Genomic DNA, 100,952 nt, shown 5'->3' with positions numbered 1-100,952 from the left:
TTCGAGGCCGAGGGCGTGAATGCCCAGACCCTGTCGCCGGAGATCCTGGCCGAGCTGGAAACCGTCACCATGCGCGTGCTGGATGAGATGGCGGGCAACGACGAACTCTTCGCCCGCGTACTGGAGAGCCAGCGTGAGTGGATGGGCGTTCACGGCAACTGGCACTCGAAAGGGTACCTGCCGCGCTCCTACTATGCGCCGGAAAACGGCACGGAGTGAGAGGACACTGCCCGAACGGCCAGGCGAGCTGCCGCCTACGTTTCGGGCAGTTTTCGAAACTCGTTCATCCCAGCAACGGCCGCCGCCTGCCGGCGGCGGCCGACTGACCTTGACCCCCGGAGTTCCCCATGAGCATGCATGACTCGGTGACCCCGGTGCCGGAGGGGTACTCCGCGCCGCCGGAGCTGCCCACCAACCGCCTCAGCTACCGCCTCGACATGATCATCCTGCTGCTCGGCCGCGCCATCTCCTGGCTGTGGCTGGTCACCCTGGCGGTGGTGCTGACCAATGTGGTCAACCGCTTCATTCTCGGCCGCGGTTCGATCGCCGTGGAAGAGCTGTCCTGGCACCTGTTCGGCGCCACCATGATCCTCACCCTGGCCTATGCCGTGGTCAGCGACGACCACGTGCGCGTCGACGTGATCCGCGAGAAATTCTCGCTGCGCACCCAGGCCTGGATCGAGCTCCTGGGCATCCTGCTGCTGGCCCTGCCGATTCTCTACCTGATGGCAGACCAGCTGTACCAGTACGGCTACCGCTCGTACCTGCGCGGCGAACGCTCCCAGGCGCCCAGCGGGCTGCCCTATCGCTTCATCATCAAGACCCTGATTCCCATCGGCCTGACGCTGGTGGCCGTGGCGCTGTTCTCTCGAGCGCTGCGCTGCACCACGCTGCTGTTCGGTTTCCCCCGGCGCGTTCTCAAGACGACCCCGCGGCAGTAAGCGGCCGCGCTCCATCCGGAATACGCCACGTTCATCTAGCGAGATCGACTATGGGACTGGAACAATTTCTCGTGCTGGCGATGTTCGCCAGCTTCATGGGCCTGCTGCTGCTGGGCTTCCCGGTGGCCTGGGCGCTGGCCGGCGTCGGCTTCGTCTTCGCCGTCATCGGACATGTGCTGGTGGAATTCATCGGCGCCGACCTGTGGTTCTCCTGGGGCGGTACCATCGGCGTGCTGGACCGGCGCATCTACGGCATCGTCGCCAACGAGCTGATGGTGGCGCTGCCACTGTTCATCTTCATGGGCATCATGCTCGACCGCTCCGGCATCGCCGAGCGGTTGATGAATTCGCTGGTACGCGTACTCGGCGGTCTGCGCGGTGGCTATGCGATTACCGTGGTCATCGTCGGCGTGCTGCTGGCGGCCTCCACCGGCATCGTCGGTGCCTCGGTGGTACTGCTCGGCATGCTGTCGCTGGGGCCGATGATGCGCGCCCAGTACAACAAGTCGCTGGCCGTAGGGACCGCCTGCTCGGTGGGCACCCTGGGCATACTGGTGCCCCCCAGCATCATGCTGGTGCTGATGGCCGACCGCATGGGCACCTCCGACGCCTCCGTCGGCAGGCTGTTCATGGCCGCGCTGGTGCCCGGCGTGATGCTGGGCGTAATGTACATCGCCTACATCCTGATCGCCGCTTACCTGAAGAAGGACCTGGCGCCCGCCCCCAAGGACCGCGATCCGCTCGATGCCAGGGCCTTCCTGCAGGTGTTCATCGCGGTGCTGCCGCCGCTGGGGCTGATCCTGGCGGTACTCGGCTCGATCTTCACCGGCTTTGCCACCACCACCGAAGCCTCGGCGGTGGGTGCGCTGGGCGCCCTGTTGCTGGCCCTGCTCAATCGCCGCCTGAACCTGACGACCCTGCGCCAGGCGCTCTACCAGACCAGCCGTACCACGGCGTTCATCTTCGCCATCTTCATCGGTGCCACGGTATTCGCCGCCGTGCTACGCGGCCTCGGCGGCGACGACGTAGTGCGCTTCGCTCTCACCGGCCTACCCTTCTCGGAAACCGGCATCGTGCTGACCATCCTGCTGGTGGTGTTCCTGCTCGGCTTCTTCCTCGACTGGGTCGAGATCACCCTGATCATCCTGCCGCTGGTGGCGCCCGTGGTGTTCAGCCTCGGCGTCGACCCGCTGTGGTTCGCCATGCTCTTCGCCATCTGTCTGCAGACCTCGTTCCTGACGCCGCCGGTGGGCTTTGCGCTGTTCTACATCAAGGGCGTGTGCCCACCGGGTATCACCACCCGCGACATCTATCTCGGCGTGGCACCCTTCGTGGCCATTCAGTTACTGGGGCTCATGCTGGTGTTCTTCTACGCCCCTCTGGCGACCTGGCTGCCGAACGAGATCTATGGCGGACGCTGACCCGACTGAACGGAGACGAGATATGCAACTTATCGACAAGAGCGCCCTGATCACCGGGGCAGCCGGAGGCATCGGCCGTGCCATTGCCGAGCGCTACGCCAGGGAAGGCGCCCGGGTCGCCGTGGCCGACCTCGACCTGGCCGCCGCCGAAGCCACCGTGGAAACCATTCGCCGAGGTGGCGGCCAGGCCATGGCACTGGCCATGGACGTAACCGACGAAGCGGCAGTCAATGCCGGTGTGGAGCGCATGGTCGCCGAATGGGGCAGCCTGGACATCGCCATAGCCAACGCCGGCATCCAGCATATCGAGCCGGTGCATACGCTGAGCTTCGCCGACTGGCGCAAGGTGATGGCGGTGCACCTGGACGGTGCCTTCCTGGTCACCAGTGCCGCCCTGCGCCAGATGTACCGGCAGCATAGCGGCTGCATGATCTACATGGGGTCGGTGCACAGCAAGCTCGCCTCACCGCTCAAGGCACCCTACGTCGCCGCCAAGCACGGTCTGGTGGGCCTGTGTCGCACCGTGGCCAAGGAGGGCGCGGCCCATGGCGTGCGCAGTAACTTGATCTGCCCCGGTTTCGTACGCACGCCGCTGGTGGACCGCCAGATCCCCGAGCAGGCAAAGGCGCTGGGCATCTCCGAAGAGGCGGTGATACGCGATGTGATGCTCAAGGATACGATCGACGGCGAGTTCACCACCTTGGAGGATATCGCCGAGGTGGCGCTGCACCTGGCCGCCTTCCCCACGGCAGCGCTCACAGGTCAGTCAATGGTGGTCAGTCACGGTTGGTACATGCAGTAGCAGCACCGAAAAATTAGGGAACGCTGTTCTGCAATACGCCTTTCACATAGAATGAGGGCATCGACCATCAACGCGTGCCGATGCCCTTATGCTTCACACCCAACCGACCTTCGCCCCTGGCCGTATCCTGCTCTTCAATCTGCTGGGCGCCCTGCTGGTGTGGTCCTGGCTCTCGCCCGGCCTGCTGTTCTGGACCGAGCTCGACGATACGGTATTTTTCACGACCAATGGCTGGCTGACCGAGGACAACGAAACCTGGGTGCTGTTCGTCGCTGCCGTCAACAATCGAATGTTCGACGTAGTGAGCCTGTTGATCCTGCTGGCACTCTACCTGTGGGCCATGAGCCGCGACGACCGTGGCCAATACCGGCTGCTGCGCTGGGGTGGCATCGGTATCACCATGCTGATTTCGGCAGTATTCATCGCCCAAGGGGTGCGCATGGTGGTGCCCTACACCCATCCAAGCCCGACCATGGTCTATGAAAACGTCAATCTGATCACGGAAATGGTCGGCTTCCCGACCAAGGACAGCTCCGGTAGCAGCTTTCCTGGCGACCATGGCATCAATCTGTTCCTCTTCACCGCCTTCATGTGGCGCTTCGCCGGGCTGCGTGTCGCCCTGGTCAGCGCAGTGTTCGCGGTATTGCTCAGCGCCCCACGCATTCTCAGCGGCGCCCACTGGTTCAGCGACGTCTTCTTCGCCGCCGTGGCGATCAACCTGATCATCACGCCTTGGATCCTGCTCACACCGGTAGGGCCGGGGTTGGCGCGGGCAATCACCGCCGGGCTGATCAAGGTGCGAAACGCATTGCCAAGCCGTTAGAAAAGTTGCTTGCCTATTTTTTCATAACAAAAAAGCGCGGCCTCGGCCGCGCTTTTTCATGTTCAGTTGGCTTTGCGCCAGCCGCCTAACACCCGCTGATCCGGTCCGAAGAACACCAGCCGGTCATGGTCGATCAGAAAGCGGTAGGCGTTCTCCATCATGCCGGTCACACGCCGGGCATCCTCGAGTTGCGCACAGCCTCGGCGGGTAGTGCCCAGCTCACTGAACTGGATACGGTTGCCCTCGTCGAGGTTTACCCGCCCGTTGATCTGGTTGCAGCCATCGCTGCCGCTCACGCTCCCGTTGGGAGCAACGATGAAGTGCGGCGTCTCGGGCATCGAAAGCCGCTCATCGGTGCCTACCAGCAGCAGGTTCCAGCGCTGCCCCACCACGGGATGGTCACTTGAAGCACGGGGCTGGTCTTGCCGAGTCGGCTCGGTAGGCTTGCCACCGCACGCGGCCAGGGTCATGGCGACGAGCGCCAACAGCAGCGCTCGGCCAGGCAGAGTCATGTTCATGCGAAGATTCGTTCCTTATTCTCGTCGCAGATTCTTACCAGGAGCCGGTGTTCGGCATCGAGGCCCAAGGCTCTTTGGCCGCCAGCGGATCGCCCTTCTGCAGCAATTCGATCGAGATGCCATCCGGGCTGCGCACGAAGGCCATGTGACCATCGCGGGGTGGCCGGTTGATGGCCACCCCGGCCTCCTGCAACCGCTCGCAAAGCGCGTAGATATCGTCGACGCGGTAGGCCAGGTGGCCGAAGTTGCGACCGCCGCCGTACTCTTCCGGGTCCCAGTTGTAGGTCAGCTCCAGCTCGGGCGCCTTGAGTTCGGCGGAGCGCGCCTCGTCCTCGGGTGCCGCCAGGAACACCAGCGTGAATCGGCCATTCTCGTTCTCCTTGCGCCTGACTTCCTTCAGCCCCAGCAGGTCGCAGTAGAAGTGCAGCGATGCGTCCAGGTCGCTGACACGAACCATCGTGTGCAGATACTGCATGAACGTCTCCTTGTCATCCTGGTTTGCGGAAAAATCAGTCGTGAGTATATTCGCTGAATATGGCCGGCGTCCGGTCCTCATGCTGCCAGGTCAGCACGGCATAGTCATCGTAGCGCCCCGTCTCCATGCCCGGTGAGCCGTGGGGCATGCCCGGCACCGTCAACCCCACCACGTCGGGCCGCTCCTCGAGCAGGCGCTTGATGTCGGCGGCCGGTACATGGCCTTCGATCACGTAGCCGTCGACCAGCGCCGTGTGGCAAGAGGAGAGTTCCGGCGTGACGCCGTGCTCGACCTTCACCGAGCGCATGTCGCGGGTCTTGTGCTGGTGAACCTCGAAGCCTGCCTCCCGGAGGTGATCGGCCCAATCCGTGCAGCAGCCGCAGTTGGGATCCTGATACATTTCGACCACCGGCCCAGCCTGGGGACTGGTGCCCGGAGCCAGAGCAACATAAAGGGCCAGCGCTGTGCCACTGATCAGGGAAAGCGCAGTGACCTTTCGGGAATTGGGGTTTGTCGGTAGGATTTTCATGCTGGGTGGCTCCTGATGCGTCGACGCCAGATAATGGAATCGTGACAAGCCCCGCATGGCTTGCCAATACCTATGAAGGGGAAAAGGCGGAAATGTCGCACTATTGTGATCTGGCCCCGGGCCACCTCTGGCATGGCCCCTATCACGAGGATGAATACGGCTTCCCGGTCGAGGATGACACGGCGTTGTTCGAGCGCCTCGTGCTGGAGATCAACCAGGCCGGCCTGTCTTGGCTGACGGTGCTGAAGAAGCGCGCAGCGTTTCGACATGCCTTTGACAACTTCGACATCGACCGGGTTGCAGCCTTCGGCGACGCCGACCGCCAGCGTCTGCTCAGCGATGTCGGCATCATTCGCAACCGACTCAAGATCGAGGCGGTCATACACAATGCCGGCGTGATCCAGGCGCTGCGTGAGGAACACGGCAGCTTTGCTGGCTGGCTCGATCACCACCACCCGCTGACGCGGGACGAATGGGTCAAGCTGTTCCGCCGCACCTTTCGCTTCACAGGGCCGGAGATCGTCGGCGAATTCCTCATGAGCACCGGCTACCTGCCGGGAGCCCACCGCGACGACTGCCCCGTTCATCAGCGTATTCTGGCAATCGGCCCCGCCTGGAACAGGGCCTGAGCCGCAGCCATCTTATTTTCGCAAGGAGCCGAGCCGAATGGATACCCTGACGCAGGCAGCCCTGGGAGCGGCCGTGGGTGGCGCCGTGCTGGGCCGACGCCTGGGACGCAAGGCGGTGCTGATCGGGGCGGCGCTGGGCACCCTGCCCGACCTCGACGTCTTCCTGGATTACGGTGATGCGGTCGCCAATATCACCGAGCATCGAGGCTTCAGCCACTCGCTGTTCGTGCTGACGGGCTTCGGCNGATGCGGTCGCCAATATCACCGAGCATCGAGGCTTCAGCCACTCGCTGTTCGTGCTGACGGGCTTCGGCACGTTGCTGGCGCTGCTCGCCCGGCGCTTTGCCCCGGCTCGCGACATTACTTTCGGCCACTGGTGGGCCTACTTCGTGCTGTGCCTGGTCACCCACCCTTTGCTCGACGTGCTGACCACCTACGGCACCCAGGTCTGGTGGCCGCTGGACGTGCGACCCAGTGCCTGGCCGGTGATATTCATCATCGACCCGCTCTACACCCTGCCACTGCTGGTGGGCATCGGCATTGCCATGGTCACTGGCAACGGCTATCGCGGCCCTGGCTGGGGGCTGGCACTCTCTTGCGCCTACCTGGCGTTCGCCATGACCGCCAAGGGGGTCGTTGAGCACCGTCTTGCCCCGCTGCTGGCGGAGCATGGCCTGGGGGAAGCACCGCGGCTGGTGCAGCCCACCCCGTTCAACACGCTGCTGTGGCGGGTGACGATCATCGATGGCGACCGACACCATGAAACCCTGATAGGACTGTTGGATGGCGACCAGGAACCGGTCATGGAAACGTTCCATCGCGGCGCCGAACTCGAACCGGCCGCCCTGGCGCTCGAAAAAGGCCAGCGGCTGGACTGGTTTGCCGGACCCTACCTGCGCTACGAGGTGCGTGAGCTGGGTGGCCAGGAAACCCTTGTCGCCACTGACTTGCGACTGGGTTTCCCGGGTTTCTATGCCTTCAGCTACGCCTTGGCGACACGCGAGGCAGAGGCGTGGCAGCCGCTTGCGCCGACCGAGATGGTGACGCCTGACACCCGAGCCGACCTCGATGCCTTGCAGCAGCTGGGAGCAAGGATTCTCACCCCCGAGGCGACGCTCTGCACCAGCAACTTCGTTGCCGACCGCTGGGTTGCGGAGGTACCAGAGACGTGCTGAGCCTTACAGGTCGGCGACCAGCGAGTCGATGGCCTGGCGGGCCTCCTTGAGCGCGGCATCACGGAGCCCCTCGCCCATGGCGAGCCCCTCGGCATAGATCACCGACACGTCGTTGATGCCAATCATCCCCAGCATCGCCTTGAGATGTGGTGTCTGGCTGTCGAGCTCGGTGCCGACATACTGCCCACCACGGGCAGCCAGGATCACGGCATGCTTGTCCTTCACCAGCCCCACGGGGCCCTGCTCGGTATAGCGGAAGGTAGTGCCAGCACGCATCACCCGGTCGAACCAGGCCTTGAGCTGGGACGGAATGCCGAAGTTGTACATCGGCACCGCCAGCACCAGCACATCGTGGGATTGCAGTTCATCGATCAGCGCATCGGAGCGTTGCGCCAGCTCACGCTGCTGCGGGCTGCGCTCGGCGGAGGCGACCTGCCAACTGGAGAGCTCCTCGAACCCCAGGTGCGGCAGCTCGTCAGCGGCCAGGTCGCGGTGAGTCACGACGAGGTCTTCGCGCGCTCCGGCACGCTGACGAAGATGGCTGGCCAGAGCGTTGGACTGGCCATGCTCGCCGAGGATGGATGAGGTAACGAGAAGAATACGGGTAGCCATGACGATCTCCCTGGATGGGTTCGGTGTTGATCGTCATGTTACGTGCATTTTTTCATACTAAAAGCGCATAGTTTCGCGCTTATCATTCGATAAAAACGAAATTATATTGGAGCAAAAGGCCTCGCCTATTGACGAGGCCGAATCCACACCAATCCTGCGAACACCGCGCAGACATTCATGAGCTGAAGTTCTGGGCGACGAAGTCCCAGTTCAGCACACTCCATACATTTTCGAGGTACTTCGGACGCGCGTTGCGGTAGTCGATGTAATAGGCGTGCTCCCACACGTCGACGGTCAGCAGCGGGGTCTGGCCGTGGGCGATCGGGGTATCGGCGTTGCTGGTGTTGACGATGTCGACGCCGCCCTCTTCGGTCTTGATCAGCCAGGTCCAGCCGGCGCCGAAGTTGCCCACGGCGTGGGCGGTGAAGGCTTCCTTGAACTTGGCGAAGGAGCCGAACTTGGCATCGATCGCTTCGGCCAGCGCGCCGGTCGGCTCACCGCCGCCGCTGGGCGCGAGGCAGTGCCAGTAGAAGGTGTGATTCCACACCTGAGCGGCCTGGTTGAACAGGCCACCGGTGGCGGTTTGGATGATCTCCTCCAGGGACTTGTCGGCGGCGTCGGTACCGTCGATCAGCTCGTTGAGCTTGGTGACGTAAGCCTGGTGGTGCTTGCCGTAATGATACTCGAGGGTTTCGGCGGAAATGTGTGGCTCGAGGGCGTTCTTCTCATAGGGAAGTGCGGGCAATTCGAATGCCATTGTCATGGCTCCTTGCTATTCACGGTGGGGTGGCGCGGCTCGTCCAAAGCAAAGCCGGTGGCTTCCGGCTTGCCTTGTTTCTGTCCGCACCAAATGCTGCGTCAATCGCATCGGCAACGCTCAGGGGGCGATGCCCTGGCCACAGCCCCTGAACGTCTGCCCCTCGATGGTGAGCGTGACGCGGGCCGGGAACGGCTCACCGCTCATGTCGTCGAAGCAGGCCCGTGCCTCCAGGCGCAGCTCGAAGGGCTGATCGGGCTGGGCGCTGGCGAGGGTGACCCGACCATTGGCATTGTCCATCCCGGTGACGCGATAGGGCAGCGTCATTTCACGCGCGCCGTAGTCGAGTACCAGCTTCAGTTCAGGCGTGTCATGAGCCAAGTTGACGTTCCAACCCGGCTCGTTGCCACGCCCATGGAACATGACGCCCGGGCGCTGCTCCCTAGTGAGCGCCGGGCGCGCCATGGCGGCGCCGCATTCCAGCTGGCCGTTGGCGCTCTCGACCACGGCATCGCCACCCTTGTTCCAGAAGCTGAGGTCGCCCTGCTGGTAACGCGCGCCACTGGCTACCACCGCGGGTGTCAGGCGATAGGCGCCGTGAGCCGACCACAGCCGCAGCTCGCGCTCACCGAAGGCGGTCACCAGATCCTGCTCCGGCGTGCAGCGCCAGGCCTCGAAACTCTCGGCGCCGCCCGGAAACAGCATCGAGGGCATCAGCGGCGCCGTGTTGGCCACCTGGCTGGCGCCGGGGCGCGGCCCGTCGATGGGAGTGGCAGCACAGCCGCTCAACAACAATGAGCCGGCGACGAGCAGCACCGGGCGAAGGGAAAACGTAAAGCGAAGCGTCATGGCGGTTCCTTGGACGAATCGAACCGGCACAGCATAACAGGCACCGGCCCCATGCGGCCCGGTCCCCGTTTCACGCGCCGCGAACGCAGCACCTCGTACCAGTGTCAGCCGTGGCGACGGCGCAGCTCCCGCGCCGCCTCGACCATGTTGGCCAGCGCCGGCTCCACCTCGGCCCAGCCACGGGTCTTGAGCCCGCAATCCGGATTGACCCACAGCCGCTCGACGGGAATACGCTCGGCTGCTCTCTCCATCAGCTGCACCATCCACGCCACCTCCGGCACGTTGGGCGAGTGGATGTCGTAGACCCCCGGCCCGATCTCGTTGGGATAGGCGAAATCCTGGAAGGCGTCGAGCAGTTCCATGTTCGAGCGCGATGTCTCGATGGTGATGACATCGGCATCCAGCGCGGCGATGGCGGCAATGATGTCGTTGAACTCCGAATAGCACATGTGGGTGTGAATCTGGGTGGCATCGCGCGCCACCGAGGCGGTCAGACGGAAGCACTCCACGGCCCAGTCGAGATAGTTCTGCCATTCGCCCTGGCGCAGCGGTAACCCCTCGCGTAGCGCCGGTTCGTCGATCTGGATCGCCGGGATGCCGGCGGCTTCGAGGTCGGCAACTTCGTCGCGCAGGGCCAGGGCGATCTGCCGGCAGGTGACCTCGCGGGGCTGATCGTCGCGCACGAAGGACCACTGCAGCATGGTCACCGGTCCCGTGAGCATGCCCTTCATCGGCCGCTTGGTGAGCGACTGGGCATGGCGGCTCCATGCCACCGTCATCGGTGCCGGCCGGGTCACGTCGCCGACGATGATAGGCGGCTTGACGCAGCGCGAACCGTAGCTCTGTACCCAGCCGTTGCGGGTGAAGACATAGCCGTCGAGCTGTTCGCCGAAGTACTCCACCATGTCGTTGCGCTCGGCTTCGCCATGCACCAGCATGTCGATCCCGAGCGCTTCCTGACGCTGCACGGCGTCGGCGATTTCGTCACGCATCTTCGCCTCGTAGGCCGCCGGCCCCAGCTCGCCGTTCTTGAAGGCCCGACGAGCGGCGCGAATTTCCCCGGTTTGGGGGAAGGAACCGATGGTGGTGGTGGGAAACAGCGGCAGGTCGAGCGCTCGGCGCTGCGCCTTGGCCCTGACGGGATAGGGATTGTCACGCGAACGCTCGCCATCTCCCACGCTTGCGAGGCGCTGGGCGACCTCGGGGCGATGCAGCCGCGGCGAGGCCCGCCGGGCGTCCAGTGCCACCGTGGCCGCTGCGACCCGGGTCCGATCCTCTTCTCCAGCACGATTGTCCAGCAGCCGCGCCAAGGTGACCGTCTCGTCGAGCTTCTGGCGGGCGAAGGCCAGCCAGCTCTTGAGCTCCTCGTCGAGCTCGGTTTCGGCATCGAGGTCCACCGGTACGTGAAGCAGCGAGCAGGAGGGGGCCAGCCACAGCCGATCGCCCAGGCGCATGCGGGCATTGGCCAGGCGCTCGCGCAAGGCCGCCAGGTCGGCACGCCAGATGTTGCGCCCGTCGATGGCGCCCACCGACAGCACCTTGTAGCCGGGCAAGTTGTCGAGCACCGTGGTCAGCTGTTCGGGGGCACGCACCGTGTCGATGTGCAGGCCGTCCACCGGCAGACCCACCGCCAGCTGCAGGTTGTCCCCCAGACCACCGAAATATGTCGCCACCATCAGCTTGACCGGTGCCGAACGCAAGGCGTTGTAGGCGAACTCGAAGGCGCTGCGCCATTCCGCCGGCAGGTCCTGCACCAGCGCCGGTTCGTCGAGCTGCACCCACTCCACGCCCTGTTCGGCCAGCCGCGCGAGGATCTCGCCGTAGACCGGCAGCAGCGCCTCGAGCAGGCTCAAGCGGTCAAAGCCTTCCTCGCGACCCTTGCCCAGCCACAGCCAGGTCAGCGGCCCGGTGAGCGCCACCTTGAGCGGATGTCCCGCCGCCCGCGCCTCGGCCACTTCATCGAACAGCCGCGTGCTGGCCAGTTTGAATCGTTGCCCAGCGTGCAGCTCCGGGACCAGGTAGTGATAGTTGGTATCGAAATACTTGGTCATCTCGCAGGCAGCGGCCGGCGCGCCGCTGGGGGCGCGTCCACGTGCCATGCGAAACTGGGTGTCGAGGTCGACCTCACCGCGGGCAACCTCTGCCTCGGCGGCGAAACGCGCCGGCACGACGCCGAGCAGCACGCTGACGTTGAGCACCTGATCGTAGAAGGCGAAATCGCCCACCGTGACCAGATCGAGCCCAGCGTCATGCTGTGCCTGCCAATGCCGTGCCCGCAGTTCGCGCCCGCAGGCTTCGAGGCTTTCGCGGTCCAGCTCACCTTGCCAGTAGGCCTCGACGGCCCGCTTGAGTTCGCGGTCGGCGCCGATTCGCGGATAGCCAAGAACATGAGCTAATGTCATGATAATTCCCTCTAGGCATGAATGTTGCCGTAGAGTCTCGCTGGCAGCGCAAATTGAATCAAACTAAATATATTAACTTAAAACATGAGCAAAACTCATGATTGAACTTCGTCATCTGCGGACCCTGATTGCCCTGCGCGATGCCGGCTCGTTGGTCGAGGCCGCCGAACGGGTCCACCTGACCCAGTCGGCGCTGTCGCACCAGATCAAGGACCTCGAAGAGCGACTGGGCACCGGGCTGTTCGTGCGCAAGACGCGGCCGGTGGAGTTCACCCGCGCCGGCCAGCGCCTGCTGGCCCTGGCCGAGCAGGTGCTGCCGCTGGTGCGCATGGCCGAGCGCGACGTGGCGCGGTTGATCGGCCACGAGCCGGGGCGCCTGCACATGGCCATCGAGTGCCATAGCTGCTTCCAGTGGCTGATGCCGACCATCGATCGCTTCCGCGACCACTGGCCGGAGGTGGAGATCGACATCCCCGGCGGGCATCACTTCGACCCACTACCGGCGCTGGCCCGCGAGCAGCTCGACCTGGTGATCACCGCCGACCCCCAGCCGCTGCCGGGCGTCTACTACGAGCCGCTGTTCCGCTATCAGGGCCTGCTGGCCGTGGCCCGCCAGCACCGCCTGTCCGACCGCGCCTTCATCGAGCCCCAGGATCTGGCCGAGGAAACCCTGATCACCTACCCCGTGGAGCGTGCACGCCTGGACGTCTTCACCCAGTTCCTCGATCCCGCCGGCGTGCGCCCGCACGAGATACGTACCGCCGAGCTGACGATCATGATGATGCAACTGGTAGCCAGCGGCCGTGGCGTCTGCGCGCTGCCCAACTGGGCACTGACGGAGTACCTGGAGCGCGATTACGTGAAGGCAGTGGGCCTGGGGGAAGGCGGCATGTGGAGTACGCTCTACGCGGCCATCCGCGACGAGAGTCGCGAACGGCCTTGGATGGAGGACTTCCTGCGCACGGCCCGCGAGACCTCCTTCGCCGTGCTAGAGGGCATTAAACCGGCTTGACCGGCTTGTCCTTGCTGGCCGGCACTAGCGGCAACAACAACGAGAAGCGTGCACCGCCCAGTTCCTGGCTGTCGTCGACCACGACGCTGCCACCATGCCAGGCCATGATCTTCTGCACGATGGAGAGCCCCAGCCCATAGCCCCCGCTGCGCCGGGTGCGGCTGTCATCGAGTCGGGCGAAAGGCTTGAAGATGGCCTGACGCTCGCCGGCCGGCACGCCGGGCCCGTCGTCCTCGATATCCAGGCGCACCAGGCGAGACTCCAGCGATAGCCGCACCAGCACACGAGACTGGGCATGGCGACAGGCGTTGGCCACCAGATTCTGCAGCGCCCGCTGCAGGTAGCGCGGGTCGGCCTGGACTTCCACCTCGGGCCCCGGCGCCAGCGCCAGGCGCAGGTGTGCATGCAGCGGAGCCAGGGTCTCGATGACTCGTTCGGCGACGGCATGGCAATCGACCTGAGTGCGCTCCAGATCGGCCCCATTGACGATACCGCTGTCGAGCCGGGCATAGGTCAGGATCTCGTCGATGAGCTGGTCGAGCTCCTCGATATCGCTGTCGATCCCATGCAGTTGGCGATGCACGGCGGGGTCGTCGGTCATGTCCTCGACCATTTGCATGGCGAAGCGAATGCGCGCCACCGGCGTGCGCAGCTCATGCGATACCGCGCGAATCATCTCCTGCTGCGAGCGCAACAGCGACTGCACCTGGGCGGCCATGGCGTTGAAGGCCATGCCTACACGGCCGATGAACCCTCCTGCGTCGACCTTGACCCGGGTATCGAGGCGACCGCTGGCAATTCGACCCGCGGCCAGTTCGAGCCGCGCCAGGCGTGCTTCCACGCCGCGCACTATCAGGTAGATGATCGCGGCAAGCACGCCGAGCATGATCACCAGCACCAGCAGCAACAACGAAATGGGTGTGGGTTCCAGCGCCGAGACCGGGCCGATCGACAACCACTGGCGTGAACCGTCGGCAGCCGGTACAGCGAGGTGGACGGTCAACGCCCAGTGGCCCGGCATCAGGCGAATCACCAGTTCGCCGTCGCGCAGACGGGTAAGCTGGTGGCTGTCGAGCCCTTCGGGAGCCAGGTCGCTGAGGCGTACCGGCAAAGCCTCGCTGGTCACGCCCTCGAGACGCTGGCGGCGAGCGTCACCGTCCACCTCGGCCAGCCAGTCGCCCAGCATCTGAGCCAAACCGCGCAGCTGGCGCTCATTGAGTCCCGAGAGGCGAGCTTCCAGGATTCGCTCCTCTCGCGGCAGGCGCCGGTATAGCCGCCAGCCCTCCTCCTCGTGCACCTGCACCAGTACGCGGCCACGCTCCAGCCGTCGACGCTCGAACCAGCCGAGGCTGGCCCCGTCCGGTTCACGCAGCGAAAGGCGCATGTCGAGCATGTCGGACTGCTGAGTCAGCCAGCTGCCGCGCTCGTGGGCAGGAAGCGTGGCCACCCGCCAGGTGAGCAGCTGCAGCGGCGCCTCGGCCAACTGCTCGCGGTACTGTTCGATGCGCACCCGATCGACCAGGGCCAGGCCCATCAGGGCCAGGGTGAAGGTCAGCAGCAGCGCCAGGGCCAAGGCCAGATAGACACGCAGAAAGGAGCCATCGGCCAGGAACCGCTGCATCGATCAGGCATCCTTGACGAACAGGTAGCCCTTGCTGCGCACCGTCTTGATCCGATGCGGATGATTGGGATCGTCGCCGATCTTGGGGCGTATCCGCGAGACCCGCACGTCGATGGAACGATCCTGGCCGTCGTACTTGATGCCACGCAGATCACTGAAGATCTCTTCCCGGGTAAGCACCCGGCCGGCATTGCTGGCCAACAGCCACAACAGGTCGAACTCGGCACTGGTGAGGTCGATACGCTCACCCTGCAGCCAGGCTTCGCGAGTGGCGCTGTCGATCTCGAGGTTGCCGAAGGTGAGCCGAGCCTCGCCGGTCTGTTCGGTGTTCTCCGCTCGCCGCAGCAATGCCCGCATGCGCGCCAGCAGAACCCTGGGCTGGACCGGCTTGGGCACGTAATCGTCGGCGCCCATTTCCAGCCCCAGCACCTGATCCATGTCGTCGGCGCGAGCGGTCAACATCAGGATCGGCCCGGCATAGTCGGGCCTGGCCCGGCGACAGATCGACAGTCCATCCTCTCCGGGCAGCATCAGATCGAGGATCACCAGATCCGGCTGCAGCGTCAGTATCTGTTCGACACCTCGTGAGCCTTCGGCCTCCACCGTGACCTTGAATCCATTGGATTCGAGGTAGTCGCGGGTGAGCTCGGCCAGGCGCACGTCATCCTCGATAATCAGCACGTGTTCCATGTCGCTGCTTTCCAGGTTGTCATCCATCCTAGTCATCCCCGTGCTGGGCTTCGTTGTCACTCCGGGACACCCTGTCCCGCCAATTACTGATCAAGGATACCCGAAATAGGTCCTTTCGCATGCCTTTCATGACATTTCGCGTCCTTGCAGCTTGCCAGCGAAGCATAGCCCGGTCTTGCACAACAACCCAAAGGATGCCCCCCGTCGAGTCACAGCTCACCCACAGGTTATCCACTTGAAGGCGACGAAAAAGCACACTATCTTGTGTTCTCAAACGAGAACGACACAAGATGATGTGCATCTACCAAGCCTTACTTCGGCTGTCAATGCCTTCGTCGCCCTGACCTCATCCCCATGCAGAAGGGATTATTCGGCCCATGGAACTTCAGACCCCCGACCCGACCGACCTGTCGCTCACGGCCCCGCAAACCCTGCGCGTCATCAAGCGCAACGGCGACGTGATGCCCTTCGATGCCAGCAAGATCGCCGTTGCCATGCGCAAGGCCTTCATTGCCGTTGAAGGCGACAACGTCAGCGCCTCCTCGCGGGTCCGCGACTTCGTGGAACAGGCCAGTCAAGCCATCGCCGGTGCCTTCCTGCGCCGCATGCCCGACGGCGGTACCGTACACATCGAGGACATCCAGGACCAGGTGGAGCTGGCGCTGATGCGCGCCGGTGAACAGAAGGTGGCTCGCGCCTACGTACTCTACCGCGAAGAACACGCCCGCGCGCGCGCCGCGGCCGGTGCCGAGATAGAGAAACCGCATCCCACGCTCAACGTGAGCCTGGCCGACGGCAGCCGCCGCCCGCTGGACCTCGGGCGCATCGAGACGCTGGTGTTCGATGCCTGCGCAGAGCTCGAGAACGTCGACCCCAATCGCATCGTCGATGAGTCGCTGAAGAACCTCTACGACGGTGTTTCCGTGGATGGCGTGTCCCAGGCGCTGATGATGACGGCGCGGACCCTGGTGGAGAAGGAGCCCAACTACACCTACGTCACCGCCCGCCTGCTGCAGGACAACCTGCGCCGTGAGGCGCTCTCCTTCCTCGGCGTGGCCGACGAGGCGACCTTCGGCGAGATGGCCGATCTCTACAAGCCGGCGTTTCAGGTCTACGTGGCCAAGGGTATCGAGTTCGAGCAGCTCGACCCGGCTCTGGCCGAGTTCGATCTCGAGCGGCTGGGTGATGCGCTGGACCATACCCGCGACAACGCCTTCACCTACCTGGGCCTGCAGACCCTCTACGATCGCTACTTCATTCATCGCGACAACGTGCGCTACGAACTGCCTCAGGTGATGTTCATGCGCGTGGCCATGGGCCTGGCGCTGAACGAGGACGACCGCGAGGCACGGGCCATCGAGTTCTACGAGCTGCTCTCCAGCTTCGACTACATGGCCTCCACGCCGACCCTGTTCAATTCGGGTACCGTGCGCAGCCAGCTCTCGAGCTGCTACCTCACCACCGTGCCCGACGACCTCAGCGCCATCTACAGCGCCATCCGCGACAACGCCCTGCTCTCCAAGTGGGCCGGCGGCCTGGGCAACGACTGGACGCCGGTACGCGCGCTGGGCTCCTACATCAAGGGTACCAACGGCAAGAGCCAGGGTGTGGTGCCGTTCCTCAAGGTGGTCAACGACACCGCCGTGGCGGTCAACCAGGGCGGCAAGCGCAAGGGTGCCGTGTGCGCCTACCTCGAAACCTGGCACCTGGACATCGAGGAATTCCTCGAGCTGCGCAAGAACACCGGCGACGATCGCCGCCGCACCCACGACATGAACACCGCCAACTGGGTGCCCGACCTGTTCATGAAGCGGGTGTTCGACGACAAGGAGTGGACGCTGTTCTCTCCCGCCAACTGCCCGGACCTGCACGACCTCTACGGCGCCGCCTTCGAGAAGCGCTACGAGGAGTACGAGGCGATGACCCGCTCGGGCAAGCTGAAGCTCTACAAGCGCGTGCGCGCCAAGGACCTGTGGCGCAAGATGCTCTCGATGCTGTTCGAGACCGGCCACCCGTGGATCACCTTCAAGGATCCGTGCAACCTGAGAAGCCCCCAGCAGCACGCGGGCGTGGTGCACTCCTCCAACCTGTGCACCGAGATCACCCTGAACACCAGCGCCGACGAGATCGCCGTGTGCAACCTGGGCTCGGTCAACCTGGCCCAGCACGTGATCGACGGCCAGCTAGACGACGCCAAGCTGAAGAAGACCGTGCGTACCGCGGTACGCATGCTCGATAACGTCATCGACATCAACTACTACGCGGTGCCCCAGGCCAGGAACTCCAATTTCAAGCATCGTCCGGTGGGGCTCGGCATCATGGGCTTCCAGGATGCCCTCTACGCCCAGGACATCGCCTACGCCTCCGAGGAAGCAGTGGCGTTTGCCGACCGTTCCATGGAGCTGGTCAGCTACCACGCCATCGAGGCCTCCAGCGACCTGGCCGCCGAGCGTGGCCGCTACGAAAGCTTCGAGGGTTCGCTGTGGAGCCAGGGCATCCTGCCCATCGACTCCATCGCGAAGCTCGTGACGGAGCGCGGCGAGAAGTACATCGAAGTGGACACCAGCGCCACCCAGGACTGGCAGCGTATCCGCCAGAAGATCGCCGAGCAGGGCATGCGTAATTCCAACGTGATGGCCATCGCTCCCACCGCGACGATCTCCAATATCTGCGGCGTGTCGCAGTCGATCGAGCCCACGTACCAGAACCTCTACGTGAAATCGAACCTCTCCGGCGAGTTCACCGTGGTCAACGCCTACCTGGTCCACGACCTCAAGGCACGCGGCCTGTGGGATGAGGTGATGATCAACGACCTCAAGTACTACGACGGCAGCGTGCAGCCCATCGAGCGGGTACCGGAAGATCTCAGGGCCAAGTACGCCACCGCCTTCGAGATGGAGACGAAGTGGCTGGTGGAGGCCGCCGCACGACGCCAGAAGTGGATCGACCAGGCCCAGTCGCTGAACCTCTACATCAAGGGCGTCTCCGGCAAGAAGCTCGACGTGACCTACCGCATGGCGTGGTTCCGTGGCCTCAAGACCACCTACTACCTGCGTGCCCTGGGTGCCACCTCGGTGGAGAAATCCACCGTCGACCGCGGCACGCTCAACGCGGTCAGCAACCAGGCGCCTTCCACCGCGCCGGCACCCTCCGCGACACCACCCACAGCGCCGAAAGAGCCACGCGGCGTAGAGGATTTCCTCACCGGCAAGGCAGGCAGCGGCTCGCGTGCGCCGAGCGCTAGCGATATCGACGACCTGGGCTGCGAGGCCTGCCAGTAATCCTCATCGGAGGCGGCGATGCCGCCTCCCGCTCCACCGGACATGAAGGAAGCTGAAATGCTGAACTGGGACGAATTCCACGAGGACGAAACACCCGTCGCCGAGCAGCCGGCCAAGGCCGCGCCGGCACCCGCCAACAAGCCGCAGCCCGAGCCTGCCTCGCACGGCGAGGTGAAAGAGAGCGGCGGCAGCTACAAGGTGGCCGACAGCGACCGCCTGGCGCGGGCTCGCAAGTCGCTGGAGGAGCTCGATGTCGCCGCCGGCCTCGAGGAGCTCGAGATGGGCGCGGCGCGCATCCAGGTCGACGACAAGCAGATGATCAACGCCCGCGCCGACCTCAATCAGCTGGTGCCCTTCAAGTACGAGTGGGCGTGGCAGAAGTACCTGGATGGCAGCGCCAATCACTGGATGCCCCAGGAAGTGAACATGAACGCCGACATCGCGCTGTGGAAGAGCCAGGACGGCCTCACCGCGGACGAGCGGCGCATCGTCGAGCGCAGCCTGGGCTACTTCTCCACCGCCGACTCGCTGGTGGCCAACAACCTGGTGCTGGCACTCTACCGCCTGATCACCAACCCCGAGTGCCGCCAATACCTGCTGCGCCAGGCCTTCGAGGAAGCGATCCACACCCACGCCTATCAGTACTGCGTGGAGTCGCTGAGCATGGACGAAGGCGAGGTCTTCAACATGTACCGCGAAGTACCGTCGGTAGCCGCCAAGTCCGCCTGGAGCCTCAAGCACACCCAGTCGCTGGCGCGCCCGGACTTCAATACCGGCACCCCCGAGACCGACCAGGAACTGCTGCGCAACCTGGTGGCGTTCTACTGCGTCACCGAAGGCATCTTCTTCTACTGCGGTTTCAGCCAGATCCTCTCCATGGGCCGCCGCAACAAGATGACCGGCGTCGCCGAGCAGTTCCAGTACATCCTGCGCGACGAGTCGATGCACCTCAACTTCGGCGTCGACATGATCAACCAGATCAAGATCGAGAACCCGCACCTGTGGACGCCCGCGTTCCAGGACGAGGTCACCCAGATGATCCTCGAGGGCACCGAGCTGGAGATCGCCTACGCCCGCGACACCATGCCCCGCGGCGTGCTGGGCATGAATGCAGCGATCATGGAGGAGTACCTGCACTTCATCTGCAACCGCCGCCTGGCCCAGATCGGCCTCAAGGAGCAATTCCCCGGCGCGCAGAACCCCTTCCCGTGGATGAGCGAGATCATCGATCTGCGCAAGGAGAAGAACTTCTTCGAGACCCGCGTCACCGAGTATCAAGTGGGTGGCGCACTCACCTGGGATTGATCCTGGGCAACAAGCCCCACTCCCCGTTGAGTGGGGCGCTTATCAAGCAGGAAAAGGAGTCGAAGGTCTTCATGTAGCAAGTACCCCGGTAGCCAACCAAGAGGTGCGTCATGTCCAGAAAAAGCGTTCTCGTGAAACCACATCGTCGCTCTACCCCTTCCCGACCCGCCAGGTCTTCTCCCATGCCTGGACCCAAGACGGTAACCGTCAAGCCTCATCGCCGCTCGCCGCCGAAATGAGCCCTACCCTCCGGCAAAACCTGGCTGCGACCTTCAACGATTTCGAAGTGAGGTAAACGTCATGGGAAGTCTCTACGCAAACGACGACGCTCGGCTCAGCGCAACACACGCCCCCAAGGATTCGCAGGCGTGGCAGCACGCGCTGGACCTTGCCCTGGCCGCCCACAACAGTGAAGACGCCTTGGCCCGCTACCCACATGTGGCCTTCGCTTTCCCATCTTCAGCGCCCAACCCCTACAGCCGCGAGTACCCGCTGCTCGATTACCGTGAACTCAAGGAGTGGGCGAGTTCGCGGGGCTGGCGGGTCCGTCCCGCTCCCGAGCGCGCCCCGGCGGGAGAAAAGTACAGCCCCCCAGTACGCTTCACGCGCTTGCCGAGTCGTTATCATTGAGGAAGCACGCTCTCTACTGTTTCTTGCTCGACCGTTTCATGCTCGCCTGTTCCTGGCCGCGCTGCCGTTCCCATTGGTGGCGACAGCGCGGATCATCGAACTGAGCTGGGTTACGCCATGGAAGGTGGAACGGCTTGCGCTGGCGGCTTGTCTGATCCAGCGTGACGCAGCCAGGTCATTGTCGTAACGACCGCCTCCCCCTACCCTCGGGTCAGTAGACTGTTTATCCCAGCCATCGACCTTTGCCTTGACTAGCCTCATGCACCCGAGAATCCGTAAAGCTCTCAAGCACTTCTCCACAGCAGGTCTCTTGCTCGGCACACTGCTGTTCGCCTTTTCGCTCACCCCCAGCCTGCTGCCGCGCCCCACCTATGCCCAAGGCATCGTCTCGGGGCTCTCCTTTTCCGCCGGGTATGCGCTGGGCTTCATCGCTCACTGGCTGTGGGACTACTTGCATCTGCCTCGCCCCCGCTCACGCACCGAGCGGGTCATCAAGCTGACCGCTGCCGGCATTTGTGCAGTCATTGCCATGGTCTTCCTGTGGCAGGCTTCGACATGGCAGAACGGCATTCGCGCCCTGATGAACCTGGAGGAGGTCAGCGGCATACGTCCGATCAGTATCGCCCTGATCGCCATGGCGGTATTTGCCTTGCTCTGGTTGCTGGTGCGGCTGTTCCGGCTCACGTTCCGCTTTCTCGCACGCAAGATGCGACGCTTCGTACCGCACCGGGTCTCCAACCTGCTGGGCGTGATCGCTGCGGCAGCGCTGTTCTGGTCGATCATCGACGGCGTCATCTTCACCCTGGCCCTGCGCGCTGCCGACAACTCTTTCCAGCAGCTCGACGAGTTGATACTCGACGAGCTGACGCCGCCCTCCGACCCGATGAAGACCGGCAGTGAGCACTCGCTGATCAGTTGGGAGGCGCTCGGCGGGCGCGGCCGACGCTTCGTCACCCAGGGCCCCTCGGCTGAGAGCATCGGGGCTTTTCTCGGCGAGGAAGCCATGGAGCCGATCCGTGTCTATGCCGGCCTGAGCGCCGCCGATACGCCCGTAGAGCGGGCCCAACTGGTCCTGCGGGAACTCAGGCGGGTAGGTGCCTTCGAGCGCTCCGTGCTGCTATTGGCCACTCCTACCGGGCGCGGCTGGGTCGACCCGGGGGCACAGAATACGGTGGAGTACCTGCATCGTGGCGATATCGCCACGGCGACCATGCAGTACTCCTACCTGCCCAGCCACCTGGCCCTGATCGTAGAGGGCGAGTACGGCGCCGAGAATGCCCGCGCCCTGTTCACCACCGTCTACGATTACTGGACCCGCCTTCCCGAGGACGAACGCCCACGGCTCTACCTGCACGGGCTCAGCCTCGGCTCGCTCAACTCAGACCTCTCGTTCGACTTCTATGACATCATCGACGACCCCTTCCACGGCGCGCTGTGGAGCGGCCCGCCGTTTCGCAATGAGACCTGGCGCACGGTGACTCGCGAGCGTGACCGTGGTACGCCGGCCTGGCTGCCCGCCTTCCGCAACGGAGCGGTGGTGCGCTTCATGAACCAATATCAGGGGCTGGATGCGCCTGAAGGCGACTGGGGCGACTTCCGTATCGCCTACCTGCAGTACGGCAGCGACCCGATCACCTTCTTCGAGCCGCGGATTCTCTATCGCGAACCGGAATGGATGCGCGAGCCACGCGCCCCGGACGTGCTCGCGGAGCTGCGCTGGTATCCGGTGGTGACTATGTTGCAGCTGCTCGGCGACCTCGCGGTGGGCCGGGCACCACCCGGCTATGGCCATACCATTGCTGCCGAACACTACCTCGACGCCTGGGTCGCACTGACGGAACCGGATGGCTGGAGCGAGGCCGAGCTCGAGCGGCTACGCCAGCGCTTTCGCCAGATCCGCTAGCCGGGCCAGACTGGGAAGAGTTAGTGCCCGGGCTCCTTTCCCTGCTTGCGTTGCCAGCGCCCATAGCGGTAGGCAAACGGTGCCGCAGTGATGCCGTGGGCAATCATCGAAGCCACCACGATCAGGGTACCGGCCGTCCAGGCCAGATCGTAGCCGGTTCGGCTCGAAACCAGCGTGGCATAGTAGAGCGCTGAAACCCCAATCGGGCCGAACCAGCCCATGATCAAGGTGATCGGCCAGTCGCGCAGTGCCGGCAACCAGGGCCGCAGCAGCAAGATCACCGGCAAGCGCCGCAGCAGCAGCACCAGCATGGCCAGCAGCAGCCCTTCCAGACCCAGTGCCCACCATTCGGCCCAAGGCGCGATCAGGCCGAACAGGATGAAGATCGGCATCGTCAGCAAGATGTTGACCGCCTCCTGGACGTTGTCCTCCTCGCTGCGGTCCTTGCCGCCGACCTCCTGGTCGAAGGCCAGCCCGGCGGCAAACACGCCCAGTATGCTGTTGGTGCCGAGCAACTCGCCCAGCCCGAGCACCAGCACCGTAAGTGCCAAGGTGATGGAGAGGAATGACGGCTGATCGAGGAAGCCGCGCTCCTCCGACCACTGCAGGGCCCGCCCTGTCGCCCAGCCGAGTGCAATGCCGATGAGTACGGCCCCGCCAATCTCCCACAGCCAGACCTTGCCGAACCAGTCCAGCCAGGCATCGCTGGCAGGTAGGCTCAACAGCAGGATCGGCAGCAATACCAGGGGATAAGCCAAGCCATCGTTGGCACCGGACTCGCTCGAGAGCAGGTGCCGATAGCCCTCAGGAAGATTCTCCTTGGCCACCCCGCCGGTGACTATCGCAGACGCCACGACTGGGTCAGTGGCGCAGATGGTACCGCCGACCAGCAATGCTATCAGCAGCGGCAAGCCCATGATCCAGTGTGTCAGCAGCGAGCTGATCAGGAACATGGCCGGCATGGCGATGCCCAGCAACATCAGCAGCGACCGCCAATGCACGAAGGGATAGCTGGGTGGCAACCGCAATGCGATGCCCATCAGGCTGATGCCGAGCGTCAGTCGTGCCGTCTCCTCGAGCAGTCGCTTGCCATCACCCCAGGCCATCGGATCGAGCGCGCTCAATCCGTGTGGTCCCAACGCCACACCGAGCAGGAAAGCGAACAGGGGAGCCGAGAGCCAGGAGCGGTCCAGCGGGCGCGACAACAGCCCCACGGCCAGCACCAGCCCTCCCACGACCGCCAGCGCGATGTCCAGCTGCTCCATGCCGACTCCTTACGCTCCCTGCCAAGCTACTCACAACCTAGGCGAGAGCAAATCAGGCGTAAACCATGCCGCCACCTCAGCCGGCATTGCACAATACGTCCCGCCCGCCTAAAGTAGTTTCAAAATCAACCAAATTGGAAGCCAGTGGATGGACGACAAACAACGCAAGAGCGTCATCAGACGTATTTACGTCCCCACCCATGTTCGCCGGCTCCCCGGCGGCGAGAAGGTGATCGTCCCCGGCCACTATCGCAAGCCGGCCGAGCAGTGACATCGGGCCTCTCACCGAGGCCCTCTCAACGCCAAGAGACGATGCGCGGCTCCGTCTCGATATAGGCATCTCGGTTGGTCACACGATTGATGCTGGTAAACCGGATCCCGCCGCTGCTCTGGATATAGCTCCCAGCCACGATGGAGCCGTGCAACCGGGACGTGCCGCTCTGGCTGACGTGGCCGCCGGCCCAGAAGACGCCATAGTTGTCGGTGCTGCCCGAGAAGTTGATGTTGCCACCGGCTACCACGAACAGGCCGATCTCCGCCGCGCCGGGGCCAGAGGTGGTGGTGGAACCGCTCATGGAGACATCACCCGTGGCCACCAGGGTGAGCTGCTTGCCCTCCACGCTGCCGCTTCCCACCGACAGGTTGCCCTCGCAGAAGACCGTCGAACCGTGGGGCAATGTATTGAGGTTGATATTGCAGCTGCGGATCACGCCGGGCCTGTTACGGTACTCGTCGTAAATGGTGGGATCATAGCGTTTGTAGCAATAATCTGGCGGAGAGGCTCCTGTGCACTGAGACATGTTTTCGCCAGTTGGACGCGTGCCCGGCAGGGGCACTTCCACCTTGCGGTCGGCCCCCGACGTGATGTAACCCCGCTGGTTGGCAGGCACGCTGATACTGACGAGGCCGTTGGCATGTACCACGTTGGAGTTGATGCTGCCGTCCTCGTTGAGCGCCGGGGTCAGCGTGGAGTTGCCGGTTACCGTGATATGGCCTGCACTCAGCAGTCCACGGGTGAACGAGGGGTTGGGGATCTCCCGGAATTCCACCCGAGCCACCACCGGCAAACTGCTGGCGACGACCTGGTTGCCGCCGGTGACCGCCCCCATGCCGACCACATAGTAGCTCCCTCCTTCCCTCACATAGCGGTAGCGACAACGCACGTTTCCTTGGCAAGGGCCGGCCTGGCTAATGCCGGAAAATGTTGCCCAGTTGGTGCTCTCGAGCGCATCAAGACCTATCGACGCACTGAAGTGTCCCGCCGTCAGGTTTTCCCCTCCCTCGCCCCAGGCAGCCGATACGGCATGTTCGGCCCCCATCTGGGCCTCCGTGGCCGCCCGGTAATTACCGGCCAGACGCTCATCGACCAAGGCAGACTGGTAGCCCGACAGCCCCAGCATCAAGCTGAGGGTCAATAGTGACAGGACGACGACAAGTGCGGCACCGTGCTGCTGGTGCATGAATGCCTCCCTGGCGAGAACTGCGCGCAAACCACGGAAAGGCCTATGGCCCTTTATTTGCGCACGCTTGTTCTTCCAAGGTAGAGCACCCGAAAAAAACGAATTGAAAATTAATGATGCTAAACGTATCCGAATGGAAACTAAAATTTAAACATCAACGACTTCACGCCAAGCGGATAAATCCCGCTCTAGCGACCCCGATTTTCGCGTACTGTCGTTATTGGAATTCCAGTAATTTCTTGCTCCCTCGCCCAAGATATCAAAGGCAGTTGAAAGAGCTTCTGCGTCGTAAATATAATCAGCCCCCCCGCCACCGCTGATGCTTATTGAGGTCTCGAAAAACTCCAGCCCGTTCTCTCCCATCCCCATGGGAGCGGAAATGATCGAACCGTTGAAACCACCCTGGCCAGCGGATGAGCCACCTCCGCTAACCGTGTAGGTACCCAGCACGATAATCAACCCGGAATAGCTGGGCGTGCCGGAGAAACTCGCATCTCCTCGAATCACCAGTGTCCCAGCGCCGGAAAAATTGCCGCTGCCATTGAAATTGCCATCATAGAAAGCCAGCTTTTCACTTCCCTTGCTACCGAAGTCCACGCCATTGGCACCTTGCGCATAGTAGCCTCCTCCTGCACAGCCGGAGGCTTGCCCTTTGGCACATGCCTCGAGCAGGTCAACAAATTGCTTGAAATCGGCCGCACTCTCGAGAATGGACTCGCTCATACCATATTCGACCCCGCCGACATAATTACTCTCCCGCCCTTCGATCATCTCGTTTATCTTGTTCCTATCCGATTGATCGCGAACCGTTATGGCAGGATTATAGACTCCATCGACCAGCTCCTCTCCCACGAACTCCGATTGTGAAGAAGGTGGCCTGAAGCAATAGCTTGGCGCATTACCATTCTGTCCCGAGTAGCACATGTCATTATTGTTTTCTGGCCGTTTTATGCTTCCAGGAATGGTGATGGGAGAGAGCCCCAGGAATCCTACCCCGAGCTCAAAGGCACCCACAACAACAGCGCGACTGGAAACGATATTTTCTCCCGAGTAGACGTTTCCCGTGCTAACCAGATTGTAGTATCCCCCACTGCCACATATGGAAAGGTTGTATCTCGAGCTTGTTTGGTAATCCTCTTCGCCATAGGTAATTCTATTGGAAAGCCCCACACCACAGGCCGTCACACTGGACATCGAAAATACATTGCTGCTGATGGCTTCCTGGAGCTTTTCATGTGCTACCGATGCTCCTGCCTCAGCTGCCATTTGCGCCATGACCGAAGAGCGATAATTGCCGGCCAAACGCTCATCCACTTGCGACGACTGCATGCCGGAAAGCCCCAGCATAAGCGACATCGCCAGCATGGAGAGAACCACCACGAGTGCTGCCCCGCGCTGCTGCTTCATGCTCCCCCCACGCCCCTTAAGGCATAATCAATCAATGGCCTGGTTTCGGTTGACAGCCCGAAACTCAAACTCATCCGTCGCACCATCCCGGCTTGCCATGAGCGTAAATTCCGTCACCCAAACACCATCATCAATTTCTTCAGCAAAAAAACCACCTTCATCGAATGAGGTTACTAGTGGCTCAAAGTCGGACCCAGTGGGCATGGAATTGCAACCCTGCCCCATATTCAAGGACCAGCCTTCGTTGGCACTCACGATCGTGTCGCTAAGGCGATAAATGCGAATGATATTAACACCCGAACCGCAAGCAGCCATGTCTTGGTTGTTGGAAAACTGAACCGTCAGCTCACCAGTAGATGAGTTGAAATCGATGTCAGTGGCACGGCGAATGTCACGAATCAGCGTCTCTGTGGCAAAGGTCAAAGCCGCCTGCTTGTTGCTCAGCAGTTCGGTCTGGCGAAAGGTTTGGAAGCCCATCAGGAACAGCTGCCCAGCGCCAAGAATGATGATCAGACCGATCACCAGCGCCACCATCAGCTCTATCAGCGTGAAGCCAGCCTGGCGAGCCGAAGCGAGTCGATTGACCGACGCAGATTTGCAAAAATCGTCTTTCATAGCTCGGGTAACCGAAACTGGTAAACGAAAGCATCCCCACTTTCACCAATGGAGTAACGCGTCTCCTGCCACCGGATAGTAACGGTGTATTCACAGCCGGTATTGCCGAGAGTACTACCATTATTGGCGAGAATGTTGCCGAACCACTGTCCCGACCAATCACCCTGGATATCGCCGGCTGCCGGGCAGGCACCGTTATTCGCCAGTCTCGCCCAAGCCCTTTCCTGGGCATCGATCGCCGCCAGGCTGACCACCGCGCGCTGATACCCCATATGAGCACTCTGCAGCGCCCTGAGCTGCATCGCTGCCACACCGAGCAGGCCGATGGAGAGTACCAGCACGGCTATCAGCGCTTCGATTAGCGTAAAACCTGACTGAGCGTGACGTCTCATTGCACTCCTCAACTCGCGGGTTTGCCGATGCGTCCGGTAGTACTTACCTGCAGGTCCAGGCTGCCAGCGCCGGTATGATTGATTGTGATGTCACAGCCAGACGTGCAGCTCGCCCGCCGCCCCAGCGCATTGAAGGTAATACTCGTGTTCGTGATACTGACTTGCCCGCCCCGAGACGAACGAATGGCAATATCGCTGCTATCGGCCGTGGTGATCCGGTATTCCCAGGGACTGGACTCTGTCACGCGGAAGGTCACGCTTTCCCGACGCTTGATGGCTTCGCTTCTAGCCTGGTTGAGGCCGGCGAGCACCATGTTGTAGTCGCCTGACAACCGATTGCTCGCCATCATGTTCTGAAAGCCCGGCACAGCAATGGTGGCAACGATCGACATTACAGCGATCGTCACCAACAGCTCGATCAATGTGAAACCGGAGCTTTTCATATCGCGCTACCAACAATTCGCAGGGCTTCGCACCCCTTGGTGATTCAAGGTCAAGTCGCCGGCACAGCCATCGGGACCACGGCCACTGTTGAGTGACGCCGTAAGCGTATAGGTAGAGGCCGTGCTCGATAGACTAATGGCGTAATTTCCGTCAGGAGAAGCCGCAATGACGCTACAACCCGCATAGGAATTATTGACCGTGTAACAACGCTCGAGCTGGCCTGCCGCCTCCATGAGGCCCGACTGGGCATCCGTGCGCGTTGCCCGCTCCACATAGCCTCGATAGCTGGGCACGGCGATCGATGCCAGGATCGCGATCACGGCCACGGCGATCATCAGCTCGATCAAGGTGAAGCCGTGCTGCCGGCGCGATGCGTCATGCCGGGGGGGCTGTCGAGACGGGCGGGCGTAGATCGTCACACGGCGCTCCTCTGCTTTTTGTTACACTTGGTTTCAGTATGTATCATGACAACCGACCCTGCTAGATATGTCATGAAAAAAGCCGGGCTAGGCCCGGCGCTGGTCATCTCACGTATCGTGAGTCGCTCATACTGCAAGCATGGCCTTTCTGGTCCACGCCTGTCCTCAGAATAGCGAATCGCTGGCGATCACACGCTCGCGAAGCTCGCGAGGCATGGAGAAAGTGATCGTCTCTTCGCGGCCGGCCAGCTCTTCAGGTGGCTCGGCCCCAAGGCCTTGGAGCCGTTCGATCACGCCCTTGACCAACACTTCCGGTGCGCTCGCCCCTGCGGTAATGCCCACCGCGGCAACATTCTCGAGCCATGTGGGGTCGATCTGGCTGGCGTCATCGATCAGGTAGGCCGGGGTGCCGACCCGCTCGGCCAGCTCGCGCAGACGATTGGAGTTCGAGCTGTTGGGGCTACCCACCACCAGCAGCAGGTCGCAGCCGGCAGCCAGCTCGCGCACCGCATCCTGACGGTTCTGGGTGGCATAGCAGATGTCGTCCTTGCGCGGCCCCTCGATCTCGGGAAATTTCGCGCGCAGGGCATCGATCACCCGGGCGGTATCATCCATCGAGAGCGTGGTCTGTGTGACGAAGGCAAGCCGCGTCGGGTCTTTCACCTCGAGCCGCTCGACGTCTGCCTCGTCTTCGACCAGGTAGATATTCCCGCCGTGTGAGGTGTCGTAGCGTCCCATGGTGCCCTCCACCTCCGGATGACCTGCATGGCCGATCAGGATGCACTCCTGGCCGCGCTTGGCGTAGCGCAGCACTTCCATATGCACCTTGGTCACCAGCGGGCAGGTGGCGTCGAACACCTTGAGGCCGCGGCGCTCCGCGTCCTCCTGCACGGCGCGGGATACGCCATGGGCGGAAAAGATCACGATGACATCGTCGGGCACTTCGTTAAGCTCCTCGACGAAGATCGCGCCGCGTTCGCGTAGAGTATCGACCACGAAACGGTTGTGCACGACCTCATGGCGCACGTAGATGGGCGGCCCGAAGACGTCCAACGCACGGTTGACGATCTCGATGGCGCGATCGACACCGGCACAAAAACCACGGGGGTTGGCCAGTTTGATCTGCATCGGCTGGTTCTGTGTGGGCTGAGCCGGCGAGGATTGAGTCTGCGTGGTGTCAGGTAGCATGAGGGCCTTGCCTTGATGCGCGTGCATCTCTACGTGCGTTGAGTCCGGCTCAGTGAGTTTGAGCCGGCCTTACGTCGATCACCTCGACCTCGAAGGTCAGGGTACGCCCTGCGAGGGGATGGTTGAAGTCCACTTCCACGTTGCGCTCGTCGACGGCGGTGATAACTCCGGGCAGCTCTCCGCCAGAGGGGTCGGCAAACGACATCACCGTGCCCACTTCGGGTTCGATCTCCTCGAAGTCGTCGCGACTGAGCATCTGCACGTTCTGTGGGTTGTGCTGGCCGAAGCCATGCTCAGGGGTGATCTCGAAGCTGCCGCTGTCACCACCGGCCATACCCTTCAACGGATATTCGAACCCCGGCGGCAGGTTGCCGTCGCCCAGTTGGAAGGTGGCAGGCTGCTTTTCGCGGGTGGAGTCGACCACGGTGCCGTCCTCCAGCTTGAGGGTGAAGTGCAGTGTCACTTCCATGCCCTCGTCGATGCGTAATTCGCTCATCGTTGCTCTCGCTTGATCGATCTATGGTGCGCTTGTCGGGTCGGATCCTGCCAGCAGCATAGCAGGCGGATCAGCCGCGCCGCCGGGCCTGCTTGCGGCCTTCGAATACGGATTCCCAGATCAGCCCGATGGCTCCCAGGGTGATGCCGATATCGGCTACGTTGAAGGCCGGGTAGTACCAACCGGCGGCATGGAACGAGAGAAAGTCCACCACGTAGCCGTGCACCAGGCGATCGTAGAGATTGCCCAGGGCACCGCCAATGATCAGCGCCAGCGAGGCGCCAAGCAGCTTCTCGTCGGCCTTGAGGCGGCTCATCCAGATGGTAAGGCCGACACTGGCACCCACGGCGATGATGGCGAAGAACCAGCGCTGCCAGCCGGGATGCCCGGCCAGAAAGCTGAACGCCGCGCCGGTGTTGTGCAACAGCGTCAGGTTGAAGAACGGCAGCACCTCCACCGGCTGACCATAGCTCAGCACACTGGACATCAGCGCCTTGGTACCGAGGTCCAGCAGCACCACCGCGACGGTCAGCCACAGCCAGCGCAGCGGCTTGCTCATCGGCGGCACCGAAGTACCGTTGTCTCCCTGCTTGTTACGCATAGTGGCGAGTCTCACCGCTACCCTCCGGCAGGTTGCTGATGCAGCGGCCGCACAGGTCGGGATGCTCGGCATGGCTACCCACATCCTCGCGATGGTGCCAGCAGCGCTCGCACTTCTGGTGCGGGCTTGCCGCGACGACGACCTTCAGGCCCGCCAGCTCGGTGCTCTCGGCATCATCGACGTTCTGGCCCTCGGCCAGCGGCGCCAGCCGCACCTCGCTGGTCAGCATCACGAAGCGCAGCTCCTCGCCCAGCTTGGCCAGGATGGCATTGAGCTTGTCGTCGACATAGAGCGTCACCTCTGCGGCCAGGCTGCCCTTGATGGTCTTGGCGTTGCGAGCGTCTTCCAGGCACTTGTTGACCGCCTGCTTGACTTCGAGCACCTGCTCCCAGAACTCGCGGCCCATCTCGGCGTCCGGTGCCAGGGTTTCAAGCCCTTCGTAATAGCTCTCAAGCAGTACGCTCTCGCGACGGCTACCGGGGATGTGCTCGTAGATCTCCTCGGCGGTGAAGCTGAGGATAGGCGCCACCCAGCGCGAGAGCGCCTCGACCACTTGGTAGAGCGCGGTCTGGCAGCTGCGCCGGGGCAGGGAGTCGGCCTGGGTGGTGTACTGGCGATCCTTGATCACGTCGAGGTAGAAACCGCCAAGCTCACGCGAGCAGAAGGTGTGCACCTGCTGGTAGACGTCGAGGAAGCGATACTCCTCGAAGGCCTTCTCGATACGCGCCTGGAGCTGGGCGGCACGGTCCACCACCCACTGGTCCAGCGCCAGCATGTCGTCGAAGGCCACCGCATCGCGCTCAGGATCGAAGCCGTTGAGGTTGCTGAGCAGGAAGCGCGCGGTGTTACGAATGCGCCGATAGACGTCAGCGGTGCGCTTGAGGATCTCGTCGGAGACCGCCATCTCGCCCGAATAGTCGGTCGAGGCGACCCACAGGCGCAGGATGTCGGCGCCCAGCTTGTCCATGACCTCTTGAGGTGCCACCACGTTGCCCATCGACTTGGACATCTTGCGGCCCTGGGCGTCGACGGTGAAGCCGTGGGTGAGCAGGCCGCGGTACGGCGGGTGACCGTCGATGGCGCAGCCGGTCAGCAGCGAGGAGTGGAACCAGCCGCGGTGCTGGTCGGAGCCCTCCAGGTAGAGGTCGGCACGCGGGCCGCTCTCGTGGCCGTGAGGATGCGAGCCGCGCAGCACGTGGCGGTGGGTGGTGCCAGAGTCGAACCACACGTCGAGGGTGTCGGTGACCTTGTCGTAATCAGCCGCCTCGTCGCCCAGCAGCTCTGCCGGGTCGAGGCGGAACCAGGCATCGATGCCATCGCGCTCGACGCGCTTGGCGGCCTCCTCCATCAGCTCGACGGTGCGCGGGTGCAGCTCGCCCGTCGCCTTGTGCAGGAAGAACGGGATCGGCACGCCCCAGTTGCGCTGGCGCGAGATGCACCAGTCGGGACGGTTGGCAATCATGGCATGCAGCCGCGCCTGGCCCCAGGCCGGGGTGAAGTGGGTCGCCTGGATGCCCTCGAGCGCCCGCTCGCGCAGGGTACGACCGTCCTTGTCCTTGATATCCATGCCCACGAACCACTGCGCCGTGGCGCGGTAGATGACCGGCGTCTTGTGACGCCAGCAGTGCATGTAGCTGTGAGTGATCACCTTGTGCGCCAGCAACGCGTCGACTTCGCGCAGCTTGTCGACGATCTGCGGGTTGGCCTTCCAGATCATCTGGCCGCCGAAGAACGGCAGGTCGTCGGCGTAGACGCCGTTGCCCTGCACCGGACTCTTGATCTCCTCGAAGGCCATGCCGTGGGCACGACAGGTGACGAAGTCGTCGACGCCATAGGCCGGAGCGGAATGAACGATACCGGTGCTGCCCACTTCGGACTCGACGTAGTCGGCCAGATAGACCGGTGACAGGCGGTCGTAGAAGGGGTGGCGGAACTCGATCAGGTCGAGCGCCTCGCCCTTGGCGGTGGCAATCACCTCCCCGGAAAGCTCGTAGCGCTCCAGGCACGACTCGACCAGCTCCTCGGCCAGCACCAGCAGCCGCTCGCCGGTATCCACCAGAGCGTAGGTGAACTCGGGGTGCACGTTGAGCGCCTGGTTGGCCGGAACGGTCCAGGGCGTGGTGGTCCAGATCACGATGGCAGCAGGCTTGGGCAGCGCAGACAGGCCGAAGGCGGCCGCCAGCTTCGCTTCGTCGGCAGCCGGGAAAGCCACGTCGATGGCATCGGACTTCTTGTCCTGGTATTCCACCTCGGCCTCGGCCAGGGCCGAGCCGCAGTCGAAGCACCAGTTGACCGGCTTGAGTCCCTTGAACACGTAGCCCGCCGCTACCATGTCGGCCAGCGCACGGATCTCCCCTGCCTCGTTGGCGTAGTCCATGGTGCGGTAGGGCTTGTCCCAGTCGCCGATCACACCCAGGCGCACGAAGTCGGCAAGCTGAGTCTGGATCTGCTCGGCGGCGTACTCGCGGCACAGCCCGCGAGCCTGCTCGGGCTCGAGGTGCTTGCCATGGGTGGTCTCCACCTTGTGCTCGATGGGCAGGCCGTGGCAATCCCAGCCAGGCACGTAGGGCGCATCGAAGCCGGCCAGGTTTTTCGACTTGACGATGATGTCCTTGAGGATCTTGTTGACGGCGTGACCGATGTGGATGCTGCCGTTGGCATAAGGAGGGCCATCGTGCAGCACGAAGGTCTCGCGGCCGCGACGCTCCTCACGCAGGCGCTGATAGAGCTTCATGTCCTGCCACTGTGCCACCCGGCTGGGCTCGCGCTGGGGCAGGTTGCCACGCATGGGGAAATCGGTTTCGGGCAGGTTCAGTGTGTGCTTGTAGTCGCTCATATCCTGGGAATCAGCCGTCGTCTTGGTCGGCGGAACGTCCCGCCGAGGATTCGAAATTCACGGCTTCGCGCGCCAGCGGCGCCGATGCCAATGGAAGAGAGTCGTCTGCCAGGCCAAGCTCCCTGGCCGCAGGACATGGATCCGCGAAGAAACGGCGGGCACGAGCCTGATCGGCCTTGATTTGCTGCTTGAGCGCTTCGAAGTTGTCGAACTTCACCTCGCCGCGCAGCCTGGCGCAGGGAAACACCACCAGACGCTTGCCATAGAGATCGCCGTCGAAGTCGAACAGATGCACCTCCAGCACCGGCCGATCGCTGCCCATCGTGGGCCGCCAGCCAATATTGGCCACCCCATCGAAGCGCCGCCCATCGGGCAGTTCGGTCACTACCGCATAGACCCCGCGCAGCGCCAGCGGCAGATGTGGTAGTGGCAGGTTGGCAGTAGGCACACCGATGGTGCGTCCCAGCTTCTGGTCGGCGACCACTCGCCCACCGAGGCGGTAGGGGCGCCCCAGCATTCTTGCCGCCTGGGCGAAGTTGCCACTGGCCAGCAAGGTGCGCACTCGGGTACTCGAAACCCGCTCGTCATCGAGAGAGAAGGTCCGCGTATGCTCTACGCCAAAGCCCTCACGGCCACGCCGCTCCCCCTCTTCGGCCAGCAAAGTGAAATCGCCGCAGCGATCGCAACCGAAGCGGAAGTCGTCACCCACCACCAGGTGGCGTACGCCCAGCCCACCGACCAGCACGCGGTCGATGAACTCCACCGCGGTGAGGCTTCGCAGCCGCTCGTTGAACGGCAGGCAAAGCACGTAGTCGACGCCGCTCTCACCCAGCAAGCGCACCTTCTCGCGCAGCCGGGTCAGTCGCGGCGGTGCCTGGTCGCCAGCGAAGAACTCCCGCGGCTGGGGCTCGAACACCACCACCGTGACCGGCAGGCGCAGCTTCGAGGCCTGCTCGCGACACTGGTCGAGGATCGCCTGGTGACCGCGGTGCACGCCATCGAAATTGCCGATGGTGGCCACGCAGCCGCGATGCTCGTCGCGCAGATTGTGCAGTCCTCGAATGACTTCCATCTGGTCGTCAATATCCTGTCAGGGTTGAAACATGTAAAGGGCTCGATTATAGCGGACCTGGCTCCCCTTGACAGCCGGCGGCCCATGGTCGCAACGCCAAACGAGCGGAGCTGATCCTATCCTTTCATACGGAACTGCCGCGGCCTGACGCCCAGTGCTGCCAGCCAGGCGAAGTAGACCACAGCGCCGACCACCACCAGCAGCGACAGCCACCGTACCCGCGTCCACACGCCCCAGCCGAGCCACTGCTGCCAGTCCGGCGCCAGCCAGGCCAGCCCTACGCTCATTACCACGCAGCCGCCGATCAACTGCACCGCGTAACGCCCCCAACCGGGCTGGAATACCAGCACACCCTGCTTGTGGAGCAGCCAGCCCAGCAGGCCGGCGTTGAGGAATGCCGAGAGTGCCGTGGCCAGGGCCAAGCCGGCATGGGCCAGCGGCCAGATCAGGATCAGGTTGAACACCATGTTGGCGACCATGGCAATGATGCCCACCTTCACCGGCGTCTTGGTGTTCTGGCGGGCGAAGAAGCCAGGCGCCAGCACCTTGATCAGCATGAAGGCGACCAGGCCGAAGGCGTAGGCGCGCAGGCTCATGGCCGCCATGGCGATATCGTGCTCGGTCATGGCACCGTAGTGGAACAGCGAGATCAGCAGCGGCTCGGCGAGGATCGCCAGCGCCAGCGCCGCGGGCAAGCCCAGCAGCAGCACGGCGCGCACCGCCCAGTCGAGCATGGCGGCAAAGTGCTCCCCCGACTGCTCGGCGTGGCGCTTGGAGAGTGCCGGCAGGATCACCGTGCCAATGGCGATACCGAACACCCCCAGCGGCAGCTCGACCAGGCGGTCAGAATAGTAGAGCCAGGAGACGCTGCCAGGGGCGAGCAGTGAAGCCAGCACGGTGTCCAGCAGCAGGTTGATCTGTGACACCGAAACGCCGAACAGCGCCGGCGCCATCAGCACCAGAATACGCTTCACACCGCTGTGGGCGAAATTGGGCCAGGGTCGCGGCATCAGCCCCAGGCGCACCAGGAACGGCACCTGGAAGGCGAGCTGGGCGAAGCCGGCAATCAGCACGCCCCAGGCCAGCGCCATGGCCGGCTCGCTCATCAAGGGCGTGAGCAGCACGGCCGCGCCGATCAGCGAGAGATTGAGCAGCACCGGGGTAAAGGCCGGCACGGCAAAGCGGTTCCAGGTGTTGAGCACGCTGCCAGCAAAAGCAGTGAGCGAGACCAGCAGCAGGTAGGGGAAGGTCAGCCGCAACATGTCGGCGGTCAGTGCGAGCTTGGCCGGGTCGCGGCCGAACCCCGGAGCGAACACCCACACCAGCCAGGGTGCCGCGAGCATCGCCAGCGCGGTGATCAACGCCAGCACGGCGGTCAGGCTGCCGGCCACGGCATCGAGCATCTCGCGCACCTCGCGCTTGCTGCCGCGAGTAGCATACTCGGAAAGCACCGGCACGAAGGCCTGGTTGAAGGCGCCCTCGGCAAACAGGCGGCGCATGAAGTTGGGAATCTTGAAGGCGACGAAGAAGGCATCGGCACCACTGCCGGCACCGAACAGGGTCGCCACCACCACGTCGCGCACCAGCCCCATGACCCGCGACAGCATGGTCATGGCGCCCACCACCAGGCCGGAGCGCATCAGCCCACCGGCCTTGGGTGCAACGGCTCGATCGTCGTCGGCCACCTGGGGCGGGGCCGATTTTCCGGGCTCGGGCAACTGCTCGCGTTCCGTCACCTATCCCTTCCTCACCAGCTCGTCAAATGCGGGAGGCATCCCGCCTTCAGGCACAAAAAAACCGGCCTTGGCCGGTTTTTTCGAGGTCGCACTACGCTGGCATCGAATCGATGGGCGCTCGCGACGTCTCCAGGCGTCCGGCTTTACGCAGCCAGCGCCTTAATTCGCTTGTTCAGACGGCTCTTCAGGCGCGCGGCCTTCTTCTTGGAGAGCACGTCCTTGTCGGCGATACGGTCGATGACCGGCTGCGCCTTCTGGAACTCGGTCATCGCGGTGGCATGGTCGCCGCCATTGATCGCCTTGATGACGCGCTTCACGTAGGTACGCACCATGGCGCGCTGGCTCGCCTTCAGAACACGGCGGCCTTCGGCCTGACGGGCACGCTTGCGGGCTTGCTTGCTATTTGCCACTGACTATCTCCTGGAAAACTTTAACGCCGCCCAATCGAAGGCGGCATCGATAACAATTTGTCCGGCTTGGAAATTTCACTTTCCTGCCGGCCTGGCCATTTCGTCAACGCGAAGGTTGCCGACGGGCCGTGTCTGAGAGGATGGCGCATACTACCACAGGTACGCGGCGCCATGCTACAGGCCGCGCAAACACTGCGTCACAACACCACGAGGTTGTCGCGGTGGATCAGCTCCGGGGCTTCCATGTAGCCCAGGATCGCCTCGATCTGGTGGCTTGGCTGGCCGAGGAGTCGACGCGCCTCGTCGGCGCCATAGTTCACCAAACCCTTGGCGACTCGCTCGCCCTGCTCGTCGAGGCAAAGCACCATGTCGCCGCGCACGAAGTCGCCGGACAGCGCCTTGACCCCCACCGCCAGCAGGCTGGAGCCGCTGCTGCGCAGCACCTTCACCGCGCCGGCATCCAGCGTCAGGCTGCCGCGCACCTGCAACTGGCCGGCCAGCCAGCGTTTGCGCGCCGCGATCGGCGCCTCCTCCGGACACAGCAACGTGCCCAGACGCTCGCCCTGGGCCAGCCGGGTCAATACCTCGGGCTGGCGGCCGCTGGCGATGACCGTCACCGCACCGGAACGCGCGGCCAGGCGCGCTGCCTGCATCTTGGTGGTCATGCCACCGCGACCCAGCGCTCCGCCACCACCTGCCATCGCCGCCAGCGCCGGGTCGTCGGCGCGGCCTTCGCTGATCAGCGTCGCATCGGGGTTGTGACGCGGGTCGGCGTCGAACAACCCCTCCTGGTCGGTGAGAATTACCAGCGCCTCGGCTTCGAGCAGGTTGGCCACCAGCGCACCGAGCGTGTCGTTGTCGCCGAAACGGATCTCGTCGGTTACCACGGTGTCGTTCTCGTTGATCACCGGCACCACGCGCAGATCGACCAGGGTACGCAGCGCCGAACGGGCATTGAGATAGCGCTTGCGGTTGGAGAGATCGTCGTGGGTCAGCAGCACCTGAGCGGTAATCAGCCCATGGCGTGCAAAATGGTGCTCGTAGCACTGGGTCAAGCCGTTCTGACCCACCGCGGCGGCGGCCTGCAGCTCATGTACCGCCGACGGGCGCGCCTGCCAGCCCAACCGCACCATGCCGGCCGCCACGGCGCCCGACGACACCAGCACCACCTCGACACCTTGGCGATGCAGCGCCGCAATCTGGTCCACCCAGCCACCGATCGCCGCCTCGTCGAGGCCACGCCCATCGTTGGTCAGCAGCGCACTGCCGATCTTCACCACCACCCGGCGAGCGCCACGCAGCGCATCGCGACCCGGAACCCGCTCGTTGCTCACCTATTCACTCTCCAACAAGGCTGCAATTCCCGAACCTCGAGACATTGCGGGCCTCACTCTACGTATTCGACCTCGACGTCGTAATCATCATCGTCGAAGTCATCGTCGTCGTCCTGCTCACTGCGCTTGCGCCTACGACCCAGGCGCGCCTCGGTGCGCGCCACCGCCTCGGCTTCCATACGTTCGCGCATTTCGCGTTCGCGCTCGGCGGCCTCCTCGTCCTCGTTCTCGAGCAGACGCTGTTCGGTGAGCCAGCGATGCGCCGCCTGCACCAAGGCATCGGTGCCCTCGCCGCTGATGGCCGAGACACGAAATACCGGCCCTTCCCAGGCCAGCCCTTCAACGATCGCGGCCACCCGCACTTCGCGCTCCTCGTCCGGCACCAGGTCGAGCTTGTTGATCACCAGCCAACGCGGCCGCTCGGCCAGGGTCGGCGAGAACTGCTCGAGCTCAAGGGCGATGGCCTGCGCCGACTCGACCGGGTCGGATTCGTCGAAGGGCGCCACGTCGACCACGTGGAACAGCAAGCGGGTACGGGTCAGGTGCTTGAGAAAGCGCAACCCCAGCCCGGCGCCATCCGATGCCCCCTCGATCAACCCCGGCACGTCGGCCATCACGAAGTGCTCGTGCATGCCCAGCTTCACCACGCCGAGGTTGGGCACAAGGGTGGTAAAAGGATAATCGGCCACCTTGGGCTTGGCCGCCGAGACCGAGCGGATCAGGGTCGACTTGCCGGCGTTGGGCATGCCCAGCAGGCCCACATCGGCCATCACCTTCATCTCCAGGCGCAGGTTGCGGCGCTCGCCGTCGGTGCCTGGCGTGGTCTTGCGTGGCGCCCTATTGGTGGACGACTTGAAATGAATGTTGCCAAGCCCACGGCGGCCACCCTGAGCTACCAGCACCTGCTGACCGATCTCGGTGATGTCGGCGATCACCTCGAGGGTATCCTCGTCGATCACCGTGGTGCCCACCGGTACCTTGACCACCAGATCGTTGCCGGCCCGGCCGCTCATCTGCCGCCCTTGCCCGGGGCGGCCGCTCTCGGCCTGGTAGAAACGCTGGAACTTGAAGTCGATCAAAGTATTGAGGGCATCGTCACCGACCAGGTAGACACTGCCGCCATGCCCGCCGTCACCGCCATCAGGACCACCCCTGGGCACGTATTTTTCGCGGCGAAAACTCAGGCAGCCGTTACCGCCCCTGCCGGCTTCCACGATGATCGAGGCTTCGTCGACGAACTGCATGTGACACTCTCCCGACGGACTCTACCGTCATGATACAAGAAGGCCCCGCCTGAGCGGGGCCTTCCATCTACCGGTTCGAGCGTTCTCAGGCAGAGACGACGCTGACGAACTTGCGGTTCTTCGGACCCTTGGTCTCGAACTTGATCACACCGTCACTCAAGGCGAACAGAGTGTGGTCGCGGCCGACGCCAACACCGGTACCGGCATGGAAGCGGGTACCACGCTGCCGCACGATGATGTTGCCTGCCGTCACGGCCTGACCGCCGTACAGCTTGACACCAAGGCGCTTGGATTCTGAATCGCGGCCGTTACGGGTAGAACCGGCTGCCTTCTTATGAGCCATTGCAAAGTCCTCGCTCGTTAAGGGGAAGCCGCTTAGGCGGAAATCCCGGTGATCTTGACTTCAGTGAACCACTGACGGTGGCCCTGACGCTTCATGTGGTGCTTGCGGCGACGGAACTTGATGATGCGGATCTTCTCGCCACGTCCGTGGGAAACGATCTCGGCAGCCACCTTGGCGCCATCGACCAGCGGCGCACCGATGGTCACGTCGTCGCCATCGGCAACCAGCAGCACCTGATCGAACTCGACGGTTTCGCCGGTCGGAATCTCCAGCTTCTCGAGTTTGAGCGTCTGGCCTTCCTGAACGCGGTATTGCTTGCCACCGCTCTTGATTACTGCGTACATGTGTCTCTCTCCAGAACTCATCGGGGTTGGCTCTTCGTCGACCTGCTGCGAGTGGCGCCCCTTTTGGCAGCCATCTGACAGGGAGCATGATGAGTGGGCCGCGCATTATAACCGCGGCGAGCGTGCCATTCAAGCTACCGCCACTCTTACTCTCGAGCCGACGCTGCGCCACATCAAGACGCACCACGGCACAGCTTGACGCCCCCATAGGGGGGCCATAGCATGACCCGCAACCCAAGGCCTGCTGCCACTGACCGGCATGCCGGCCCAACACCCGATGACACAGCCCCATGCCAGCCAACGCCTCTACCAGCCATACTGACAGCAACACCTCCGTTTCGCCGCTCCATGCGGCGGTTGCTGACGATTTTGACGCGGTCAACCGCACCATCATGGATCAACTGGCTTCACGGGTGCCACTGGTCGAAACCATCGGCCAGTACATCATCGCCAGCGGCGGCAAGCGACTGCGCCCGTTACTGGTCCTGCTCGCGGCCCGTGCGCTGGGCTATGAAGGCGACAAGCACATCTCACTGGCCACGTTGATCGAGTTCATGCACACCTCGACCCTGCTGCACGACGACGTGGTCGACGAATCCCACATGCGTCGCGGCCGTGCTACCGCCAACGACGCCTGGGGCAACGCTCCCTCGGTACTGGTGGGCGACTTCCTCTATTCACGCTCCTTCCAGATGATGGTGGAAATCGGCTCCCTCAAGATCATGGGCATCCTCTCGGGCGCCACCTGCGTCATCGCCGAGGGTGAAGTGCAGCAGTTGACCAATGTAGGCAACCCCGACATCGACGAAGCCGTCTACTTCGAAACCATCCAGGGCAAGACCGCCATGCTGTTCGAGGCCGCCACCCATAGCGGTGCGGTGCTGGCCGAAGCCGACCCGCAGCAGGAAGCGGCTTTACAGTACTATGGCCGCTACCTGGGCCTCGCCTTTCAGCTTGTCGACGACCTGCTCGACTATCAGGGCGACGCCAAGGCCATGGGCAAGAACGTGGGCGACGACCTGGCCGAGGGTAAGCCAACCCTCCCACTGATCCAGGCCATGGCCGCCGGCACCCCCGACCAGGCCAAGACGATCCGCCAGGCCATCCGCCAGGGCGGGCTCGAGCGGCTGGACGAAGTGCTCGCCATCGTGCGCGATACCGGCGCACTGGACTATACCCGCGCACGAGCGGAGGAGATGTCGGCCAAGGCGCTGGAGCAGCTCGACTTACTGCCTCCCAGCCGCTACCGCGACAGCATGGCCAACCTGGCCCGGCTCGCCGTGGAACGCCAGCACTGAACGGCGCAACCGCGCCGCTGCGGGACTTGCAAGGCCGAGGGTTTTGCGTATAATGCCCATCCGTCGGCTCCCGGAGAGTCGGCGTCGAGAAGTCCTCAGGGCGGCTCGAAACGAAGCAACGGAGTATAGCTCAGCTTGGTAGAGCGCTGCCTTCGGGAGGCAGAGGTCGTAGGTTCGAATCCTGCTACTCCGACCAAAAAATTCAGCCAAAACCGCCACTTACGGATCATGCCGGGTGGCGGTTTTGCGTTACAACGGCGAGTGCACGTTTGACGCCTGCTTGCGCCCCCTGCCCTCAAGTTTTTCGCACTCGCGCCGATAGCTCGTATCAAGAAGAGAGGCGAGCCTCTCCTGCCTGCAAGAGCCAAAATTCGGCCAGCCTTTCCGTCACCGCTCGAAAGGCGGCCATGTATCACCGCCCGCGCACGTGGTCTCCCTTATGTCGAGAAAGCAAGCTCTTGCCATCCTCACCTCGCTGGTGCTGTTATACGGCCACACCCCTGCGGCACAGGCGAATACTCCTTCATTGTCGTTGAACGGCTTCGGCACGCTTGGCGTGGTGCACTCCAGCGAGGATCAGGCAGATTTCGTTTCAAGCCTGTTCACGCCCAGGGGGGCTGGCCGTACCAGCGACTGGAGCGCCGAGGTCGACAGCCGGCTGGGCCTGCAGCTTACCGCCAACCTGACGCCTCGCCTGACGAGCGTGGTGCAGGTCGTCACCGAACAGCAGTACGATGGGCAGTTCAGGCCGGCAATCGAGTGGGCCAACATCAATTTCGATGTGACTCCCGACCTGAGCCTGAGAGCCGGACGAGTCGTCCTGCCGGTTTTCATGAATTCCGAATACCGCAAGGTAGGTTACGCGACGCCCTGGATTCGCCCGCCACTCGAAGTCTATCGCTCCATACCGGTTTCCAGCGTCGATGGCCTGGACGTGAGCTACCGCTCCCATATCGCAAGCTTAACCAACACGCTTCGGGCCACCTATGGTCAAAGCGATTCCTCGTTTCCCTACATCGATGCGACGCTGAGCCGAGCCAGGGCCGAGGCGCGCGCCCGGGAGGGGTTGACGATCAGCAATGTCGTGGAGCAGGGCAACGCCAGTATCTTTGCCGCCTATAGCCATTACCGTCTGACCATCGAGGAGTTCAATCCGATGTTCGACGCCTTCAGAGTGTTTGGACCTCAAGGCGACGCCATTGCCGATCGCTACAATATCGATGGCAAGACCTTTGAAGTCATCAGCCTGGGGGCACGATACGATCCCGGCAGGTGGTTCGTCATGGGCGAATGGACCCAAAACGAGAGCCGCTCTTTTCTGGCTCATAGTCGGGGCTGGTACATCTCCAGCGGTTATCGCTACGGCGCCTTCACCCCCTACGTGGCGGTGGCCAGACAACGCATTCACAGCAATACCTCTACTCCTGGCCTTGCACAGCCCGGCAGCGAACCACTCGATATGCTGTTGAACGCCCTGCTTCAGCGTCAGCCTCAGCAGAACAGCGCCTCCCTAGGCGTGCGCTGGGATTTCAGCCGAAACATGGCCTTGAAAGCCCAATTCGACCACGCAGACCATAAAGCGACATCATCCGGCTACCTGGTCAACTCGCAGCCAGGCTTCGAGCCCGGCGGTTCGGTCAACTTGTTCAGCCTCGCGCTCGACTTCGTGTTCTGAGGAGACAAGGATGCCTTTGCGACTCACGAAGTTCGGTTGCAGCCTGCTGCTCTGCCTGACAACCAGCCTTGCCTTGGCCGATGTCGTAGTAGTGACTTCCGCCCAGGGCCCAGCTATCACGCTGACTCGCGGCGAGCTGGCCGACATCTACCTGGGCCGCAACAGCCGCTTCCCAGGTGGACAACCCGCCATGCCCGTGGACCAGCGTGAGAACTCCCCGGCCTACGTCGCGTTCTATCGCGACTATCTGGGCCAGACCCCTACCCAGATCAAGATGCACTGGTCGCGCCTGATCTTCACCGGCCGCGGCCAGCCACCGCGCAGCCTGGCAGATCACCAGGCCATGGCAGATTTCGTGGCGGGCCAGGCCACCGCCATTGGCTATGTGGACGAAGCCTATATCGACGAGCGCTTGCGGGTGGTGACCATTGATTGACCCCAACCCCCACGCCAGCCCTGGTGCCGACCCAGCCACCACCAAGCGACACTGGCTGCACCACCTCGTCGAGCCCGGCATGCTCTTCTCGGGCCTCACCCTGTTGACACTGGCAGCCATCTGGCTGGTCACGTTGAACCTGGCTGAACGGGAGCGCTCTACCGCCGACCATCGTGCGGCAATGCTGGCCTCGGACATGGCCGAGATCTACGAAGCCCAGGTCGTCCGGGCGCTGCGAGAGATCGACACCACCCTGAAACTGGTGCGCTACAGCCTCGACGATCGCCCGCCGCAGGACGTTCTGGAAGAATTGCGCCAACGGGACATGCTGCCCCCCGACCTGCTGTTCGAGATCCGGCTAAGCGATGCCGAGGGCAACGTCATGGCCACCACGCGTGACGCCTCAGTCACGCATGCCGTCTCACCCGCTTCCGGGCAGGAAGGCATGGTGGTCGAGCTTCGCCATCAGGCCGTACCCGGCCAGAACAGCAAACTGGTCTTCAGCCGAAGCTTGTCTGAAAACGGGCAGCACCAGTCGGGCTGGGTATCCGTGCTCGTCAGCGCGGCGTATTTCGTCAGCGGCTACGAACCGGACACGCTAGGAGAACAGGGCGTACTGGCCCTCGCATCGGCAGCGGGCACCCTGCTGATCCGCCGTACCGGCGAAGCGCTCCATACGGGCGAGCAGATCGACTATGCCGATCTGCTGGAGGGCAACAGCGGCCTCGGCGAGCCCGCACGGGTACGCATCAGCGAATGGGACGGCGTGCGGCGTTATCTGGTGGCCAGTCCACTGTACGAGTTCCCGATCGCCATCGTCGTCGGTCTTTCCCGGGACGAACAGATGGCCGCCGCCGCTGCGCTTCGACACGCCTACCACTGGCGCGCGCTGCTGGTCAGCATCGTCGCGCTTGCTGTGCTGACCCTTCTTGGCCGGCTGAGCTTGAAACTCCGCAAGGCACAGGCCAGGGTGCTCGAGGAGCGTCTGGACCATGCCCGGCAAGCCGAATATCTCGCCTTTCATGACAACTTGACCGGGTTGCCGAACCGGGCCTACTTCAGCCGCCTGTTGACCTTGGGGATGCAACAGGCGCGCCGCTACGACAAACACTTGACGCTGCTCTTTCTCGATCTGGACCGGTTCAAGTCGATCAACGACTCGCTTGGCCACGAAGCGGGTGATGAATTGCTCCAAGAGGTCAGTCAGCGCCTTTGCCGCGCCGTGCGTGAAAGCGACACGGTCGCCCGCCTGGGAGGTGACGAGTTCGTGGTCCTGCTCCCGGAGATCACGGAACAGAGCCAGATCAGCCAGGTCGCCGACAAGATCCTCGCCGCGGTCAGCACTCCCTTCACGCTGGCGGGACAGGAGTTTCGCATCACGGTCAGCATCGGTATTGCCCGCTATCCTGCCGATGGCGAGGATGAACAAACCCTCATGAAGCACGCCGACGTAGCGATGTACCATGCCAAGGAAGAGGGCAAGAACAACGCCCAATTCTATTCGGAACAGCTGAAGACGGATTCCCTGGAACGCCTGGCCCTCGAATCAAGCCTGCGCAAGGCATTGGAGCGTCAGGAGTTCCTGCTTTATTACCAGTCGAAGCTCGACATGGCGTCCGGCCGCGTCATCGGCATGGAAGCGCTGCTTCGCTGGCAGCATCCCGAACTCGGCCTGATACAGCCCAAGCAGTTCATTCCGCTGGCGGAAGAAAATGGCCTCATCGTGCCCATCGGTCGCTGGGTCATCTACACGGCATGCCGACAGAATGTCGCCTGGCAGGAGGCCGGCTTCCCGGCTTTGAGCATGGCAGTCAATCTCTCGGCCCGGCAGTTCCTCGATGATGGCCTGCTCAGGGACATCAAAGGAGCCCTGCAGGCTACCGGCATGGCCCCGGAGCTGCTCGAGGTCGAGATCACCGAGAGCATGATGATGCTGGACATGCCAAAAGCGGTCAGGATTCTGCAAGAGTTGAGGGGCATCGGTGTGCGCATCGCGATCGATGACTTCGGTACCGGCTACTCCTCGCTCTCCAAGCTGCAGGCGTTTCCTCTCGATACCATCAAGATCGACGGCTCGTTCATCCACGACCTTCTCGATAACGCCGGAGACCGGAGCCTCACGGAGGCCATCATCGATCTCGGCAAGAAGCTGGGCCTGACGGTCGTCGCCGAAGGCGTCGAGTCGGCTGAGCATGTGGAATACCTGCGTCAGCATGCTTGCGACCAGATCCAGGGATTCTATATGCACGAACCGCAGCCGGCCGAGGAAACTGCTCTGTCGATGAAAAAATGGTTCGGCAGCAAATCCATGCATTGAATCTGCCTTCCAGCTCCAGCCCTTCTTTAGCCTGATAGCCTCAACTTCGACGTGAACGTGCCGCGAAAAGACGCTATGCTGCGCGCCCGAGGCCGCCCAGCGTCCCTGCACCCCTTGGTTCTAGCCAAGCGATTCATACACAAACCATAAGAGACTTGCCCTAGAACAAGTCCCACTCGTACGGAGGTTGCTCGTGAATATCGGCGAGCAGGAATCGGCGCGCGTCAATGGTATGGACCGAGCCATGCATGGCCAACACTGGCACGACAGCGATCTCGACACGCTGCGAGCCAAGTTTTACCAGCTCCACATCGCCGTGGAGCAGAGCCCGGCTGCAACAGCAATTACCGACACCGAAGGGCGCATCGAGTATGTCAATCAGCGCTTCCTCGAGGTGACTGGCTATTCCCGCGAGGAACTGGTCGGCAGGACACCGGCAATGATCCAGTCGGGCCTGACGCCCGAAATCGTCTATCGCGACCTGTGGCAGACCCTGCGCAGCGGCCTGGTCTGGCGCGGCGAGCTGCAGAATCGCAAGAAGAATGGCGATCTCTACTGGGAAGCCGAAACCATCACGCCGGTGCGCAACGATGCCGGTGAGATCGTACGCTTCGTGGCGGTGAAAGAGGACATCACCGAGCGCAAGCGCCAGGAGGAGGAGCTACGGCTTCTCGCCAGCGTGTTCCAGACCGGACAGGCCACCCTGATCACCGATCCCGACATGCGCATCGAAAGGGTCAACCAGGCTTTCACTGATATCACCGGCTATCTCCCGGAAGAGGTAATCGGCCACACGCCGCGACTGTTCAAGTCGGGCCGGCATGACAAGGCGTTCTACTCCCGGCTGTGGCAGGACGTAGTCGAGACCGGCCACTGGCAGGGCGAGATCTGGAACCGCAACAAGTACGGCGAGATCTACCCACTGTGGCAGTCGATCACAGCCGTCTACGATGAGTCTGGCAATATCCGCCACTTCATTGCGGTGTTCCACAACATCGCCGAGCGCAAGCGCCTGGAGGAGGAGCTGGAACAGCAGGCCACCCGCGACCACCTGACCGGAGCGCATAACCGCCGCGCCTTCGATGCTGCCATGCGCAAGGCGATTCGCCAGGCAGAACGCAGCGACAACGCCTTTTCACTGTTGCTGTTCGATATCGACCTGTTCAAGTCGGTCAACGACCAGTATGGCCATGACACGGGAGATATCATCCTCAAGCGCCTGGCCGCCCTGGTAGGCAAAACCCTACGCAGCACCGACCTGCTGGCCCGCTGGGGCGGTGAGGAATTCGCCGTTCTGCTGCAGGATACGACCGCCCAGGGGGCATCGACCTTCGCCGAGCGGCTGCGCCAGCAAGTCGCGGAGACCCGCCTGCACGGGCTGGCCGTGACCATCAGCCTGGGCATTGCCGAGTACCGCAGGGGCGAAAGCCCCGAAGAGATGCTGGCCCGCGCCGATGGCGCCCTTTATCGCGCCAAGCGGGCGGGACGCAACCGCGTGGGCATCGCCGACACCCAGGCTTGAAAGAGGAAGGTACCCGGGCCTATAGCAGGGGCTCCAGCCAGGTAATTCTTCCCAGCCTCGCCCCCAGGTGACGCCAGAAGCCGCCAGCCTCACGCGACAAGCGTACCGTCTCCCCCTGCTGGGCTGTCTCCCAGTAGAGTCGCCCCGACGCCGGGCGCCCGACCCGGTAGCTCAGCGCCGGCGACTTGCCGATTTCCGCCAGGGCTCTCAGTTCGGCGGCCAGGCTCCGGCTGGTGACCAGTACCCCCACTTCGGTATTCCACCACACTGAGCGAGGGTCGGCATTGGCCGAGCCAACAAACACGCGATCGTCATCGATACCGAGCGCCTTGATGTGCAGGGCGGAGGCCGAAGAGCCCACGCCAAAGCCGATGTCATCGTCGGGCTCACCCTCGGCACGCATTTCGTAGAGTGTCACGCCACTGTCGAGCAGTGCTCTGCGGCGCGCCTGGTAGGCACCGTGAACCACCGGCACATCGGTCGCCTCGAGAGAATTGGTGAAGATCTCGACCTCGACACCCGACTCGGCCAGTTGCGCCAGTAGCTGCGTGCCCTGCTCACCGGGGACGAAATAGGCGGAAACGATTGCCAAGCGCTCACCCGGCGTACCGGCGTGCTCGAGCAGTTCACCGGCCATGGTTCGTGAAAGCGCAGGGCGCCCCTGCCAGGCCGGCTTGCCCGGCGGATCCCACAGGGCGATACCCTCTCCCCAGTGAAGCCTGCCTACCAGCGGGCCCTGTCCGACATCGGCATAGCGCTGTCGGAGATCGGCGAAGTAGGGCGAGTCGGCGTTGGTCGCAAACCATTCGGCAAGCGACACCTGCAGTTCGCGCCAGGCCTCGTCATTGACACGATGATAGCGCCCTATGGGCTGCGCCAGGCCATGATTCCAGTAGAGATGAAAGCTGCGTGAGAGCGGCTCCACGACCGGCCCGATAGCCATCAGGTCGAGGTCGGTGAAATTGCGCGGCTCGCTGGCGCTGTAATATTCGTCGCCGAAGTTGCGCCCACCGACGATGGCCAGGGTGCCATCGGCGATCCACAGTTTGTTGTGCATACGCCGATGCTGACGCGAGGCCTGCGGTGCCGAGGCCAGCACTCGGCCCGTCAAGGTACCGCGCCCGACGCTCAGCGCGTTGTAGACACGCACCTGGATGTTGGGGTGGCTATCGAGCGCGGCAAGCTCCCGCCCCTGGCCCACGGCCCCCATGTCGTCGATCAACAGGCGCACCTCGACGCCCCGATCGGCGGCACTCAAAAGGCGATGCAGCAGCATCCGGGTCGTCAACCCATCGCCCATCAGGTAGGTCTGGATATCGAGACGTCGATCGGCCTGCTCGCTGAGCAGCACCCGCAGGCTGAAAGCGTCCTGACCGCTGGAAAGCAGGGCGAAGCCGCTCTTGCCGGGATGGTTGGAAGCGCTCAGCTGCGCCCACTGCCCCAGCCAGGTGGCCTCGCTCTCGACTGCGGACAGCAGCGCCCCATGCTCACGTGGAGCCGGTGTGGAGGCGCACCCCATCAAGAGGAAGGGCCACAGCAAGGCCAACAGACCGAATAGCGTCAGGGGCCAGCCGCGGGCTCGGTCCGAAGTGGCGGGTTCAGAGATCGTCATCGTCGTCCGCCAGGCGCCGTGCCATGGCCTTGCGCGCCTTGTTGCGCCGATAGAGCCGCGCCAGGGCCAGGGCCAGAGCAAAGGCCACCATGGCGGCCAGCGTCACCCCTTGCCAGGGCCGGGCCGCCTCGCCTCCCATCACCGTTTCCAGTGTGATGATCAGGATGAAGCCCAGCGCCTGGCTGCCAATGGCCAGGGCGCGCAGGGTATCGAACGACTTTTGTGCCATGGGGGCTCCCGCCGGGTGACAGTGCTGTCCTTGCGCAGTAGGCTTGCTCTGCCTGACGCAGTACCTTATGCAAGTGGATGATTCTACCCGGTCTTGCCGTTTGCGCCGACCCCCATTCTCGGAGCTGAGCCAATGGACGCCTTCGCCCTGGGCCCCGTGCTGATATCCATACCACGCCTGTATGCCATTGGCTGTGCCCTGCTGTTGCTGCTCGCGGCCTGGCTGCTGCTGGGACTGTCCTCCACCACCCGAGCGCGCTGGTTCAACGGCCTGCTGCTGGCCTGGCTGATAGGTGCGCGCTTGGGCCACGTGGCCATGCACCTCGACGCCTACGCCGTCGCCCCTTTGGACGTGCTGAAGCTGTGGCAACCCGGTTATCACGGCCTGTGGGGGCTGCTCGCCGCCCTGATCTGGACCGGCTGGGCGCTGCGCGACCGGCTGCTGTCCATGATCGGCGCCATGGGCCTGACCATTGGCGTCTCGGCGCTGTGGCTGGTGCTCGTCACCCTGGCTCCGCTGGGCGGCGACATGCCGCTGCGCGAGCTACCCGACATCACCCTGGAGAATCTCGACGGCGAGCCGGTCAACCTGCAGGATCTGCGCGGCGAACGCGTGGTGGTCAACCTGTGGGCCACCTGGTGTCCGCCCTGCTTGCGCGAGATGCCGCTGCTGGCCGAAGCCGATGCGCGCGATGGCGTCAGCGTGGTGGTGATCAACCAGGGCGAAGAGCTGCTGCAGGTGGTGCGCTATCTCGACGAACAGGAGCTGGCCTTCCGCTACCCGCTGCTCGACCCGAGCCAGGAGATGATGAAGACCATGGAATCGCCAGGACTGCCCACCACGGTACTGTTCAACAGCGAGGGCCGCGCGGTGGAACGCCACGTGGGCGAGCTGTCGCGGGCGCAGTTGGACGGGTGGCTGAGCCGCCACTAGGAAACACGGCACAAATGTCTGCGCCCTACCATTTCCCGCTCTTCTCCACCAGCCTTAAGCCAGCGCGAGCTTTGCGTTAGAATCGCCCGCCCTGCTGCTGGTGGAGACCTCCGCCCACAGCATGCGCAACGTATTCAGCATCGACCGAGGCATCATGAGCGACTTTTCACCCGGCCAGCGCTGGATTAGCGACGGCGAGGCCGATCTGGGCCTGGGCACCATCCTGAGTTGCGATCACCGTAGCGTCACCGTGCTGTTCGGCGCCAGCCAGGAAACCCGCACCTACAGCAGCCGCCAGGCGCCGCTGACCCGCGTGGCCTTCGGCAGCGGCGACCGTATCCAGTCCACCGAAGGCTGGAGCCTGACCGTCGACGACAGCAAGGAGGTCGACGGGCTGATCGTCTATATCGGTGAGGACGATCAGGGCGAACTGCGCGAACTGCCCGAGGCGCGCCTGGCCGACAGCATGCAGTTCGACCAGGCCCGCGACCGGCTGCTGACCGGCCAGGTCGACCGCAACGACTGGTTCGACCTGCGCTTTCGCACCCTGCATCACCATCATCGTATCGAGCAGAATCCGGCGCTGGGCCTGGCCGGGCCGCGCATCGACCTGATTCCCCATCAGCTGTATATCGCCGACGAAGTGGCCCGGCGCCACGCGCCACGCGTGCTGCTGGCCGATGAGGTGGGGCTGGGCAAGACTATCGAGGCCGGCCTGATCCTCCATCGCATGCTGCTGACCGGGCGTGCCGAGCGCGCCCTGATCCTGGTGCCGGCGAGCCTCACGCACCAGTGGCTGGTGGAGCTGCTGCGCCGCTTCGCCCTCGAGGTGACCCTGCTCGACGAGCAGCAGAGCCTGGCCCAGGCCGAGGCCAACCCGTTCGAGTCGGGCCAGCTGATCCTTGCCAGCCAGGACTGGCTGTTCGCCAACCCGCACCGTCAGGAGCAGGCCACGGCCTGCGACTGGGACCTGCTGATCGTAGACGAGGCCCACCATCTCGACTGGAGCGCCGAGCAGGTCGGGCCCGGCTACGCCTGCATCGAGCGCCTGGCCAAGGCCGTGCCGGGCGTGCTGCTGTTGACCGCCACCCCCGAGCAAATGGGGCTCGAGAGTCACTTCGCTCGCCTGCGCCTGCTCGACCCCGACCGCTACCACAGCATCGATGCCTTCCGTGAGGAGGAACAGCACTACGTGGGAGTAGCCCAGGCCATCGAGGCCCTGGAGAGCCTGCCTGACGACGACACGGCTTACCGTGAGCGCGTGGCTGCAGTGATAGACGAACGCGACAGCCTCGCCCTGCTGGACATCCTGACCAGCCCCGAGAGCAGTCCCGAGCAGCGGGACAGCGCCCGCGATCAGCTGCGGGAGCAACTGCTCGATCGCCATGGCACCGGCCGAGTGATGTTTCGCAACAGCCGCCGCCACGTCGGCGGCTTTCCCGAGCGCCGCCTGCACCTGGCATCGCTGCCGCTGCCCTCGGCCTATCGCCGGGTACTACGCAAGCTCGAGCGCGACGAGGACTATCTCGATGAGTTGCTGATCGAGACCGGGCTCGACCACCCCGACGTGCTGATCTATCCCGATGCCGCCTACCGTGAGCTATCGGACGACCCACTCAATGCCGAGCCCTGGTGGCAGATCGACCCGCGCGTGACCTGGCTGATGGAGCGGCTCTCCGATGAGGGCGAGCAGGGCTTTGCCAACGACAAGGTGCTGGTGATTGCCCATGCACGGGACACCGCCCAGGAGCTGGCCGAGGCATTGCGGGTGCTGGGCGGCATCCACGCCCCAGTGTTCCACGAAGGGCTGACGTTGGTGGAGCGCGACCGCGCAGCAGCCGCCTTCGCCGACGAAGAGGAAGGCAGCCAGGTGCTGGTATGTTCGGAGATAGGCTCGGAGGGGCGCAACTTCCAGTTCTGTCGCCACCTGGTGATGTTCGACTTACCGCAGCATCCCGACCAGCTCGAGCAGCGCATCGGCCGGCTCGATCGCATCGGTCAGCGGCATGCCATCGAGATCCACGTGCCGCTGTTCGAGGCCAGCCCCGGCGAGCGCCTGCTGCGCTGGTTCCGTGAAGGCATGGATGCCTTCGATGCCCCCCACGGCATCGGCAGCGAGCTGTTCGATGCCTTTGGTGATGCGCTGGCCGAGGCCCTGCTCGACGACGAGGCCCTGGAAGACGTCATCAATGAGACCCGTGCCCTGTTCGAGAACCGCCTCGCCCAGCGCGATGCCGGTCGCAATCGCCTGCTCGAGCTCAACGCCTGCCGCCCCGCCCGCGCCGACGCGGTCGCCGCGGCGATACGCGAACTCGACCACGACCCGGCACTGCCGCGCTACCTTGACCAGGCGCTGGATATCTTCGGCGTCGACAGTCAGGAGCTCGGCGGCGGTTTGCTGCACCTGCAGCCCAGCCCGCAGATGCTCGACGGTCTACCCGGCCTCGCCAAGGGCGAGGAGGGTTTCACCGCCACCCTGTCACGCGCCCGCGCCTTGGCTCGCGACGACGTGCAGCGCCTGTCATGGGAGCATCCGCTCCTACGCGAAATGATGGGGCGTATTCTCGACGGCACCATGGGCAACACCGCCCTGGCACTGCTCAAACATCCGGCGATACCGGCCGGGCGGCTGATGGCGGAACTGGTCTTCCGCACCTACTGTCCCGCGCCGAAGCGGCTTCACGTCAACCGCTTCCTGCCGCCAACCGCCGTTCGTGTGCTGCTCGACGAATCGGGTGCCGTGCTCAGCGACAAGGTCTCCTTCACCGGCCTGTCGAAGAACCTGCAGAAGGTCAAGAAAGCCATGGCTCGGGACCTGATCCGCAGCCGTCACGACCAACTGCGCGAGCTACTCATCCAGGGCGAGCAGGAGGGCGAACGCGAGCTGCCGAGCATCGTCGAGGCCGCCCAGGTGCGCATGCGCCGTGAGCTCGATGATGAGCTGGCTCGCCTGGAAGCGTTGGCACGCCTCAACCCGGCAGTACGCGAGGAGGAGCTGGAGGCGCTGCAGCGCGAGCGCAGCGAGCTGGATACCGCCATCGACGGCACGCGGCTGCGGCTGGATGCGGTGCGGGTCATTGTCACCGTCGGCGACTAAGAAAGGAGCTCAAAGGCAGTTAAAGAATATCGGCCAGCGCCTGCTCCAGCGTCGGGAAGCGGAACTCGAAGCCGGCCTCGAGCAGGCGCGCCGGGCGCATGTCGGCGCCGGTCAGCAGCAAGCGCGCCATCTCGCCGAAGGCGGTTTCCAGTACGACCGCCGGCACCGGCATGACGGCAGGGCGGTTGAGCTGCCTGGCAAGCGTGCGGGTGAACTCGGCGTTGGTGACCGGATGCGGCGCACTACCGTTAAACGGTCCGTCTAGATCGTCGCGCTCGAGCAGGAACAGGATGCTGCGTACCAGATCTTCGCGATGGATCCAGGGCATGAACTGACTGCCATCGCCAAAGCGCCCCCCCAATCCCAGCTTGAACGGTGGCAACATCTTCGCGAGGCTGCCGCCCCCCGTGTCCAGCACCAGACCGGTGCGCAGCAATGCAACGCGAGTACCGAAATCGGCCGCCTCGAGCGCGGTATTCTCCCAGCGCTTGCACAGACGATGGGCGAATTCATCGTGGGGAGACGTCTCTTCGGTAACCTCTTGCTGCCCCTGGTCACCGTAATAGCCCATGGCCGAGCCCGACACCATGACCCTAGGCGCCTTCCCGCTGGCCTGGCCGAGCTGCTCGCAGAGAATCACCAGGTCGCGAGTGACGTTGACACGGGAGTCGATCAGCCGGCTCTTCTGCTCGTCGCTCCAGCGCTTGGCGGCAATCGGCTCCCCGGCCAGATTGACAATGGCCTGCGGCGGCGAATCCACGAAGTCGAGTACCGAGCGTCGCACGTCGGCACCTTCGGGCAGCTTGCGCTTGGTACCCTCCGGGTCGCGGGAAACCACCTGCAGGCGATGCCCCGCCTCCCTCAGGCGCTGGCACAGGCGCTGGCCAACGAAACCGCTGCCTCCGGTAATCAAGACTCGCATCCGACTCCCTCCCGCGTTCGGCCGCTTCGCAGCCCCTCGTTATACAATCGTTGTACATCTCTGCTATGCTGGCGGCAACCGGGCAAATCCACGACGCATCTCGATACACTGCCCAGTCGTTTATCTCCGTATTCTCGGGAGACTGCCATGTCCTACAGCCTGATCCTGCTCGCCCATGGCTCCAGCGATCCTGCATGGCGCGCCCCCTTCGAGCGGCTCCATGAGGCCTTGGCCACACGCATGCAGACATCATTGAAACTGGCCTATATGGAGCTTAGCGAACCCTCGCTGGAAAGCAGCGTGGCAGAACTCGCTTCGGCAGGTATTCAGCGTGCCGAAATCCTCCCCTTGTTCTTCGCCGCCGGTCGCCACCTGCGCAAGGACGTCCCGGCTCAGGTCGAGGCCCTGAGAGATGCCCACCCCGCCCTCGACCTGACGCTGCTGCCACCCGTGGGTGAGCATCCCTCCTTCATCGAGGCCTTGGCCGCCGTGATTGCCGAACAGGCTGGAGAAGCTCTGTCAACTTGACCATGACTGCCGTCAGTTGTACACCATTCGTTTAGTGTACAATATTCCTTGGCAGCAGGCCGCGACAACAGCCAGTCGGCAGCTTCCACCAGGCCACGACAATACAAGAGGCGGCGAGCATGACCGAGAAGGCGGCCCACCCGGCCGACACACCGCTCTACCCCATACGCGAGGTGTCACGTATTACCGGCGTCAACTCGGTGACTTTGCGTGCCTGGGAGCGTCGTTACGGCCTGATCCGCCCCCAGCGTACGCCCAAGGGGCATCGACTCTATGCCCGTGAGGACATCGAGCGGGTCGAGCGCATCCTGCAATGGTTGAGCCGCGGCGTTCCGGTCAGCCAAGTCAAGGAGCTCATCGACCAACCGCAATCCGCGCCAGCTGCCGAACCGGTCTCCGGCGACTGGCCCAGCCAGCAGCGCCAGCTGATGGCGGCCATCGAGGCCCTCGACCAGGCCCAGATGGAAACGCTCTTCACCCAGAGCCTGGCCCTCCACCCCGTGTCCACCTGCCTGGTGGAGCTGTGGCAACCGGTGTTACGCGAACTCGAGGAGCACTGGGCCGACCAGCTTGGCGCCGCGCTGCAGCGCCGCTACCTGGAGTCGTTCCTGCGCACACGTATCGGTATCCGGCTCTACCATGCCAACCGATTGGCCAGAGGGCCTGCGCTGCTGATCGCCCCGCTGCCCGACGACCCCGGTACCCTGTGGCTGGTATTGGCGGCACTCGCCGCGAGCGATGCCGGTTACCACGTCCAATTGATTGACAGCGCCCTGCCCTTCGGCGAATTGCCGCTGGCGGTCGAGCGCCTGGATGCCGCCGCACTGATCCTGGTCAGCGGTCGCGCCGAACGAGCAGACCTGATCCGTCGCCAGCTGCCTCGTCTGGCCGAACAGCTTGACGCCCCCCTCGGCCTGTGCGGGCCGGTCGCACGTATTCGCGGTAGCGATCTGGCCGACAGCTTGGTGGAACTGCTTGGCGACGACCTGCCATTGGCCATGGCCCGCATGCGCCCCCTGATTCTCGATCACTGAGTTCATCACAAGGCAGTTGACCATGACCTGCAGCTTGATGTGGTTTCGCAGCGACCTGCGCATCCATGACAATACGGCACTCGCCGCCGCTGCACGCCGCGGTCCGGTGGTGGCCGTATTCCTGCGCAGCGTCCCCCATTGGCAGCGGCACGGGCATGGGGCCAACAAGATCGACTTCTGGCATCGCGGTGTCGTTGCGCTGAGCGAGGCTTTGGCCGGTATCGGCATCCCCCTGCTGCATCGCGATATCGACGACTTCGGCCAGGCTCCGGCTACCCTGCTCGACATCGCCCGCAAGGTCGGCGCCAGTTCACTGCATTTCAACAATGAGTATCCGCTCGACGAGCAGCAGCGTGACCGGAACGTCATCGAGGCCTTTCGACAAGCCGACCTTGGCGCGACTGGCCATCATGACAGCGTGGCCTTCGCCCCCGGCGAGCTGCTCACCGGCAAGGGTGACTTCTACAGCGTCTTCACGCCCTTTGCACGAGCCTGGCACCGTCAACTGACGGCGCATCGCCTGACGCTGCGCGACCGCCCTTTCCCCCAACCTTCGCCAGCCACCGAGAGCGACACCGTCGCCCCACCACCCCGGCTCGACGATGCCCCTGCAGATGTGGCGCGCTGGCCTGCCGGCGAGACGGCAGCGGCCGACCGCCTGGAACGCTTCCTGCGCTTTCGCGCGCACCGCTATGCACAGCAGCGCGACTTCCCCGACGTGGCCGGCACCAGCGAACTCTCGCCCTACCTAGCGCTCGGCATGATCTCCCATCGCCAGTGCCTACAGGCTGCGCTGAATGGGAACGACGGCAGTCTGGCCGAGGGCGATGCGGGAATCGTCAGTTGGGTCAACGAACTGGTGTGGCGGGAGTTCTATCAGCACGTGGCGGCGGGCTTTTCGAGGGTCTGCCGTCATCGCGCCTTTCAGCAGCACACCGAGGCACTGGCCTGGCGCGACGACGAGAACGGCTTTCGTGCCTGGTGCGAGGGGCGAACCGGCTATCCCATCGTCGACGCCGCCATGCGTCAGTTGGTCCGCACCGGCTGGATGCATAACCGCCTGCGCATGATTGCCGCGATGTTCCTGAGCAAGCACCTGCTGATCGACTGGCGTCGCGGCGAGACATTCTTTCTACGGCATCTCGTGGACGGGGAATTCTGCGCCAATAACGGCGGCTGGCAGTGGGCCGCTTCCACCGGCACCGATGCCGCCCCCTATTTTCGCATCTTCAATCCCACGACCCAGTCCCGACGCTTCGATACGCAAGGCCGCTTCATCGCCGAGCATGTACCCGAGCTGGCCGAGCTGCAGGCGCGGGATCGTCATGCCCCCAGCGACACCCAGCGCGCCGACACCGGCTACCCAGCGCCTATCGTCGATCACAAGGCGGCGCGAATCCGGGCGCTAGACGCCTTCAAGGCGTTACCGCCACCTGTTCGGGAATCTGGCACCTGAGGTAAGGAACGGGATGAACCAGCCAGCCTAAGCCATCGGCTCGGCCCGCAGCATCAGACCCGCCGCATCCGGCTTACGAGCCTGCCACTGCGCCTCGATCACCTCGGCGGGCCCAGGCCGTGCATAGAGGTAGCCTTGCACCAGCCGACACCCGGCCTGCTGCAGGAAATCGAGTTGCCCCTGGGTCTCCACGCCTTCGGCTATTACGTCGAGCCCAAGGCCACGCGCCATCGCCAGTACCGCGCTGACGATGGCGGCATCGGCGGGATCGTCGGGCAGCGAGCGGATGAAGGCCCGGTCGAGCTTGAGCTTGTCCAGCGGCAGGTTCTTCAAATAGCTCAGCGACGAGTAGCCCATGCCGAAATCATCGATGGCGATACGATGCCCCTTGGCGCGCAGCGCCTCCAACCGCGGCACGATATCGCCGGCACGCTCGTCGAGCAGCACCGATTCCGTCAGTTCGAGACCCAACTGCGGCGGTTCGATGCCATGCCTCGCCAGCCCTGCCGAGAGTGCCGTCTCAAGCTCGCCCTGAAACATCTGGATCGCCGAAATATTGATCCACACAGGCAATTGTGGAAGCCCCATCTCGCGCCAGCGCGACATCTGTGCCAAGGCTTCGTCGATTACCCAATTACCCAGCGGACCCATCAGTCCGTGGCGCTCGGCCAGCGGAATGAAGTCGCCAGGCGACACCATGCCATGCTCGGGGTGGCGCCAGCGCAGCAGCGCCTCCATGCCGACCACGGCACCATCCATGATGCGATGCTGGGTCTGGTAATGCAGTTCGAGCTGATCGCCGTTGGCCAAAGCATCGCGCAGACTGTAAACCAGCGCCATGTGCGGGGTGTTCTGCACGTCGAGCGCCGGCCGGAAGCGCTGACTGACGTTGCGTCCGTGACGCTTGGCCGAGTAGAGCGCCGACTCCAGGCGCTGGAACAGCACGCCGGATTCCCGACCATCCTCGGGGGCACGGCAACTGCCGATGGAAAGCCCCAGGCGCAGGGTCTTGCTGCCCAGCTCGAACGGTTCGCCCAGGTGCTGGCGTAGCCCGGCAATCCATTTCTCGTGGTCGTCGAAAGTCGTGGTGCGAATCACCAGGAACTCATCGCCCCCCAACCGGCCCACGACGCCTCCGGCCACGTGGCGGGCCAGGCGCTGGCCGAAGCGGGCAAGCAGACGGTCGCCCTGCTCCACGCCGAGGCTGTCGTTGACCGACTTGAAGCCGTCGATGTCGATGATCGCCATGTCCAGGCTCTCGCCGGCGCGCAGGTGGCGTAGCCGCGAGGTCATCAGGTCGTGCAGGCGACGGCGGTTGGGCAGCCCGGTGAGCGGATCCTCGAAGCCAATACGCCGCAGGTCCTGCTCGCGCGCCTTGTGCACCGAAATATCGGTGAAGGTACCGACGTAATGGCTGATACGGCCACGGCTGTCGGTGACGGCCTTGACCCGCAGCCACTCGGGGAATTCATCGCCCTGCTTGCGCCGGTTCCAGATCTCTCCCTCCCAGCGGCCCTTGCTGTGCAGGGTCTGCCAGAAACGCTTGAAGAAAGCTGAATCGTGACGCGCTGCGGCCAGGTTGGCCGCATTGAGCCCACGCACTTCGTCTTCGGTGAAGCCGGTGATGCGGGTGAAGGCCGGATTGACGGCCAGGATACGGTTCTCGGCATCAGTGATCTGCACGCCCTCTTCGGAGAGCATCAACGCCTGCTGCATCAGATCTGCATGCTGAAGGTCGCGCTTTATCTGGCGCCAGGCAGCAGCCAGCCCCACCGCGACGATGACGACCGCAGCCATTCGCAAGCCTGGGCTGGGCAGCCAGATACAGGCTGGCAGCGCTACCATGGCAGCCCAGGTCAAGGGGCGATTCAATGCGAAGGATGGCCGCATGTGAGGTCCCGACGTGACGGAGATTAAGAGGAAAGTTGCGCCCATGCTGTGCATCGACCCTATATAGAGTATCGACACTTTGCGCCGACACTTTAATCGTTGGCGCCAGTTGCGTCATGCCTGACGTGCAATCATGGGCCTCGGCCAGTAGACTAGGCATGGCCGCCCGGCGGGTTGGCTCTGCGCCATTCTGCCTCCGCACCGCACGCGGAAGGGCCCATTACAACTGCGACTCGGAACGACTCAGTGACCAAGCAACACTCTTTCGAACGCGAAGAACTGCTGGCATGCAGCCGCGGCGAGCTCTTCGGCCCCGGCAACGCTCAGCTGCCGGCACCCAACATGCTGATGCTCGATCGTATCACTCGCATCTATGAAGATGGCGGTGACTTCGGCAAGGGCGAGCTGATTGCCGAGCTGGATATCCATCCCGACCTGTGGTTCTTCGACTGCCACTTCCCCGGCGATCCGGTGATGCCCGGCTGCCTGGGCCTGGACGCCATGTGGCAGCTGGTGGGCTTTTACCTGGGCTGGCTCGGCAACCCCGGACGGGGCCGAGCACTCGGCTGTGGCGAGGTGAAGTTCACCGGCCAGATCCTGCCCGACGCCAAGAAGGTCACCTACAAGATCGACATCAAGCGCATCATCACCCGGCGCCTGATCCTCGGCATCGCCGATGGCACCGTATCGGTCGATGGACGCGATATCTATCAGGCCAACGACCTGCGGGTCGGCCTGTTCACTTCTACCGCGAATTTCTGAAACAGGAGGCTTCCATGCGACGAGTGGTAGTCACCGGCCTGGGCATCGTATCCTGCCTGGGCAACGACCCACAGGCGGTCGTCGAGGCGCTCAGGAATGGGCGCTCGGGTATTCGCTTCAAGGAGGAATATGCCGAGCGCGGCTTTCGCAGCCAGGTCGCCGGGATCGTTGATATCGATCTCGATGCCCTGATCGACCGCAAGCTGCGTCGCTTCATGGGCGACGCCGCGGCCTATGCTTATGTCAGCATGGCACAGGCCATCGAGGACTCCGGACTGAGCCCCGAGCAGGTCTCGAGTGAACGCACCGGACTGATTGCCGGCTCCGGCGGCGCCTCCAGTGCCAACCAGGTCGAGGCCGCCGACGTGATGCGCGAGAAGGGCCTGCGTCGAGTCGGCCCCTACCGGGTGACTCGTACCATGGGCAGCACCGTCTCCGCCTGCCTGGCTACGCCGTTCAAGATCAAGGGCGTCAACTACTCGATCTCCTCGGCCTGCGCCACCTCGGCCCACTGCATCGGCAGCGCCATGGAGCAGATCCAGATGGGTAAGCAGGACGTCGTCTTCGCCGGCGGCGGCGAGGAGGAGCACTGGACGCTGTCATGCCTGTTCGACGCCATGGGTGCCCTGACGACCCAGTACAATGACACGCCCGACAAGGCTTCGCGCCCCTATGACAAGGCTCGCGACGGCTTCGTCATTGCCGGCGGCGGCGGCATGCTGGTACTCGAGGAGCTCGAGCACGCCAAGGCCCGCGGGGCGAAGATCTATGCCGAGCTGGTCGGCTACGGCGCCACTTCCGACGGTCATGACATGGTCGCCCCCTCCGGCGAGGGCGCGGTGCGCTGCATGCGTCAGGCCCTGGCCACCGTCGAAGGCTCGATCGATTACATCAACACCCACGGTACTTCCACGCCGGTGGGCGACGTCGCCGAACTCAAGGCGATCCGTGAGGTCTTCGGCGACAGTACTCCGCCGATGAGTTCCACCAAGTCGCTGACCGGACACTCGCTGGGTGCTACCGGTGTGCAGGAAACGATCTACTCGCTGCTGATGATGGAGCACGACTTCATCGCCGCCTCGGCCAACGTCGATGAACTCGACGATCAGGCCGCCGGCTTCGATATCGTCACCAGCTTGCGCGACGGTGTCAGCGTCGATCGCGTGCTCTCCAACAGCTTTGGCTTCGGTGGTACCAACGCTTGTCTGGTACTGCAGCGCTACCGCGACTAGCGACGAGCCGGCCCACAACGCAGAAGGCGCCCCGAGGGGCGCCTTCTGCGCTTCGGTATCCACCGTCTCAGCTGTCGCTCGGGTTGGAAGTCATCGCCACTGCCGGCTTGGCCTCGACCGGTCGCGGAATCTCGGAGATCTCGGCCAGGCGCGCTTCGATCCAGGCTTCGACCTCGACCAGCACCTCCTCCGGCGTACGCCCCACGGTATCAATCGGCTCCCCCACAACCACGTTAAGCACACCCGGATTCTTGACCCAGCGGCGCCCCGGCCAGCGCTCACCGGCATTGTGTGCAACCGGCACCACCGGCACTCCGGCGCGACAGGCGATGACGGCACCGCTCTTGTTGTAACGCCGCCGTTGCCCCGGGTCCACGCGGGTGCCCTCGGGAAAGATCAGCACCGACAGCCCCTCCTGGAGGCGCACCACTCCCTGGCTCAGCACCTGCCGCATGGCCCGTGCCGGCTTCGAACGATCAAGGGCAATGGGATGCAGCAGCCGTAACCCCCAGCCGAACACCGGGATACGCAACAGCTCCTGCTTGAGCACCGTACATACCGGTGGTTTGAGGATCTGCAGGAAGATGGTCTCCCACTCGCACTGGTGATTGGCCAAGATCACGCAAGGCCCCTGCGGCAGGTGCTCCCTGCCACTGACGCGGTAGGTCACGCCACAGGTCCAGCGGAACCAGGCGGTAATGAAGTGGTTATAGAGATTGAGCAGGCGATAGCGTGCCGGTAGCGCCAGCAGTGGCGAAACAGGCAGGAACAGCACGCCACAAACGAAGATGGCGAAGAAATAGCCGACATAGAACAGCAGACTGCGCAGCACGTTCATGGAGGAGAACCGCCTTCTTCTTTACACATGGCGGCACGCCGTGCCTGGCACCAGTTGTCGAGCAGACGCCCCACTTCCAGCCGCCAAGGCTTCTGATGCACACCGAAGGCCTCCAGCACGCGCCGACAGTTGAGTACCCGTCGCAGCGGCTGGTCGTGATGGTGTTTGAGCGGCTTGACCTCGCCCAGCACCACTCGCTCGCCCAGCCCCTCCAGCCGCGTCGATAGCTGGGTGCGCACCATGGAGGTGAAGGTATAAGCACTGACCGGTTCCGTACCCGCCAGATGATAGGCCCCCCAGGCATTGGAACCGCAAGAGAGTTGGTGCAGCATACCGACCAACGCCATGGCCACGGCATCTGCCGAGGTAGGGCAGAAGATTACGTCCTGTGCCGCCCGCACCTCATCCCCGGCCACCAGGCTGTCGATCACCCCATTGAGCCAGGCATGCCCGCCCTCCAGCGCGAACAGCGGCCCCAGCCGTACAATCAGGTGACGCGGATGGCTGCCACGGATGCGATCGCCAATGGCGATCAGCCGCCTGAGACTCTCGTCGCGTGGCGCCGGGATCACATGCTCGTCGATGGGTGTCTCGAAGCCATCCTGGTAGAGCTGGTCGGAGACGCACCATACCAGCGGCGTATCGGTCTCGCGACACGCCGCCAGACAGGCATCCACCCCCGCTCCGTGAGCGACTACGGCCGCAGGCTCTATCTCCATCGGTGCCGACAGTGGTGGGATGAGCACCGCCGTCGGCGCTACCTCACGCAACATGGCGGCATCGATCTTCAAGCCAGGCTCGATGACGAGTTCAGCATCACTGCGGCGGTGCACAAGCCTGGCCAGGGCCAGGTTGAGGCAGTGGCCGGCATCCAGTACCAACAGCTTCACGCAGTAGCCTCCGGCAGCCTAGGTCGGGAAGGCTTCAGAACGGGATCTCGTCGTCGAAATCGTCAAAGCTGCCCGGATCGGGCGCACCGTAATTGCTCTGCTTCTGCCCCCCTTGCTGGGGCTGGCCACCTTGCTGGGGCTGGCCGGCCGGCGCCGGGCGCTGCTGGGGCTGACCGCCGCCATAGCCGCCCTGCTGGGGTGCATTGCCGAAACCGCCACCTTGGGGGGGAGCGCCATAGCCGCCCTGCTGAGGCGCGGAAGCTTGCGTCGGGGCACCCTGGGGAGCGCCATAGCCGCCCTGCTGCTGGGGCATGCCTGCCCCGGGCTGGCCACCAAAATCACCGCTGCGAGAATCGAGCATCTGCATGTCGTTGCATACGATCTCGGTAGTGTAGCGATCCTGGCCGTCCTGGCCCTGCCACTTGCGCGTCTGCAGGCGCCCTTCCACGTAGATGCGCGCCCCTTTCTTCAGGTACTGCTGAGCAATTTCGGCCAGCTTGTTGAACAGCACCACACTGTGCCACTCGGTGCGCTCCTGGCGCTGGCCGCTCTGACGGTCGGTCCAGGTGTCGGTGGTAGCGACACGCAGGTTGGCGACGGGACTACCGGAAGGCATGAAGCGAACCTCGGGATCCTGCCCCAGGTTGCCGATGATAATGACCTTGTTGACACCACGAGCCATGCTGGACTCCCTCTAAAATGACATGTGTATTGTAGTGAAACGGCCTGATAGGCCATACCCGACAGGCTGGCTAGCCGCCGCGACGACGGCCCGAACGGATCAGGCGCGCCAGGGCATCCTCGTCGAGGCGTCGCCGATCCACCTTAAGATACGCGACTCGCTCCTCCGGCACGACCAGAACGTCCTCCACTCCGGCTACCTCAGCAAAGCTCGCCATCAGCGTATCGAGCGCGTCCTCATGATGGTCATCATCCAGCGCCACCACCTCACTGGAGAGATGCGGTGGCGCCGGCATGCCCAGCATCAGCAGCCACCAGATGCCGGCAAGCACGGCACTGCCGACGAACACCGCCGGAAGCCCCCACTGCTGAGCCAGAAAACCGCCCAGCACGCCGCCAAGAAAGGCGCCGAGGAACTGGCTGGTGGAATAGACGCCCATGGCGGTGCCTTTGGCACCGGCCGGCGCCAGCTTGCTCAGCATCGACGGCAACATCGCCTCGAGCAAGTTGAAAGCGATGAAGAACAGCAGCAGCCAGGCGAACAGCGCCCAGCCACTACCAAACCCGGCCAGGCCAGCAAGGCTGACGGTAATGGCGGCGATCGCCGCCAGGCTCATGCCCTTCATGCGCTGACGCTTCTCGGCCACGATTACCAGCGGCACCATGCCCACGAAGGCCAGCGCCATGATGCCGAGGTAGGTCAGCCCATGGCGCTCCGCCTCGATGCCCGCTTCGACCAGGCGGAACGGCACGGCAACGAAGATAGCCATCAGCACCAGGTGCAGGGAAAAGATCGACAGATCGAGTCGCCATAGGTCGGCACGGGTGAAAATGGTGGCCAGCTGCTTACGGTCGATACCCACGTCACGATGCCGCAGCCGCCGCGGCGCCGCTGGCACCACCTTCCACAGCACCACCAGCCCCAGCCCGGCAAGCAGCGCCGTGAACCAGAATACCGAGGAGAGACCGAACGCAGCCGCCAGCCAGGGGCCTAGCACCATGGCAACGGCAAATGCCACGCCTATGGATAGCCCGATAGTGGCCATGGCAGCCGTGCGCACCTGTTCACGGGTCTGGTCGGCCAGCAGTGCCATGATCGCCGCTGCAACCGCCCCGCTGCCCTGCAGGCAGCGTCCCAGGATCACCCCGCCCATGGTATCGGCAGACGCTGCCACCACGCTGCCGAGCATGAACAACAGGAATCCCGCAGCGATCACCGGCTTGCGCCCGAAACGATCGGAGAGCAGGCCGAAGGGAATCTGCAGGACCGCCTGGGTGAGCCCGTACACCCCCAGCGCCAGGCCCACCAGCAGCGGCGTGGCACCAGTCAGCTCGTCGGCATACAGCGCCAGCACCGGCAGAACCATGAACAGCCCCAGCATGCGGGTAGCATACAAGCCGGCCAGGCCGGTAATGGCGCGCCGTTCGGAGGCTAGCAACAGTCCAGGGACCTTGCGCATAGGGAGTGAGACGCTTCCATGGGTAGGTGGGCCAAGGCCCTACGATGAACCGACTATTCTAACGATTCCGAGCCCCACAGGAAACGTCCCGACCAGCGCCGCTTTGGCGCGCGGTCGGCCGCAGGCGTATAATCGAGGTTTTGCCGAGCGCCATGAGGTGTGAATGGACAGGATCGTGGTCAGGGGTGCGCGCACCCACAACCTCAAGCAGATCGACGTCGAGCTGCCCCGCGACAGCCTGATCGTCGTCACCGGGCTTTCGGGCTCGGGCAAGTCATCGCTGGCCTTCGACACGCTCTATGCCGAAGGCCAGCGACGCTACGTGGAGTCGCTCTCCACCTACGCCCGGCAATTCCTGTCGATGATGGAGAAGCCCGATGTCGATCACATCGAAGGGCTATCGCCGGCGATTTCCATCGAACAGAAGTCCACCTCGCACAACCCGCGCTCCACCGTCGGCACTATTACCGAGATCTACGACTACCTGCGCCTGCTGTTCGCCCGCGCCGGCACGCCGCGCTGCCCCGAGCATGGCGAGGAGCTGGAGGCAAGCACCATCTCACAGATGGTCGACCAGGTGCTGGCCCTGCCCGAAGGCAGCAAGCTGATGCTGCTGGCACCGGTGGTCAAGGGTCGCAAGGGCGAACACCTGCAGCTGCTTGCCGAGCTGCGCGCCCAAGGCTTCGTGCGCGTCATGGTCAATGGACAGGCGCTGGAGCTCGACGACATCGCTCCGCTGGACAAGAACAAGAAGCACGACATCAGCGTGGTGGTCGATCGCATCAAGGTGCGCGAAGGTCTGGCGCAGCGCCTGGCGGAGTCATTCGAGACCGCCCTCAACCTGGCCGACGGCATCGCCGTGGTTCACTTCATGGACGGTGAGGCCGAGGACATTACCTTCTCGGCGCGCTTCGCCTGCCCGGTGTGCGGCTACGCCATCGCCGAGCTCGAACCGCGCATGTTCTCGTTCAACAACCCCGCCGGCGCCTGCCCTACCTGCGACGGACTCGGCGTGCAGCAGGTCTTCGATCCCGACAAGCTCATCAGCCACCCGGAGCTTTCGCTGGCCGAAGGCGTGATCAAGGGCTGGGACCGGCGCAGCGTCTACTACTTCAGTCAGCTGCAGGCGGTGGCCGACCATTATCGCTTCACCCTCGAGACGCCATGGCAGGAACTGGCCCGCCACGAGAAGGATGTCATCCTCTACGGTAGCGGCGACGATGAGATCGCGTTCAGCTACGTCAACGACCGTGGCCGCCGCGTAACCCGCGAACACCCCTTCGAAGGGGTACTGCCCAACATGCAGCGGCGCTACCGTGAAACCGAGTCGAGCATGGTGCGCGAGGAGCTGGCGCGCTACATTGCCGATCGCCCCTGCCCCAGCTGTGACGGCTCGCGCCTGCGCAAGGAGGCTCGCCATGTCTTCATCGACGAGCACACCCTGCCGCAGATCGTGCAACTGCCGATCGGCGAGGCCTGGGGTTACTTCCAGCAGCTGACCCTACCCGGGCGCAAGGGCGAAATTGCCCAGAAAGTGATCAACGAAATCCACGCCCGCCTCGAGTTCCTGGTCAACGTCGGCCTGGACTACCTCACTCTCGAGCGCAGCGCAGAGACCCTCTCCGGGGGCGAGGCCCAGCGTATTCGCCTGGCGAGCCAGATCGGCGCCGGCCTGGTAGGCGTCATGTACATTCTCGACGAGCCCTCCATCGGTCTGCATCAGCGCGACAACGACCGCCTGCTCAAGACCTTGATCCACCTGCGCGACCTCGGCAATACCGTGATCGTGGTGGAGCACGACGAGGACGCCATCCGTGCCGCTGATCACGTGCTAGACATCGGCCCGGGCGCCGGCGTCCATGGTGGACGTATCGTTGCCCAAGGCACGCCCGAGGACGTCATGGCCAGCCACGACTCGCTGACCGGCCAATACCTTTCCGGCAGGCGGCGCATCGAAGTCCCCAAGTGGCGCATTCCCGGCAATCCCGAGAAGCAGCTACGCCTGACCGGCGCCCACGGCAACAACCTCCACAACGTCAGCCTGACCCTGCCGTTAGGACTGTTCATCTGCGTCACCGGCGTCTCCGGCTCGGGCAAGTCGACGCTGATCAACTCCACGCTGATGCCGATCGCCGCTCGTGAACTCAACCATGCCACCACCTTGACGCCGGCGCCCTTCGATCACATCGAAGGCCTCGATCAGCTCGACAAGGTGATCGATATCGACCAGAGTCCCATCGGTCGCACGCCACGCTCCAACCCGGCCACCTATACTGGCATCTTCACGCCGATCCGCGAGCTCTTCGCCGGCACCCAGGAAGCACGCTCGCGCGGCTACAAGCCCGGACGCTTCAGCTTCAACGTCAAGGGCGGGCGCTGCGAGGCGTGCCAGGGCGAGGGCATGATCAAGGTCGAGATGCATTTCCTGCCCGACATCTACGTGCCCTGCGACGTGTGCAAGGGCAAACGCTACAACCGCGAGACGCTGGAGATCGCCTACAAGGGCAAGAGCATCGACGAGGTGCTGGGAATGACTGTCGAGGAAGCGCTGGAGTTCTTCAGCCCGGTACCGGCCATCGCCCGCCGCCTGCAGACCCTGCTCGACGTGGGACTCTCCTACATCCGCCTGGGCCAGAGCGCCACAACGCTTTCCGGCGGCGAAGCCCAACGCGTCAAACTGGCCCGGGAGCTGGCCAAGCGCGATACCGGCAAGACTCTGTACATCCTCGACGAACCCACCACCGGACTGCACTTCGAGGACATTCGCCAGTTGCTCGTCGTGCTCCATCGACTGCGCGACCACGGCAATACCATCGTGGTGATCGAGCACAACCTGGACGTGATCAAGACCGCCGACTGGATCGTTGATCTCGGCCCCGAGGGCGGTTCCGGCGGTGGCCGCATCATTGCCGAGGGCACCCCCGAGCAGGTGGCCGAGATGGAAGTCTCCCATACCGGACGCTTCCTCAAGCCGCTGCTGGAACGGGCCAAGAGCAAGCAGGCCGAACCAGCGACGTCCAAGTAGGGGTCGCAAGGCGCAAAGAAAACCCGGCTTCGTAAAGAAGCCGGGTTTTTCGTCTTGCTACAGCACTGCCGGGCCGGGCCCGCCGCCGGGGATCACTCCTCGGTGACGACTTCCTCGGCTTCCTCGACGACCGGACGGTCAACGAGTTCGACGAAGGCCATGGGGGCGTTGTCGCCAGTGCGGAAACCGCACTTGAGGATACGGACGTAACCGCCCGGACGCTCGACGTAACGCGGACCCAGCTCGTTGAAGAGCTTGCCGACCGCTTCCTTCGAGCGGGTACGGCTGAAGGCCAGACGACGATTGGCAACGCTGTCCTGCTTGGCCAGGGTGATCAGCGGCTCGATGACGCGACGCAGCTCCTTGGCCTTGGGCAGGGTTGTCTTGATCACTTCGTGCTCGATCAGCGACACGCTCATGTTCTTGAACATGGCCTGGCGATGCGAGCTGGTGCGATTCAGATGACGACCACTCTTACGATGACGCATGGTTGTGATTCCTTACCAAACTGGGACTCGAGTCGACGCTCACGCGGAGGCCTTGTCGTCCTTCAGGCTCGCCGGCGGCCAGTTCTCCAGCCGCATGCCAAGGGAAAGACCACGAGCAGCCAACACGTCCTTGATTTCGTTCAAAGACTTCTTGCCGAGGTTCGGCGTCTTCAGCAGCTCGACTTCGGTGCGCTGAATCAGATCGCCAATGTAGTAGATATTCTCGGCCTTCAAGCAGTTGGCACTGCGGACGGTCAACTCGAGATCGTCTACGGGACGCAGCAGGATGGGATCGACGTGATCCTCTTCCTCCACGACCTCCTGTTCCTTGTCGGCTTCCAGATCGACGAACGCTGCCAGCTGCTCCTGCAGGATGGTCGCGCTGCGACGGATCGCCTCTTCGGGATCCAGGGTGCCGTCGGTTTCCAGGTCGATGATCAGCTTGTCGAGATCGGTACGCTGCTCGACACGTGCGGCATCGACTGCATAGGAGACACGGCGCACGGGGCTGAAGGTGGCATCCAGCTGCAGGCGACCGATGGCACGCGATTCGTCGTCGGCACCAACACGGGCATCCGCCGGCTCGTAGCCACGACCGCGAGCGATCTTGAGCTGCATCTTGAGCTCAGCACCCTCGTTGACGTGGGCGATGACGTGCTCCGGGTTAACGATCTCGACGTCGTGATCGAGGACGATGTCGCCCGCGGTCACCACGGCCGGGCCCTGCTTGTTCAGCGAGAGCACCGCCTCGTCGCGACTGTGCATGCGGATGGCCACGTCCTTGAGGTTCAGAAGAATCTCGATGACGTCTTCCTGAACACCCTCGATCGCGCTGTACTCATGCTCAACACCCGAGATCTCGACTTCCACCACGGCACAGCCGGGCATGGAAGAGAGCAGAATGCGACGCAGCGCATTGCCCAGGGTATGGCCAAAGCCACGCTCGAACGGCTCGAGCACGATCTTCGCGTGATGCGCGCTGATCTCTTCGACCTTGATATCGCGCGGACGGAGAAACTCTGTCACTGAACGCTGCATAACTACACCTTTGAGGCTGCCTAACGGTTACTCGGTACTCGTTGCCGGCCCGTGAGGGCCGGCACGACGCGATCAGCGACGCTTACTTCGAGTACAGCTCGACGATCAGGTTTTCGTTGATGTCGGCCGACAGGTCGCCGCGTTCCGGGATAGCCTTGAAGGTGCCTTCCATCTTCTTCGCGTCCACCTCGATCCAGGCAACTTCGCCACGGTTGGCAGCGATGGAAAGCGCACTCTGGATGCGCGCCTGGTTCTTCGCCTTCTCGCGAACGGAAACCACGTCACCGGGCTTGACCTGGTAGGAAGCCACGTTGACGGTACGGCCATTGACCGCAATCGCCTTGTGGCTCACCAGCTGGCGCGCCTCGGAACGGGTGGAACCGAAGCCCATGCGGTAGACGACATTGTCCAGTCGGGATTCGAGCAGCTGCAGCAGAACTTCACCGGTGGCGCCGGAACGACGGGCGGCCTCCTTGTAGTAGCTGCGGAACTGCTTCTCGAGTACGCCATAGATACGACGTACCTTCTGCTTCTCGCGAAGCTGCAAGCCGTAGTCGGAAAGACGCTGACGGCGCTGGCCGTGCACACCCGGAATCTGCTCGGATTTGCACTTTTTCTCGAAGGGAGTCACACCACTCTTCAGGAAGAGGTCGGTGCCTTCACGACGAGACAGTTTGCACTTCGGTCCAATATAACGAGCCATGAATCTGTCTCCTTAAACGCGGCGTTTCTTCGGCGGACGGCAGCCATTGTGGGGAATGGGCGTCGCGTCAGTGATGCTCTGCACGCGGAAGCCGGCAGCACTCAGTGCGCGCACGGCGGATTCACGGCCAGGACCGGGGCCCTTGACCAGCACGTCGACGTTTTTCACACCATACTCGGCTGCAGCAGTCGCTGCACGTTCGCTTGCCACTTGAGCAGCGAACGGGGTGCTCTTGCGAGAACCACGAAAACCCGAACCACCGGCTGTTGCCCAAGAAAGAGCATTGCCCTGGCGGTCTGTGATCGTCACGATCGTGTTGTTAAAAGAGGCGTGGATATGCGCGACGGCGTCCACTACCTGCTTTTTAACCTTTTTACGGTTGCTACGCGGGTTAGCCATGTTGATGTCTATTCCTGTCTTTACGCCAGAACGTGCGTGTTACTTGCGGATCGGCTTACGCGGGCCCTTACGGGTACGCGCGTTAGTCTTGGTCCGCTGACCACGCAGCGGAAGACTACGACGATGACGCAGACCACGATAGCAACCCAAGTCCATGAGACGCTTGATGTTCAGCGTCACATCACGACGAAGGTCGCCTTCCACGGTGTACTTGCCAACCTCGGCACGCAGGGCATCAACCTCTTCAGAGGAGAGCTCCTGAATCTTGGTGGTCGGCGCGATGCCGGTTGCAGCACAGATTTCCTGTGCACGCGTGCGGCCAATCCCGAAGATATAGGTCAGCGAGATCGCCGCATGCTTGTTGTCCGGGATATTGACGCCTGCAATACGGGCCATCAGCTTTCTCCGAAATTTGAGCGGCTTGCTCGATTAGTCACTACAAAAGGCGCAACAGCATACCCCTTTACCCACCTTCGGGCAAGGGGTATGCCAGCACCGCTTTCTACAAACGCCAGAATCAACCCTGGCGCTGCTTGTGCCGCGGCTCGATGCAAATGACGCGGACCGCGCCATTGCGCCGAATGATCTTGCAGTTGCGGCACATCTTCTTGACGGAAGCTCGAACTTTCATCGTTCCTTCTCCAAAATTGGCACGCGGCGCGCCAAATCAACGGCGGCGCAGCTCAGCGCATGATGCCGCCACTGCCATAGCCTTTCAGGTTGGACTTCTTCATCACCGACTCGTACTGATGCGACATGAGGTGCGACTGCACCTGGGCCATGAAGTCCATGATGACCACGACCACGATCAACAGCGAGGTACCGCCGAAGAAGAACGGCACGTTCCACGCCACGATCAGGAACTGGGGCATCAGGGAAACCGCAGTGATGTACAGGGCACCGAACAGGGTCAAACGGGTCATGACCTTGTCGACATAGCGAGCGGTCTGCTCACCAGGGCGAATACCCGGGAGGAAGGCCCCTGACTTCTTGAGGTTGTCAGCGACATCCTTGGGGTTGAAGACCAGCGCTGTGTAAAAGAAGCAGAAGAATACCACCGCCGCCGCGAAAAGCAAGATGTACAGCGGCTGTCCCGGGCCCAGGGCCTGGGACGCGCGCTGCAGCCACTCCATGCCGTCGCCGGCTCCGACCCACTGGCCGATGGAGGCGGGGAACAGCAGGATGCTGGAAGCGAAGATCGGCGGAATCACGCCCGCCATGTTCACCTTCAGCGGCAAGTAGCTGCTCTGCCCGGCATACATCTTGTTACCGACCTGACGCCGCGGGTAGTTCACCGTGATGCGACGCTGGCCGCGCTCGATGAACACCACGAATGCCACGGTCGCCACGCCCAGTACGGAGAGGGCCAGCAGCGGCAGCACGTTCCACGCGCCTTCGTTGCGAGCCAGCTCGAACGCTTGCCCCACCGCACCCGGCAGGCCAGCGACGATACCGGCGAAGATCAGCAGCGAGATACCGTTGCCGATACCTTTTTCGGTGATCTGCTCACCCAACCACATCAGGAACACCGCACCCGACACGAACGTGACGATGGCGGTGAAATAGAAGCTGAAGTCAGCGGTGTAAGCGATGCCCTGGCTGGCCAGGCCCACCGACATGCCGGTGGCCTGGACGAAGGCCAGCAGCACGGTACCGTAGCGGGTGTACTGGCTGATCTTGCGGCGGCCGGCCTCGCCCTCCTTCTTCAACTGCTCAAGGTGGGGCGAGACCGCGGTCAGCAGCTGCATGATGATCGACGCCGAGATGTAGGGCATGATGCCCAGGGCGAAGATACTCATGCGCTCCAGCGCACCACCCGAGAACATGTTGAACAGTCCCAGGATGGTGCCCTGCTGCTCCCTGAACAAGGCAGCAAGCTGGTCAGGATTGATACCGGGAACGGGAATATGGGCACCGATACGGTACACCACGATGGCGAGGAGCACGAAGCGCAAGCGCGCCCACAGTTCACTCAGACCGCTGCCCATCGCCGGCATGTTTCCTGACTTGGCCATTTAGTCCTCTACCTTGCCACCAGCGGCTTCGATCGCGGCACGGGCACCCTTGGTGACCTTGAGACCGCGAACGGTGACCGCCTTGTTGACGTCGCCGGAAAGAATGATCTTCGCATGCAGCGTGGCATTCTTGAGCACGTTGGCCTGCTTCAGGGTCTCGAGGGTGATTTCGTCACCCGCGACCTTGGCCAGCTCGCTCAGACGCACCTCTTCGGAGACCAGCGACTTCATGGAGGTGAAGCCGAACTTGGGCAGACGCCGCTGCAGCGGCATCTGACCGCCCTCGAAGCCGGGCTTCACGGTGCCGCCGCTACGCGACTTCTGGCCCTTGTGACCACGACCACCGGTCTTGCCCAGACCGGAGCCGATGCCACGACCGACGCGCTTCTCGGCGTGCTTGGAGCCCGGAGCCGGGCTCAGCGTGTTGAGTTTCATGGATTACTCTCCCTCTACCCGCACAAGGTAGTTGACCTTGTGGATCATGCCGCGCACGGCAGGGGTGTCTTCCAGTTCGACCGTATGACCGATACGGCGCAGCCCCAGGCCCTTCATGGTGGCCTTGTGCTTGGGCAGCGTGCCGATGGTGCTACGGATCTGGGTAACCTTGAGTGTGGCTGCCATGGTATTTACCCCGTGATCGCTTCGACAGACAGGCCACGCTTGGCGGCGATGTCTTCCGGCGACTGCATGGAAGCGAGACCCTTGACGGTCGCGCGCACCACGTTTACCGGATTGGTGGAGCCGTAGCACTTGGCCAGGACGTCGTGGACGCCTGCCAGCTCGAGCACGGAGCGCATGGCGCCGCCGGCAATGATCCCGGTACCTTCAGAGGCCGGCTGCATGTACACCTTGGAGGCACCGTGACGGGCCTTGACCGGGTACTGCAGGGTATGACCCTTGAGGCTCACCTTGACCATGTTGCGGCGCGCCTGGTCCATGGCTTTCTGGATCGCGACCGGCACTTCACGCGCCTTGCCGCGGCCGAAGCCGACACGACCATTGCCGTCGCCCACGACGGTCAGGGCGGTGAAACCGAAGATTCGGCCACCCTTGACCACCTTGGCGACGCGGTTGACCTGCACGAGCTTTTCCTGCAGGTCGCCGGTGTTCTGTTCGTTCTTCGCCATCGTAAAACCCTTTAGAATTCCAGGCCGCCTTCACGTGCGGCGTCGGCCAGGGCCTTCACGCGACCGTGGTACTTGTAACCGGCACGATCGAAGGCTACCTGGGTGATGCCAGCCTGCTTGGCGCGTTCGGCAATCAGCGCACCGACCTTGGCGGCGGCGTCCGAGTTGCCAGTCGCACCCTCGCGCAGGTCCTTGTCCAGCGTGGAAGCGCTGGCCAGCACCTTGCCACCATCCGGCGAGATGATCTGCGCATAGATGTGGCGCGGGGTACGGTTGACGCACAGGCGATACACGCCCAGCTCGCGCATCTTGGCGCGAGCGCGGCGGGCACGACGGAGACGAGATTCTTTCTTCGCGTTCATAACCCTGCCTTACTTCTTCTTGGCTTCTTTACGACGCACTTGCTCGTCAGCATACCGCACACCCTTGCCCTTGTAGGGCTCAGGCGGACGGAAGGCACGAACCTCGGCGGCGACCTGGCCCAGCTTCTGCTTGTCCGCGCTCTTCAGCACGATGACGGTGTTCTTCGGCGTTTCCGCAGAGACACCCTCAGGCAGGGAATACTCGACCGGGTGAGAGAAGCCCAGTGACAGATTCAGCGTCTGGCCATTTGCCTGGGCACGATAGCCGACGCCAACGATTTCGAGGGTCTTGGTAAAGCCCTCGGAGACGCCGGTGACCAGGTTCTGGACCAGAGCACGAGTGGTGCCGGCCATGGCCCAGGACTTGGCGCTCTCGCTCGGATTGAAGGTCAGTTGACCCTCTTCCTGAGCGATGGCCACGTCCGGGTGAACGGTCATGGACAGCGTGCCCTGGCTGCCCTTGACGGTCAGCTGGTCGCCGTCGAGCTTGACGTCGACGCCGGCGGGCACTTTAACCGGATATTTGGCTACGCGGGACATTCCAGACTCCTAGAATACGGTGCAGATGACTTCGCCACCGACGCCCGCCTGGCGAGCGGCACGGTCGGTCATCACGCCCTTGGAGGTGGTGACGATCGCCACACCCATGCCGTCCGCCACCTTGGGCAGTGCATCCTTGCCCTTGTACTGGCGCAGAGACGGCTTGGATACCCGCTGCAGGTGTTCGATGACCGGCTTGCCCTCGAAGTACTTGAGGGTCACGGTCAGTTCGGGCTTGGTACCTTCAGCGACCGCGAAGTCGTTGATATAGCCCTCTTCCTTCAATACGCGGGCCACCGCGACCTTGAGCGTGGAGGACGGCATGGTAACCGTCTCCTTGGTGGCCATCTGCGCATTGCGGATACGGGTGAACATATCCGCCAGAGTGTCTTGCATGCTCATTTACATTGCGCTCCTGATGTTTCCGTGGCGGCTTACCAGCTGGACTTCTTCAGCCCAGGGACCTCACCACGCATAGCGGCTTCACGCAGCTTGTTACGGCCAAGGCCGAACTTGTTGTAGTAGCCGTGCGGACGACCGGTGATCCGACAGCGGTTACGCTGGCGAACCGGGCTGGAGTCGCGCGGCAACTGCTGCAGTTTCAGCGTCGCCTCGAAGCGCTCTTCGTCGGTAGTATTCACGTTCTGGATGATCGCCTTGAGCTCGGCACGGCGGGCCGCATACTTCGCGACCAGCTTGGTGCGCTTGAGCTCGCGTTCAATCATGCTCTTCTTTGCCATGATCCCACCCTTATTTCTTGAACGGGAAGTTCAGCGCGCTCAGCAGCGCACGACCTTCCTCGTCGGTGTTGGCAGTAGTGGTGATGGTGACATCCAGACCACGAATCCGGTCGATCTTATCATATTCGATCTCCGGGAAGATGATCTGCTCACGCACACCCATGGAGTAGTTGCCGCGACCGTCGAAGGACTTCGGGTTGAGACCACGGAAGTCACGTACGCGGGGGATCGCGATGTTGACCAGACGATCAAGGAACTCCCACATGCGCTCGGCGCGCAGGGTCACCTTGATGCCGATCGGCCAACCTTCGCGCACCTTGAAGCCCGCGATGGACTTGCGCGCATTGGTCACCAGCGGCTTCTGACCGGAGAGCTTCTCCAGGTCGCCGATGGCATTTTCGATCAGCTTCTTGTCGCTGGTCGCGTCACCGATGCCCATATTGAGGGTCACCTTGGTGATCCGCGGCACCTGCATCACGTTGGCGTAGCTGAACTGCTCTTTGAGCTGAGCCACCACCTCGTTCTGATAACGTTCTTTCAAGTTCGCCATTTTGCTACCCGACTCGCGTTAGGCGTCGATCTGCGTCTGCGTCGACTTGTAGATACGTACCTTGGTACCGTCTTCCTTAACCTGGAAGCCGACGCGATCCGCCTTACCGGTCTCCGAGTTGAAGATCGCCACGTTGGACGCGTGAATCGGAGCCTCGCGCTCGACGATACCGCCCTGATTGCCCGCCATAGGGTTGGGCTTGGTGTGACGTTTGATCATGTTCACACCGGACACGACGAAGCGTTCGTCCTTTAGGACGCGCTTGATGGTGCCACGCTTGCCCTTATCCTTGCCGGCGATGACGATCACTTCATCGTCACGTTTGATCTTTTGCATGTCCGCTTCGCTCCTTACAGCACTTCAGGCGCCAGGGAAATGATCTTCATGAACTTCTCGGTGCGAAGTTCACGAGTCACCGGCCCGAAGATACGGGTACCGATCGGCTGCTCGTTGGTGTTGTTCAACAGAACTGCCGCATTTCCATCGAAGCGGATCAGCGAGCCGTCGGAACGACGGACACCGCTGCGGGTGCGAACCACGACCGCCTTGAGGACCTGGCCTTTCTTGACCTTGCCACGCGGAATGGCTTCCTTCACCGTGACCTTGATGATGTCACCCACGCGAGCGTAGCGACGGTGTGAGCCGCCAAGCACCTTGATGCACTGCACCCGGCGCGCTCCGCTGTTGTCGGCGACATCCAGCATTGTCTGAGTCTGAATCATCGGTTTTCTCCAAACCTAATCTGACTGCTCTCGCCGAGCTCAGCCCTTGGCCTGCTCGATCACCTCGACCAACGTCCAGGCCTTCTTCTTGGACAGCGGACGGCATTCCTGGATGGATACCGTGTCGCCGGCCTTGGCCTGGTTCGTCTCGTCATGGGCGTGCAGCTTGGTGGAGCGCTTGACGTACTTGCCGTAGATCGGATGCCGCTCGCGGCGCTCGATCATGACGACGATGGACTTCTCCATCTTGTCGCTCACCACCTTGCCGGTGAGCGTACGGGCTTTCTTTTCTTCGGCCATCTCAGTCACCTGCCTTCTCGTTGAGCACAGTCTTCACCCGGGCGATGTCCCGACGAACCTGCTTGAGCAGATGAGTCTGGCTGAGCTGGCCGGTGGCCTTCTGCATGCGCAGGTTGAACTGCTCGCGGAGGAGTTCGAAGAGCTGCTCCTGGAGCTGCTCGACTGACTTTTCACGAATTTCCTGGGCTTTCATCACATCACCGTCCGTTTCACAAAGGTGGTGGATATGGGCATCTTCTGGGCGGCGAGAGTGAAGGCCTCACGGGCCAGCTCTTCCGACACACCTTCGATTTCATACAGGACCCGGCCCGGCTGGATCTGTGCGACCCAGTACTCGACAGAACCCTTGCCCTTACCCATACGGACTTCGAGCGGCTTCTTGGAAATCGGCTTGTCCGGGAATACGCGGATCCAGATCTTGCCGCCACGCTTGACGTGACGGGTGATCGCACGACGGCCGGCTTCGATCTGACGGGCCGTGATACGGCCGCGACCGGTTGCCTTGAGGCCGTATTCCCCGAAGCTGATCTTGCTTCCGCGATGCGCCAGGCCACGGTTGCGGCCTTTCATCATCTTGCGGAATTTCATGCGCTTGGGCTGTAACATCGACTCGCTCTCCCCTTACCTGGAACCTTTCTTCTTGGAGGGCGCGGCCTGCGGCTGTTGCTTGGCCTTGGCGCGGACCTCTTCGATGCCCCCGAGGATTTCACCCTTGAAGACCCAAACCTTGACACCGATGATGCCGTAGGTGGTTTTTGCTTCGTAGGTGGCGTAGTCAATGTCCGCACGCAGGGTGTGAAGCGGCACGCGGCCTTCGCGGTACCATTCGGTACGTGCGATTTCGGCACCACCGAGGCGACCTGACAGCATCACCTTGATACCACCCGCACCCAGGCGCATGGCGTTCTGCACGGAACGCTTCATGGCGCGACGGAACATGACGCGACGCTCGAGCTGGCCGGCAATGTTCTGCGCGACGAGCTTGGCATCCAGTTCCGGCTTGCGGACTTCCTCGATGTTGACGTGCACGGGCACGCCCATCATCGCGGTGACGTCGCGACGCAGTTTGTCGACGTCCTCGCCCTTCTTGCCAATCACGATACCCGGACGGGCAGTGTGAATGGTGATACGGGCGTTGTTGGCAGGACGCTCGATGTGAATGCGGCTCACGGACGCGTTCTTCAGACGCTCTTCGAGGAAACGACGCACCTCGAGATCGTTGTTCAGCTTGTCGGCATAAGCACCGCGCTCGGCATACCACACCGAGGAGTGGTCCTTGACGATACCCAGCCGAATACCTGTCGGATGTACTTTCTGACCCATCTGGTCGACTCCTACTTCTCGGCTACCTTGACGGTGATGTGGCAAGTGCGCTTCAGGATGCGATCCGCACGGCCCTTGGCCCGCGGCTTGATGCGCTTGAGCGTCATGCCCTCATCGACGCAGATGGTCGAGACACGCAGCTCGTCGATATCCATGCCGTTGTTTTCTTCCGCATTCGCGATGGCGGACTGCAGCACCTTCTTGACCAGCTTGGCAGCCTTCTTCGGTGAGAAGGTCAGCAGGTCGAGCGCCTCGGCGACCGGTTTACCGCGCACCTGGTCAGCCACCAAACGGGCCTTCTGGGCGGATAAACGAGCGCCACGCAGCTTAGCTGTGACTTCCATCTCTCAATCCTCTCTGGCTTACCGTTTGGCTTTCTTGTCCGCCGCATGCCCGCGATAGGTGCGGGTGGCAGCGAATTCGCCCAGCTTGTGGCCAACCATTTCCTCGGAGACGTGCACCGGGACGTGTTGGCGACCGTTATGGACAGCAATGGTGAGCCCGACCATATTCGGCAGGATCATGGAACGACGCGACCAGGTCTTGATCGGTTTGCGGTCGTTCTTCTCCACTGCAGCCTCAACCTTCTTCAGCAGATGAAGGTCGATAAATGGACCTTTCTTCAGTGAACGTGGCACAGCCGTTACCCCTTAATGTCTGTTACTTGGCCTTGCGGCGACGAACGATCAGCGCGTCAGTGCGCTTGTTCTTACGGGTCTTGTGGCCCTTGGTGGGAACGCCCCACGGGGTCACCGGGTGACGACCACCGCTGGTGCGGCCTTCACCGCCACCGTGCGGGTGATCCACCGGGTTCATGGCCACACCGCGAACGGTCGGACGCACGCCTCTCCAGCGCTTTGCACCGGCCTTGCCAAGTTGACGCAGGCTGTGCTCAGAGTTGCTCACTTCACCCAGGGTCGCACGGCAGTCGGCCAGCACCTTGCGCATCTCGCCGGAGCGCAGACGCAGGGTGGCATAGCTGCCTTCACGGGCGACCAGCTGGGCGCTGGTACCGGCACTGCGAGCGATCTGCGCACCCTTGCCGGGCTTGAGCTCGATGCAGTGAACGGTGGAACCCAGCGGAATGTTACGCAGCGGAAGGGTGTTGCCCTTCTTGATCGCCGCATTCACGCCGGACTCGAGCTTGTCGCCAGCACTCACGCCTTTGGGCGCGATGATGTAGCGACGCTCGCCGTCCAGGTACTTCAGCAGCGCGATATGGGCGCTACGGTTAGGATCGTACTCGAGGCGCTCAACGATGGCGGGAACGCCATCCTTGGTGCGCTTGAAGTCGACGATCCGGTAATGCTGACGGTGACCACCGCCCACGTGGCGAGTGGTGATGCGACCGTTGTTGTTACGTCCACCGCTGCGCGACTGCTTCTCGAGCAACGGCGCGTAGGGCTTGCCCTTGTGCAGGTCTTCGCTGACGACCTTGACGACGTGGCGACGACCGGCGGATGTGGGTTTTGTCTTGACGATTGCCATGATCCGTACTCCTGCCCTTATTCGGCGCCAGTGAAGTCTTCGAGCGTTTCACCAGCAGCCAGGGTCACGTACGCCTTGCGGTAACCCTGACGGCGGCCCAGACCGTGCGCACTGCGCTTGGTCTTGCCCTTCATGTTCAGCACCTGGACGCTATCGACCTTCTTGCCAAACAGCACCTGTACGGCCTGCTTGATTTCCGGCTTGGTCGCGTCGCTGGCCACCTTGAACACATACTGGTTGCGCTCGGCGGCGAAAGCGGCCTTCTCGGTCACGTGCGGACCAAGCAGAACCTTGAATACGCGCTCCTGGTTCATGCCAGCTTCTCCTCGAATTTACGCAGAGCAGAGACGGTGACCAGCACCTTGTCAAAGGCGATCAGGCTCACCGGATCGGCGGCAGCCACATCCACCACATCCACGTTGGGGATGTTACGGGCAGCCAGATAGAGCTTCTCGTCGACTTCCTCGGTGACGATCAGCGCCCTCTCAAGGCCCAGCTCACCCAGCTTGGCGACCAGTTGCTTGGTCTTCGGCGAATCGACGGTGAATTCGTCGATGGCGATCAGACGCTCCTGACGCACCAGCTCGGACAAGATGGAGCGCATCGCAGCGCGGTACATCTTGCGGTTGACCTTCTGCGAGTGGTCCTGCGGACGGGCCGCGAAGGTCACGCCACCACTGCGCCACAGGGGCGAGCGGATGGTGCCGGCGCGAGCGCGACCGGTACCCTTCTGGCGCCACGGCTTCTTGCCGCCACCACGCACGTCGGAACGGTTCTTCTGGGCGCGGGTGCCCTGACGACCACCGGCCAGATAGGCGGTGACGACCTGGTGAACCAGCGCCTCGTTGAATTCTTTGCCAAAGGTGGCGTCGGCGACTTCGACAGTACCCGCGCCTGCAGCAAGATTCAGATTCATCGGTTCTATCCCCTTCAGCCAGCTTTGACGGCGCTGCGAACGATGACGTCGCTGCCGGTAGCACCAGGCACGGCACCCTTGATCAGCAGCAGGTTGCGCTCGGCATCGACCCGCACGACTTCGAGGCTCTGGACGGTGCAGCGGACATTGCCCATCTGACCGGCCATTTTCTTGCCTTTGAAGACGCGTCCCGGGGTCTGACACATACCGATAGAACCCGGCGCACGATGCGACAGGGAGTTGCCGTGGGTGGCATCCTGGGTACGGAAGTTCCAGCGCTTGACGGCGCCCTGGAAACCCTTGCCCTTGGAGGTGCCGGTCACGTCGACCTTCTGACCAGCTTCGAAGAGGGATACGGTGAGTTCGCCGCCCACTTCCGGAGCCTCATCGCCTTCAGCGACGCGAAACTCCATCAGCGAACGACCGGCCTCGATACCTGCCTTGGCGTACTGACCTGCCTGCGCCTTGGTAAGGTGTTTGGCCTTGCGGGAGCCAGTTGTAACCTGAATCGCCGCGTAGCCGTCGGACTCGACGGTCTTGACGCTGGTGACGCGATTCGGCTCAACCTCGATCACGGTTACGGGCACGGAAGCGCCATCTTCGGTAAAGACACGGGTCATACCGGCCTTTCTACCGAGCAAACCGATAGTCATTCTCAGTCTCCTTTAGTGTACGGGGCTATCACCCGCTATGGCTGCCCTTTCCAGAGCATTCCACTAGCACGTTGTATGACGCCATCCCGGCGTGGCGGCTGCTGCTCGACTCACTGGAAGAGCGCTGGGCCGCGGGTGTCTAGTGTGATTAGTCGAGCTTGATCTGAACGTCCACGCCAGCAGCGAGGTCGAGCTTCATCAGGGCGTCGACGGTCTTTTCGGTCGGCTCGACGATATCGAGCACACGCTTGTGAGTGCGAATCTCGTACTGGTCGCGCGCGTCCTTGTTGACGTGCGGCGAGATCAGCACGGTGTAGCGCTCACGGTTCGTCGGCAGCGGGATCGGACCGCGCACCTGGGCGCCAGTCCGCTTGGCGGTATCAACGATCTCCGCGGCGGACTGGTCGATCAGGCGATGGTCGAATGCCTTCAACCGAATGCGAATCTTCTGGTTCTGCATTTGCCCTAAACTCCAATGGATGTCGACGGCACGTGCCGCCTACCCACGCATTCAAAGGATGCGCATTATATGCACGCCGAGGGTGAGAGTCAAACACTCTACCGAGGTGCGCAGAAAGGGGGCTCCTTGCGGAGCCCCCTTCGATCAATCAGAAGTCCGGAGACTTACTGAACGATCTTGGCCACAACGCCGGCGCCGACGGTACGACCACCCTCACGGATGGCGAAGCGCAGGCCTTCATCCATGGCGATCGGAGCGATCAGGGTGATGACCATCTTGACGTTGTCGCCCGGCATGACCATCTCGACGCCTTCCGGCAGTTCACAGGTGCCGGTCACGTCGGTGGTACGGAAGTAGAACTGCGGACGATAGCCCTTGAAGAACGGGGTGTGACGACCACCCTCTTCCTTGGACAGCACGTAGACTTCGGCTTCGAAGACGGTGTGCGGGTTGATGGAACCCGGCTTGGCCAGAACCTGACCACGCTCGACTTCGTCACGCTTGGTGCCACGCAGCAGGGCACCGACGTTCTCACCGGCACGACCTTCGTCGAGCAGCTTACGGAACATCTCGACACCGGTGACGGTAGTCTTGGTGGTGTCCTTGATACCGACGATCTCGACTTCCTCGCCGGCCTTGACGATACCGCGCTCGATACGACCGGTGACCACGGTGCCACGACCGGAGATGGAGAACACGTCTTCGATCGGCATCAGGAACGGCTGATCGATGGCACGCTCCGGCTCCGGGATGTAGTCGTCCAGGGCCTTGATCAGGTTGGCAACGGCAGTGGTGCCCATGCCGTTCTCGTCTTCACCGTTCAGCGCCATCAGGGCAGAGCCGGTGATGATCGGAGTGTCGTCGCCCGGGAAGTCGTACTCATTGAGGAGTTCACGCACTTCCATCTCGACCAGCTCGAGCAGCTCCTCGTCGTCGACCATGTCAGCCTTGTTCAGGAACACGACGATGTACGGAACGCCGACCTGACGCGACAGCAGGATGTGCTCACGAGTCTGCGGCATGGGGCCGTCGGCAGCGGAACAGACCAGGATGGCGCCGTCCATCTGCGCGGCACCGGTGATCATGTTCTTGACGTAGTCGGCGTGCCCCGGGCAGTCGACGTGAGCGTAGTGACGCGCCTCGGACTGATACTCAACGTGAGAGGTGGCGATGGTGATACCACGCTCACGCTCTTCCGGAGCGTTGTCGATGGAGTCGAACTGACGCCATTCACCGCCGAAGACCTCAGCAGAAACGCGAGTCAGGGCCGCAGTCAGAGTGGTCTTGCCGTGGTCGACGTGACCGATGGTGCCGACGTTGACGTGCGGTTTGGAACGTTCGAATTTTTCCTTAGCCACTTCGATAACCTCTTTAACGTTTGCTAGCGGTTAGCCTTTCTGGTTGATGACGGCTTCAACGATGCTGGAGGGCGCCTCTTCGTACTTCGCGAACTCCATGACGTAGCTCGCACGACCCTGGGTCTGAGAACGCAGATCGGTTGCATAACCGAACATCTCACCCAGAGGCACCATCGCGCGGATGATCTTGCCGGAGGAAGAGTCATCCATGCCCTGCACCAGACCGCGGCGACGGTTGAGGTCGCCCATGACGTCACCCATGAAATCCTCGGGGGTCACGACTTCGACCTTCATCACCGGTTCCAGCAGCACGGCCTTGGCCTTGCGCGCCCCTTCCTTGACTGCCATGGAAGAGGCAACCTTGAACGCGTTCTCGTTCGAGTCCACGTCATGGTAGGAGCCATCGTACAGCGTGACCTTCACGTCGATCATCGGGTAGCCCGCGATGACGCCGTTCTGCAGCTGCTCATAGGCCCCTTTCTCGACGGCACCCACGTACTCCTTGGGTACCACACCGCCGACGATCTCGGAAGCGAACTTGAAGTGCATGTCTTCGTCTTCGCCCTTGTCCGCCTCGGTGAGCGGCTCGATGCGCAGCCAGACATGACCGTACTGGCCACGACCGCCGGACTGACGCACGAACTTGCCTTCCTGCTCCACCTTGCCGCGAATGGTTTCGCGGTAGGCGACCTGCGGCTTGCCGATGTTGGCTTCGACCTTGAACTCGCGACGCATGCGGTCGACAATGATGTCGAGGTGCAGCTCGCCCATGCCGGAGATGATGGTCTGACCGGTTTCCTCGTCGGTCTTGACGCGGAACGACGGATCCTCCTGGGCCAGCTTGCCCAGCGCCACACCCATCTTCTCCTGGTCAGCCTTGGACTTCGGCTCCACAGCCACGGAGATAACCGGATCCGGGAACTCCATGCGCTCGAGAACGATCTTGTTCTCCAGGTCACACAGGGTGTCACCTGTGGTCACGTCCTTCAAGCCGATACAGGCGGCGATGTCGCCGGCGTAGACGTGCTTGATCTCCTCGCGAGAGTTGGCGTGCATCTGGACGATACGGCCGATGCGCTCCTTCTTCTGCTTCACGGAGTTGTAGACGCTGTCGCCGGAATTGAGCACACCGGAATAGACGCGAATGAAGGTCAGCGTACCGACGAAGGGATCGGTAGCGATCTTGAACGCCAGCGCTGCGAACGGCGCATTGTCATCCGCCTCGCGGGTGGCAATGGTGGCGTCCTTGTCGTCGAGCTCACCCTCGATGGCCTTGACCTCGAGCGGCGACGGCATGTATTCGACGACGGCATCCAGCACCGCCTGCACGCCCTTGTTCTTGAACGCAGAGCCGCAGGTGACCAGCACGATCTCGTTGTCGATCGTGCGACGACGCAGGCCGGCCTTGATCTCCTCCTTGGAGAGCTCACCTTCCTCGAGATACTTGTCCATCAGCTCTTCGGAGGCTTCGGCAGCGGCTTCGACCATCTGCTCGCGCAGCTCGGCGGCCTTGTCCTGGAGCTCGGCGGGAATGTCGACCAGCTCGTAGCTCATGCCCTGGTCGGCTTCGTTCCAGAGGATGGCCTTCATCTCAATCAGATCGATGACACCCTTGAAGTCTTCCTCAGTGCCCCAGTTGATCTGGATCGGCACGGCATTGGCGCCCAGGCGATCCTTGAGCTGCTCGACGACCATGAAGAAGTCGGCGCCGGTACGGTCCATCTTGTTGACGAACACCATGCGCGGCACTTCGTACTTGTTGGCCTGACGCCATACGGTCTCGGTCTGCGGCTGCACACCGGAGGAACCACAAAGCACCACGACGGCACCGTCGAGCACCCGCAGCGAACGCTCCACCTCGATGGTGAAGTCGACGTGTCCAGGGGTGTCGATGATGTTGATGCGGTGCTCGTCGAACTGCTGGTTCATCCCCTTCCAGAAGGTCGTGACAGCAGCCGAGGTGATGGTAATCCCCCGCTCCTGCTCCTGCTCCATCCAGTCGGTGGTGGCCGCGCCGTCATGCACCTCACCCAGCTTGTGTGACAAGCCGGTGTAGAAGAGCACGCGCTCGGTGGTAGTGGTCTTGCCCGCGTCGACGTGGGCACAGATCCCGATGTTGCGATAGCGGTTGAGAGGTGTCTTGCGTGCCACGGTGGAACTCCCCGTTGGTTGGCGATGCGTTTAGAAGCGCTGCGCTTAGAAACGGTAGTGCGAGAACGCCTTGTTGGCTTCCGCCATACGATGCACGTCTTCACGCTTCTTCACTGCGGAGCCCTTGCCTTCGGCGGCATCGAGCATCTCGCCGGCGAGACGCTGCACCATGGTCTTCTCACCGCGTTTGCGCGCCGCATCCACCAGCCAGCGCATGGCCAGCGCCTGGCGACGCGAGGGACGAACCTCTACCGGCACCTGATAGGTCGCACCGCCGACGCGGCGGGACTTGACCTCGACCATCGGCTGGATGGCTTCCAGCGCGCGATCGAAGATCTCCAGCGGCTCTTCCTTGCTACGCTCGGCAACCGTGTCCAGCGCACCGTAAACGATACGCTCAGCTGTGGACTTCTTGCCGCTGACCATCAGGTGGTTCATGAACTTGGCCAGGCGCTCGCTTCCGAACTTGGGATCCGGCAGGATCTCGCGCTTGGCTACAACTCTTCTTCTAGGCATGACAAGCCCTCTAGCGAAGGGTCTTTCAGGCAAACCCGGAACTCCCGCCTCAGGCGGCGCCCGACCTTACTCTTATCAGACCGAAATTGATTCTGTTGACGCACCGAGACCGATCAGGACTTGGGACGCTTGGTACCGTACTTGGAACGGCCCTGCTTGCGGTTCTGCACGCCGGAAGTGTCGAGGGCGCCGCGCACGGTGTGATAACGCACACCCGGCAAGTCCTTGACACGGCCGCCGCGGATCAGCACGACAGAGTGTTCCTGGAGGTTGTGACCCTCACCACCGATATAGGACGAAACCTCGAACCCGTTGGTCAGGCGCACGCGGCAAACCTTACGCAGGGCCGAGTTCGGCTTCTTCGGGGTGGTGGTGTAGACGCGGGTGCAGACACCGCGCTTCTGCGGACAGGCCTGCAGCGCCGGCACGTCGCTCTTGGCGGCGGGGCGCTTGCGCGGCTTGCGCACGAGCTGATTGATCGTTGCCATGTTGTGTAGCTGACTCCAATGGTTGCCTTACCTTTCAGCGGGCGCGGGCGCACCCACCCCACTGTTAAAGGCTGCGCATTCTAAGGTCTAACGGGGTGAGGCGTCAAGCACACGGGGTTACCCACCTACCTGACGCCCTGCCCGCTTACAGCTCGTCGTCGTCCGAGTCGAGCGCGGTGAGCTGGGCACCCAGCTCCTGCTCGACGTCGAAGGCCGACGGATGGAGCAGACGCTCGGTATCTTCCCGCTTGCGGCGACGCTCCTGATGGTGAGCCAGGCCCGTTCCCGCCGGGATCAGGCGACCGACCACCACGTTCTCCTTCAGGCCACGCAGGTAATCGCGCTTGCCGGTCACCGCCGCTTCGGTCAGCACCCGCGTGGTCTCCTGGAAGGAGGCTGCAGAGATGAACGATTCGGTGGCCAGACTGGCCTTGGTGATACCTAGCAGCACACGCTGGTACTTGGCCGGGAACTTATCAGCCTGCACCAGGCGGCCGTTCTCCTCGAGCACCTTGGCCAGTTCGACCTGATCACCCGGGATGAACTCGGAGTCGCCGGACTCGGTGATCTCCACTTTGCGCAGCATCTGACGCACGATCACTTCGATGTGCTTGTCGTTGATGCCCACGCCCTGCAGACGATAGACCTCCTGGATCTCGGCGGTGATGTACTTGGCCAGCTCCGCCACGCCCAGCAGCCGCAGGATATCGTGCGGGTTGCTCGGGCCGTCGGAGATCACCTCGCCCTTTTCCACCGTCTCGCCTTCGAATACCGCGATCTGACGCCATTTCGGGATCAGCGCCTCGAACGGATCACTGCCATCATCCGGCGTGATCGTCAGGCGGCGCTTGCCCTTGGTCTCCTTGCCGAAGCTGATCGTGCCGCTGATCTCGGCGAGAATGGCCGGCTCTTTCGGCTTGCGCGCTTCGAACAGATCGGCCACCCGAGGCAGACCCCCGGTGATGTCCTTGTTGCCGGACGCCTCCACCGGAATACGCGCGACAATCTCGCCGATGCCGATCTTGGCACCGTTGTCGACCGAGACGATGGCCTTGCCCGGCAGCAGGTACTGCACTGGAGTATTGGAGCCGGTGACGCTGATCGGCTCGCCGCTCTCGTCGGTGAGCAGGATCATCGGGCGGCTGTCACGCCCAGCCTGCGGACGCGCCGCCGACTCGATCACCTCGATGGACGACAGGCCGGTCATCTCGTCCACGCTGCGGTGGATGGTGACACCCTCGACCATGTCGACGTACTGCACCTTGCCTTCGACCTCGGCGATGATCGGGTGGGTGTGCGGGTCCCACTTGGCGACCATCTGGCCGGCCTCTACTGCATCGCCATCCTTGATCGACAGCTCGGCGCCGTAGGGCAGCTTGTAGTATTCACGCTCGCGGCCATGATCGTCGGCCACCGCCAATGCGCTGGAGCGGGATACCACCACCAGTTTGCCATCGGCACGCTCGACGAACTTCATGTTGTGCAGACGCACCTTGCCGCCGTGCTTCACCTGCACGCTGTCCACTGCCGAGGCACGCGATGCTGCACCACCGATGTGGAAGGTCCGCATGGTCAGCTGGGTACCCGGCTCACCGATCGACTGGGCGGCGATGACACCAACCGCCTCGCCGATGTTGACCTGATGCCCGCGCGCAAGGTCGCGCCCGTAACAGGTCGAACAAACGCCATGCGTCGATTCACAAGCAATGGCACTGCGCACCACGATCTCATCGACGCCCATGGTGTCCAGGCGTTCGCACCAGGCTTCGTCGAGCAGGGTGCCCTTTTCGATCAGAATCTCGTCGGTGGCGGGATCGATGACGTCCTGCGCCACCACGCGACCCAGCACCCGCTGTGCCAGGGAAACGATGATGTCGCCGCCCTCGATGACCGGGTGCAGGGTCAGGCCCTGCTCGGTGCCACAGTCGACTTCGGTGATCACCATGTCCTGGGCCACGTCGACCAGGCGACGGGTCAGGTAACCGGAGTTGGCGGTCTTGAGCGCCGTGTCCGCCAGACCCTTCCGTGCACCGTGGGTCGAGATGAAGTACTGCAGTACGTTCAGACCCTCACGGAAGTTGGCCACGATCGGTGTCTCGATGATCGAGCCGTCCGGCTTGGCCATCAGGCCACGCATACCCGCCAGCTGGCGGATCTGGGCAGCGCTACCCCGGGCACCGGAGTCGGCCATGATGAACACGCTGTTGAACGAGTCCTGCTCTACCTCGTTGCCGTTGCGGTCGACCACGGTCTCCTTGGAGATACCCACCATCATCGCCTTGGCCACCTTGTCGTTGGCCTTGGACCAGATGTCGATGACCTTGTTGTACTTCTCGCCGGCGGTGACGAGACCGGAGGAGAACTGATCCTCGATCTCCTTGACCTCGGCCTCGGCCGCCTCGACGATCTCGGTCTTGGCCTCCGGAATGACGAAGTCGTTGACGCCGATGGAGGCGCCGGACCAGGTCGCCATGCGGAAGCCGGTATACATCAGCTGGTCGGCAAAGATGACCGTCGGCTTGAGGCCGGCGCGACGATACACCTCGTTGAGCAGCTTCGAGATCGCCTTCTTCTTCATCGGCTGGTCGACCAGCTCGAAGGGCACGCCGTCGGGCAGGATGCGGAACAGCAGCGCACGACCCACGGTGGTGTCATAGATGGTTCGAGTCGTGTTCAGCTCGCCGGTCTCTTCGTCGGCCAGCACCTCGGTGAGACGTACCTTTACCCGCGCGTGCAGCGACACATTCTGGCTGCCGAAAGCGCGCTCGACCTCGTTCAGACCGGAGAACACCATGCCCTCGCCCTTGGCGTTGACCTTCTCGCGGGTCATGTAGTACAGGCCCAGCACCACGTCCTGTGACGGCACGATGATCGGATCACCGTTGGCTGGCGACAGCACGTTGTTGGTGGCCATCATCAGCGCCCGCGCCTCGAGCTGGGCTTCCAGCGTCAGCGGCACGTGAACGGCCATCTGGTCGCCGTCGAAGTCGGCGTTGTAGGCGGCACACACCAGCGGGTGCAGCTGAATCGCCTTGCCTTCGATCAGCAGCGGTTCGAAGGCCTGGATACCCAGACGGTGCAGGGTCGGCGCGCGGTTGAGCAACACCGGATGCTCGCGGATGACGTCGGCGAGGATGTCCCACACCTCGGGCAGCTCACGCTCGACCATCTTCTTGGCGGCCTTGATCGTGGAGGCGTGACCCAGCGACTGCAGCTTGGAGTAGATGAACGGTTTGAACAGTTCCAGCGCCATTTTCTTGGGCAGACCGCACTGGTGCAGACGCAGGGTCGGACCGACGGTAATGACCGAACGGCCGGAGTAATCGACGCGCTTGCCCAGCAGGTTCTGACGGAAGCGGCCCTGCTTGCCCTTGATCATATCGGCCAGGGACTTCAACGGACGCTTGTTGGAGCCGGTGATGGCGCGGCCGCGACGACCGTTGTCGAGCAGCGCATCGACCGCCTCCTGCAGCATACGCTTCTCGTTGCGCACGATGATGTCCGGCGCATTGAGGTCGAGCAGACGCTTCAGGCGGTTGTTGCGGTTGATCACCCGACGGTACAGATCGTTGAGATCCGAGGTGGCGAAGCGACCGCCGTCCAGCGGCACCAGCGGACGCAGGTCCGGCGGCAGCACCGGCAGCACCTCCATGACCATCCACGCCGGGTCGTTACCGGAGTTGAGGAAGGCCTCGAGCAGCTTGAGCCGCTTGGAGAGCTTCTTGATCTTGGTCTCGGAGTTGGTCTGCGGGATCTCCTCGCGCAGGCGATCGACCTCCTCGGAGAGATCGATGTCCTTGAGCAGCGCCTGGATGGCCTCGGCGCCCATGCGGGCGTCGAAGTCGTCACCGAACTCCTCGAGGGCCTCGAAGTACTGCTCGTCGTTGAGCAGTTGGCCGCGCTCGAGCGTGGTCATGCCCGGATCGATGACCACGAAGCTCTCGAAGTAGAGCACCCGCTCGATGTCACGCAGGGTCATGTCGAGGAACATGCCGATGCGCGACGGCAGCGACTTGAGGAACCAGATGTGCGCGACGGGGCTGGCCAGCTCGATATGGCCCATGCGCTCGCGGCGCACTGCCGCCTTGGTCACCTCGACGCCGCACTTCTCGCAGATGATGCCGCGGTGCTTCATGCGCTTGTACTTGCCGCACAGGCACTCGTAGTCCTTCACCGGACCGAAGATCTTGGCGCAGAACAACCCGTCCCGCTCCGGCTTGAAGGTACGGTAGTTGATGGTCTCGGGCTTCTTGACCTCACCATAGGACCAGGAGCGAATCATGTCCGGGGAGGCGAGCGAGATCTTGATCGCATCGAACTCTTCGGACTGTGATTGCGATTTGAGGACTTTCACCAAATCTTTCATGGAGTCGGCTCCTAGCTCTCTAACTCGATATCGATGCCCAGCGAACGGATTTCCTTCACCAGTACGTTGAAGGATTCCGGCATGCCGGCATGCATGGTGTGGTCGCCGTCGACAATGCTCTTGTACATCTTGGTGCGACCTTCCACGTCGTCGGACTTCACCGTGAGCATCTCCTGGAGGGTGTAGGCAGCACCATAGGCCTCCAGTGCCCACACCTCCATCTCGCCGAAGCGCTGGCCGCCGAACTGCGCCTTGCCGCCCAGCGGCTGCTGGGTAACGAGCGAGTAGGAGCCAGTGGAACGGGCGTGCATCTTGTCGTCCACCAGGTGGTTGAGCTTGAGCATGTACATGTAGCCCACCGTCACCAGGCGGTCGAAGGCGTCACCGGTACGCCCGTCGTACAGCGTCATCTGGCCGGAATCCGGCAGATCAGCCAGGCGCAGCAGGTGCTTGATCTCGCCCTCGGCGGCACCATCGAACACCGGAGAGGCCATCGGCACGCCGCCGCGTAGGTTCTTGGCCAGGGCAATGATCTCTTCGTCGGAGAGCGAGTCGAGATCCTCAACCCGCGTCCCGGTGGTGGAGTTATATACCTGCCCCAGGAACTCACGGATCTCGGCCACTTGCTGATTGCGGGCGTCGCGCAGCATGGCGTCGATCTTCATGCCCAGGCCATGGGCGGCCAGCCCCAGGTGGGTCTCGAGGATCTGCCCCACGTTCATGCGCGACGGCACGCCCAGCGGGTTGAGAACGATGTCTACCGGCATGCCGTTGTCATCGAAGGGCATGTCCTCAACCGGCATGATCGCCGAGATGACACCCTTGTTACCGTGACGACCCGCCATCTTGTCACCCGGCTGGATGCGACGCTTGACCGCCATGTAGACCTTGACGATCTTGAGCACGCCCGGCGCAAGGTCGTCGCCTTGGGTCAGTTTGCGCTTCTTGTCTTCGAAGCGCTCCTCCATCTCCTTGCGGCGGTTCTCCAACTGCTCGTCGGCCTGGGCCAGCAGCTCGTTGAGCGACTCGTCCTGCAGACGCAGCTTGAACCACTGCTGGCGCGGCAGCTCCTCGAGATAGCTGTCGGAGAGCACGTCGCCCTTCTTCAGCTTGGGCCCACCGTTGACCGGCTGGCCGGCAAGCGTGCGCTTGAGACGCTCGAAGGTGGCATCCTCGGCGATGCGGTAGGTCTCCTGCAGGTCCTTGCGCACCTCATCGAGCTGCATCTGCTCGATGGCCAGTGCACGCGAATCCTTCTCCACGCCATCACGGGTGAAGACCTGGACGTCGATGACCGTGCCCTTCATGCCGGTCGGTGCGCGCAGCGAGGTGTCCTTAACGTCGGAGGCCTTCTCACCGAAGATCGCTCGCAGCAGTTTCTCTTCCGGGGTCAACTGGGTCTCGCCCTTGGGCGTGACCTTGCCTACCAGGATGTCGCCCGGGCCAACCTCGGCACCGATGTATACCACGCCGGCCTCATCGAGCTTGGAGAGAGCCGATTCACCCACGTTGGGGATATCCGAGGTGATCTCCTCCGGCCCCAGCTTGGTGTCGCGGGAGACGCAGGTCAGCTCCTGGATGTGGATGGTGGTGAAGCGATCTTCCTGCACCACGCGCTCCGAGAGCAGGATCGAGTCCTCGAAGTTGTAGCCGTTCCAGGGCATGAAGGCGATGCGCATGTTCTGGCCCAGGGCCAGGTCGCCCATGTCGACGGAGGGGCCGTCGGCGAGGATGTCGCCACGCGCCACCACGTCGCCCGGACGCACGATGGGGCGCTGGTTCATGCAGGTGTTCTGGTTGGAGCGCACGTACTTGGTGAGGTTGTAGATATCGACGCCGGCCTCGCCGCCGATGATCTCGTCCTCGTTGATACGCACCACGATGCGCTTGGCGTCGACCGAATCGATCACGCCGCCACGGCGGGCCACGGCGCACACGCCGGAGTCGCGCGCAACGAAACGCTCCATGCCGGTACCCACCAGCGGTTTCTCGGCACGCAGGGTAGGCACTGCCTGGCGCTGCATGTTCGAGCCCATCAGGGCGCGGTTGGCGTCATCGTGCTCGAGGAACGGGATCAGCGCCGCCGCCACGGAGACCACCTGGCGCGGGGAGACGTCCATCAGCGTCACTTGCTCGGGACGCATGAAGGTGGTCTCGCCCTTGTGGCGCACCTGCACCAGGTCGTCGACCAGCTTGTTGGACTCGTCCACGGTCGCCGAGGCCTGGGCGATGATGTAATCGCCCTCTTCAATGGCGGAGAGGTGCACCACCTCGTCGGTGACCTGACGATCCACTACCTTGCGGTACGGCGTCTCCAGGAAGCCATAGCTGTTGGTATGGCTGTAGGTGGCCAGCGAGTTGATCAGACCGATATTCGGACCTTCCGGGGTCTCGATCGGGCACAGGCGACCGTAGTGCGTGGCGTGAACGTCGCGCACTTCGAAGCCGGCACGCTCGCGGGTCAGGCCGCCCGGGCCGAGGGCGGAAACACGGCGCTTGTGAGTGACCTCGGAAAGCGGGTTGTTCTGGTCCATGAACTGCGACAGCTGGCTGGAGCCGAAGAACTCCTTGACCGCCGCGGCAACGGGCTTGGCGTTGATCAGGTCCTGCGGCATCAGGCCTTCGCTCTCAGCCATCGAGAGGCGTTCCTTGACCGCACGCTCGACGCGAACCAGGCCGACGCGGAACTGATTCTCGGCCATCTCGCCGACGCAGCGGATGCGGCGGTTGCCCAGGTGATCGATATCGTCGACTTCACCGAAGCCGTTACGGATGTAGATCAACTCCTTGAGCACGTCGAGGATGTCGCGGTTGTCGAGCACTCCGGAACCGGTATCGCCTTCGCGACGCAGACGACGATTAAACTTCATTCGACCGACGCCGGAGAGGTCGTAGCGATCTTCGGTGAAGAACAGGTTGTGGAACAGCGTCTCGGCGGCTTCCTTGGTGGGTGGCTCGCCGGGGCGCATCATGCGGTAGATCTCGACCAGCGCTTCGAGCTGCGAACCGGTGGTATCCAGGCGCAGGGTCTCGGAGACGAACGGACCACAGTCGAGGTCGTTGGTGTACAGCGTCTCGAGCGTGGTAATGCCGGCCTGGCCAAGCTTCTCGAGCAGCTCGGGCGTGATCACGCTGTTGCAAGGGCAGATCAGCTCGCCGGTGCTGGCGTCGATCTGGTCCTTGGCCAGGGTCTTGCCGAACAGGTAATCCATCGGCACTTCGAGGCGCTCGAGGCCGGCCTTCTCCAGCTGGCGGATATGCTTCTGGGTGATACGCCGACCTTCTTCGACGATCAGGTTGCCATCGGCGTCCTTGATGTCGAAGGTGGCGGTTTCACCGCGCAGGCGCGACGGCACCAGCTCCACAGAGAAACCGCTCTTCTCGATGTGGAAGGTGCTGGTATCGAAGAACTCGTCGAGGATCTCCTCGGCACTCATGCCCAGCGCACGCAGCAGCACCGTGGCCGGCAGCTTACGGCGGCGGTCGATACGTACGAAGACGTTGTCCTTGGGATCGAACTCGAAGTCGAGCCAGGAGCCGCGGTAGGGAATCACACGAGCGGAGTAGAGCAGCTTGCCGGACGAGTGGCTCTTGCCCTTGTCATGGTCGAAGAACACACCCGGAGAGCGGTGCAGCTGGGAAACGATGACGCGCTCGGTACCGTTGACCACGAAGGTACCGTTCTCGGTCATCAGGGGGATTTCCCCCATGTAGACTTCCTGCTCCTTGATGTCCTTGATGGCCTTGTTCGAGGAGTCGCGATCATAGATGATCAAGCGAACCTTGACCCGCAGGGGAGCGGAGTACGTCACGCCACGCAGCTGGCACTCCTTGACGTCGAACGCCGGAGTTCCGAAGCGGTAGCTGACGTACTCTAGCGCGGCGTTGCCGGAGAAGCTCTCGATCGGGAACACGGACTTGAACGCCGCGTGCAACCCGGTCTCGAGGCGCTCCTCGGGCGAGCGGTCCTGCTGGAGGAAGTCGTAATAGGAATCAAGCTGGATCGCCAGCAGGTAGGGCACATCCATCACTTGGGGCAGTTTGCCGAAATCCTTGCGGATGCGTTTTTTCTCAGTGTATGAGTAAGCCATCTGTATTCCCCAGCTTGTTCACCATGGGTGACCGATGCGTGGTCGGCGCCGCCCGACAGGCTTGTCCCCGTCAGGCGCTGACGGCAAGCTCCGAAAAGGTAGCTCGCCGTCGGGATTCTTCTAGCGACGCTGCGTCAGCAAGGCGCTAGTGCAACAGAAAAAGGCCGGCAGCGGGAGGACCCGCCACCAGCCATGGAAGCTTACGCAGCGCGTGAAGCCATGGAAACCAAGGGCTTACTTGAGTTCCACTGACGCGCCGGCTTCCTCCAGCTTCTTCTTGGCCGCTTCGGCCTCTTCCTTCGGCATGGCTTCCTTGATGGTCGCCGGAGCGCCGTCAACGGCAGCTTTGGCTTCCTTCAGGCCCAGTCCGGTGATCTCGCGCACGGCCTTGATCACGTTGACCTTCTTGTCGCCAGCGCTGGTCAGCACCAGGTCGAATTCAGTCTGCTCTTCGGCAGCACCGGCGTCGCCGCCAGCAGCCGGGCCAGCCATGACGGCGGCAGCGGCAGAAACGCCGAACTTCTCTTCCATCGCTTCGATCAGCTCGACGACTTCCATGACGGACATGTCGGCGACGGCGTTGATGATGTCTTCTTTGGTCAGTGCCATTTCGGTATTCCTAACTTTGCGGGAGCCTCGGTGCACCGAGCGCTCTGTTCAGTGTTCGATTCAGGCTGCAGCTCCGAGTTCGCCGATCAGGCGGCCTCTTCCTGCTTCTGGTCGCGCAGGGCGGCCAGGGTACGAACCAGCTTGCCAGCGGAAGCTTCCTTCATGACGGACATCAGCTTAGCGATGGCCTCGTCATAAGTCGGCAGGGTCGCCAGACGGTCGATGTCGCTTGCCGGAATCAGCTCGCCTTCGTAGGCCAGCGCCTTGACTTCGAAGTTCTTCTCATCCTTGGCGAAATCCTTGAACAGACGGGCAGCAGCGCCCGGATGCTCGGTGGAAAACGCAAGCAGAGTAGGACCAACGAAGCTCTCGTTCAGACACTCCCACTGAGTGCCGGAGAGGGCGCGGCGTGCCAGGGTGTTGCGAACAACACGCAACTGGACGCCATTCTCGCGCGCCTGCTTACGCAGACCGGTCATCTTCTCGACCGTGACGCCACGAGAGTCGGCAACTACGACGGAGAGTGCGCCCTTGGCGGCTTCACTGACCTCGGCAACAATCGCCTTCTTGCCTTCGAGTGCTAGTGGCACAGTGATCACTCCTTCGTGCCGGAACCGCATACAGCAGGCTCCGGAGGTTACCATCTCTTCCGCTGACGCCAGGCGTCGGCGGAAGTCCTGGGTGATGGTGCTCACCAGCGTTCTGGCGGCCACACCATCTGCGCAGGCATCCCTCTAGGGGAGATTAAGCCGCCCAATCGAGAAAGGGCGGCACCTGCGGTCTTTGACGGCGCCCCTCCTGCCCTGCTGACAGGGCCTCGGGGACCGCAAAGTTGTTGCTACGCTTCGCTCTGCTTACGCCTTAGGCGAAGGCAGAGTGATCGAGGGTCACGCCCGGGCCCATGGTAGTGGACAGGGTGACCTTCTTGAAGTAGATACCCTTGGACGTGCTCGGCTTGAGACGCTTGAGGTCGGCGACCAGCGCTTCCAGGTTGCCCCGGATCGCGTCGGCATCGAAATCGACCTTGCCCAGAGTGGTATGAATGATGCCGTTCTTGTCGGTACGGAAACGCACCTGACCGGCCTTGGCGTTCTTCACCGCAGTGGCCACGTCAGGCGTCACGGTGCCGACCTTGGGGTTCGGCATCAGGCCGCGCGGACCGAGGATCTGGCCCAGCTGGCCGACGACGCGCATGGCATCCGGCGAAGCGATGACGACGTCGAAGTCGAGCTGGCCCTTCTTGACCTGCTCGGCCAGGTCGTCCATGCCGACGATATCGGCACCGGCTTCCTTGGCAGCCTCGGCGCTGGCGCCCTGGGTGAACACGGCGACACGCACGTCCTTGCCGGTTCCGTTGGGCATCACGGTGGCGCCGCGCACCACCTGGTCGGATTTACGCGGATCGACACCCAGGTTGATGGCGACGTCCAGCGACTCCTTGAATTTGACGGTGGACAGCTCGGCGAGCAGGGCCACGGCCTCTTCCAGGCTGTAGGCCTTGGAGGCGTCGACCTTTTCGCGAATCATCTGTGCACGCTTGGAAAGCTTGGCCATGATCAGAGACCCTCCACGTTCAGGCCCATGCTACGGGCGCTACCGGCAATGGTACGCACCGCGGCGTCGAGGTCGGCAGCCGTCAGATCCGGCTCCTTGGTCTTGGCGATTTCCTCGAGCTGCTCACGGGTCACGGTACCGACCTTCTTCTTGTTCGGCTCACCGGAGCCGGACTTGATGCCAGCCGCCTTCTTCAACAGGACGGCCGCCGGCGGCGTCTTGGTGATGAAGGTGAAGCTGCGGTCGGAATAGACGGTGATTACCACGGGAGTCGGCAGGCCCGGCTCGATTTCCTGCGTGGCCGCGTTGAACGCCTTGCAGAATTCCATGATATTGACACCGTGCTGACCCAGCGCAGGGCCCACGGGGGGACTCGGGTTGGCCTTACCAGCTGCGACCTGCAGCTTGATGTAAGCCTGTACTTTCTTGGCCATGATGTACTCCAGTTGGGTAGTAGCGCCTTGCGGCTCCCCGGGTTAAACGGCCACCTGAGTGGCCGCACAGCAAACCTATGAACGAGAAACGTTACTCTTTCTCGACCTGAGAGAATTCGAGCTCGACGGGCGTCGCACGACCGAAGATCAATACGCTGACCTGCAGGCGGCTCTTGTCGTAATTGACCTCTTCCACCACACCATTGAAATCGGCGAAGGGACCATCGACGACGCGCACCGACTGACCGGGCTCGAACATGGTCTTGGGCCGCGGCTTGTCGCTGCCGTCCTTCACCCGACGCAGGATGGCATCGGCCTCCTTTTGGGTGATCGGCGCCGGCTTCTCCTTGGTCCCGCCAATGAAGCCCATCACGCGGGGCGTCTCGTTGACCAGGTGCCAGGTCGCGTCGTCCATTTCCATCTCGACCAGCACATAGCCGGGATAGAATTTGCGTTCGCTCTTGCGACGCTTGCCGTCACGCACCTCGACGACCTCTTCGGTCGGCACCAGGATTTCGCCGAAACGATCCTCCATGGCATACATCTTCACGCGCTCCTTGAGGGAGCGCATGACATGCTTCTCGAAGCCGGAGTAGGCGTGTACGACGTACCAACGCTTGGACATGAAAACTCCTAACCGATGACGCCGGACATCGCCCAGCTAAGTAGGGTGTCGATCAGCCAAAGCATCAGCCCGACGACCAGCACGGCCACCAACACGATGGCAGTCGTCTGAACTGTTTCGGGTCGGGTCGGCCACACCACGCGCTGAATCTCTTTCTTGGCATTCTTGGCCAGCTCAGCGAGATCCCGCCCCTTGGCGGTAGTCAGCGCCAGGGCCGCGGCGGCTGCACAGAGCACGACGACGCCAAGCACGCGGTAGAGAAGCGCCTGATCGGCGTAGTAGGTATTGCCTACCACCGCCAGCACCACCAACGTGACGACAACCGCCCACTTGAGCCCGTCGTGGCGCGACTCCTGCACCTCGGCGTTGTGTTTCATGAAAACGAGACTCCTCAGGGTGCGGCAATCGAGTATGTTCGCAAAGAAGAATGCCAACCTGGGGAAGGCTGGCAGGCCAGGAGGGAATCGAACCCCCAACCTGCGGTTTTGGAGACCGCTGCTCTGCCAATTGAGCTACTGGCCTGTATCTGGTATGCCCCACCCTTTGCAGGCAGCATGCACAACAGCGGGCGTCATGATAGCGAATGACTCGCAGACTGACAACCCCTTCCGGCAAAGCTTCGCCGCGAAGAAAAAGAAAGGCGAGCCTGGGCTCGCCTTTCTGTACTGGAGCTCATGGACGGATTTGAACCGTCGACCTCACCCTTACCAAGGGTGTGCTCTACCCCTGAGCTACATGAGCGCAACCTTGCGGTACCACCTGCCGCATTCAGCAGGAATACCTGGAGCGGGCAGCGGGAATCGAACCCGCACCATCAGCTTGGAAGGCTGAGGTTCTACCATTGAACTATGCCCGCCTACCCACTCTTTCCAACCCAGACCCAGGGCCTCGATCGGCTTATCTGGTGGAGGGGGAAGGATTCGAACCTTCGAAGCTTTCGCGGCAGATTTACAGTCTGCTCCCTTTGGCCACTCGGGAACCCCTCCAGATGGCGGCCCATTCTACCGCCTACCAAAGCCATGTCAAGCGCTTGTTTTTCAGCCACTTGCTCGACCAAGCCACCATACCGGCGACTCCCCGGCTTTGGAACGCGCTGCATTGTGTCAAAGCAGCATGGAGAATGCAAGGCCTGCCCGGATTTTTTCCAGCCCGGCAGGCGAGGGCACGCGCGGCGCCCCCGACATGCGCCCGGCCCGCTCTGCTGCGGTCAGGGGAAAGCAGGCTTCGAGACCGCCATAGACCATATCGGGCCATACCGCGTGAGGGGAATGCACGCCTCGCGCCACGACTCGCGCATCGCCACCGGTCAGCAGCATCGGCAACGCAACGCCTTCACGGTCGCAGACCTCGGCATAGATGCGATTCACGGCGCTGACGGCCGCAAGGTAGATACCATGGTTGACGGCCTCGACAGTGCGGCGCCCGGGAAGCAGCAGTTCCTCCGCCTCGCTGTCCGGATCGATGGCCACGTTGCGCGTCCCCAGTTGGAGACTCTCCTTCATCAGGCGCAAGCCAGGCAGGATATAGCCCCCCAAGTGACGCCCTCCGGGGAGCACGAAATCAATGGTGATGGCACTACCGCAGTCGACGGCACAGCAGCCGCCGGCCAGCTGATAGCCAGCCAACACACCCATCCAGCGATCCACCCCGAGACGATGAGGCTCCTCGTAGCCGTTGACGACACCAAGCGCCTCCGGCACCGAGCGCGCAACATGCACGCCTCGCACACGACTCTGCAACAACGCCACGGTCTGCTCCAGCACCGCCTGGCGAGCAACGCTCGATATCCGCACCGCCTCTACCACGTCAAGATCGGGAATATCGGAGCCAGGCTTCCACTCCTCTCGGGTCCAGACGGCACCCCGTGAGCGGATCTCGCTGCTGTCGGCATCCTTCAATCGCCACTTTGAGAGCGTATTGCCGATGTCCAGGTCAAGGATCATGTACGTCCACGCACGCTGATCTCCCCTCCCCCCAAGCGTTCGCGCCGATCGCCATGCCGGACCCATAAATTGCCCGACTCGTCCACGGACTCGGCCGTTGCCACGAGACGTTGCTGCCCACGCAGTACTTCGACCTCGCAGCCCTGAAAAGCATGCCGTTCATTCCAACTGTTCTGCCAGGCCACAAAGCCTGCCGTTTCGTAGCCTGCCAGCAGCGGCATCAATTCGTCCAGCAACTCGACAGCCAACCGATTCCGGGAAAGGCCTGGAGCCTGGTCATGAACCGCAGCCACGCGCTGCTCGATCTGCTCGCGGAAGGCCTCAGGGAGATTGAAGTTGATTCCCATGCCGATCACGACTTCGCAGGGGCCCGTGGTATCGCCACTGATCTCGACCAGGATCCCTGCCAGCTTGCCCAGGCGCCCTCCACCCTCAGCGAGCAGTACATCGTTGGGCCACTTCAACCTGGGGCTCAGCCCGTGCCGCTCCAACACCTTGGCCAAGGCCACGCCTACCGCCAGGCTCAGCCCCTCCAGCGCCGCGATACCGGATTCGAATCGCCAGCCAACCGATAGCATAAGGGCTCGCCCCCAGGGGGTCGTCCAGACGCGCCCACGGCGGCCTCGCCCCGCGCTCTGCTGCTCGACCAGGCAGACTTCTCCGTGACCGGCCCCCTGTGCAAAGCGCTGCCGAATGAATTCGTTACTGGAAGGAAGCGTTTCCTCGACGAACAACCTGGTGAGATACTGACGCCCTTGACGTGACAGACCGGCTACGATGAGGCCGCCGTCCAGCAGCTCCAACGGCATGGACAGACGATAACCCTGGCCCTTGACCGCCTCGAGGGGAATATCCATTGCCTCGAGCTTCTTCAGTTGCTTCCATACAGCGGTGCGAGATACACCCAGCCGTTCGCCCAACTGTTCGCCGGAGTGGAACTCCCCGTCACTCAGCAGTCGAATGAGGTCGCCAATGGTCATGCCTATGCCCTAACCGGGAAAAGATTCATTCTAGCGAACTGCCGCTTCCGCGGAAACGCATTGATCAGATAAAGAAAAACCCCGAGCTCTTTCGAACTCGGGGTGTTGGGATAGATGCCTGACGATGATCCGGGCGGCGCTCCGCTACTCTCCATGGGAGACCCCCAAATAGCGAAGCCCCGACCAATGGCCGGG

General features: G+C 63.0%; 102 protein-coding genes, 5 tRNA genes and 2 pseudogenes. 28 read left to right on the top strand and 81 right to left on the bottom strand.

Annotated elements, in window-relative coordinates; all coding sequences use genetic code 11:
* The 5 genes and pseudogenes from SPH52_RS20040 to SPH52_RS20020 all read left to right on the top strand — a co-directional run.
* Positions 1-219: pseudogene (locus SPH52_RS20040) on the top strand (C4-dicarboxylate ABC transporter); the annotation flags it as partial.
* 128 nt (positions 220-347) lie between these two features.
* Complete coding sequence (locus SPH52_RS20035) at positions 348-941, top strand: TRAP transporter small permease subunit (protein ID WP_411796804.1); 594 nt, start codon at positions 348-350, stop codon at positions 939-941.
* Between the two features lie 50 nt (positions 942-991).
* Positions 992-2,362, top strand: coding sequence for a TRAP transporter large permease (locus SPH52_RS20030; protein ID WP_411796803.1), 1,371 nt, complete (start codon positions 992-994; stop codon positions 2,360-2,362).
* A gap of 22 nt (positions 2,363-2,384) precedes the next feature.
* Positions 2,385-3,164, top strand: coding sequence for a 3-hydroxybutyrate dehydrogenase (locus SPH52_RS20025; protein WP_411796802.1), 780 nt, complete (start codon positions 2,385-2,387; stop codon positions 3,162-3,164).
* A gap of 88 nt (positions 3,165-3,252) precedes the next feature.
* Positions 3,253-3,987, top strand: a complete 735-nt coding sequence (locus SPH52_RS20020; protein ID WP_411796801.1) for a phosphatase PAP2 family protein — start codon at positions 3,253-3,255, stop codon at positions 3,985-3,987.
* Positions 3,988-4,049: 62 nt separating this feature from the next.
* Here the strand turns inward: SPH52_RS20020 and SPH52_RS20015 are convergent, their stop codons facing one another.
* From SPH52_RS20015 to SPH52_RS20005, 3 genes are read right to left on the bottom strand one after another with little or no spacing between them, the layout of a single operon-like run.
* Complete coding sequence (locus SPH52_RS20015) at positions 4,050-4,505, bottom strand: META domain-containing protein (RefSeq protein ID WP_411796800.1); 456 nt, start codon at positions 4,503-4,505, stop codon at positions 4,050-4,052.
* Between the two features lie 34 nt (positions 4,506-4,539).
* A complete protein-coding gene (gene gloA / locus SPH52_RS20010) occupies positions 4,540-4,980 on the bottom strand; it encodes a lactoylglutathione lyase (protein ID WP_411796799.1) in 441 nt (146 codons plus the stop codon).
* Between the two features lie 34 nt (positions 4,981-5,014).
* Complete coding sequence (locus SPH52_RS20005) at positions 5,015-5,509, bottom strand: DUF411 domain-containing protein (protein WP_411796798.1); 495 nt, start codon at positions 5,507-5,509, stop codon at positions 5,015-5,017.
* A gap of 92 nt (positions 5,510-5,601) precedes the next feature.
* Between SPH52_RS20005 and SPH52_RS20000 the strand changes: the two genes are divergently transcribed.
* From SPH52_RS20000 to SPH52_RS19990, 3 genes and pseudogenes are all read left to right on the top strand, one after another.
* Positions 5,602-6,138, top strand: coding sequence for a DNA-3-methyladenine glycosylase I (locus tag SPH52_RS20000; protein WP_411796797.1), 537 nt, complete (start codon positions 5,602-5,604; stop codon positions 6,136-6,138).
* Positions 6,139-6,175: 37 nt separating this feature from the next.
* Positions 6,176-6,349: pseudogene (locus SPH52_RS19995) on the top strand (metal-dependent hydrolase); the annotation flags it as partial.
* An 85-nt stretch (positions 6,350-6,434) separates the two neighbouring features.
* Positions 6,435-7,313, top strand: coding sequence for a metal-dependent hydrolase (locus SPH52_RS19990; protein ID WP_411796796.1), 879 nt, complete (start codon positions 6,435-6,437; stop codon positions 7,311-7,313).
* A 3-nt stretch (positions 7,314-7,316) separates the two neighbouring features.
* Here the strand turns inward: SPH52_RS19990 and SPH52_RS19985 are convergent, their stop codons facing one another.
* The 4 genes from SPH52_RS19985 to metE form a co-directional block, all read right to left on the bottom strand.
* A complete protein-coding gene (locus SPH52_RS19985; RefSeq protein WP_411796795.1) occupies positions 7,317-7,925 on the bottom strand; it encodes an FMN-dependent NADH-azoreductase in 609 nt (202 codons plus the stop codon).
* Positions 7,926-8,100: 175 nt separating this feature from the next.
* Positions 8,101-8,682, bottom strand: coding sequence for a superoxide dismutase (locus SPH52_RS19980; protein WP_411796794.1), 582 nt, complete (start codon positions 8,680-8,682; stop codon positions 8,101-8,103).
* A gap of 120 nt (positions 8,683-8,802) precedes the next feature.
* Entirely contained in the window at positions 8,803-9,531 is a 729-nt protein-coding gene (locus tag SPH52_RS19975) for an MliC family protein (RefSeq protein ID WP_411796793.1), read from the bottom strand.
* Between the two features lie 104 nt (positions 9,532-9,635).
* Entirely contained in the window at positions 9,636-11,933 is a 2,298-nt protein-coding gene (metE, locus tag SPH52_RS19970; RefSeq protein WP_411796792.1) for a 5-methyltetrahydropteroyltriglutamate--homocysteine S-methyltransferase, read from the bottom strand.
* A 97-nt stretch (positions 11,934-12,030) separates the two neighbouring features.
* Here metE and SPH52_RS19965 point away from each other — a divergent pair, with 97 nt between their 5' ends.
* Positions 12,031-12,945, top strand: a complete 915-nt coding sequence (locus SPH52_RS19965) for a LysR family transcriptional regulator (RefSeq protein WP_411796791.1) — start codon at positions 12,031-12,033, stop codon at positions 12,943-12,945.
* Here SPH52_RS19965 and SPH52_RS19960 read toward each other — a convergent pair.
* Both SPH52_RS19960 and SPH52_RS19955 read right to left on the bottom strand, forming a co-directional pair.
* On the bottom strand, positions 12,932-14,566 hold the full coding sequence (locus SPH52_RS19960) for an ATP-binding protein (protein ID WP_411796790.1): 1,635 nt from the start codon (positions 14,564-14,566) through the stop codon (positions 12,932-12,934). The two genes, SPH52_RS19965 and SPH52_RS19960, sit on opposite strands and share 14 nt — an antisense overlap.
* Before the next feature lie 3 nt (positions 14,567-14,569).
* Positions 14,570-15,283 (bottom strand): winged helix-turn-helix domain-containing protein, encoded by a 714-nt coding sequence (locus SPH52_RS19955; protein WP_411796789.1) that lies wholly within the window; start codon positions 15,281-15,283, stop codon positions 14,570-14,572.
* Positions 15,284-15,633: 350 nt separating this feature from the next.
* On the opposite strand from SPH52_RS19955, the gene SPH52_RS19950 reads away from it, so the two are divergent.
* The 4 genes from SPH52_RS19950 to SPH52_RS19935 all read left to right on the top strand — a co-directional run bounded on the left by SPH52_RS19950 (position 15,634) and on the right by SPH52_RS19935 (position 22,375).
* Complete coding sequence (locus tag SPH52_RS19950) at positions 15,634-18,537, top strand: ribonucleoside-diphosphate reductase subunit alpha (protein WP_411796788.1); 2,904 nt, start codon at positions 15,634-15,636, stop codon at positions 18,535-18,537.
* Positions 18,538-18,594: 57 nt separating this feature from the next.
* Positions 18,595-19,842, top strand: coding sequence for a ribonucleotide-diphosphate reductase subunit beta (locus SPH52_RS19945; protein WP_411796787.1), 1,248 nt, complete (start codon positions 18,595-18,597; stop codon positions 19,840-19,842).
* 300 nt (positions 19,843-20,142) lie between these two features.
* Complete coding sequence (locus tag SPH52_RS19940; RefSeq protein ID WP_411796786.1) at positions 20,143-20,472, top strand: hypothetical protein; 330 nt, start codon at positions 20,143-20,145, stop codon at positions 20,470-20,472.
* A 259-nt stretch (positions 20,473-20,731) separates the two neighbouring features.
* Positions 20,732-22,375 (top strand): alpha/beta hydrolase, encoded by a 1,644-nt coding sequence (locus tag SPH52_RS19935; protein WP_411796785.1) that lies wholly within the window; start codon positions 20,732-20,734, stop codon positions 22,373-22,375.
* Between the two features lie 20 nt (positions 22,376-22,395).
* On the opposite strand, the gene SPH52_RS19930 is transcribed toward SPH52_RS19935, so the two are convergent.
* Positions 22,396-23,640 (bottom strand): cation:proton antiporter, encoded by a 1,245-nt coding sequence (locus tag SPH52_RS19930; RefSeq protein WP_411796784.1) that lies wholly within the window; start codon positions 23,638-23,640, stop codon positions 22,396-22,398.
* A 148-nt stretch (positions 23,641-23,788) separates the two neighbouring features.
* Here SPH52_RS19930 and SPH52_RS19925 point away from each other — a divergent pair, with 148 nt between their 5' ends.
* Positions 23,789-23,911 carry a hypothetical protein gene (locus SPH52_RS19925; protein WP_411796783.1) on the top strand — a complete coding sequence of 41 codons (123 nt, stop codon included), beginning with the start codon at positions 23,789-23,791 and terminating at the stop codon, positions 23,909-23,911.
* A gap of 25 nt (positions 23,912-23,936) precedes the next feature.
* Here the strand turns inward: SPH52_RS19925 and SPH52_RS19920 are convergent, their stop codons facing one another.
* The 17 genes from SPH52_RS19920 to rplU form a co-directional block, all read right to left on the bottom strand.
* On the bottom strand, positions 23,937-25,100 hold the full coding sequence (locus SPH52_RS19920; protein ID WP_411796782.1) for a PilX N-terminal domain-containing pilus assembly protein: 1,164 nt from the start codon (positions 25,098-25,100) through the stop codon (positions 23,937-23,939).
* 147 nt (positions 25,101-25,247) lie between these two features.
* The gene (locus SPH52_RS19915) at positions 25,248-26,507 is read right to left on the bottom strand and encodes a PilX N-terminal domain-containing pilus assembly protein (protein WP_411796781.1); all 1,260 of its coding nucleotides are present in this window, start codon (positions 26,505-26,507) and stop codon (positions 25,248-25,250) included.
* Between the two features lie 27 nt (positions 26,508-26,534).
* Positions 26,535-27,122: a PilW family protein gene (locus SPH52_RS19910; RefSeq protein WP_411796780.1), complete on the bottom strand. Its 588-nt coding sequence runs from the start codon at positions 27,120-27,122 to the stop codon at positions 26,535-26,537.
* Positions 27,119-27,514, bottom strand: coding sequence for a type IV pilus modification protein PilV (pilV, locus tag SPH52_RS19905; RefSeq protein WP_411796779.1), 396 nt, complete (start codon positions 27,512-27,514; stop codon positions 27,119-27,121). Before pilV ends, SPH52_RS19910 begins: the two co-directional genes overlap by 4 nt.
* A gap of 8 nt (positions 27,515-27,522) precedes the next feature.
* Complete coding sequence (locus SPH52_RS19900; RefSeq protein ID WP_411796778.1) at positions 27,523-27,957, bottom strand: GspH/FimT family pseudopilin; 435 nt, start codon at positions 27,955-27,957, stop codon at positions 27,523-27,525.
* A 6-nt stretch (positions 27,958-27,963) separates the two neighbouring features.
* Positions 27,964-28,377, bottom strand: coding sequence for a type IV pilin protein (locus SPH52_RS19895; protein WP_411796777.1), 414 nt, complete (start codon positions 28,375-28,377; stop codon positions 27,964-27,966).
* Positions 28,378-28,542: 165 nt separating this feature from the next.
* A complete protein-coding gene (gene ispH, locus SPH52_RS19890) occupies positions 28,543-29,505 on the bottom strand; it encodes a 4-hydroxy-3-methylbut-2-enyl diphosphate reductase (protein ID WP_411796776.1) in 963 nt (320 codons plus the stop codon).
* Positions 29,506-29,614: 109 nt separating this feature from the next.
* Positions 29,615-30,061, bottom strand: coding sequence for an FKBP-type peptidyl-prolyl cis-trans isomerase (gene fkpB / locus SPH52_RS19885; RefSeq protein WP_411796775.1), 447 nt, complete (start codon positions 30,059-30,061; stop codon positions 29,615-29,617).
* Between the two features lie 70 nt (positions 30,062-30,131).
* Positions 30,132-30,662, bottom strand: coding sequence for a signal peptidase II (gene lspA / locus SPH52_RS19880; RefSeq protein ID WP_411796806.1), 531 nt, complete (start codon positions 30,660-30,662; stop codon positions 30,132-30,134).
* The gene (ileS, locus tag SPH52_RS19875) at positions 30,655-33,498 is read right to left on the bottom strand and encodes an isoleucine--tRNA ligase (protein ID WP_411796774.1); all 2,844 of its coding nucleotides are present in this window, start codon (positions 33,496-33,498) and stop codon (positions 30,655-30,657) included. Before ileS ends, lspA begins: the two co-directional genes overlap by 8 nt.
* A 10-nt stretch (positions 33,499-33,508) precedes the next feature.
* Positions 33,509-34,570, bottom strand: a complete 1,062-nt coding sequence (gene ribF, locus SPH52_RS19870; RefSeq protein ID WP_411796773.1) for a bifunctional riboflavin kinase/FAD synthetase — start codon at positions 34,568-34,570, stop codon at positions 33,509-33,511.
* Positions 34,571-34,686: 116 nt separating this feature from the next.
* On the bottom strand, positions 34,687-36,210 hold the full coding sequence (gene murJ, locus SPH52_RS19865; RefSeq protein ID WP_411796805.1) for a murein biosynthesis integral membrane protein MurJ: 1,524 nt from the start codon (positions 36,208-36,210) through the stop codon (positions 34,687-34,689).
* Between the two features lie 239 nt (positions 36,211-36,449).
* On the bottom strand, positions 36,450-36,716 hold the full coding sequence (gene rpsT / locus SPH52_RS19860) for a 30S ribosomal protein S20 (RefSeq protein ID WP_149328134.1): 267 nt from the start codon (positions 36,714-36,716) through the stop codon (positions 36,450-36,452).
* 197 nt (positions 36,717-36,913) lie between these two features.
* Complete coding sequence (gene proB / locus SPH52_RS19855; RefSeq protein WP_411796772.1) at positions 36,914-38,050, bottom strand: glutamate 5-kinase; 1,137 nt, start codon at positions 38,048-38,050, stop codon at positions 36,914-36,916.
* A 53-nt stretch (positions 38,051-38,103) separates the two neighbouring features.
* Positions 38,104-39,294, bottom strand: a complete 1,191-nt coding sequence (gene cgtA / locus SPH52_RS19850; RefSeq protein WP_411796771.1) for an Obg family GTPase CgtA — start codon at positions 39,292-39,294, stop codon at positions 38,104-38,106.
* Positions 39,295-39,379: 85 nt separating this feature from the next.
* Positions 39,380-39,637, bottom strand: coding sequence for a 50S ribosomal protein L27 (gene rpmA / locus SPH52_RS19845; RefSeq protein WP_111413374.1), 258 nt, complete (start codon positions 39,635-39,637; stop codon positions 39,380-39,382).
* Between the two features lie 32 nt (positions 39,638-39,669).
* On the bottom strand, positions 39,670-39,981 hold the full coding sequence (rplU, locus tag SPH52_RS19840) for a 50S ribosomal protein L21 (RefSeq protein WP_263581332.1): 312 nt from the start codon (positions 39,979-39,981) through the stop codon (positions 39,670-39,672).
* Between the two features lie 290 nt (positions 39,982-40,271).
* Between rplU and ispB the strand changes: the two genes are divergently transcribed.
* The 6 genes from ispB to SPH52_RS19810 all read left to right on the top strand — a co-directional run bounded on the left by ispB (position 40,272) and on the right by SPH52_RS19810 (position 47,229).
* Complete coding sequence (gene ispB / locus SPH52_RS19835; protein WP_411796770.1) at positions 40,272-41,279, top strand: octaprenyl diphosphate synthase; 1,008 nt, start codon at positions 40,272-40,274, stop codon at positions 41,277-41,279.
* A gap of 119 nt (positions 41,280-41,398) precedes the next feature.
* Positions 41,399-41,475, top strand: a tRNA-Pro gene (locus SPH52_RS19830).
* A gap of 243 nt (positions 41,476-41,718) precedes the next feature.
* Entirely contained in the window at positions 41,719-42,954 is a 1,236-nt protein-coding gene (locus SPH52_RS19825; protein ID WP_411796769.1) for a porin, read from the top strand.
* 10 nt (positions 42,955-42,964) lie between these two features.
* Complete coding sequence (locus SPH52_RS19820) at positions 42,965-43,390, top strand: phosphate ABC transporter substrate-binding protein (RefSeq protein ID WP_411796768.1); 426 nt, start codon at positions 42,965-42,967, stop codon at positions 43,388-43,390.
* Positions 43,383-45,707 carry a putative bifunctional diguanylate cyclase/phosphodiesterase gene (locus tag SPH52_RS19815; RefSeq protein WP_411796767.1) on the top strand — a complete coding sequence of 775 codons (2,325 nt, stop codon included), beginning with the start codon at positions 43,383-43,385 and terminating at the stop codon, positions 45,705-45,707. The genes SPH52_RS19820 and SPH52_RS19815 overlap by 8 nt, the downstream gene beginning before the upstream one ends.
* Before the next feature lie 193 nt (positions 45,708-45,900).
* Entirely contained in the window at positions 45,901-47,229 is a 1,329-nt protein-coding gene (locus tag SPH52_RS19810) for a diguanylate cyclase (RefSeq protein WP_411796766.1), read from the top strand.
* Between the two features lie 19 nt (positions 47,230-47,248).
* Here SPH52_RS19810 and SPH52_RS19805 read toward each other — a convergent pair whose 3' ends face one another.
* Both SPH52_RS19805 and SPH52_RS19800 read right to left on the bottom strand, forming a co-directional pair.
* On the bottom strand, positions 47,249-48,841 hold the full coding sequence (locus tag SPH52_RS19805) for a phospholipase D family protein (protein WP_411796765.1): 1,593 nt from the start codon (positions 48,839-48,841) through the stop codon (positions 47,249-47,251).
* Entirely contained in the window at positions 48,828-49,070 is a 243-nt protein-coding gene (locus tag SPH52_RS19800; RefSeq protein WP_411796764.1) for a hypothetical protein, read from the bottom strand. The genes SPH52_RS19805 and SPH52_RS19800 overlap by 14 nt, the downstream gene beginning before the upstream one ends.
* Before the next feature lie 132 nt (positions 49,071-49,202).
* On the opposite strand from SPH52_RS19800, the gene SPH52_RS19795 reads away from it, so the two are divergent.
* Both SPH52_RS19795 and rapA read left to right on the top strand, forming a co-directional pair.
* Positions 49,203-50,003, top strand: a complete 801-nt coding sequence (locus SPH52_RS19795) for a redoxin family protein (RefSeq protein ID WP_411796763.1) — start codon at positions 49,203-49,205, stop codon at positions 50,001-50,003.
* Positions 50,004-50,157: 154 nt separating this feature from the next.
* On the top strand, positions 50,158-53,100 hold the full coding sequence (gene rapA, locus SPH52_RS19790) for an RNA polymerase-associated protein RapA (protein ID WP_411796762.1): 2,943 nt from the start codon (positions 50,158-50,160) through the stop codon (positions 53,098-53,100).
* Positions 53,101-53,119: 19 nt separating this feature from the next.
* Here the strand turns inward: rapA and SPH52_RS19785 are convergent, their stop codons facing one another.
* Positions 53,120-54,022: a TIGR01777 family oxidoreductase gene (locus SPH52_RS19785; protein ID WP_411796761.1), complete on the bottom strand. Its 903-nt coding sequence runs from the start codon at positions 54,020-54,022 to the stop codon at positions 53,120-53,122.
* Between the two features lie 147 nt (positions 54,023-54,169).
* Here SPH52_RS19785 and SPH52_RS19780 point away from each other — a divergent pair, with 147 nt between their 5' ends.
* The 3 genes from SPH52_RS19780 to phrB all read left to right on the top strand — a co-directional run bounded on the left by SPH52_RS19780 (position 54,170) and on the right by phrB (position 57,040).
* Positions 54,170-54,550, top strand: coding sequence for a sirohydrochlorin chelatase (locus SPH52_RS19780; protein WP_411796760.1), 381 nt, complete (start codon positions 54,170-54,172; stop codon positions 54,548-54,550).
* 119 nt (positions 54,551-54,669) lie between these two features.
* Positions 54,670-55,584 (top strand): MerR family transcriptional regulator, encoded by a 915-nt coding sequence (locus SPH52_RS19775; RefSeq protein WP_411796759.1) that lies wholly within the window; start codon positions 54,670-54,672, stop codon positions 55,582-55,584.
* A 22-nt stretch (positions 55,585-55,606) separates the two neighbouring features.
* A complete protein-coding gene (phrB, locus tag SPH52_RS19770) occupies positions 55,607-57,040 on the top strand; it encodes a deoxyribodipyrimidine photo-lyase (protein ID WP_411796758.1) in 1,434 nt (477 codons plus the stop codon).
* A 27-nt stretch (positions 57,041-57,067) separates the two neighbouring features.
* Here phrB and SPH52_RS19765 read toward each other — a convergent pair whose 3' ends face one another.
* A complete protein-coding gene (locus tag SPH52_RS19765) occupies positions 57,068-58,930 on the bottom strand; it encodes a putative bifunctional diguanylate cyclase/phosphodiesterase (RefSeq protein WP_411796757.1) in 1,863 nt (620 codons plus the stop codon).
* Between the two features lie 246 nt (positions 58,931-59,176).
* Here SPH52_RS19765 and fabA point away from each other — a divergent pair, with 246 nt between their 5' ends.
* Both fabA and fabB read left to right on the top strand, forming a co-directional pair.
* Positions 59,177-59,692: a 3-hydroxyacyl-[acyl-carrier-protein] dehydratase FabA gene (fabA, locus tag SPH52_RS19760; RefSeq protein WP_411796756.1), complete on the top strand. Its 516-nt coding sequence runs from the start codon at positions 59,177-59,179 to the stop codon at positions 59,690-59,692.
* Between the two features lie 14 nt (positions 59,693-59,706).
* On the top strand, positions 59,707-60,924 hold the full coding sequence (gene fabB / locus SPH52_RS19755; RefSeq protein WP_411796755.1) for a beta-ketoacyl-ACP synthase I: 1,218 nt from the start codon (positions 59,707-59,709) through the stop codon (positions 60,922-60,924).
* 67 nt (positions 60,925-60,991) lie between these two features.
* Here fabB and SPH52_RS19750 read toward each other — a convergent pair whose 3' ends face one another.
* The 4 genes from SPH52_RS19750 to SPH52_RS19735 all read right to left on the bottom strand — a co-directional run bounded on the left by SPH52_RS19750 (position 60,992) and on the right by SPH52_RS19735 (position 64,793).
* A complete protein-coding gene (locus SPH52_RS19750; protein ID WP_411796754.1) occupies positions 60,992-61,762 on the bottom strand; it encodes a lysophospholipid acyltransferase family protein in 771 nt (256 codons plus the stop codon).
* Positions 61,759-62,652, bottom strand: a complete 894-nt coding sequence (locus SPH52_RS19745) for a sugar nucleotide-binding protein (RefSeq protein WP_411796753.1) — start codon at positions 62,650-62,652, stop codon at positions 61,759-61,761. Before SPH52_RS19745 ends, SPH52_RS19750 begins: the two co-directional genes overlap by 4 nt.
* 34 nt (positions 62,653-62,686) lie before the next feature.
* Positions 62,687-63,334 (bottom strand): single-stranded DNA-binding protein, encoded by a 648-nt coding sequence (locus SPH52_RS19740; protein WP_411796752.1) that lies wholly within the window; start codon positions 63,332-63,334, stop codon positions 62,687-62,689.
* 70 nt (positions 63,335-63,404) lie between these two features.
* A complete protein-coding gene (locus SPH52_RS19735) occupies positions 63,405-64,793 on the bottom strand; it encodes an MFS transporter (RefSeq protein ID WP_411796751.1) in 1,389 nt (462 codons plus the stop codon).
* A 163-nt stretch (positions 64,794-64,956) separates the two neighbouring features.
* Here SPH52_RS19735 and uvrA point away from each other — a divergent pair, with 163 nt between their 5' ends.
* Positions 64,957-67,818 (top strand): excinuclease ABC subunit UvrA, encoded by a 2,862-nt coding sequence (gene uvrA, locus SPH52_RS19730; protein WP_411796750.1) that lies wholly within the window; start codon positions 64,957-64,959, stop codon positions 67,816-67,818.
* Positions 67,819-67,910: 92 nt separating this feature from the next.
* Here the strand turns inward: uvrA and rplQ are convergent, their stop codons facing one another.
* From rplQ to SPH52_RS19500, 46 genes are all read right to left on the bottom strand, one after another.
* Positions 67,911-68,306 (bottom strand): 50S ribosomal protein L17, encoded by a 396-nt coding sequence (rplQ, locus tag SPH52_RS19725; protein WP_197566634.1) that lies wholly within the window; start codon positions 68,304-68,306, stop codon positions 67,911-67,913.
* A gap of 39 nt (positions 68,307-68,345) precedes the next feature.
* Positions 68,346-69,344 carry a DNA-directed RNA polymerase subunit alpha gene (locus SPH52_RS19720; RefSeq protein ID WP_411796749.1) on the bottom strand — a complete coding sequence of 333 codons (999 nt, stop codon included), beginning with the start codon at positions 69,342-69,344 and terminating at the stop codon, positions 68,346-68,348.
* Between the two features lie 82 nt (positions 69,345-69,426).
* Positions 69,427-70,047, bottom strand: a complete 621-nt coding sequence (rpsD, locus tag SPH52_RS19715) for a 30S ribosomal protein S4 (RefSeq protein ID WP_411796748.1) — start codon at positions 70,045-70,047, stop codon at positions 69,427-69,429.
* A 12-nt stretch (positions 70,048-70,059) separates the two neighbouring features.
* The gene (rpsK, locus tag SPH52_RS19710; RefSeq protein ID WP_010626488.1) at positions 70,060-70,446 is read right to left on the bottom strand and encodes a 30S ribosomal protein S11; all 387 of its coding nucleotides are present in this window, start codon (positions 70,444-70,446) and stop codon (positions 70,060-70,062) included.
* 39 nt (positions 70,447-70,485) lie between these two features.
* On the bottom strand, positions 70,486-70,842 hold the full coding sequence (gene rpsM, locus SPH52_RS19705) for a 30S ribosomal protein S13 (RefSeq protein WP_010626487.1): 357 nt from the start codon (positions 70,840-70,842) through the stop codon (positions 70,486-70,488).
* Between the two features lie 121 nt (positions 70,843-70,963).
* Positions 70,964-71,077, bottom strand: a complete 114-nt coding sequence (gene rpmJ / locus SPH52_RS19700) for a 50S ribosomal protein L36 (RefSeq protein ID WP_009099023.1) — start codon at positions 71,075-71,077, stop codon at positions 70,964-70,966.
* Positions 71,078-71,129: 52 nt separating this feature from the next.
* Positions 71,130-72,461 (bottom strand): preprotein translocase subunit SecY, encoded by a 1,332-nt coding sequence (gene secY, locus SPH52_RS19695; RefSeq protein ID WP_159554797.1) that lies wholly within the window; start codon positions 72,459-72,461, stop codon positions 71,130-71,132.
* The gene (rplO, locus tag SPH52_RS19690) at positions 72,462-72,896 is read right to left on the bottom strand and encodes a 50S ribosomal protein L15 (protein WP_411796747.1); all 435 of its coding nucleotides are present in this window, start codon (positions 72,894-72,896) and stop codon (positions 72,462-72,464) included.
* Positions 72,897-72,899: 3 nt separating this feature from the next.
* Positions 72,900-73,082: a 50S ribosomal protein L30 gene (gene rpmD / locus SPH52_RS19685; protein ID WP_010626484.1), complete on the bottom strand. Its 183-nt coding sequence runs from the start codon at positions 73,080-73,082 to the stop codon at positions 72,900-72,902.
* 5 nt (positions 73,083-73,087) lie between these two features.
* On the bottom strand, positions 73,088-73,588 hold the full coding sequence (gene rpsE, locus SPH52_RS19680) for a 30S ribosomal protein S5 (protein WP_010626483.1): 501 nt from the start codon (positions 73,586-73,588) through the stop codon (positions 73,088-73,090).
* Between the two features lie 11 nt (positions 73,589-73,599).
* A complete protein-coding gene (gene rplR, locus SPH52_RS19675; RefSeq protein ID WP_111413347.1) occupies positions 73,600-73,950 on the bottom strand; it encodes a 50S ribosomal protein L18 in 351 nt (116 codons plus the stop codon).
* 9 nt (positions 73,951-73,959) lie between these two features.
* Complete coding sequence (gene rplF / locus SPH52_RS19670) at positions 73,960-74,490, bottom strand: 50S ribosomal protein L6 (protein WP_411796746.1); 531 nt, start codon at positions 74,488-74,490, stop codon at positions 73,960-73,962.
* A 9-nt stretch (positions 74,491-74,499) separates the two neighbouring features.
* On the bottom strand, positions 74,500-74,892 hold the full coding sequence (gene rpsH, locus SPH52_RS19665) for a 30S ribosomal protein S8 (protein ID WP_228574999.1): 393 nt from the start codon (positions 74,890-74,892) through the stop codon (positions 74,500-74,502).
* Between the two features lie 32 nt (positions 74,893-74,924).
* Positions 74,925-75,230, bottom strand: coding sequence for a 30S ribosomal protein S14 (gene rpsN / locus SPH52_RS19660; RefSeq protein ID WP_411796745.1), 306 nt, complete (start codon positions 75,228-75,230; stop codon positions 74,925-74,927).
* Positions 75,231-75,240: 10 nt separating this feature from the next.
* A complete protein-coding gene (rplE, locus tag SPH52_RS19655; protein ID WP_228575003.1) occupies positions 75,241-75,780 on the bottom strand; it encodes a 50S ribosomal protein L5 in 540 nt (179 codons plus the stop codon).
* A gap of 18 nt (positions 75,781-75,798) precedes the next feature.
* A complete protein-coding gene (rplX, locus tag SPH52_RS19650; RefSeq protein ID WP_010626477.1) occupies positions 75,799-76,116 on the bottom strand; it encodes a 50S ribosomal protein L24 in 318 nt (105 codons plus the stop codon).
* A gap of 14 nt (positions 76,117-76,130) precedes the next feature.
* The gene (gene rplN, locus SPH52_RS19645; protein WP_010626476.1) at positions 76,131-76,502 is read right to left on the bottom strand and encodes a 50S ribosomal protein L14; all 372 of its coding nucleotides are present in this window, start codon (positions 76,500-76,502) and stop codon (positions 76,131-76,133) included.
* Between the two features lie 39 nt (positions 76,503-76,541).
* Positions 76,542-76,802: a 30S ribosomal protein S17 gene (rpsQ, locus tag SPH52_RS19640; protein ID WP_411796744.1), complete on the bottom strand. Its 261-nt coding sequence runs from the start codon at positions 76,800-76,802 to the stop codon at positions 76,542-76,544.
* Position 76,803: 1 nt separating this feature from the next.
* The gene (gene rpmC / locus SPH52_RS19635) at positions 76,804-76,995 is read right to left on the bottom strand and encodes a 50S ribosomal protein L29 (protein ID WP_010626474.1); all 192 of its coding nucleotides are present in this window, start codon (positions 76,993-76,995) and stop codon (positions 76,804-76,806) included.
* Entirely contained in the window at positions 76,995-77,408 is a 414-nt protein-coding gene (rplP, locus tag SPH52_RS19630; RefSeq protein WP_167119222.1) for a 50S ribosomal protein L16, read from the bottom strand. The genes rpmC and rplP overlap by 1 nt, the downstream gene beginning before the upstream one ends.
* A gap of 15 nt (positions 77,409-77,423) precedes the next feature.
* On the bottom strand, positions 77,424-78,125 hold the full coding sequence (rpsC, locus tag SPH52_RS19625) for a 30S ribosomal protein S3 (protein ID WP_167119225.1): 702 nt from the start codon (positions 78,123-78,125) through the stop codon (positions 77,424-77,426).
* Between the two features lie 11 nt (positions 78,126-78,136).
* Complete coding sequence (rplV, locus tag SPH52_RS19620) at positions 78,137-78,469, bottom strand: 50S ribosomal protein L22 (protein ID WP_010626471.1); 333 nt, start codon at positions 78,467-78,469, stop codon at positions 78,137-78,139.
* Between the two features lie 18 nt (positions 78,470-78,487).
* Positions 78,488-78,763 carry a 30S ribosomal protein S19 gene (gene rpsS / locus SPH52_RS19615; protein WP_009098993.1) on the bottom strand — a complete coding sequence of 92 codons (276 nt, stop codon included), beginning with the start codon at positions 78,761-78,763 and terminating at the stop codon, positions 78,488-78,490.
* 22 nt (positions 78,764-78,785) lie between these two features.
* Entirely contained in the window at positions 78,786-79,613 is an 828-nt protein-coding gene (gene rplB, locus SPH52_RS19610; RefSeq protein WP_411796743.1) for a 50S ribosomal protein L2, read from the bottom strand.
* A 17-nt stretch (positions 79,614-79,630) separates the two neighbouring features.
* Complete coding sequence (gene rplW / locus SPH52_RS19605) at positions 79,631-79,927, bottom strand: 50S ribosomal protein L23 (RefSeq protein WP_228574933.1); 297 nt, start codon at positions 79,925-79,927, stop codon at positions 79,631-79,633.
* Positions 79,924-80,529 (bottom strand): 50S ribosomal protein L4, encoded by a 606-nt coding sequence (rplD, locus tag SPH52_RS19600; protein ID WP_411796742.1) that lies wholly within the window; start codon positions 80,527-80,529, stop codon positions 79,924-79,926. Before rplD ends, rplW begins: the two co-directional genes overlap by 4 nt.
* Before the next feature lie 14 nt (positions 80,530-80,543).
* Positions 80,544-81,182, bottom strand: coding sequence for a 50S ribosomal protein L3 (rplC, locus tag SPH52_RS19595; RefSeq protein ID WP_411796741.1), 639 nt, complete (start codon positions 81,180-81,182; stop codon positions 80,544-80,546).
* 148 nt (positions 81,183-81,330) lie between these two features.
* Positions 81,331-81,642, bottom strand: a complete 312-nt coding sequence (rpsJ, locus tag SPH52_RS19590) for a 30S ribosomal protein S10 (RefSeq protein WP_010626466.1) — start codon at positions 81,640-81,642, stop codon at positions 81,331-81,333.
* A gap of 164 nt (positions 81,643-81,806) precedes the next feature.
* Positions 81,807-83,000, bottom strand: a complete 1,194-nt coding sequence (tuf, locus tag SPH52_RS19585) for an elongation factor Tu (RefSeq protein WP_411796740.1) — start codon at positions 82,998-83,000, stop codon at positions 81,807-81,809.
* A 30-nt stretch (positions 83,001-83,030) separates the two neighbouring features.
* Complete coding sequence (gene fusA / locus SPH52_RS19580; protein ID WP_411796739.1) at positions 83,031-85,151, bottom strand: elongation factor G; 2,121 nt, start codon at positions 85,149-85,151, stop codon at positions 83,031-83,033.
* 45 nt (positions 85,152-85,196) lie between these two features.
* A complete protein-coding gene (gene rpsG, locus SPH52_RS19575) occupies positions 85,197-85,667 on the bottom strand; it encodes a 30S ribosomal protein S7 (RefSeq protein WP_010626463.1) in 471 nt (156 codons plus the stop codon).
* 113 nt (positions 85,668-85,780) lie between these two features.
* A complete protein-coding gene (rpsL, locus tag SPH52_RS19570) occupies positions 85,781-86,155 on the bottom strand; it encodes a 30S ribosomal protein S12 (RefSeq protein WP_010626462.1) in 375 nt (124 codons plus the stop codon).
* Positions 86,156-86,300: 145 nt separating this feature from the next.
* Entirely contained in the window at positions 86,301-90,521 is a 4,221-nt protein-coding gene (gene rpoC, locus SPH52_RS19565) for a DNA-directed RNA polymerase subunit beta' (RefSeq protein ID WP_411796738.1), read from the bottom strand.
* An 11-nt stretch (positions 90,522-90,532) separates the two neighbouring features.
* Entirely contained in the window at positions 90,533-94,612 is a 4,080-nt protein-coding gene (gene rpoB, locus SPH52_RS19560) for a DNA-directed RNA polymerase subunit beta (protein WP_411796737.1), read from the bottom strand.
* A 234-nt stretch (positions 94,613-94,846) separates the two neighbouring features.
* Positions 94,847-95,221 carry a 50S ribosomal protein L7/L12 gene (gene rplL / locus SPH52_RS19555; protein ID WP_411796736.1) on the bottom strand — a complete coding sequence of 125 codons (375 nt, stop codon included), beginning with the start codon at positions 95,219-95,221 and terminating at the stop codon, positions 94,847-94,849.
* Positions 95,222-95,307: 86 nt separating this feature from the next.
* Complete coding sequence (gene rplJ / locus SPH52_RS19550) at positions 95,308-95,811, bottom strand: 50S ribosomal protein L10 (RefSeq protein WP_411796735.1); 504 nt, start codon at positions 95,809-95,811, stop codon at positions 95,308-95,310.
* Between the two features lie 271 nt (positions 95,812-96,082).
* Complete coding sequence (gene rplA / locus SPH52_RS19545; RefSeq protein WP_411796734.1) at positions 96,083-96,775, bottom strand: 50S ribosomal protein L1; 693 nt, start codon at positions 96,773-96,775, stop codon at positions 96,083-96,085.
* A gap of 2 nt (positions 96,776-96,777) precedes the next feature.
* Complete coding sequence (gene rplK, locus SPH52_RS19540; protein WP_043514686.1) at positions 96,778-97,209, bottom strand: 50S ribosomal protein L11; 432 nt, start codon at positions 97,207-97,209, stop codon at positions 96,778-96,780.
* A 91-nt stretch (positions 97,210-97,300) separates the two neighbouring features.
* The gene (nusG, locus tag SPH52_RS19535; protein ID WP_411796733.1) at positions 97,301-97,834 is read right to left on the bottom strand and encodes a transcription termination/antitermination protein NusG; all 534 of its coding nucleotides are present in this window, start codon (positions 97,832-97,834) and stop codon (positions 97,301-97,303) included.
* An 8-nt stretch (positions 97,835-97,842) separates the two neighbouring features.
* Positions 97,843-98,211, bottom strand: a complete 369-nt coding sequence (gene secE / locus SPH52_RS19530; RefSeq protein ID WP_411796732.1) for a preprotein translocase subunit SecE — start codon at positions 98,209-98,211, stop codon at positions 97,843-97,845.
* Between the two features lie 69 nt (positions 98,212-98,280).
* Positions 98,281-98,356: transfer RNA gene (locus SPH52_RS19525), tRNA-Trp, on the bottom strand.
* Between the two features lie 144 nt (positions 98,357-98,500).
* Positions 98,501-98,575 (bottom strand) — tRNA-Thr (locus SPH52_RS19520).
* A 41-nt stretch (positions 98,576-98,616) separates the two neighbouring features.
* Positions 98,617-98,690: transfer RNA gene (locus SPH52_RS19515), tRNA-Gly, on the bottom strand.
* A gap of 46 nt (positions 98,691-98,736) precedes the next feature.
* Positions 98,737-98,820: transfer RNA gene (locus SPH52_RS19510), tRNA-Tyr, on the bottom strand.
* 117 nt (positions 98,821-98,937) lie between these two features.
* Positions 98,938-99,777: a type III pantothenate kinase gene (locus tag SPH52_RS19505; protein ID WP_411796731.1), complete on the bottom strand. Its 840-nt coding sequence runs from the start codon at positions 99,775-99,777 to the stop codon at positions 98,938-98,940.
* On the bottom strand, positions 99,774-100,757 hold the full coding sequence (locus SPH52_RS19500) for a biotin--[acetyl-CoA-carboxylase] ligase (protein WP_411796730.1): 984 nt from the start codon (positions 100,755-100,757) through the stop codon (positions 99,774-99,776). The genes SPH52_RS19505 and SPH52_RS19500 overlap by 4 nt, the downstream gene beginning before the upstream one ends.
* Between the last annotated feature and the right edge of the window lie 195 nt (positions 100,758-100,952).

The organism is Halomonas sp. A29, from assembly GCF_046723295.1.
Lineage (GTDB): Bacteria > Pseudomonadota > Gammaproteobacteria > Pseudomonadales > Halomonadaceae > Halomonas.
Note: the sequence above shows the minus strand (reverse complement) of the source record. Positions and strands in the feature narration are given on the sequence as shown.

Coding starts and splice junctions, on each gene's coding strand:
- nusG (WP_411796733.1), bottom strand. CDS start 97,834: ATGTCCAAGCGTTGGTACGTCGTACACGCCTACTCCGGCTTCGAGAAG.
- SPH52_RS19985 (WP_411796795.1), bottom strand. CDS start 7,925: ATGGCTACCCGTATTCTTCTCGTTACCTCATCCATCCTCGGCGAGCAT.
- rplQ (WP_197566634.1), bottom strand. CDS start 68,306: ATGCGTCATCGTAAGAGTGGTCGTCATCTGAATCGCACCAGCTCGCAT.
- uvrA (WP_411796750.1), top strand. CDS start 64,957: ATGGACAGGATCGTGGTCAGGGGTGCGCGCACCCACAACCTCAAGCAG.
- SPH52_RS19775 (WP_411796759.1), top strand. CDS start 54,670: ATGACCGAGAAGGCGGCCCACCCGGCCGACACACCGCTCTACCCCATA.
- cgtA (WP_411796771.1), bottom strand. CDS start 39,294: ATGCAGTTCGTCGACGAAGCCTCGATCATCGTGGAAGCCGGCAGGGGC.
- rplB (WP_411796743.1), bottom strand. CDS start 79,613: ATGGCAATCGTCAAGACAAAACCCACATCCGCCGGTCGTCGCCACGTC.
- rplL (WP_411796736.1), bottom strand. CDS start 95,221: ATGGCACTGACCAAAGAAGACATCATCAACGCCGTCGCCGACATGTCC.
- SPH52_RS19780 (WP_411796760.1), top strand. CDS start 54,170: ATGTCCTACAGCCTGATCCTGCTCGCCCATGGCTCCAGCGATCCTGCA.
- SPH52_RS19915 (WP_411796781.1), bottom strand. CDS start 26,507: ATGAAGCAGCAGCGCGGGGCAGCACTCGTGGTGGTTCTCTCCATGCTG.
- pilV (WP_411796779.1), bottom strand. CDS start 27,514: ATGAGACGTCACGCTCAGTCAGGTTTTACGCTAATCGAAGCGCTGATA.
- SPH52_RS19945 (WP_411796787.1), top strand. CDS start 18,595: ATGCTGAACTGGGACGAATTCCACGAGGACGAAACACCCGTCGCCGAG.
- rpsH (WP_228574999.1), bottom strand. CDS start 74,892: ATGAGCATGCAAGACACTCTGGCGGATATGTTCACCCGTATCCGCAAT.
- SPH52_RS20015 (WP_411796800.1), bottom strand. CDS start 4,505: ATGAACATGACTCTGCCTGGCCGAGCGCTGCTGTTGGCGCTCGTCGCC.
- rplK (WP_043514686.1), bottom strand. CDS start 97,209: ATGGCCAAGAAAGTACAGGCTTACATCAAGCTGCAGGTCGCAGCTGGT.
- SPH52_RS19750 (WP_411796754.1), bottom strand. CDS start 61,762: ATGAACGTGCTGCGCAGTCTGCTGTTCTATGTCGGCTATTTCTTCGCC.
- SPH52_RS19910 (WP_411796780.1), bottom strand. CDS start 27,122: ATGAAAGACGATTTTTGCAAATCTGCGTCGGTCAATCGACTCGCTTCG.
- ribF (WP_411796773.1), bottom strand. CDS start 34,570: ATGGAAGTCATTCGAGGACTGCACAATCTGCGCGACGAGCATCGCGGC.
- rpmA (WP_111413374.1), bottom strand. CDS start 39,637: ATGGCTCATAAGAAGGCAGCCGGTTCTACCCGTAACGGCCGCGATTCA.
- SPH52_RS20030 (WP_411796803.1), top strand. CDS start 992: ATGGGACTGGAACAATTTCTCGTGCTGGCGATGTTCGCCAGCTTCATG.
- SPH52_RS19825 (WP_411796769.1), top strand. CDS start 41,719: ATGTCGAGAAAGCAAGCTCTTGCCATCCTCACCTCGCTGGTGCTGTTA.
- SPH52_RS19785 (WP_411796761.1), bottom strand. CDS start 54,022: ATGCGAGTCTTGATTACCGGAGGCAGCGGTTTCGTTGGCCAGCGCCTG.
- secE (WP_411796732.1), bottom strand. CDS start 98,211: ATGAAACACAACGCCGAGGTGCAGGAGTCGCGCCACGACGGGCTCAAG.
- SPH52_RS19965 (WP_411796791.1), top strand. CDS start 12,031: ATGATTGAACTTCGTCATCTGCGGACCCTGATTGCCCTGCGCGATGCC.
- rplC (WP_411796741.1), bottom strand. CDS start 81,182: ATGACTATCGGTTTGCTCGGTAGAAAGGCCGGTATGACCCGTGTCTTT.
- lspA (WP_411796806.1), bottom strand. CDS start 30,662: ATGCGTAACAAGCAGGGAGACAACGGTACTTCGGTGCCGCCGATGAGC.
- rpsE (WP_010626483.1), bottom strand. CDS start 73,588: ATGGCGAAGAACGAACAGAACACCGGCGACCTGCAGGAAAAGCTCGTG.
- rpsM (WP_010626487.1), bottom strand. CDS start 70,842: ATGGCCCGTATTGCAGGCGTCAATATCCCGGACAACAAGCATGCGGCG.
- SPH52_RS19805 (WP_411796765.1), bottom strand. CDS start 48,841: ATGACGATCTCTGAACCCGCCACTTCGGACCGAGCCCGCGGCTGGCCC.
- SPH52_RS19795 (WP_411796763.1), top strand. CDS start 49,203: ATGGACGCCTTCGCCCTGGGCCCCGTGCTGATATCCATACCACGCCTG.
- SPH52_RS19740 (WP_411796752.1), bottom strand. CDS start 63,334: ATGGCTCGTGGTGTCAACAAGGTCATTATCATCGGCAACCTGGGGCAG.
- SPH52_RS19505 (WP_411796731.1), bottom strand. CDS start 99,777: ATGATCCTTGACCTGGACATCGGCAATACGCTCTCAAAGTGGCGATTG.
- rplD (WP_411796742.1), bottom strand. CDS start 80,529: ATGAATCTGAATCTTGCTGCAGGCGCGGGTACTGTCGAAGTCGCCGAC.
- SPH52_RS19500 (WP_411796730.1), bottom strand. CDS start 100,757: ATGACCATTGGCGACCTCATTCGACTGCTGAGTGACGGGGAGTTCCAC.
- rpsK (WP_010626488.1), bottom strand. CDS start 70,446: ATGGCTAACCCGCGTAGCAACCGTAAAAAGGTTAAAAAGCAGGTAGTG.
- SPH52_RS19930 (WP_411796784.1), bottom strand. CDS start 23,640: ATGGAGCAGCTGGACATCGCGCTGGCGGTCGTGGGAGGGCTGGTGCTG.
- SPH52_RS20035 (WP_411796804.1), top strand. CDS start 348: ATGAGCATGCATGACTCGGTGACCCCGGTGCCGGAGGGGTACTCCGCG.
- metE (WP_411796792.1), bottom strand. CDS start 11,933: ATGACATTAGCTCATGTTCTTGGCTATCCGCGAATCGGCGCCGACCGC.
- fkpB (WP_411796775.1), bottom strand. CDS start 30,061: ATGAGCGAATTACGCATCGACGAGGGCATGGAAGTGACACTGCACTTC.
- rpsD (WP_411796748.1), bottom strand. CDS start 70,047: ATGGCTCGTTATATTGGACCGAAGTGCAAACTGTCTCGTCGTGAAGGC.
- rpmC (WP_010626474.1), bottom strand. CDS start 76,995: ATGAAAGCCCAGGAAATTCGTGAAAAGTCAGTCGAGCAGCTCCAGGAG.
- SPH52_RS19720 (WP_411796749.1), bottom strand. CDS start 69,344: ATGCAGCGTTCAGTGACAGAGTTTCTCCGTCCGCGCGATATCAAGGTC.
- SPH52_RS19980 (WP_411796794.1), bottom strand. CDS start 8,682: ATGGCATTCGAATTGCCCGCACTTCCCTATGAGAAGAACGCCCTCGAG.
- SPH52_RS19920 (WP_411796782.1), bottom strand. CDS start 25,100: ATGCACCAGCAGCACGGTGCCGCACTTGTCGTCGTCCTGTCACTATTG.
- rplX (WP_010626477.1), bottom strand. CDS start 76,116: ATGCAAAAGATCAAACGTGACGATGAAGTGATCGTCATCGCCGGCAAG.
- fabB (WP_411796755.1), top strand. CDS start 59,707: ATGCGACGAGTGGTAGTCACCGGCCTGGGCATCGTATCCTGCCTGGGC.
- SPH52_RS19975 (WP_411796793.1), bottom strand. CDS start 9,531: ATGACGCTTCGCTTTACGTTTTCCCTTCGCCCGGTGCTGCTCGTCGCC.
- rpsC (WP_167119225.1), bottom strand. CDS start 78,125: ATGGGTCAGAAAGTACATCCGACAGGTATTCGGCTGGGTATCGTCAAG.
- SPH52_RS19925 (WP_411796783.1), top strand. CDS start 23,789: ATGGACGACAAACAACGCAAGAGCGTCATCAGACGTATTTACGTCCCC.
- rplW (WP_228574933.1), bottom strand. CDS start 79,927: ATGAACCAGGAGCGCGTATTCAAGGTTCTGCTTGGTCCGCACGTGACC.
- ispH (WP_411796776.1), bottom strand. CDS start 29,505: ATGCAGATCAAACTGGCCAACCCCCGTGGTTTTTGTGCCGGTGTCGAT.
- SPH52_RS20020 (WP_411796801.1), top strand. CDS start 3,253: ATGCTTCACACCCAACCGACCTTCGCCCCTGGCCGTATCCTGCTCTTC.
- rpsQ (WP_411796744.1), bottom strand. CDS start 76,802: ATGGCCGAAGAAAAGAAAGCCCGTACGCTCACCGGCAAGGTGGTGAGC.
- rpsN (WP_411796745.1), bottom strand. CDS start 75,230: ATGGCAAAGAAGAGCATGATTGAACGCGAGCTCAAGCGCACCAAGCTG.
- rpmD (WP_010626484.1), bottom strand. CDS start 73,082: ATGGCAGCCACACTCAAGGTTACCCAGATCCGTAGCACCATCGGCACG.
- rpsG (WP_010626463.1), bottom strand. CDS start 85,667: ATGCCTAGAAGAAGAGTTGTAGCCAAGCGCGAGATCCTGCCGGATCCC.
- ispB (WP_411796770.1), top strand. CDS start 40,272: ATGCCAGCCAACGCCTCTACCAGCCATACTGACAGCAACACCTCCGTT.
- rpoB (WP_411796737.1), bottom strand. CDS start 94,612: ATGGCTTACTCATACACTGAGAAAAAACGCATCCGCAAGGATTTCGGC.
- SPH52_RS19955 (WP_411796789.1), bottom strand. CDS start 15,283: ATGGATGACAACCTGGAAAGCAGCGACATGGAACACGTGCTGATTATC.
- SPH52_RS19735 (WP_411796751.1), bottom strand. CDS start 64,793: ATGCGCAAGGTCCCTGGACTGTTGCTAGCCTCCGAACGGCGCGCCATT.
- rplF (WP_411796746.1), bottom strand. CDS start 74,490: ATGTCCCGCGTAGCCAAATATCCGGTTAAAGTGCCCGCCGGCGTCGAC.
- SPH52_RS19900 (WP_411796778.1), bottom strand. CDS start 27,957: ATGAAAAGCTCCGGTTTCACATTGATCGAGCTGTTGGTGACGATCGCT.
- secY (WP_159554797.1), bottom strand. CDS start 72,461: ATGGCCAAGTCAGGAAACATGCCGGCGATGGGCAGCGGTCTGAGTGAA.
- phrB (WP_411796758.1), top strand. CDS start 55,607: ATGACCTGCAGCTTGATGTGGTTTCGCAGCGACCTGCGCATCCATGAC.
- rplV (WP_010626471.1), bottom strand. CDS start 78,469: ATGGAAGTCACAGCTAAGCTGCGTGGCGCTCGTTTATCCGCCCAGAAG.
- SPH52_RS19765 (WP_411796757.1), bottom strand. CDS start 58,930: ATGCGGCCATCCTTCGCATTGAATCGCCCCTTGACCTGGGCTGCCATG.
- SPH52_RS19935 (WP_411796785.1), top strand. CDS start 20,732: ATGCACCCGAGAATCCGTAAAGCTCTCAAGCACTTCTCCACAGCAGGT.
- rpsL (WP_010626462.1), bottom strand. CDS start 86,155: ATGGCAACGATCAATCAGCTCGTGCGCAAGCCGCGCAAGCGCCCCGCC.
- rapA (WP_411796762.1), top strand. CDS start 50,158: ATGAGCGACTTTTCACCCGGCCAGCGCTGGATTAGCGACGGCGAGGCC.
- rpsJ (WP_010626466.1), bottom strand. CDS start 81,642: ATGCAGAACCAGAAGATTCGCATTCGGTTGAAGGCATTCGACCATCGC.
- rplP (WP_167119222.1), bottom strand. CDS start 77,408: ATGTTACAGCCCAAGCGCATGAAATTCCGCAAGATGATGAAAGGCCGC.
- ileS (WP_411796774.1), bottom strand. CDS start 33,498: ATGAGCGACTACAAGCACACACTGAACCTGCCCGAAACCGATTTCCCC.
- murJ (WP_411796805.1), bottom strand. CDS start 36,210: ATGCGCTCCGGCCTGGTGGTGGGCGCCATGACCATGCTGTCGCGGGTC.
- SPH52_RS19960 (WP_411796790.1), bottom strand. CDS start 14,566: ATGCAGCGGTTCCTGGCCGATGGCTCCTTTCTGCGTGTCTATCTGGCC.
- gloA (WP_411796799.1), bottom strand. CDS start 4,980: ATGCAGTATCTGCACACGATGGTTCGTGTCAGCGACCTGGACGCATCG.
- SPH52_RS19950 (WP_411796788.1), top strand. CDS start 15,634: ATGGAACTTCAGACCCCCGACCCGACCGACCTGTCGCTCACGGCCCCG.
- SPH52_RS20000 (WP_411796797.1), top strand. CDS start 5,602: ATGTCGCACTATTGTGATCTGGCCCCGGGCCACCTCTGGCATGGCCCC.
- SPH52_RS20025 (WP_411796802.1), top strand. CDS start 2,385: ATGCAACTTATCGACAAGAGCGCCCTGATCACCGGGGCAGCCGGAGGC.
- rplR (WP_111413347.1), bottom strand. CDS start 73,950: ATGAACGCGAAGAAAGAATCTCGTCTCCGTCGTGCCCGCCGCGCTCGC.
- SPH52_RS19820 (WP_411796768.1), top strand. CDS start 42,965: ATGCCTTTGCGACTCACGAAGTTCGGTTGCAGCCTGCTGCTCTGCCTG.
- SPH52_RS20005 (WP_411796798.1), bottom strand. CDS start 5,509: ATGAAAATCCTACCGACAAACCCCAATTCCCGAAAGGTCACTGCGCTT.
- rplE (WP_228575003.1), bottom strand. CDS start 75,780: ATGGCGAACTTGAAAGAACGTTATCAGAACGAGGTGGTGGCTCAGCTC.
- rplO (WP_411796747.1), bottom strand. CDS start 72,896: ATGAAACTCAACACGCTGAGCCCGGCTCCGGGCTCCAAGCACGCCGAG.
- rpmJ (WP_009099023.1), bottom strand. CDS start 71,077: ATGAAAGTTCGAGCTTCCGTCAAGAAGATGTGCCGCAACTGCAAGATC.
- rplU (WP_263581332.1), bottom strand. CDS start 39,981: ATGTACGCAGTAATCAAGAGCGGTGGCAAGCAATACCGCGTTCAGGAA.
- rplA (WP_411796734.1), bottom strand. CDS start 96,775: ATGGCCAAGCTTTCCAAGCGTGCACAGATGATTCGCGAAAAGGTCGAC.
- SPH52_RS19940 (WP_411796786.1), top strand. CDS start 20,143: ATGGGAAGTCTCTACGCAAACGACGACGCTCGGCTCAGCGCAACACAC.
- rpoC (WP_411796738.1), bottom strand. CDS start 90,521: ATGAAAGATTTGGTGAAAGTCCTCAAATCGCAATCACAGTCCGAAGAG.
- rplN (WP_010626476.1), bottom strand. CDS start 76,502: ATGATTCAGACTCAGACAATGCTGGATGTCGCCGACAACAGCGGAGCG.
- SPH52_RS19800 (WP_411796764.1), bottom strand. CDS start 49,070: ATGGCACAAAAGTCGTTCGATACCCTGCGCGCCCTGGCCATTGGCAGC.